This is a genomic window from Paenibacillus sp. P46E (genome assembly GCF_001909095.1).
Classification (GTDB): Bacteria; Bacillota; Bacilli; order Paenibacillales; family Paenibacillaceae; genus Paenibacillus_AQ; species Paenibacillus_AQ helianthi.
Genome location: NZ_LVYZ01000027.1, coordinates 1 through 115343, shown reverse-complemented (window position 1 = coordinate 115343; position 115343 = coordinate 1). Strand labels below are relative to the sequence as shown.

Annotated in this window: 97 protein-coding genes, 9 tRNA genes, 1 rRNA gene, 2 other RNA genes and 2 riboswitches (2 of these 111 only partly in view); of the genes, 16 read left to right on the top strand and 93 right to left on the bottom strand. The window is 47.5% G+C overall.

All coding sequences use genetic code 11. The features are described from left to right. Positions 1 to 3, bottom strand: partial view of a carbohydrate ABC transporter permease gene (locus A3849_RS06420; protein ID WP_083613382.1) — the beginning only. 876 nt of this gene lie to the left of the window's left edge; only the first 3 of its 879 coding nucleotides appear in the window; its start codon is at positions 1 to 3; its stop codon lies off the left edge, out of view. Then, positions 1 to 980, bottom strand: partial view of a carbohydrate ABC transporter permease gene (locus A3849_RS06415; RefSeq protein ID WP_074110648.1) — the 5' portion only. The gene continues 1 nt to the left of window position 1, outside the view; 980 of the gene's 981 nt are visible here — the first part of the coding sequence; its start codon is at positions 978 to 980; the stop codon is cut by the window's left edge — 2 of its three bases fall inside, at positions 1 to 2. The genes A3849_RS06420 and A3849_RS06415 overlap by 4 nt, the downstream gene beginning before the upstream one ends. A gap of 57 nt (positions 981 to 1037) precedes the next feature. After that, positions 1038 to 2459: an extracellular solute-binding protein gene (locus A3849_RS06410; RefSeq protein WP_074110647.1), complete on the bottom strand. Its 1422-nt coding sequence runs from the start codon at positions 2457 to 2459 to the stop codon at positions 1038 to 1040. A 139-nt stretch (positions 2460 to 2598) separates the two neighbouring features. Next, entirely contained in the window at positions 2599 to 5037 is a 2439-nt protein-coding gene (locus tag A3849_RS06405) for a hypothetical protein (protein ID WP_074110646.1), read from the bottom strand. 74 nt (positions 5038 to 5111) lie between these two features. Continuing rightward, positions 5112 to 6170 carry a LacI family DNA-binding transcriptional regulator gene (locus A3849_RS06400; protein WP_074110645.1) on the bottom strand — a complete coding sequence of 353 codons (1059 nt, stop codon included), beginning with the start codon at positions 6168 to 6170 and terminating at the stop codon, positions 5112 to 5114. Positions 6171 to 6499: 329 nt separating this feature from the next. Continuing rightward, positions 6500 to 6688: a hypothetical protein gene (locus tag A3849_RS06395; RefSeq protein ID WP_074088769.1), complete on the bottom strand. Its 189-nt coding sequence runs from the start codon at positions 6686 to 6688 to the stop codon at positions 6500 to 6502. Positions 6689 to 6807: 119 nt separating this feature from the next. Next, positions 6808 to 7029, bottom strand: a complete 222-nt coding sequence (locus tag A3849_RS06390) for a hypothetical protein (RefSeq protein WP_074088768.1) — start codon at positions 7027 to 7029, stop codon at positions 6808 to 6810. 510 nt (positions 7030 to 7539) lie between these two features. On the opposite strand from A3849_RS06390, the gene A3849_RS06380 reads away from it, so the two are divergent. Together A3849_RS06380 and A3849_RS06375 are read left to right on the top strand one after the other, a co-directional pair. After that, positions 7540 to 8874 carry a putative DNA modification/repair radical SAM protein gene (locus A3849_RS06380; protein ID WP_256700673.1) on the top strand — a complete coding sequence of 445 codons (1335 nt, stop codon included), beginning with the start codon at positions 7540 to 7542 and terminating at the stop codon, positions 8872 to 8874. Further along, positions 8874 to 9740, top strand: a complete 867-nt coding sequence (locus tag A3849_RS06375; RefSeq protein WP_074110642.1) for a TIGR03915 family putative DNA repair protein — start codon at positions 8874 to 8876, stop codon at positions 9738 to 9740. Before A3849_RS06380 ends, A3849_RS06375 begins: the two co-directional genes overlap by 1 nt. 47 nt (positions 9741 to 9787) lie before the next feature. Here the strand turns inward: A3849_RS06375 and A3849_RS06370 are convergent, their stop codons facing one another. From A3849_RS06370 to A3849_RS06345, 5 genes are all read right to left on the bottom strand, one after another. Further along, positions 9788 to 12172: a phosphoketolase family protein gene (locus A3849_RS06370; RefSeq protein ID WP_074110641.1), complete on the bottom strand. Its 2385-nt coding sequence runs from the start codon at positions 12170 to 12172 to the stop codon at positions 9788 to 9790. A gap of 267 nt (positions 12173 to 12439) precedes the next feature. Further along, complete coding sequence (locus tag A3849_RS06365) at positions 12440 to 13162, bottom strand: GntR family transcriptional regulator (RefSeq protein WP_074088763.1); 723 nt, start codon at positions 13160 to 13162, stop codon at positions 12440 to 12442. Between the two features lie 490 nt (positions 13163 to 13652). Beyond that, a complete protein-coding gene (locus A3849_RS06355) occupies positions 13653 to 14414 on the bottom strand; it encodes an SDR family oxidoreductase (RefSeq protein WP_074110639.1) in 762 nt (253 codons plus the stop codon). A 22-nt stretch (positions 14415 to 14436) separates the two neighbouring features. Then, entirely contained in the window at positions 14437 to 14805 is a 369-nt protein-coding gene (locus tag A3849_RS06350) for a MerR family transcriptional regulator (RefSeq protein ID WP_074110638.1), read from the bottom strand. Between the two features lie 183 nt (positions 14806 to 14988). After that, on the bottom strand, positions 14989 to 15258 hold the full coding sequence (locus tag A3849_RS06345) for a DUF6809 family protein (protein ID WP_074110637.1): 270 nt from the start codon (positions 15256 to 15258) through the stop codon (positions 14989 to 14991). Positions 15259 to 15561: 303 nt separating this feature from the next. Here A3849_RS06345 and A3849_RS06340 point away from each other — a divergent pair, with 303 nt between their 5' ends. After that, a complete protein-coding gene (locus A3849_RS06340; protein ID WP_074110636.1) occupies positions 15562 to 16713 on the top strand; it encodes a glycosyltransferase in 1152 nt (383 codons plus the stop codon). A gap of 209 nt (positions 16714 to 16922) precedes the next feature. On the opposite strand, the gene A3849_RS06335 is transcribed toward A3849_RS06340, so the two are convergent. Together A3849_RS06335 and A3849_RS06330 are read right to left on the bottom strand one after the other, a co-directional pair. Further along, positions 16923 to 17915, bottom strand: a complete 993-nt coding sequence (locus tag A3849_RS06335; protein ID WP_074110635.1) for a stalk domain-containing protein — start codon at positions 17913 to 17915, stop codon at positions 16923 to 16925. 319 nt (positions 17916 to 18234) lie between these two features. Continuing rightward, a complete protein-coding gene (locus A3849_RS06330; protein ID WP_074110634.1) occupies positions 18235 to 20382 on the bottom strand; it encodes a pectate lyase family protein in 2148 nt (715 codons plus the stop codon). A gap of 586 nt (positions 20383 to 20968) precedes the next feature. On the opposite strand from A3849_RS06330, the gene A3849_RS06325 reads away from it, so the two are divergent. Both A3849_RS06325 and A3849_RS06320 read left to right on the top strand, forming a co-directional pair. Then, positions 20969 to 21577, top strand: coding sequence for an RNA polymerase sigma factor (locus tag A3849_RS06325; protein ID WP_256700670.1), 609 nt, complete (start codon positions 20969 to 20971; stop codon positions 21575 to 21577). Further along, complete coding sequence (locus A3849_RS06320; protein ID WP_074110632.1) at positions 21538 to 22524, top strand: hypothetical protein; 987 nt, start codon at positions 21538 to 21540, stop codon at positions 22522 to 22524. The genes A3849_RS06325 and A3849_RS06320 overlap by 40 nt, the downstream gene beginning before the upstream one ends. A gap of 116 nt (positions 22525 to 22640) precedes the next feature. On the opposite strand, the gene pflB is transcribed toward A3849_RS06320, so the two are convergent. Further along, on the bottom strand, positions 22641 to 24869 hold the full coding sequence (gene pflB / locus A3849_RS06315) for a formate C-acetyltransferase (protein WP_074110631.1): 2229 nt from the start codon (positions 24867 to 24869) through the stop codon (positions 22641 to 22643). A 221-nt stretch (positions 24870 to 25090) separates the two neighbouring features. On the opposite strand from pflB, the gene adhE reads away from it, so the two are divergent. Next, positions 25091 to 27718: a bifunctional acetaldehyde-CoA/alcohol dehydrogenase gene (gene adhE / locus A3849_RS06310; RefSeq protein WP_074110630.1), complete on the top strand. Its 2628-nt coding sequence runs from the start codon at positions 25091 to 25093 to the stop codon at positions 27716 to 27718. Positions 27719 to 27952: 234 nt separating this feature from the next. Here the strand turns inward: adhE and A3849_RS06305 are convergent, their stop codons facing one another. From A3849_RS06305 to A3849_RS06295, 3 genes are all read right to left on the bottom strand, one after another. Continuing rightward, positions 27953 to 28339 carry a retropepsin-like aspartic protease gene (locus A3849_RS06305; protein WP_074110629.1) on the bottom strand — a complete coding sequence of 129 codons (387 nt, stop codon included), beginning with the start codon at positions 28337 to 28339 and terminating at the stop codon, positions 27953 to 27955. After that, positions 28336 to 28593, bottom strand: a complete 258-nt coding sequence (locus A3849_RS06300; protein ID WP_074110628.1) for a hypothetical protein — start codon at positions 28591 to 28593, stop codon at positions 28336 to 28338. Before A3849_RS06300 ends, A3849_RS06305 begins: the two co-directional genes overlap by 4 nt. A gap of 488 nt (positions 28594 to 29081) precedes the next feature. Beyond that, positions 29082 to 29315: a hypothetical protein gene (locus tag A3849_RS06295; protein ID WP_143191748.1), complete on the bottom strand. Its 234-nt coding sequence runs from the start codon at positions 29313 to 29315 to the stop codon at positions 29082 to 29084. Between the two features lie 257 nt (positions 29316 to 29572). Between A3849_RS06295 and A3849_RS06290 the strand changes: the two genes are divergently transcribed. Next, a complete protein-coding gene (locus A3849_RS06290) occupies positions 29573 to 32017 on the top strand; it encodes a TOTE conflict system archaeo-eukaryotic primase domain-containing protein (RefSeq protein ID WP_074110626.1) in 2445 nt (814 codons plus the stop codon). A 154-nt stretch (positions 32018 to 32171) separates the two neighbouring features. On the opposite strand, the gene A3849_RS06285 is transcribed toward A3849_RS06290, so the two are convergent. From A3849_RS06285 to A3849_RS06270, 4 genes are all read right to left on the bottom strand, one after another. Beyond that, positions 32172 to 32915: a MerR family transcriptional regulator gene (locus A3849_RS06285; RefSeq protein WP_074110625.1), complete on the bottom strand. Its 744-nt coding sequence runs from the start codon at positions 32913 to 32915 to the stop codon at positions 32172 to 32174. A gap of 9 nt (positions 32916 to 32924) precedes the next feature. Continuing rightward, positions 32925 to 33659: an ABC transporter permease gene (locus A3849_RS06280; protein ID WP_074110624.1), complete on the bottom strand. Its 735-nt coding sequence runs from the start codon at positions 33657 to 33659 to the stop codon at positions 32925 to 32927. After that, a complete protein-coding gene (locus A3849_RS06275; protein WP_074110623.1) occupies positions 33656 to 34375 on the bottom strand; it encodes an ABC transporter ATP-binding protein in 720 nt (239 codons plus the stop codon). Before A3849_RS06275 ends, A3849_RS06280 begins: the two co-directional genes overlap by 4 nt. Positions 34376 to 34476: 101 nt before the next feature. Then, positions 34477 to 34830 carry a nitrous oxide-stimulated promoter family protein gene (locus A3849_RS06270; protein ID WP_074110622.1) on the bottom strand — a complete coding sequence of 118 codons (354 nt, stop codon included), beginning with the start codon at positions 34828 to 34830 and terminating at the stop codon, positions 34477 to 34479. 614 nt (positions 34831 to 35444) lie between these two features. On the opposite strand from A3849_RS06270, the gene A3849_RS06265 reads away from it, so the two are divergent. After that, entirely contained in the window at positions 35445 to 37826 is a 2382-nt protein-coding gene (locus A3849_RS06265) for a glycoside hydrolase family 94 protein (protein WP_074110621.1), read from the top strand. Positions 37827 to 38225: 399 nt separating this feature from the next. Here the strand turns inward: A3849_RS06265 and A3849_RS06260 are convergent, their stop codons facing one another. The 18 genes from A3849_RS06260 to A3849_RS06180 form a co-directional block, all read right to left on the bottom strand. Continuing rightward, on the bottom strand, positions 38226 to 38789 hold the full coding sequence (locus A3849_RS06260) for an RBBP9/YdeN family alpha/beta hydrolase (RefSeq protein WP_074110620.1): 564 nt from the start codon (positions 38787 to 38789) through the stop codon (positions 38226 to 38228). Between the two features lie 578 nt (positions 38790 to 39367). Next, entirely contained in the window at positions 39368 to 42238 is a 2871-nt protein-coding gene (locus tag A3849_RS06255; RefSeq protein WP_074110619.1) for a bifunctional diguanylate cyclase/phosphodiesterase, read from the bottom strand. 71 nt (positions 42239 to 42309) lie between these two features. Continuing rightward, a riboswitch (cyclic di-GMP riboswitch) is annotated at positions 42310 to 42405 on the bottom strand. A 237-nt stretch (positions 42406 to 42642) separates the two neighbouring features. Next, positions 42643 to 44562 (bottom strand): ABC transporter ATP-binding protein, encoded by a 1920-nt coding sequence (locus A3849_RS06250; protein WP_074110618.1) that lies wholly within the window; start codon positions 44560 to 44562, stop codon positions 42643 to 42645. Next, positions 44559 to 46373, bottom strand: coding sequence for an ABC transporter ATP-binding protein (locus A3849_RS06245; protein ID WP_074110617.1), 1815 nt, complete (start codon positions 46371 to 46373; stop codon positions 44559 to 44561). Before A3849_RS06245 ends, A3849_RS06250 begins: the two co-directional genes overlap by 4 nt. 87 nt (positions 46374 to 46460) lie before the next feature. Then, positions 46461 to 47066, bottom strand: coding sequence for a sensor histidine kinase (locus tag A3849_RS06240; RefSeq protein ID WP_218619211.1), 606 nt, complete (start codon positions 47064 to 47066; stop codon positions 46461 to 46463). A 71-nt stretch (positions 47067 to 47137) separates the two neighbouring features. Continuing rightward, positions 47138 to 47848: a LytR/AlgR family response regulator transcription factor gene (locus A3849_RS06235; protein WP_074110615.1), complete on the bottom strand. Its 711-nt coding sequence runs from the start codon at positions 47846 to 47848 to the stop codon at positions 47138 to 47140. A gap of 335 nt (positions 47849 to 48183) precedes the next feature. Then, positions 48184 to 48524, bottom strand: a transfer-messenger RNA (tmRNA) gene (ssrA, locus tag A3849_RS06230). Beyond that, a complete protein-coding gene (locus tag A3849_RS32760) occupies positions 48513 to 49559 on the bottom strand; it encodes a PIN domain-containing protein (RefSeq protein ID WP_178382618.1) in 1047 nt (348 codons plus the stop codon). Before A3849_RS32760 ends, ssrA (A3849_RS06230) begins: the two co-directional genes overlap by 12 nt. Before the next feature lie 33 nt (positions 49560 to 49592). Beyond that, positions 49593 to 50330 (bottom strand): DUF5131 family protein, encoded by a 738-nt coding sequence (locus A3849_RS06225; protein ID WP_074110614.1) that lies wholly within the window; start codon positions 50328 to 50330, stop codon positions 49593 to 49595. Positions 50331 to 50382: 52 nt separating this feature from the next. Next, on the bottom strand, positions 50383 to 51657 hold the full coding sequence (gene tcmP / locus A3849_RS06220; RefSeq protein ID WP_074110613.1) for a three-Cys-motif partner protein TcmP: 1275 nt from the start codon (positions 51655 to 51657) through the stop codon (positions 50383 to 50385). 167 nt (positions 51658 to 51824) lie between these two features. Then, on the bottom strand, positions 51825 to 53426 hold the full coding sequence (locus A3849_RS06215) for a recombinase family protein (RefSeq protein WP_074110612.1): 1602 nt from the start codon (positions 53424 to 53426) through the stop codon (positions 51825 to 51827). Between the two features lie 103 nt (positions 53427 to 53529). Continuing rightward, positions 53530 to 54378 (bottom strand): recombinase family protein, encoded by an 849-nt coding sequence (locus A3849_RS06210; RefSeq protein WP_074110611.1) that lies wholly within the window; start codon positions 54376 to 54378, stop codon positions 53530 to 53532. 244 nt (positions 54379 to 54622) lie between these two features. Continuing rightward, positions 54623 to 54775: a hypothetical protein gene (locus A3849_RS32755; RefSeq protein ID WP_178382617.1), complete on the bottom strand. Its 153-nt coding sequence runs from the start codon at positions 54773 to 54775 to the stop codon at positions 54623 to 54625. A 185-nt stretch (positions 54776 to 54960) separates the two neighbouring features. Beyond that, positions 54961 to 55902: a copper amine oxidase N-terminal domain-containing protein gene (locus A3849_RS06205; protein ID WP_074110610.1), complete on the bottom strand. Its 942-nt coding sequence runs from the start codon at positions 55900 to 55902 to the stop codon at positions 54961 to 54963. Between the two features lie 37 nt (positions 55903 to 55939). Further along, positions 55940 to 56404 (bottom strand): hypothetical protein, encoded by a 465-nt coding sequence (locus A3849_RS06200; RefSeq protein ID WP_074110609.1) that lies wholly within the window; start codon positions 56402 to 56404, stop codon positions 55940 to 55942. A gap of 13 nt (positions 56405 to 56417) precedes the next feature. Beyond that, on the bottom strand, positions 56418 to 56753 hold the full coding sequence (locus tag A3849_RS06195) for a hypothetical protein (RefSeq protein ID WP_074110608.1): 336 nt from the start codon (positions 56751 to 56753) through the stop codon (positions 56418 to 56420). Positions 56754 to 57322: 569 nt separating this feature from the next. Next, positions 57323 to 57757, bottom strand: coding sequence for a tetratricopeptide repeat protein (locus A3849_RS06185; RefSeq protein ID WP_074110606.1), 435 nt, complete (start codon positions 57755 to 57757; stop codon positions 57323 to 57325). A gap of 18 nt (positions 57758 to 57775) precedes the next feature. After that, complete coding sequence (locus tag A3849_RS06180) at positions 57776 to 58018, bottom strand: toxin-antitoxin system YwqK family antitoxin (RefSeq protein WP_143191750.1); 243 nt, start codon at positions 58016 to 58018, stop codon at positions 57776 to 57778. Positions 58019 to 58183: 165 nt separating this feature from the next. Here A3849_RS06180 and A3849_RS06175 point away from each other — a divergent pair, with 165 nt between their 5' ends. After that, positions 58184 to 58543, top strand: a complete 360-nt coding sequence (locus A3849_RS06175; protein ID WP_256700669.1) for a helix-turn-helix domain-containing protein — start codon at positions 58184 to 58186, stop codon at positions 58541 to 58543. A gap of 120 nt (positions 58544 to 58663) precedes the next feature. Here A3849_RS06175 and radC read toward each other — a convergent pair whose 3' ends face one another. After that, a complete protein-coding gene (gene radC, locus A3849_RS06170; RefSeq protein WP_256700672.1) occupies positions 58664 to 59257 on the bottom strand; it encodes a RadC family protein in 594 nt (197 codons plus the stop codon). Positions 59258 to 59567: 310 nt separating this feature from the next. Beyond that, positions 59568 to 59786, bottom strand: coding sequence for a hypothetical protein (locus tag A3849_RS06165; protein ID WP_074110603.1), 219 nt, complete (start codon positions 59784 to 59786; stop codon positions 59568 to 59570). A 685-nt stretch (positions 59787 to 60471) separates the two neighbouring features. On the opposite strand from A3849_RS06165, the gene A3849_RS06160 reads away from it, so the two are divergent. After that, positions 60472 to 60678 carry a helix-turn-helix domain-containing protein gene (locus A3849_RS06160; RefSeq protein WP_074110602.1) on the top strand — a complete coding sequence of 69 codons (207 nt, stop codon included), beginning with the start codon at positions 60472 to 60474 and terminating at the stop codon, positions 60676 to 60678. Further along, entirely contained in the window at positions 60671 to 63643 is a 2973-nt protein-coding gene (locus A3849_RS06155; protein WP_074110601.1) for a hypothetical protein, read from the top strand. Before A3849_RS06160 ends, A3849_RS06155 begins: the two co-directional genes overlap by 8 nt. Positions 63644 to 63805: 162 nt before the next feature. On the opposite strand, the gene A3849_RS06150 is transcribed toward A3849_RS06155, so the two are convergent. From A3849_RS06150 to A3849_RS06095, 12 genes are all read right to left on the bottom strand, one after another. Continuing rightward, the gene (locus tag A3849_RS06150) at positions 63806 to 64576 is read right to left on the bottom strand and encodes an Rpn family recombination-promoting nuclease/putative transposase (protein ID WP_074110600.1); all 771 of its coding nucleotides are present in this window, start codon (positions 64574 to 64576) and stop codon (positions 63806 to 63808) included. 483 nt (positions 64577 to 65059) lie between these two features. Then, the gene (locus A3849_RS06145) at positions 65060 to 65809 is read right to left on the bottom strand and encodes a DUF3800 domain-containing protein (protein WP_074110599.1); all 750 of its coding nucleotides are present in this window, start codon (positions 65807 to 65809) and stop codon (positions 65060 to 65062) included. Positions 65810 to 66064: 255 nt separating this feature from the next. Further along, positions 66065 to 66429: a transfer-messenger RNA gene (gene ssrA, locus A3849_RS06140) on the bottom strand. Between the two features lie 194 nt (positions 66430 to 66623). Beyond that, the gene (gene smpB / locus A3849_RS06135; RefSeq protein ID WP_074088737.1) at positions 66624 to 67103 is read right to left on the bottom strand and encodes an SsrA-binding protein SmpB; all 480 of its coding nucleotides are present in this window, start codon (positions 67101 to 67103) and stop codon (positions 66624 to 66626) included. Positions 67104 to 67358: 255 nt separating this feature from the next. Continuing rightward, positions 67359 to 70139: a ribonuclease R gene (rnr, locus tag A3849_RS06130; protein WP_074110667.1), complete on the bottom strand. Its 2781-nt coding sequence runs from the start codon at positions 70137 to 70139 to the stop codon at positions 67359 to 67361. A gap of 351 nt (positions 70140 to 70490) precedes the next feature. Next, a complete protein-coding gene (secG, locus tag A3849_RS06125) occupies positions 70491 to 70724 on the bottom strand; it encodes a preprotein translocase subunit SecG (RefSeq protein ID WP_074088735.1) in 234 nt (77 codons plus the stop codon). A 175-nt stretch (positions 70725 to 70899) separates the two neighbouring features. Next, a complete protein-coding gene (gene eno / locus A3849_RS06120) occupies positions 70900 to 72186 on the bottom strand; it encodes a phosphopyruvate hydratase (RefSeq protein WP_036726271.1) in 1287 nt (428 codons plus the stop codon). A 66-nt stretch (positions 72187 to 72252) separates the two neighbouring features. Beyond that, entirely contained in the window at positions 72253 to 73797 is a 1545-nt protein-coding gene (gene gpmI / locus A3849_RS06115; protein WP_074110598.1) for a 2,3-bisphosphoglycerate-independent phosphoglycerate mutase, read from the bottom strand. A 2-nt stretch (positions 73798 to 73799) separates the two neighbouring features. Next, the gene (tpiA, locus tag A3849_RS06110; protein ID WP_074103415.1) at positions 73800 to 74555 is read right to left on the bottom strand and encodes a triose-phosphate isomerase; all 756 of its coding nucleotides are present in this window, start codon (positions 74553 to 74555) and stop codon (positions 73800 to 73802) included. Positions 74556 to 74588: 33 nt separating this feature from the next. Continuing rightward, on the bottom strand, positions 74589 to 75770 hold the full coding sequence (locus A3849_RS06105) for a phosphoglycerate kinase (RefSeq protein ID WP_074110597.1): 1182 nt from the start codon (positions 75768 to 75770) through the stop codon (positions 74589 to 74591). A 112-nt stretch (positions 75771 to 75882) separates the two neighbouring features. Further along, on the bottom strand, positions 75883 to 76893 hold the full coding sequence (gap, locus tag A3849_RS06100; protein WP_074088731.1) for a type I glyceraldehyde-3-phosphate dehydrogenase: 1011 nt from the start codon (positions 76891 to 76893) through the stop codon (positions 75883 to 75885). A gap of 116 nt (positions 76894 to 77009) precedes the next feature. Further along, entirely contained in the window at positions 77010 to 78062 is a 1053-nt protein-coding gene (locus A3849_RS06095) for a sugar-binding transcriptional regulator (protein ID WP_074088730.1), read from the bottom strand. Between the two features lie 332 nt (positions 78063 to 78394). Here A3849_RS06095 and A3849_RS06090 point away from each other — a divergent pair. Both A3849_RS06090 and clpP read left to right on the top strand, forming a co-directional pair. Then, positions 78395 to 78469: transfer RNA gene (locus A3849_RS06090), tRNA-Arg, on the top strand. A gap of 192 nt (positions 78470 to 78661) precedes the next feature. Next, on the top strand, positions 78662 to 79258 hold the full coding sequence (gene clpP / locus A3849_RS06085; protein WP_074110596.1) for an ATP-dependent Clp endopeptidase proteolytic subunit ClpP: 597 nt from the start codon (positions 78662 to 78664) through the stop codon (positions 79256 to 79258). Positions 79259 to 79335: 77 nt separating this feature from the next. On the opposite strand, the gene A3849_RS06080 is transcribed toward clpP, so the two are convergent. The 23 genes from A3849_RS06080 to A3849_RS05970 form a co-directional block, all read right to left on the bottom strand. Continuing rightward, positions 79336 to 79974 carry a GDSL-type esterase/lipase family protein gene (locus tag A3849_RS06080; RefSeq protein WP_074110595.1) on the bottom strand — a complete coding sequence of 213 codons (639 nt, stop codon included), beginning with the start codon at positions 79972 to 79974 and terminating at the stop codon, positions 79336 to 79338. Positions 79975 to 80106: 132 nt separating this feature from the next. Next, positions 80107 to 81207 (bottom strand): PdaC/SigV domain-containing protein, encoded by a 1101-nt coding sequence (locus tag A3849_RS06075; RefSeq protein WP_074110594.1) that lies wholly within the window; start codon positions 81205 to 81207, stop codon positions 80107 to 80109. Between the two features lie 285 nt (positions 81208 to 81492). After that, on the bottom strand, positions 81493 to 82251 hold the full coding sequence (locus A3849_RS06070; RefSeq protein ID WP_074110593.1) for an SIMPL domain-containing protein: 759 nt from the start codon (positions 82249 to 82251) through the stop codon (positions 81493 to 81495). A 226-nt stretch (positions 82252 to 82477) separates the two neighbouring features. Next, entirely contained in the window at positions 82478 to 82747 is a 270-nt protein-coding gene (locus A3849_RS06065; RefSeq protein ID WP_019914358.1) for an HPr family phosphocarrier protein, read from the bottom strand. Positions 82748 to 82844: 97 nt separating this feature from the next. Then, positions 82845 to 83774, bottom strand: a complete 930-nt coding sequence (whiA, locus tag A3849_RS06060; protein ID WP_074088725.1) for a DNA-binding protein WhiA — start codon at positions 83772 to 83774, stop codon at positions 82845 to 82847. A 35-nt stretch (positions 83775 to 83809) separates the two neighbouring features. After that, the gene (locus A3849_RS06055; RefSeq protein WP_178382623.1) at positions 83810 to 84745 is read right to left on the bottom strand and encodes a gluconeogenesis factor YvcK family protein; all 936 of its coding nucleotides are present in this window, start codon (positions 84743 to 84745) and stop codon (positions 83810 to 83812) included. A gap of 56 nt (positions 84746 to 84801) precedes the next feature. Beyond that, positions 84802 to 85701 carry an RNase adapter RapZ gene (gene rapZ, locus A3849_RS06050; RefSeq protein ID WP_074110591.1) on the bottom strand — a complete coding sequence of 300 codons (900 nt, stop codon included), beginning with the start codon at positions 85699 to 85701 and terminating at the stop codon, positions 84802 to 84804. A 46-nt stretch (positions 85702 to 85747) separates the two neighbouring features. Further along, positions 85748 to 86698: an ROK family glucokinase gene (locus tag A3849_RS06045; RefSeq protein ID WP_074088722.1), complete on the bottom strand. Its 951-nt coding sequence runs from the start codon at positions 86696 to 86698 to the stop codon at positions 85748 to 85750. A 256-nt stretch (positions 86699 to 86954) separates the two neighbouring features. Then, a complete protein-coding gene (locus A3849_RS06040) occupies positions 86955 to 88226 on the bottom strand; it encodes a DUF438 domain-containing protein (RefSeq protein ID WP_074088721.1) in 1272 nt (423 codons plus the stop codon). Between the two features lie 42 nt (positions 88227 to 88268). Next, positions 88269 to 88496, bottom strand: a complete 228-nt coding sequence (locus A3849_RS06035; RefSeq protein ID WP_074110590.1) for a DUF1858 domain-containing protein — start codon at positions 88494 to 88496, stop codon at positions 88269 to 88271. 262 nt (positions 88497 to 88758) lie between these two features. Further along, on the bottom strand, positions 88759 to 90453 hold the full coding sequence (gene thiC / locus A3849_RS06030) for a phosphomethylpyrimidine synthase ThiC (RefSeq protein WP_074110589.1): 1695 nt from the start codon (positions 90451 to 90453) through the stop codon (positions 88759 to 88761). Positions 90454 to 90568: 115 nt separating this feature from the next. Next, positions 90569 to 90675: riboswitch (TPP riboswitch) on the bottom strand. 74 nt (positions 90676 to 90749) lie between these two features. Further along, complete coding sequence (gene trxB / locus A3849_RS06025; protein WP_074110588.1) at positions 90750 to 91703, bottom strand: thioredoxin-disulfide reductase; 954 nt, start codon at positions 91701 to 91703, stop codon at positions 90750 to 90752. Positions 91704 to 91722: 19 nt separating this feature from the next. After that, positions 91723 to 93456 carry a tetratricopeptide repeat protein gene (locus A3849_RS06020; protein WP_074110587.1) on the bottom strand — a complete coding sequence of 578 codons (1734 nt, stop codon included), beginning with the start codon at positions 93454 to 93456 and terminating at the stop codon, positions 91723 to 91725. A 265-nt stretch (positions 93457 to 93721) separates the two neighbouring features. Further along, on the bottom strand, positions 93722 to 94672 hold the full coding sequence (locus tag A3849_RS06015) for a ribose-phosphate diphosphokinase (RefSeq protein ID WP_062523658.1): 951 nt from the start codon (positions 94670 to 94672) through the stop codon (positions 93722 to 93724). 23 nt (positions 94673 to 94695) lie between these two features. Next, positions 94696 to 95523: a histidinol-phosphatase HisJ gene (hisJ, locus tag A3849_RS06010; RefSeq protein WP_074110586.1), complete on the bottom strand. Its 828-nt coding sequence runs from the start codon at positions 95521 to 95523 to the stop codon at positions 94696 to 94698. 15 nt (positions 95524 to 95538) lie between these two features. Continuing rightward, the gene (hisIE, locus tag A3849_RS06005; protein ID WP_074110585.1) at positions 95539 to 96267 is read right to left on the bottom strand and encodes a bifunctional phosphoribosyl-AMP cyclohydrolase/phosphoribosyl-ATP diphosphatase HisIE; all 729 of its coding nucleotides are present in this window, start codon (positions 96265 to 96267) and stop codon (positions 95539 to 95541) included. After that, the gene (gene hisF, locus A3849_RS06000; RefSeq protein ID WP_074110584.1) at positions 96264 to 97022 is read right to left on the bottom strand and encodes an imidazole glycerol phosphate synthase subunit HisF; all 759 of its coding nucleotides are present in this window, start codon (positions 97020 to 97022) and stop codon (positions 96264 to 96266) included. Before hisF ends, hisIE begins: the two co-directional genes overlap by 4 nt. 423 nt (positions 97023 to 97445) lie before the next feature. Beyond that, positions 97446 to 98183: a 1-(5-phosphoribosyl)-5-[(5-phosphoribosylamino)methylideneamino]imidazole-4-carboxamide isomerase gene (gene hisA, locus A3849_RS05995; RefSeq protein ID WP_074110583.1), complete on the bottom strand. Its 738-nt coding sequence runs from the start codon at positions 98181 to 98183 to the stop codon at positions 97446 to 97448. Positions 98184 to 98250: 67 nt separating this feature from the next. Continuing rightward, positions 98251 to 98874: an imidazole glycerol phosphate synthase subunit HisH gene (gene hisH / locus A3849_RS05990; protein WP_074110582.1), complete on the bottom strand. Its 624-nt coding sequence runs from the start codon at positions 98872 to 98874 to the stop codon at positions 98251 to 98253. Between the two features lies 1 nt (position 98875). Beyond that, the gene (gene hisB, locus A3849_RS05985) at positions 98876 to 99487 is read right to left on the bottom strand and encodes an imidazoleglycerol-phosphate dehydratase HisB (protein ID WP_074110581.1); all 612 of its coding nucleotides are present in this window, start codon (positions 99485 to 99487) and stop codon (positions 98876 to 98878) included. Then, a complete protein-coding gene (gene hisD, locus A3849_RS05980; protein ID WP_372237748.1) occupies positions 99477 to 100805 on the bottom strand; it encodes a histidinol dehydrogenase in 1329 nt (442 codons plus the stop codon). Before hisD ends, hisB begins: the two co-directional genes overlap by 11 nt. Before the next feature lie 2 nt (positions 100806 to 100807). After that, positions 100808 to 101464: an ATP phosphoribosyltransferase gene (gene hisG / locus A3849_RS05975; protein WP_074110665.1), complete on the bottom strand. Its 657-nt coding sequence runs from the start codon at positions 101462 to 101464 to the stop codon at positions 100808 to 100810. 53 nt (positions 101465 to 101517) lie between these two features. Next, positions 101518 to 102735 (bottom strand): ATP phosphoribosyltransferase regulatory subunit, encoded by a 1218-nt coding sequence (locus tag A3849_RS05970; protein ID WP_074110580.1) that lies wholly within the window; start codon positions 102733 to 102735, stop codon positions 101518 to 101520. Positions 102736 to 103084: 349 nt separating this feature from the next. Here A3849_RS05970 and gnd point away from each other — a divergent pair, with 349 nt between their 5' ends. From gnd to gntK, 3 genes are all read left to right on the top strand, one after another. Continuing rightward, positions 103085 to 103987 (top strand): phosphogluconate dehydrogenase (NAD(+)-dependent, decarboxylating), encoded by a 903-nt coding sequence (gene gnd / locus A3849_RS05965; RefSeq protein WP_074110579.1) that lies wholly within the window; start codon positions 103085 to 103087, stop codon positions 103985 to 103987. Between the two features lie 133 nt (positions 103988 to 104120). Continuing rightward, complete coding sequence (locus A3849_RS05960) at positions 104121 to 104792, top strand: GntR family transcriptional regulator (protein WP_074110578.1); 672 nt, start codon at positions 104121 to 104123, stop codon at positions 104790 to 104792. Between the two features lie 64 nt (positions 104793 to 104856). Continuing rightward, entirely contained in the window at positions 104857 to 106386 is a 1530-nt protein-coding gene (gene gntK / locus A3849_RS05955; protein ID WP_074110664.1) for a gluconokinase, read from the top strand. Positions 106387 to 106490: 104 nt separating this feature from the next. On the opposite strand, the gene A3849_RS05950 is transcribed toward gntK, so the two are convergent. From A3849_RS05950 to A3849_RS05875, 16 genes are all read right to left on the bottom strand, one after another. After that, the gene (locus A3849_RS05950; RefSeq protein WP_074110577.1) at positions 106491 to 107642 is read right to left on the bottom strand and encodes an acyltransferase; all 1152 of its coding nucleotides are present in this window, start codon (positions 107640 to 107642) and stop codon (positions 106491 to 106493) included. A gap of 218 nt (positions 107643 to 107860) precedes the next feature. Then, positions 107861 to 108379: an acyltransferase gene (locus tag A3849_RS05945; RefSeq protein ID WP_074110576.1), complete on the bottom strand. Its 519-nt coding sequence runs from the start codon at positions 108377 to 108379 to the stop codon at positions 107861 to 107863. Next, positions 108376 to 109029 carry a pyrophosphatase PpaX gene (gene ppaX / locus A3849_RS05940; protein WP_074110575.1) on the bottom strand — a complete coding sequence of 218 codons (654 nt, stop codon included), beginning with the start codon at positions 109027 to 109029 and terminating at the stop codon, positions 108376 to 108378. Before ppaX ends, A3849_RS05945 begins: the two co-directional genes overlap by 4 nt. A gap of 9 nt (positions 109030 to 109038) precedes the next feature. Next, positions 109039 to 110070, bottom strand: a complete 1032-nt coding sequence (gene lgt / locus A3849_RS05935; protein WP_074110574.1) for a prolipoprotein diacylglyceryl transferase — start codon at positions 110068 to 110070, stop codon at positions 109039 to 109041. A 12-nt stretch (positions 110071 to 110082) separates the two neighbouring features. After that, the gene (hprK, locus tag A3849_RS05930) at positions 110083 to 111021 is read right to left on the bottom strand and encodes an HPr(Ser) kinase/phosphatase (protein WP_074088701.1); all 939 of its coding nucleotides are present in this window, start codon (positions 111019 to 111021) and stop codon (positions 110083 to 110085) included. Positions 111022 to 111353: 332 nt separating this feature from the next. Continuing rightward, positions 111354 to 112475: an ABC transporter ATP-binding protein gene (locus tag A3849_RS05925; protein ID WP_074088700.1), complete on the bottom strand. Its 1122-nt coding sequence runs from the start codon at positions 112473 to 112475 to the stop codon at positions 111354 to 111356. Between the two features lie 110 nt (positions 112476 to 112585). Next, positions 112586 to 113680: a PucR family transcriptional regulator gene (locus A3849_RS05920; protein WP_074110573.1), complete on the bottom strand. Its 1095-nt coding sequence runs from the start codon at positions 113678 to 113680 to the stop codon at positions 112586 to 112588. A gap of 583 nt (positions 113681 to 114263) precedes the next feature. Continuing rightward, positions 114264 to 114336: transfer RNA gene (locus A3849_RS05915), tRNA-Lys, on the bottom strand. Positions 114337 to 114343: 7 nt separating this feature from the next. Continuing rightward, positions 114344 to 114429: transfer RNA gene (locus A3849_RS05910), tRNA-Tyr, on the bottom strand. Positions 114430 to 114435: 6 nt separating this feature from the next. Next, positions 114436 to 114511 (bottom strand) — tRNA-Phe (locus tag A3849_RS05905). 27 nt (positions 114512 to 114538) lie between these two features. Further along, positions 114539 to 114616, bottom strand: a tRNA-Asp gene (locus tag A3849_RS05900). A gap of 15 nt (positions 114617 to 114631) precedes the next feature. Then, a tRNA-Thr gene (locus A3849_RS05895) sits at positions 114632 to 114707 on the bottom strand. Positions 114708 to 114739: 32 nt separating this feature from the next. After that, positions 114740 to 114815, bottom strand: a tRNA-Val gene (locus A3849_RS05890). 8 nt (positions 114816 to 114823) lie between these two features. Further along, positions 114824 to 114900: transfer RNA gene (locus tag A3849_RS05885), tRNA-Met, on the bottom strand. Between the two features lie 26 nt (positions 114901 to 114926). Then, a tRNA-Ser gene (locus tag A3849_RS05880) sits at positions 114927 to 115018 on the bottom strand. Positions 115019 to 115097: 79 nt separating this feature from the next. Continuing rightward, positions 115098 to 115343, bottom strand: a 23S ribosomal RNA gene (locus A3849_RS05875); the annotation flags it as partial.

Below are 115343 nucleotides of genomic sequence, written 5' to 3'. Positions count from 1 at the left end.
CATAATCTCACCCTCTTTCTTTTGCCCATGGAATCGTCCCGTTTAAACGAGCCCTGAAAGTAGAACAATACGCCAGTAATAACCATCGTAATCAGGAAAACGATCCAGGCCTCGGCGGACGCCAGCCCGCGCATACCCACTTGGACAAAGGAGTGGTCATAGATCATAACGTTGATGAAATAGGTCATCCGGTCAGGCGCGCCGTTTCTCGACAGCACCACGCTCTGGGTATAAATCTGGATGGAGGTCATCATACACATGATCAACTGGAAGAACAGCACCGGCTTGATCGTCGGGTACGTTACCTTCAGGAATTTATGCCACGCATTGCCGCCGTCCATTTCGATGGCCTCCAGCAGTTCGCCGGGAACATCCTGCAATGTGGCGATGAAGACAACAATCGTCCCGCCGCAGGTCCACAGGCTCATGATGAACAAGGTCTCAAATATCCGGATCGGGTCCGTCAGAAATTCTACTGGCGCTATTCCCAGCTGCAGCAAAAGCCAGTTGACAAGTCCGCCTTTGGCCTGATTTTGCAGCAGCATTTGCCACACAATCGTAGTCGCCAGCATCGGTACAACGGACGGCAGAAAGAAGATGGCCCGCAGCATATTTCTGCCGATAAACTTGCGGTTCAGCAACAGTGCAACGATCAGGCAAAAGAAGATCACAAGCGCCACATTGACGAAAGCGTAGATCAAGGTTACCGTTATTGATTTTTTGAACTCGGAGCTGGGATTGTTGAATATATACCTGTAGTTATCCAACCCGATCCAGTCCATTACCTGACTTCCGCTCAAAATCGTAATTTTATGAAAACTGTAAAATAAGCTGGCCAGCATCGGGTAGAGCGTCAGCACCAAAAATCCGATAATGGCGGGCGCTGCAAATAAATATCCGGCAACCGCCTCCTTGGTGGCGCCTTTGGCGTGTTTCTTGACATAGACGGGTGCCACACCGGTTTTGCTCTCTGGGTTCATAAGCACAGCCCTCTTTTCAAATAAAAGCTTTATACTTTTGGATTAGTGATGTCAGTTCTAGGACACTTTACCGCTTTCCCACAGCTTCTTAATCACCGGCATGATCGAATCATAAATTTCCTTAACGGTCTTCTTGCCGGACAATGCTTGGTCGATTGATTTCTCATACTCCGTATTCATCTTCAGGTAAGCCGGAACATAATAAGCAGGCCATTGCACGATGGCATCCTTAGTGGTGGAGTAGCTGAGAATTGTTTCTTTGGCACTTTCCGGAAGATCGCCGGTCCACTTGTCCACCAAGGCGGGGTCCGTATACCAGTCTGCCTGATTCGGCAGCCATGCACCGCTCTTCAGCAGCTCCAGACTGTTCTCAGGGTTAACCATGTAGGCGTAGAATTTTTTGGCTTCTTCGATATGTTTGGAGGTGTTGTACACAACCAGCGGAGCGCCAGCGTTCATTGTTACTGCCTTCTCCATTTTTGGCAGCACGCCAACCCCGATGTCTTCGTTGCCTTTGATGTTGGCCAAATCCCAGGAACCGCTGATCGCCATAGCATATCCGCCACTGAGCGCGTCCACAGCGGAACCAATTCCTGTGCTCCAAGTGTAAGTGAATGGGGAAGCTACCTTATCCTTGTTGACCAGATCGGCCAGCTTTTGAATGCCCTCTGCGCTCTTCGGTGAATCCCATTGGAACTCCTTACCGTCTGGTGATACAATACCGCCGCCGTTCGCATTGGCTGCCCAGAAATGGTGGAATTCACGGCCGGCAGTAAAGCCCAGACCATAATTCTCGGTAAGTGAAGCATCGAACCCGGCATCTGCAGCCGTCTTGCCCTTCGAATCCTTAGTAAGCTTCTTAGCGTTGGCTACAAAAGTATCCCAATCCCAGGCGTCTTCTACTTTGGTAGGAGGATAAGAAACACCGGCTTCGTCAAATTTCGATTTGCTGTAGAACAGCAGCTCCATTTGGTTAGAGAGTCCCACACCGATTACCTTTTGTTCCGGGGAATGGATAGTAATGGCCGGGAGCTTCTCGGGGATACTTCCGTCTTTCAGCAGATCGGAGATATCCGCCAGAATGCCCATTTCATTGTACTTTTGAATGTCGCCTTCACCCATGTAGCTGATGTCCGGCAGCTCGCCGGATTGCAGCCGGGTCTGGATAAAGGTGTCGAAGGTGCCGTCCGCCGGCAATACCTGCGCGTTGATTTTGACGCCGGTATCGGCCGTATATTTCTCTGCGGCTGCTTCAACCAGCTTCTTTTGCACATCATCCCCCCAATACAACAGTTCCAGAGTAACGTCCTTCGCGGATACATCCTTTTTGTCCGCCGCTGCTTCAGATGCCTTCGGTGCCTCGGTTGCCGCATTTTTGGCATTGCCTGAGTTGTTCGAATTGCCCGAACAGCCCGCCAGCGCGGAGAACGCCATCGTTAGTGCAAGAGACAGAACCAGATTACGTTTGCCAAACTTCATGTTTGTTTCCTCCCTTATGTCAAAGCTATTTATTTCAAGCCAAACGGGTTTAATCGTTTAACTTAAAAGCTACATAAATTTGCATAACCGGATGTTCCCCCGGCCCATAGCGGCGTCGGGATTCAAGCAGCGGATCAATTTACAGGCAGGGACTGAACTGTCCGTCCCGAAGCCGGACTCTGGGCTGCAGCGTACCTTGAGGAGCGCGGAATTCCAGCATGTCTTCAAGCAGCAGGAATCTTGACGGATATGCAGCATAGCTTGTCACAATCCAGCCGTCCTCCTCTTCGGTAAGGAATCCGTTGACGCAGCGCATCTGACCGCTGTTGTCCCGGTACAGGTAAGCCGTCGTCCCGAAGCCGAGCAGATAGGCGACCAGTTCCTCGCCCATATCCCAATCATCCCCGGACACACCGGAGAACAGCGAGGCGAATAGTGGATCGCTTGCGCCCACGAACACCGATTGTCCGAACCGGTTCCGTGACAGCTCCGGCATATTCAGATTCGGCGCGGCCACGCTGTAGGTCGAGGCCGCTTCGCCGGGCTCCAGACGGCGCGGTGTGGAGCGTACGTTCCAGTCATAGCAGTTGAACACCGCCATCGTGGAGCGGTAAGCCGCTTCCAGATATTCGGGGTTGCCCAAATGCTCATAAGCAACCAGCGCCGACGCGGCCACAAGTCCGCCCCATAAGGAGTGGATCATGGGAGACAACGCTTCCCACCAGCGATCCGGATTTTGCAGCCGGTAATCATTGCTGAATCCGATGTTAGCCAGAATAAGCTGTCCGTAACGCGCTGCTTCGCCGGGAATGCCAAGACGGCACAGGGTTTCACAGGTTGGGCCGAAGCCCGCGTTATCGTAGAAATGCTCTGTAATCGCCCCGCCGTATTGCCGCACGCCGATCTCCATGCTGCGGCCAAATCGCTCCCATAGCTTCAGCAGCCGCTCGTGCCATTCGAATAATCCCTCACCCTCCAGATCCTGCAGCAGCTCCTGTATGTAGAGAATAAAAACACCGTTCAGACTTGACTCGTCCTTCTCCCGCTGGCCGGGATGGCAATCCGGGTCCAGCCGCATGCACATGACCTCGGCAGCCCACCCCAAGTATACCCGCGGCGGATTCAGCTTCAGCAGCCCGCCATCCATCCGCGACAGCAGATAGAAGACGTGGCCGATGTAGTCGAAGTCGTAGATGCGGTAGAAGTCTCCGTATAAAGGACGCGGCCTGGAAAAATCACCGTCTATGAACCAATGTGACTTCATATCCAGCACCGCAGCAGCCTCAGCCTTGGCTACCTGCTCCGGCACGGGTGTGGTCATGCTGTTGTTCATCAGCAGAAACGCCAGCTTGCCCAGCGATTCCCCCTGATTAGACAGCGGCCGGAAGGCATGGGGCCGTTCCACCGTCTCTTCACCCTCATAGCTCCTCGCGGACAGCCACTCCGCCCGCCTCTTGAGCAGGGTGCTGACCGGCTCCAGCACATTCCAGACCAGGACATCGCGGCGTCCATCCTCAAGCCTCAGCTCCAGCTTGTGCTCTCCCGGCTCGCTCCGGTGAAGAGACAATGTATACCCGCTGCCTCCGCCGTTCTGCCCGGCCCCGGTCAGCGGCTGCGGCTGCGCCTGCGCCGTAACATCCTCCTCGCGGATGACATCAGAGCCTCCCGGCGCACTGTATAGGCGCAGTTCGCGCAAAGCCTGACCATCCGGCAGGTTGAACGAAGCCTGGAATACCCCGTCCCTCGGCAGCACAGGTGTATAGCTCCAGCGCGGATGCCCAAGGACTTCACCCCGGCGGTAAAATTCCTCCATATCCTGAAACGGAAGAAAGACATATTCCCACAATTTCGATTGTTCTGGCTCAAGCTTCAATGTTTGGTAAGCGCTACCATAAATCCAATCAGCGGCTGCCGATTCACTCATGGAAGCCCCGTCCTCGACCAGTGACAACTGATGGTAGAGCAGGCCGTCCAGCGAAGGCGAAATCTGCTCAAGAAAGCGGTTGCTATACCGGCAATAGGAACCTGTCGCCACCGTTCTGCCTTCCAAGCTGTATACACCCAGATGTGGCCCTTCATTGCTGCGCCGGACGGCAGCGAATTTGGCGAAATCTCCGCCAAGATGAGTGAACACGGCGCAGGATTCCCGCATATTGCGCAGCACATTCTCGTCGCGGTACATTACATAAGCCAGTGAAAACCAGACATGCAGCCCGTTGATGCTGGCAGGCTTGTCCGAAGGATTCGACAATTGGACTGCCCACCGTAACTGTTCACCTTCCAAAGTATACACCAACGTAATCACAACAGGGGAGACAGTAAATTCTACAGTTGCCTGACATGGGCCCTCTTGTATAATTTTCGGAGTGAGGTCAGCGCTGCGCAAGGTTTGCCCGTTCAGCCGCATCGTCCATTCTCCGAACAGCTTATCATCGTCATCTTTATATCCGGCCTGCTGCAAATAGCCGGGGTCTATCACCCAATTCATCTCATGAGGATCGTTTCGCATGACGAGAGCCTCCATCGCCCCGCGCCCGCTAAGTTCAATTCTGTATTTCTCATTGCTCAGTATAGTCATCAGCCATCACCTCTTTCACATCCTGCCGCCAAGTTAAACGTTTAAATTAGCGGGAAAATAAGTGATGTGGAACATCACTCCTGTTTCTGTTCCACATCACTGTGCCATACTCCCACCGAATCGCGCTCGATCAAGCGGCATTCCGGCATTACGAGCGTCTGTACCTTGTTTCCGTTAATTAAATGATAGAGCGCTTCAATGGCCTGATATCCCATCTCATGCAGCGGCAATCCCATCGTTGTTATGCGCGGCCTCAGGTAATCACTGAATTCCCGGTCATCAAAGCCGATTACCGACAACTCTCCCGGAATACTGACTCCGCACTCATCCGCCGCCTGCAGTACACCGACAACCATCACATCGTTCATCGACAGGATAGCCGTTGGGGGCTCCGGCAGCGCAAGCAGTTCAGCTGTCAATCGATAACCGGATTCCCGTTCCCAATCCCCCATCTTGATCAGCAAAGGATCAAAGGGCAGCTCGAAATCGGTAACCGCTTTGTAGTAGCCTTTCAGCCGCTGTCTGGATGGAATGGAATCCATCAGACCACTGATAATCGCGATTCGGCTGTGTCCTTTACGGACCAGATACGACATCGCTTCATAGGAAGCCTGCTCATCATTATATTGGATTGATATATCGTTCTGTGTATAACCGTAAGTATATACAATGGGTATGCCTTCGGCATCGATAAGGCCTGTCAAATCACGGGTATGTACACCGATATAAATGATTCCATCCACTTGCTTGCTGAGCAGCTCGGACACGGCGTTGGCAGCATATTTGCGGTAAGCTTCCGTATCGCCGAAATTGCGGCCAATCCGCTTATCCAGTCGAAGGTTGACAAGCAATATATGCAGGTCGTGCCGGTCCCCGAAGTCATTGATACCATCGATAATATCGGGGGCGTTGAATACGGTCACATCTTCTGCGATTACGCCAATCGTATTCGTCCGGTTGCGTTTGAGGCTCTTTGCAATATCATTCGGTTTGTAGTTCAGCTCTTCTATGGCTTCTGTCACCCGTTTGTGCGTTTCAGGACGGACATTACGGGTGCCGTTAAGTACATAGGAGACGGTAGCAATTGAAACATTGGCCTTGAGAGCTATGTCTTTAATGCTGGTTTTCCTCATGGGATTCTCCTGTCTAAGCATCCGAACCAAAGTCCATTAGCCGTTTAAACGTTTAGATTTATAAGTGACAAGTAAAACTTACCACATTATATTTCTTTCTGCAAGCACTTACATCGCAATTTTCCCGAAATTATTTACAGTCATATCCGCTCCTTTTCCAACATTCTGATTAAAACGCAAAAGACCCACAAGAAGGTCACTTTTTTCAAAGTGTCTTTCTTGTGGGTCACAGTTAATCAGTGCAATCCTGTTTCTTCCTGCAGCTTCACTACAGCCACCCACGGACAGTATCGGTCAGCCTCCAGGAGGCTAAATAGTCTACCTTATATTTATTTCCGGCGCTGCTTCATCATCCGGTTATACATCACCAGCGCGGCAATGATCATGCCGATCATGGCGACACTGCTTGCTGAATTAGCCGACATGCCGAACATGAGGCACACGCTGTTCACTAATGTTCTCGTAAGCAGCGCAACCAAAATCAGCATCAATGGACGCCAAATATTATACCCTCTCATCCCCTCAACACTCCCACTCTAGTAATCAAGCTATTAGTAGCTATTATAGCACAAGAAGGAATGCGCATACATTTTCGCCCGGAGAGCACTGCCGGACGGCAACTGCTCCCTACTAATTCTTATCCATTCTTTCTTTTCAAACATTCCAGAAGCTCAACCTTCATACTCTGTATAGCATCTTCTTTGGGCATCCGCAACACACGGGTTAACCGGACCATATCTTTTTCAAAAAATTTCAATAATGCCAGTGTGGCCGATTCATCATTATCCTTCTGAAGACGTTCAAGTAAACCTAGGAATTCATCTTCCGACTTAATTCCTGAATCATTTTCTTCCTCCATTTGTTCACCGCCTGTTGAGATATGTTCAATTGCCGGGCGACCTCAGCCTCTGTTTGATCTCCTAGATAGATTGCGCAAATGACCTTCTTTCCCACTTCTGACGTTAGTCCATTTAAATAGTGCTGCACTAGTAACCTGTTGTCAGCTTGTTCAGAAAATGAAGGAGTACGGGGCTCCGGGCTGGATGCGAGAGGGACTTCACGCTTAAAGTCCCTCTTGGCACGATACTGCATACGCCAAGCAATCCGGTAGAGCTCATGACGATAGTATTCTATTGCACTCACTTTTAATGCCTCCCTTGTATTTCTATATACCTATAATGTAGGGAGTTATTAATTTCCATTCTACAACCAATATAGGAACTTATGTTCCTATTATTATATACATAAGGCAATCTTTTGTACATTGCTAGTCAAAATTCCAGTCCAAGCAAGTAATGTGCCCGCCTGATTTTGACAAGAACATGTGTTCGGTATATAATTTCCTGTATAGGAGGGATTCTGTGTGGATATGATGGAGAAACTTGAAATTTTAACGGCTTCGGCCAAATATGATGTGGCCTGCACCTCCAGCGGCTCCGATCGTAAAGGCCAGCCCGGTGGCATGGGTAATGCCGTCAGCATGGGCATCTGCCACAGCTTCGCAGCAGATGGCCGCTGCATTTCACTACTTAAGGTGCTGATGACCAACGGGTGCGTATATGACTGCGCGTACTGCGTGAACCGTAAATCGAACCCCACACGCCGGGCCGCACTCTCGCCGGAGGAGCTCGCAGACCTGACCATGCAGTTCTACCGCCGTAATTACATAGAAGGCTTATTTCTCAGCTCCGGCATTATGCGGAGTCCCGATTATACAACCGAGCAAATGATTACTGCTCTTGATCTGCTAAGGAACACCTACCAGTTCAGAGGATATATCCATGTAAAGGCCATTCCCGGCGCAGACGAGGTGCTGCTGTCCCGACTTGGCCTGCTGGCCGACCGCATGAGCGTCAATATCGAGCTTCCTTCTCAAGAAAGCCTGGGCCTGCTGGCTCCCGACAAGAGCAAGGCCTCCATTCTGAAGCCTATGTCCCTGATCAAAGAAAAGATTAACGAGAACCGCTCCGATCTCGTCAAATATAACCATGCCCCCCGCTTTGCTCCCGCCGGACAGAGCACCCAGATGATTATCGGAGCTACGCCCGATACCGATTTCCGTATACTGACCCTCACCGAAGGTTTGTACCGGAAATACGCGTTGAAACGCGTTTTTTTCTCTGCCTACACCCCCGTAGTGGAACATTCACTCCTGCCGGCTCTAGATACCAAACCACCGCTGCTGCGGGAGCACCGCCTCTACCAGGCCGACTGGCTGCTGCGTTTCTACGGATTTCAGGCCCATGAATTGCTGGATGAAGCGGTACCCAACTTCAATCCGCTGCTGGATCCGAAATGTAGCTGGGCGGTGAATCACCGGGAAGAGTTCCCGGTTGAGATCAACCGTGCCCCGTATGAGCAGCTGCTGCGGGTGCCAGGGATCGGGGTAAGGAGTGCTCAGCGGATTGTTAAGGCACGACGGGCCGGAACCCTGGACTTTGCAGCCCTCAAGAAGCTTGGTGTGGTTCTTAAACGCGCACAATTTTTCATTACCTGTAAGGGGAAAATGCTGGAGGGATTAAAGGTGGGCGAGCATACCCTGCTTCGCTCACTCATGTCCGGGCAGGAGCTTGCCAGGATCGAGCCGCCGCAGTACGAGCAGCTCACTCTGTTCGACGATTCCTATCTGGCTGCCTTACCGGCAGCGGGAGCGGCAGTCCCGACAGCAGGTTCGGCTGCGCTGAAGGGAGGCGAATGGCCCTGATGTTTAAGGCAGCCGCTTTGGCCTATACCTACGATGGCAGCTTTGAAGGCCTGCTGTGCTGTGTGTTCGAGAGCTATCAATGGAAGGAGACACCGCTCGCTATACATTCGGACGAAGAAGAACAAGGCCTGCTGCTGGAATCCAAATGGATTGACACGGACAGTAGCAGAGCAGAACGGGTACTGAAGTCAATCCCGTTACGCATCTGCACCGAGGCAGAGGAGTGGGTTCGTCATGGATTCTGGTCATGCACACCGGACAAGGAGATGCTGCTGCTCAATTTTCTGTACCTGGGCTTCACTCATGGCCGCAAGGTAATGGACATGCTTGCGGATGATACGGTGAACGCTCTGCAAAAGGCGGTTCAGCAGCTCCAGCGGGAAGCTCACTTGTACCTGGGGTTTGTGCGCTTTTCCGTATATGGTCCGGTTATGGCAGCGGTCATTGAGCCCAAAGGCTTCGTGCTGCCTGTTATTCAGGATCATTTCTGTGACCGATTCTACGGAGAGAGCTTCATGATCTACGACAAAACCCACCGCACGGCCCTTATCCACCAGCCTGGACAGCAAGCCATTATTCCCCTTGATGAATGGGTACCACCTGCACCGGATGCAGCTGAGGAAGAATACCGCCGCCTCTGGCAAGGATTCTACAACGCTATCGGCATCCGTGAGCGCAAGAACGACCGCCTGCGCTCCTCGCTAATGCCCAAACGGTACTGGAAGCACCTCACAGAGATGAATGGCGGCAGCACCGCTATGGCCGAGAGCAAGCCGAAGCTCGAAGAGGGCTCACCCCTATTGGAGCATGGGAAGTCGAAATTCAAAAGCTCTGTTTATAGAGCGCGCAAAAGGGATGCCCCTTAGCCATTTTCATGACCTTCAGGACATCCCCTATAGTAGTACTTATGCTATTAGTTCAGAGCCTTCCATACCCAGTTCTCTACTTCCGGCAGGTCGATACCTTCTTCACGGATATATTGGTTATGCTTCTTGACCATAGCATCCATTTCGTCCGCGATAGCCTGATATTTACCAGCATCCGGCAGGCTCAGTACAGCTTCCTTCGTCAGGTCGAACCGGTCCATCTGATTCAGTACACGCATATCAAATGGGGTGGTAATGTCGCCGTTCTCCCGGTAGCCATGTACATGCAGGTTATGGTTGTGACGGTCGAAGAACAGATCTTTGATCAGACCTTCATAGCCATGGAATGCGAAAATGACCGGTTTGTCTTTTGTGAAAAATTGATCAAACTCAGCGTCAGATAAACCACGAGGGTCCAGCTTCTGACTTCTCAGCTTCAACAGATCCACCACGTTGATATAGCGGATTTTCAGATCAGGCAATTTCTCATGCAGAATGGAGATGGCTGCCAAGCTCTCCATAGTAGGCTCTGTACCGGACGAAGCAATAACCACATCCGGCTCTCCACCCTTGTCCGTGCTAGCCCAGTCAATGATCTTGAGTCCTTTATCCACCAATTCCTGCGCCTCATCAGCCGAGAACCATTGCGGACGCGGATGTTTGGATGACACAATTAGGTTAATCTTTTGACGGTCGTTCAAGATGGTGTCAAAAACAGCCAGCAAGGAGTTGGCATCAGCAGGCAGATACTCACGGATAAATTCCGGTTTCTTGTCTGCCAAGTGACCGAGCAATCCTGGGTCCTGGTGAGTGTAGCCATTATGGTCCTGCTGGAACACTGTTGAGGTTGCAATGACATTCAAGGACGGAATATCTGTACGCCAGCTTTGATCTGTCGCTTTGCGCAGCCATTTGAAGTGCTGGGTGATCATCGAGTCTACTACACGCAGGAAAGCTTCATAGCTTGCGAAGAATCCGTGACGTCCAGTTAATACGTAACCTTCCAGGAATCCTTCTGCCTGGTGCTCGGACAATTGCGAATCAATTACACGGCCATATGGCGCCAGGAATTCATCTTGCGGTTCTTTGATGGAATCCATCCATTGGCGTTTGGTCACTTCGAATACAGGACCCAGGCGGTTCGACATGGTTTCATCCGGTCCAAAAATTCTGAAGTTGCGGTTCTCTTCATTGAGTGTAACCACTTCCTTCAGATATTTGCCCAGAACGGCCATATCTTGTGCAATCACTTGACCCGGAACGGAATTATCCAGCGCATAGTTGCGGAAGTTCGGCTTGTGCAGGTCTTTGATCAGTTTGCCGGCGTTAGTTACAGGGTTCATCCCCATACGTCTGTCGCCAGTAGGCAGAATTTCTGCGAGGTCCGCATTCAAACGGCCATTCTCGTCGAACAATTCTTCAGGTCTATAGCTGTTCAGCCATTCAAGCAACGCCGGAGCGTGCTTCATGTTCTTTTGATCCACCGGAATCGGAACCTGGTGGGCACGGAAAGAGCCTTCATTCGGCACCTTATCCCATTCTTTAGGACCGGTCCAGCCTTTAGGCGTACGGAACACAAGCATCGGCCATACAGGACGGGTGGTGTCATTGTTCTCACGTGCATTCTTTTGAATCGCTTCAATCTTCTCAATAATAGTATCCAGAACCTTCGCCATTTCCGGATGCATCAGATCTGGATTTTCACCTTCTACAAAGAACGGTTCCCAACCCATACCTGCAAAATAATTGGTTAACTCCTCTTTGGACATACGGGACAGAATGGTCGGATTGCTGATCTTGAAGCCGTTCAAGTGCAGAATCGGCAGAACCGCACCATCTGTAATCGGATTGATGAACCGGTTGGAGAGCCAGGAAGCAGCCAGTGGTCCGGTTTCAGCCTCACCATCGCCCACAACTACTGCAGAGATCAGATCCGGGTAATCCAGAATGGCACCCACGCTGTGGGACAGGGAATAACCAAGTTCTCCGCCTTCATGAATCGATCCTGGAGTTTCCGGAGCCGCATGTGAAGCCACACCGCCAGGGAAAGAGAATTGTTTGAACAATTTTTTGAGGCCAGGAATATCCTGGGTAATTTCCGGGTAGATCTCTGTGTAGCTTCCATCCAGATAAGAGTTGGATACCATAACCTGGCCGCCATGGCCTGGACCTTCAACATAGAACATATTCAAATCATATTTGGAAATGACACGGTTCAGATGCGCATAAATAAAGTTCTGGCCAGGGATCGTACCCCAGTGTCCAATAGGTTTAACTTTGACATCCGCGTCCTTCAATGGTTCTCTTAACAACGGATTATCCTTCAAATAGAGCTGTCCTACCGATATGTAGTTGGTTGCACGCCAGTAAGCATCAAGTTTTGCTAAATACGTTTTAGATGAAAAATCCACGGGTAAAGTTGACAATCCCATTTCAATCCACTCCCATTCCTTTTTTCTATTTCCTGAACATAATTATTTCTACAATTACATCATACCGCCGCGTTTATAAAATTCAATCATTTTGATAATTGATACGGTCCAATTTTGTGAAATTTTGAACATAGTATGAATAACGGAGCAAATCACTTACAAAAAAATCTTTATTTTTATAAATATGTAACTATATGTATCATTGTATGCATGCCTGAAAACACAAAAAAGACCAGGGAATATTCCCCGGCCTGATCATAAGATACGTTATTGTACAGATACGAACGTGTTGAATTTGAGATATTTGTAGTGGAAGCGCATATGAGAGAACTCGAAGGGAGTACCATTATCCAGGAAGAAAATCCCCTCCATAATCCCTACTGGCTCATTCTCCTGCAGATGGAGCAGTTCTTGGTCATTAGCACCCGAAGGCTCAGCAAAAATAGACAAAAACGACTTGGTCACCGCCAGATTCCGCGATTCCTCCAGGTAATGAAAGATCGATCCTTCGATAATCGTCTGGTCCAGATTCTGGACAATCTTGATCGGAATGTAGCCCGTCTCAATCATGAACGGCTCGTCATCGAATAAGCGTAAGCGCACGATTTTGTATACAAAATCATGGGGCTGCAGGAACAAATCCCGCTGCAGCTCTTCCGTAGGCCGGATCACCTCGAAATCCAACACTTTCACCTTAGGCTTTTTGCCATGCATCTGAAAGTTGTCCGTAACCCCCAGATTGGAGCCCTCATAATTAAAGATCGATTCATTTTTTATGTATAATGGGTTGATAAAGGTGCCTGAACCCCGTTTTTTGAAAATAATTCCCGAGTTCTCCATCTTCATCAGTGCACGTTTGATGGAACTGCGGCTTACCTGGTAGGTTTCGCTAAGACTGCGCTCATCCGGTAGTCTCATATCGGCAAACTGTCCCGCAAAAATCTTCATTTTGAGGTCGTCAATAATTTGCTTATAGACAAATTGGGTCATGGGGTACTCCTTCTTCAGAACTGTAAAGAGCTAAATTTTCAATATTAAATATAACATAATTGTGAGAGGGATTATACAAAGTATTGTGGATAGGGGCGGGCTGCCTATTTTGCAGCATACATAAGATAAACCCGCTCAATGAGCGGGTTCAAATGTGGAGTCAGGGAGTCGGACCCCTCTCTTAAGAAAATGGCATATAGCATGTCTTGCTGGCCGGGTCTAAGGCTAAAAATCCATCCAGAAAAATTGAGACACCGCAAGTATAAGCCCAATTATATTTACAACGATGAAAAACCACTTTTTAGCCCTGCGGCTCGCGGAGTACCCCTCTACAAACAAAGTCCAAACCAAAATCCCGTTCAACACGACCATAATAATGAGAGCCAACCACCAATTCGCCGCCACTTTGATCTCGTCCTCTCCTGACTTTACTTTCCAATTATCTTTCAAATTACTGAATGACCTCTTTTTTGTCAAGCCTTTTGCATAGCTATTCGATCATGCTTTTTGTGGCCTGATACATATTTGCTGTGTACTCATCCACTTCATCCCGGGACATGCGCAGCCGGTCCACAGAAGTCCCGTATCCGATTTCCTGCTTCCCCTCCTCCAAGCCTTTAAAGATTCCGTCTGTAAAAGCACCCAAGGGTTCTCCATGTATATGCAGTCCTGCACCGCCCAGTTCCGTATTCACTGCCGGAGGAGCCACCTCAATGACTTCAACAGACGTATCGGACAGCTGATGTCGCAGGCTCATCGTAAACGAATGAAGCGCCGCTTTGGTTGCAGAATAGATGGGAGCGATGGCAAACGGCGTAAAGGCCAGCCCGGAGGTCACATTAATGATCGCGCCCTTTTCTTTTCCTGCAAAAAATGGAGCAAACAGCATAGAGAGGTGGAACGCCGCTTCCATATTTGTTGTGATCTCCTGATTGAAGTAACTCCAGTTGTGTTTGGCATCCGCTTGCAGTACATTGAACCGTTGTTGAGTCCCTGCATTGTTCACGAGCACATTGACTTCCGGATAGTTTCCGCTGACCCAATCAAACAAGGCTATGCGCTCGGACTCCACATTCAAGTCACATACGCGGGTAATCAGGCCTGGGAGTTGTTCTTGCGCATTTCGAAGTGCATCTTCACGCCGCCCACAGACAATCACTTGATTCCCGGCCTGTATAAAACGCTCTGCAAAAGCCAGCCCGATTCCGGCACTTCCGCCAGTAATAAGTATGGTGTTACCTGTCAGCTTCATGGCTGTTCCTCTTTTCTATGATCTATTTGTGCTGCAAACGCTCTGTATACCGGTTAATCTTCACATCAATGCCCTGCAAGGCATCTGTCATAGATGCTATCTCATCCAGCACTGCCCGCTTATGCTTCGTCATCATCTCCAGCCGTAGCTCCGTGGTGCTCTCCCCTTCAATGACCCAAGCTATATATTGCCTGATCTCGTGTATGGGCATGTGTGTCTGCTTCAAGCGAAGCACCGTCTCAAGCAGCGCCATCTGCATTTCTGAAAATAACCGCCTGCCGGCAGCATCACGCTCCATCAGCGGCAACAAGCCTTGCTTCTCGTAATACCTTAACGTGGATTCCGGAATATGATAGGTGGCCGCAGCCTCGCCAATCGTTACATATTTCATCTTGAAGGCCTCCAAACTGATCTTTCCATGTCGACAGCATTAGCATACGACTTAAATCATGGTTTAAGTCAATAGGAAAATAAAATTACCAGACGAAAAAGACACCTTGATGGGTGTCTTTGAGGGGAAAGCTTATGTATGAACGCTTTTTCGGAAATTCTTAAAGATCCGGCTTCGCTACACTTAATCCTCAACTAGGACTTCTATCATCATCGCCGCCCCAGTCTTGAAGCCACATACAAACGAAGCCGTCATCTCCATTCCCTGAGCCTGAGAATACAGTTCCAATAAAGACTCCAGCTCCTCGAAATCACCATCGGACAGCTTCTGCTTCCAAGCTTCCAGGGACTCGGTGATTTGCCTATTAATCGGGCGGTAATTAGGGTCTTTGGAGATAATGTTCTCGTTAGGGAATAAGCTGCCGTGGTATAGGGATTCGAGAATGCTTGGCATGGGGGCCTCCTTTGAAAGATTTAATCCTCTGAGGATATGAACAAGCGTAGCATATTTGCTAATTATACGTGGTACGCTTAGGCGTAAAGATTAAATCGGAAAACTATTATTTTGTACGAAGTAGATAACCTAAACCATCGCAAGCCCCTACGGGATCTTTGCAGCTTTTTTATAAAACGGTACCCCGTCAAGCCTAATTCGAGCCATATAGGGCATCTGACTAGACCAGGCTAAAGTCCCTGAATATATTGTTATTATTTATCCGATTCGAGGGCTTTCATTGAATGGTGGGGGGAGATCACACTGGGTATCCGTTACAGCATCATCATTCCAACCTATAATCGACACCAGCAGTTGTTGCTCACACTCGCTTCATTTGAAACACAGACCTATCCGAAGCAGCATTTTGAAGTAATTGTGGCTGATGACGGCTCTACAGATGGAACGAAGGAAATGGTCGAAGGCTTCCAAGCTTCCTATCAGCTTAATTATGTATCTCATCCGGAACAACGCGGCCGATCTGCTATTAGAAATTTGGGGCTGCAGCATGCGAAAGGGCTGTATATCATTTTCTGCGATGCTGACTTTTTGGTGTTGCCTGAATTCATCAGCACTGTGCGCCGCTATCACCGTAAATATCCCAAAGCCGTGCTTTCTGGTATCCCCCATTCGTGGGACGATGCTTATACCCATTACTACCCTGACTTTTCTCCGGAAGAAAAAGAACAGTTTCGCAATACAGTCTCACCAACCAGCTTATGGAATCCCGAATTTGAGATAGCAGCTGACATTATCCCGCTAATCACTCAGGAAGATATCCTTCACCACACGGAGGCTTTGTCAAAAGTTGTTTTCACCACAAAGGTTCCACCCGATACGAGACAGCAATTTGCCAAAACGGATATAGCTCCATGGATGTTGCTCGTCACTCGTTGCGTGGCCATACGGCGCAGCCAGTTGATTCGTATCGGAGGTTTTAATGAACAGTTTGTGCTCTATGGGCTTGAAGACTGGGACCTTGGCTATAGGCTGCATCGGTTGAAAATCCGTTTTCGCAGCATCAAGGAGGTTATTGGATATCATCAGGAGCACCCAACCCACTTGCGAGGAAATGTTTTTAATACGGATAATCTGAGGATCATGTATAAACAATACGGCTTCAATGACTCCTCTTTAAATTTATTCGCCCTCGTACCTCCATCTGAGGATTTAGAGAAATACAAGGAGACGCTGCGTATCTTACGCAGGGGATTCCGCTCTAAGCTAACACGCTCCTCAGCAGTCATGTTGAGAAGAACACTAAGGATTGCGGCAAAGAAATTCTATTATCAAAACAATCCCCTAAAGCGCCAAAGGTCATTACGCAGGATAGAAAAGAAAGCAAGAGGCCGAAAAAGCCAAGTCGCCCATGTTCTACGGGAAATGCTGGTAAAAACTCAAAAGCTGGGACAGTGACATTGGCTCTTTTTCAAGGTGCAAGCGATACGAATCTGACGATTCTCTTCAGCTCCAAGCCATTCTGTTGCCTAGATTAAAACACAAATGACCCACAAGAGGGTCACTTTTTTTCTGCAAAGTGTCCATCTTATGGGTCACAGTTCACGTTTGTTTGGTGCAACCCCTATTCTGAAAAAAAAATCAGGTTTGGGTACTTAAGCCCTTAGTTACTGAAGATTGAAGTAAAAGAATGAATTTTCATAATCATCATTATAGTCATTGAGCTGAATGGCCAGATAGTTCGTCAACCCTTTAGTTACAGGCACAATTACAAGACCTTCTGCAGTGTAGCTGTAACTTTCACCCAGTTTAAGCTTTTTTAAATCAGTTGCGTCATCAATAGCATCATCCAAAGAGCCAGTGAAACCATAATCTGTAACACCGATAATACTGTTTCCGTCTGAAGTTTTAGAACCCCACAGGCGTGGTACAAAATCAACCCCGACATAAAGTTCTTCATTTTTATTATCAGAGATATACTTTCCGTTATTCAAAACGATCTTCACCTTAGCCAATTTGTACTCAACCAAAGCATTTGCTTCTGGTTCTCTGAAACCAAGTGCTGCAATTTCACTTCTTGAGATTGATTTTACTGAGCTTACAGAAACAGTATAGTTTGCAGTGTAAGAATGACCATCATAATTGTAAGGGTCATTAAATGAAACCGACTTACCAATTGGAATTGCAGAACTAAAAGATTTACCACTGTTAGTCGAAGCCGTCGTGGTGGATTGACTTGGTGTGGTTGTAGGACTCGGTGCGGTTGTAGGAGCCGGTGTGTTTGCAGGAGCCTGGGTAGCAGGTTGTTGTGGAGTCGATGCCGTATTAGTGTCATTGTAAGGAATCCCGCTATCACCTGAACCATCAATAGAAATAGTTAAAGAGGGAGCGTCAAAATCAACTTCTGCTCCAAGAGCTTCTGAAACAGATCTCAAAGGAACATATGTAGAACCGTTATATACCAAAGCGGACAAGTTATTACCCGATTGATCTTTCGGAGTCCACTTAGCACCGTTAAGAAGAAACTTAATATTGTGGTTCAATTTTGCCTTGATTGTTTCAACACCAGTTCCTGCCAATACTCCTACTGAGCCAAACAATAGACTTGAAACCACGATCGATGAAATAAAGACCGATTTCCTCATTTTAATCAACTTCATTTTTATAAACCCCCAACTATTTATTTACGCATGTCTGCGCATGGAATATACACCAATTTTGGTATCTTTTACGTGTAGTTCCGCAATTTATTATAAGCCCCCCTTAGAATTCTGTCTATTATGTTGTTTATTGTAAAAAAATATCGAAGACTGTACTGCCTATTCCTCTATCAAGCGCATCACGAATAAACATGATCCCTCGTCAAGAAATCTGTCTTACCATCTAAAGGTACTCTACTGTGCGCTATACATGAAAAAGACACCCCTAGAGGTGTCTTTAGCTTTACTCTTTGCCATTTGGCAATTGTTGTAAACCTATCTACTCCAACTTCATGTAATACAAATTAGCAGTACTATCCTTCGTAATAGTATGCGCGCCCGCCGTAAGGGAGATCGTCGCAATGCCATTCGTTATGGGATAGCTTGTTCCATCCACCTTGATTGCGGTTCCGTCTGCTGTGCTGAACACTAATGTTAAGGTCGAGGCCTTCGTAGAGGTGAACTGAATGCTGGTTGTACTCTCGATTTTCAGACATTGGGTTAGCGTCAGACTATTATATACGACAGTCCCCTTGGCTGTTGAAAGATTCCCCTGAATACTGAAGAAGCTGCTTGTTGTCCCGGATGTGGTAAAGTTATGAACGGTTGCTCCCGCTGTCGGCACCGGAGTTGCCGTTGGCACTGGAGTCGCTGTTGCCGTTGGTGTAGGAGTTGCTGTCGGTGCAGGTGTCACCGTTGCTACTGGAGTCGCTGTTGGAGCCGGAGTCGGCACAGTCGGGTTGGAGTTTCCCCCTACAGATACTAGCCCCGTTGTATAGCTTCTGATTGCAGACATTAGCGATGTATTCAGCGCATACGATGCGTCATCCACTGAATCATTGAATTCCCAAGTGAAATCCCCACCATTCAGGCGTCCGGCTTCTGCCGTAACAATCTGTTCAACGGCGCTCACGCTATCGATTTCAGATGCGCTTACACCCGTATCGACGCTCGTATCGAAGTTGTTATATGCTGTTCCGCCGACTAAAGCTTTGTACGAGCCTGGGACGGTTTCATTTCTCGACGAAGCTAAGTATGCATCAAATGAGGTTGCATTGGCCGGAGCTGTTCCAGCATTAGAGTTGGCATAAATAAGACTTGCCGCATCAACAACAGTATTGTTGTATGCTTTGATCACACCTCCGCTTTCGCCTGAGAACGTCCCCTCCTCCCCTAACGCATCCGTACCTTGTAAGGAAATCATCATTGGATTTTTAGCATGTCTAAACACATTGGATTCTACAAAAGCTGAAGCTCCCGTTGTAACACCGACACCATATTTTGAGACTCCATCATAGAAGTTATTATAGACATGAACTGAGGCCACTCTTATACGCGGATGACGGGAGTCCGAATGATCGAACCAGTTATGATGGAAGCTGGCAAAGAATTGTGCCGACTCACTCAAACCGACTAGTGCCGCTTTTCCCGAATCCCAGTAATGGTTGTATGAGATGGTAATGTATGTTGATCCTTTTTTAAGGTCTGTGGAACCGTCACCTTTGGCTTGGTCCGCATCGCTCCCTGCAGATCCATAGAAAATATCATTATGATGCACCCACACATTCGCATTGCCCGTATCCATTGAAATGCCATCGTCAGGGAATAACATCACCCCCAGATTCCTTACTTCCACATTACCGGTATATCTAAGCAGCATTCCCCACCCGTAGGCATAAGCATCGTCTCCGATACCTTCAATCGTCATATTCATTTCCGAATAATTGTTTTTACCTTTGACTTCAAGATATCCAGTGCTGTTAAGTTGTCCACTCAGATCAGCAGCTGTCACTTTTCCAATAATACGAATGGCAAGTGGTGTTGTATCATAGCCTTTTTGTCTCAGTGCCATAATTCCGCCAAGACCCACACCTGTTTGCATAGCACCTGAGCTGTTGATTTTTACATCAAGCGTTACGGTTTGAGCATTCTGAGAGGTGATATACAGCACCTGCGCGCCATCCTTGAGCGTTCCATTCTCATTATAAGCACCCGAACCCGTTCCATATGGAGAGTTTGCCGAAAAAGCAAATCCAGACCGGTCAAATGACGCTACAGATAGCGTATTGGAAACCGCACTTACCGCCCCTCCGCCTGACAGCGTGGCTTCAACCTTCATTACATAGGCTCCCGCAGCAAGCCCCACAGCATCAGCTCTCCAATAGGAGGCGTATTTACGGATCAATTCATTATTCATTTGTTGATACCCGGAATCTGCTGCACTTGCCGGTTTAACATAGACCTTATAGCCCGTCGCATTACTTACTGGTAACCATTCTACATATGCCGCTTCATTCCAGCCTCCACTGCCGGATATCGTAAGACCCGCAGCGTGTACGATCGTACTAGACCATCCACCTGCAATTAAAGACAGCGCAAGCGAAAATAACATCATTATACTGGCTACCTTTGCAGCTCTTTTTTTCATTAACGTTCCTCCTAATTAGAATAGGTTACAGAGTATTACGAAACCGTTTGCAAGTTCTCATAAAGCTTCTTTACTCCCCCTCCTTTTCTCTAAGCAGCTTGTCTCTTATGCGGGCTGATCCGAACCATTCATCTTACTTTTAATACATATTTTGGAACTATAACACCCTGAGCATACAATCATGAAAACGGTTCCGAAACAATCATTTGCTCATATCGGAGCTCTTCCTGCGGTATTCTGAGTTAATGATTATTAGGCAGGGGGATGATAAGTTAAGGCCGGAGGATTTCTGGCATAAGGGCTGGGGACAGGCCAGTCTACAAACAAAAAAGACACCCCGAGAAGTGTCTTCTACTTTACCTATTTGGGCCGAGGTGCGTACACCCATCTATTTTATAATTTTGTTAAGCTCTTCAGCTTTTTTTCTGCTACTTATTCCAGCAGGATGGGTTATGACTTTCATAACAGTACCTTAACCACTATAATTCGTTTTCTTACATTAATTCGTGTGTTTGTTGCATTTTATTTAGAGGTTATGGCACTTTTTCAGAGGGCCGGGTGTTATAGAGATATACAGCTTGAGGAGGTGTTAACAACGTCGGATGATGTGATGGACTCCAGGGAATTAGAGCAGTTGATCTTCAGGATTCAGAGCGGGAATAGCGGACAGTATGCTCTCATTGTCAGAGCTTTTCAGCAGCCCATCTACGGCTATTGCTGTCGTCTGCTAGGGAACAGGCAGGATGCTGAGGACGCGGTGCAGGAAATACTGGTAAAGGCGTATCAGGCGATTCATCAGTACAAGCCTACTGTACAGTTCTCGGCCTGGCTGTATCGGATTGCCTATAATCATTGCCTGAATCTGCTGCGCAGGCGCAGGCTGCACCGTCAGGTGATGCAGATTTTTCGGCCGGAGACGGTTGTGGGGAGCCCCGAACAAGAGCTGGACGACCGGCTGTACAAACCCTCTTTGGCAGCGGCCCTGGCCAAGTTATCGCTAGAGGAACGTAATCTCTTGATTTTGCGGGTATTCGAGGAGAAGAGCTATGCGGAAATGAGTGAGATTCTGAAGATCAGCCCGAATGCGCTGAACAAAAGAATGAACCGCATCAAGCAGAAAGTGAAGCAGGTCATGGAATCGGAGGAGGAAAAGCTGTGGGACGAACCGCAATCAGCCATGAATACCAAGATATAATTACAGCCTCTGCCGGTCGAAATCCGCTGGAGGCGATTGATGTAGAAGCACAAGTGATGGAACGGGTAGAGCGGCTGGGAATGACGCGCACCCGCCCTGCCGCGTGGAAGGGGAGGCTGCGCCAACCTACAGCAGTGTTCAGTCTGCTTATGGTATTCCTGCTGCTCTCCGTGACAGCATATGCTGCCGCGGAATATATTCAGATCCGTAACAGCAGGGGTGAGGTGAAGGTACAGTACATGGAGCCGGAGCCAGTGCAACAATCAGGCCATTTGGTGAATAACAAGCTTAGGCAGCAGATAGAGGCTAAAGCGCTCGCTTTTGCTAAACCGGGTGAACTGATTGGTTACTATGTCAAAGAGGATGCGGCAGAAGGAGCGGCGGAAGCCTTGAAATTTGTGTATAAGGAACAGCGCCTAACCGCCTATGCGGATTTCTCTGCAGAGATTCACCGAACCGGAGCACCTATGCTGCCGGAAGCGCCGGAGGGATACGCTTTTCAAAATGGTACGGTTGAACCCGACTTTCCGTATAATTCGCCTATGATGCAGCAGGAACTATACCTGGGAACGCTCAATGAGCTGCGCACTCAAGCGGAACAAGCGACTGGAGGGCAGCAATTGTTCATGAAATCCGTGCCGTGGACAAGTCCGATCTCGGTCAGTGCCTCGTATGCGAAAGATGGCGGGTTCCTGGGAATTTCCGCTCACATGATGCACGGCGGAGACATGAGGGTATGGCAGGGAGCGGAGGAGCAGGCGAACAAAATCACTGTAGCCGGAACAGACGTCATCGTCAATACTTTGGGAATAGGGTCGGATAAGCAGCACAACTACCTGACCTGGTATAACGAAAGGTATGATGCATACTTTACAGTTACCAGTTACGGCGACAAAACCCTGAGCGAGGAAAAGCTATTGAAGCTTGTGGCAGAATTATTGCAGTAAAGCAGCTTTTGAGAATCCAGTTATCCACGTAAAAAGACACCCGGAGAGGTGTCTTTTGTTTACTCCATATGGAGCCAAGGCGCGGGTCAGTAAATCGACGGGCCGCGCTTCCCCCGTTAGATTTTTTCGTGAAAGGTTCTATTAATGACATCAAGCTGCTGCTCTCTCGTCAGTTTAATGAAATTAACCGCATAACCTGACACTCGTATCGTGAGCTGCGGATACTCCTCCGGATGCTCCATCGCATCAAGCAAGGTTTTGGTGTCAAACACATTTATATTGAGATGATGGCCATCCTTGGCTGTATACCCGTCGAGCAGCGCGGTCAGATTATGGATTCGATCCTGTTCGTTCTTCCCAAGAGCACCCGGAATAATCGAGAATGTATTCGATATGCCATCCAAGGCGTACTCATACGGAAGCTTCGCTACAGAGTTTAATGAAGCAATTGCACCTTTCTTGTCTCTGCCATGCATCGGATTCGCTCCCGGGGCGAAGGGCTCGCCCTTCTTTCTCCCATCCGGGGTATTCCCGGTCAACTTCCCATATACGACATTAGAGGTAATCGTCAGTACAGACATCGTGGTTTTTGCCTGCCTGTACGTTGAGTGTTTCTTCAACTTGCGATAAAACCGCTTGACGAGGTCAATCGCGATCTCATCGGCACGGTTATCGTTATTGCCGTAAGCAGGATATTCCCCCTCAACGATATAGTCGACAGCAAGACCGTTCTCATCCCGAACCGGGCGAACGCCTGCATATTTAATGGCACTGAGCGAATCGGTTACAACCGACAGTCCTGCAATCCCGGTCGCCATTGTCCGCATCGTTTCCTGATCGTGAAGCGCCATCTCAATGCGTTCATAACAGTATTTATCGTGCATGTAGTGAATTACATTCAAGGTATTGATATAGAGTTCTGCCAGCCATTCCATCGTATGGTCGAAAGCAGCCATCACCTCGTCAAAGTCCAACTTGTCCGACAGAATCGGCCGCATGGGAGGGGCAATCTGCACCTTCATCTGCTCATCCATACCACCGTTAATCGCATACAGCAGCGCTTTGGCCAGATTCGCCCGAGCGCCGAAATATTGCATTTGCTTCCCGATCCGCATAGCGGACACACAGCAGGCAATCCCGTAATCATCCCCAAAATAAGTCCGCATTAAATCATCATTCTCATATTGAAGAGAGCTGGTCTGAATCGTCATGCGCGCACAATATTCCTTGAACTTCTGCGGAAGCCGGGTGGACCAGAGTATGGTCAAATTCGGTTCCGGCGATGGACCGAGCGTCTCAAGCGAATGCAGGAATCGAAAGGTGGTCTTTGTAACTAACGGGCGGCCGTCCAGACCAATCCCTCCAAGCGACTCGGTCACCCATGTCGGATCGCCGCTGAACAGTGAGTTATATTCAGGTGTCCTTGCAAATTTCACCATGCGCAGCTTCATAACAAAATGATCGACGAGCTCCTGTGCCTCTTGCTCCGTTAACTTCTCCTTCTTCAGGTCACGCTCTATATAAATGTCCAAAAAGGTGGAGGTGCGGCCAAGGCTCATAGCAGCCCCGTTCTGCTCCTTGATTGCGGCAAGATATCCGAAGTACAGCCATTGAAAAGCTTCCTGTGCGGTCTCCGCTGGCTTGGTAATATCGAATCCATAGCTGCCCGCCATCTGCTTCAGCTCCGAAAGGGCGCGAAGCTGCTCAGCTATTTCTTCACGTGCCCGAATTACATCTTCAGTCATCGTGTGTTCGTCGAAGAAGGAAAGCTCGTTTCTTTTGCTTTTAGCCAGAAAATCCGTACCGTATAAGGCTACGCGCCGGTAATCGCCAATAATCCGCCCCCGGCCATACGCATCCGGAAGCCCTGTAATAATGCCGGCTTTTCTGGCGAGACTCATGGCAGGCGAATAACCGTCAAATACGCCTTGATTATGAGTTTTCCGGTAAGTGGAGAAAATATGCTCAATTTCCGGGTCCAGCTCATAACCGTAGGATTCACAAGCATTTTTGGCCATTCGGATGCCGCCGTAAGGCTGAAGAGCCCGCTTGAACGGTTTGTCTGTTTGAAGACCCACGATTACCTCAAGCTCCTTATTCAAATAGCCGGGTTCATGCGAAGTTATGCTGGAAACCACCTCTGTATCCATATCCAGGACTCCGCCTTGGTCACGTTCTTGCTTGGCGAGCTCTATGAACTGCTCCCAGAGCTGTTGCGTGGCTTCCGTTATCCCCGCCAGAAAAGACGCATCTCCTTCATAGGGTTCGTAGTTGAGCTGGATGAACTGGCGGACATCGATTTCTTCCTGCCAATTTCCTGATTTAAAACCTTCCCATGCCTGCATCGTGATGCTTCCTCCTTTATTACATTGTCATGGTTACGGACTGTGCTTAGTATGATCCGTCTTGGTAAATATAAAGAAGGTACATCTATGGGTAGTATGGGGGATATCGCCTTTTTTTTGCACAAGGTCAACACGGTAGAGGCTGGGAACGGGGATAATAACCCGAATGCAGGTAAAACTGTACTTGTTAAAAACGAGTAGAATGTCAGGGAGGGAAAATGATGGCTGTTACAGAAAGCCAAGCAGGAGGCAACGAGAGCATCACCGATAAGAAGCTTACCGCCCAGGAAGAGGTCAACCGTCTGGTTGCAAGTGCCCGGGCTTCGCAAGAAGCGTACCTGTCCATGAATCAAGAGCAGATTGACCGCATTGTGCAAGCCATGGCACTCGCAGGACTGGACAAGCATATGCTGCTCGCCAAGATGGCGGTTGAAGAAACTGGACGCGGCGTATATGAAGATAAAATCACGAAAAACCTTTTTGCCTCAGAATACATTTATAACAGCATCAAAAATAACAAAACCGTCGGGATTATTGAAGAAAATCTTTATGAGAATTTCCAGCGGGTCGCCGAACCGGTTGGGATTATCGCTGGAGTAACGCCTGTTACAAATCCGACCTCTACGACAATCTTTAAAACACTGATCGCCACGAAGACGCGAAATCCCATCATTTTTGCTTTTCATCCTTCCGCGCAGAAATGCAGCAGTGAATCGGCAAAAACGCTGCTGGAGGCAGCAGTAGCAGAAGGAGCGCCGCCACACTGTGTACAGTGGATCGAGAATCCGTCGCTCGAAGCGACACAACTGCTCATGAACCATCCGGATGTAGCTCTGGTCCTGGCCACAGGCGGCTCCGCCATGGTGAAGGCCGCCTATAGTACAGGAAAGCCGGCGCTTGGCGTCGGACCCGGAAATGTCCCTTGTTTTATTGAAAAAACGGCCGATCTCAGACAAGCGGTCACCGATCTTATTCTTTCCAAAACATTCGATAACGGGATGATCTGTGCTTCTGAGCAAGCCCTCATCATTGAGGATCCGGTGTATGACCAGGTTCGCAAATTGATGACGGACAACGGCTGCTATTTTTTAGATAAAACGGAAACAGAAGCGGTCTCGGGTTTGGTAATCACCGGGGAGAAATGTGCGGTCAATGGCGCTATTGTCGGTCAGTCCGCTTACAAAATTGCCGAGATGGCCGGTATTCAAGTCCCTGAGCACACGAAAATTCTTGTTGCCGAATTGGAGGGCGTGGGAACGGACTTCCCGCTGTCCGCTGAGAAACTGAGCCCGGTTCTGGCATGCTATAAGGTAACCTCCGCCGAACAAGGCATTGATCGTGCAGCGGAAATCGTCACTTTTGGCGGTCTGGGGCACTCTTCTGTCATTCACTCTAAGGATAATAAAGTGATTGAGGCCTTCGCAGAACGGTTACAGACCGGACGTGTAATTGTCAATTCTCCTTCAACACAGGGGGCGATCGGCGATATTTACAACACCAATCTACCGTCACTCACCTTAGGCTGCGGATCTTACGGCAAAAACTCAACCACCTCCAATGTAACTGCAGTGAACCTGATCAATATCAAACGTGTCGCCTACCGGAGGGTAAATATGCAGTGGTTCAAAATTCCGCCTAGGATCTACTTTGAAAAAGGGTCCACACAGTATCTTGAGAAAATGCCTAACATCTCCAAGGTGCTTATTGTTACGGACGCCATGATGGTTAAGCTCGGATACGTGGAAAAAATCGAATATTACTTGCGAAAACGCACTAATCCTGTTTCGGTTGAAATATTCGCTGATGTCGAGCCTGATCCGTCTGTAGAAACAGTGGAACGCGGGACCCGCATGATGGAAAACTTCCAGCCCGACTGCATCATTGCACTGGGGGGCGGCTCGCCCATGGACGCGGCGAAGGCGATGTGGCTCTTTTACGAATACCCGGATACCAGCTTCCATTCGCTAAAACAGAAGTTTCTGGACATCCGTAAACGGGTCTACAAATATCCGCGATTAGGGGTTAAAGCCCAATTCGTTGCGATCCCGACAACCTCAGGAACAGGCTCGGAGGTAACTTCGTTTGCGGTAATCACAGATAAAAAAGATGGACATACTAAATATCCGCTTGCGGATTACGAACTGACGCCAGACGTGGCGATCATTGATCCGGAGCTTGTGTACTCCCTGCCAAAAACAGCAGTCGCAGATACAGGAATGGACGTGTTGACGCATGCCATTGAAGCCTACGTTTCTGTCATGGCCAGTGACTATACCGATGGATTGGCACTGCATGCCATTAAGCTGGTATTCCAGTACCTGGAGAAATCTTTCCATACCGCGGACCCGCTTGCCCGTGAGAAAATGCATAATGCGTCAACGATCGCAGGCATGGCTTTTGCCAACGCCTTCCTTGGCATCAACCACAGCTTGGCGCATAAGTGGGGTGGTGAATACCATACGGCGCACGGGCGGACGAACGCGATTCTGATGCCGCATGTTATCCGGTATAATGCCCAGAAACCGTCAAAATTCGCATCATTTCCGAAATATAACTATTTCATCGCCGATGAACGATATGCAGAAATCGCCAGAATACTGGGAATGGACGCCCGCACCACGGAAGAGGGTGTGAACAGCTTGATTATGGCTATCCGCAAACTGAACCAATCCCTTGGCATTCCTGAGAAATTCCAGGATCTCGGCTTCGCTCCATCCGATTTCGAATCGAAAGTCGACTATCTGGCCGACCGCGCCTTCGAGGACCAATGCACAACAGCCAATCCCCGCATGCCGCTTGTCAAAGAACTTGCCGACATTTACCGGAATGCGTTCTACGGCAGATTTTAATACATTTACTAAATAAGCCTCTCCTAAGAATGGTGGACGAAACTACCACCACAGGAGAGGCTTTTTGTATGAAAGGCAACTACCATCTCGCACGTATCGCTCAAAACAACCGATCTAATGACAAAAGACACCCCTAAAGGTGTCTTCTACTTTACTCCATATGGAAGCCGAGGGGTTGACATGCAGAGCCACAATTCGGCGGGGGTTGCTGCTGGAAATGTACGCGATAGCCGTTTAGCAAACGTTAGTTTTCAGTTGCATTTCTTCAGTGTCAATCACAGCCCCTGCTTGTTTCAAAAAGTTAAAACCAAGGATGCCGTCAATCTCCATGCCATAGTCCATGTTCCCGATTTCCACTTGAAAATCCTTAAGTATTGCTTCATCGACTATAATCGAGTCCAGGTATTTGGTGTACACATACTCTACACCACCTACACCCCGTATAATATCAACGATATCATTTCCTTCAGGAACCATGCCAACCTCCTGGACGATATCCGCATTCAGAAGCGTACTGGCAGAGCCTGTATCAAGTAACACCTTCTCAAGCCTTAACTCTCTGCCCCTAAACACAACTGTCATACATACGAAGGGAAGCCCATAGATTTCCGTTATGTTCATCTTGGACCTCTGATCCCCACATATCGTTCTCGCGCCACAACCTCAGGACGGGAGGTGTGAAAAAAACAATACTCGCGATGTGGATCTTCCTGGTGCAACTCACTGTACCGCTTCAATGCTTTGGTAGAATCCTCATAGGAGTCGATCACAGACATCTCTTCAATAAAACGCTGGCCTTCCTTAGAATAAGCCTTAGTCGCCTCGAGAACGACCCATTCATTAGGAAAACGCTCCTGAACTTCATCCCATCGCATCTTGGACACCTCCGGTTGAATAATTACAATTATTATAGCATATCGGGCGGCATCTTCTAAACCAGAGTCAGACCTCCACCCGATCGTTCGAGTTCTTTAATAAAGCGGTTGTTTCTCTTCGCTCCGGAAAATGCTTTCCTACTGTGTCCATCCTTACCATTGATATACGACAGGCTCCCATTCCCTATTCCCCCTTTTCAAATCTAAAATACTAGTGTTTCTATTTGCTAGATTTAAAACAACAAATAATGACAGGTAGCAAGGGAGGTGTATGGCTACTTATATAGTGAATACGAATACAAAGGAAGTTCACAAAACCGCTAGGTGCTATCCTGAAAAGAATACTGGGTAAGCCATATAATTTAAATAAAATGAACCCGTACCTTGAAACCATATGGTTTAAGAGTACGGGTTCATTTTATGAAAGACCATACTTTTCTATTCTTTTCTTCTGTCAACCGTGTAGAACCCCTTTCCCAAAAAGGGCCTTAACACAAGTACAATTTCAAAGCTCCCCTAGCCCATGTAGGAATCTCTTCTCTGCAAAAGCTAATCTGTGAACGCTTGATCTCTGCCACAACCTCAGGTTCACTGGTGTTGTCGATAATGGTGACTTCATCTAAAATCTCCATGGCAGGCATCAGGTTACTTAAAGATTGGCAGTATCTCCACCGGATATCTTCTCCTGCAATCAATCTGGTCAGGATCAATAATGGTTCCAACATAATCCCTCATTTGAAAACACAATCCCTATGGTTAAATAATCCGTCCGTATAAGCTACTCAAGGTCGTCTTCTTCATCCATGTGTCCTAAATAATCGCTATACAACTCCATCATCCCATCTCCAAAACCCCAGCCAATATCCTGACTGCTCTGCATCAATTCGTTGCATCGATCTACAAACTTGGTTTATTATTTCCAGAATTATTACTCTGCAGCTTACAAGGTATAATATAAATAAAACGTGAGGACTAATCAATGGACAATTTGGAGGACAAATATAACGCGGCTTTGGCGCATATTAAAGAACTTAAACTAGAAATAACCCGGTTAAGAGGTCTCCTAGGAGTTCTGGATGACGACGATACAACAAGTACGAATGAACCAATAATGTCATATTCCACCTCCCCGGCAAAAGAAAGCAAAGAGACAACTGTTGGAGAAACTAATGTTCACCAGTACTCTACCGTAGAGGACAAGCTCGCTCTTTATAAGAGTTATTTTCGTGGCAGAGATGATGTATATCCGATTCGCTGGAGCAACAAACAAGGCAAGTCCGGATACTCGCCCGACTGCGCCAATGAGTGGACTTCCGTTTGCGAGAAACCCCGAGTGAAATGCTCAGTTTGCAAACACCAGAGTTTCCTACACCTTACAAGTGAAGTGCTGTCAGCCCATTTAGATGCAAGACAAGACCGAACGATTGGCATCTATCCAATGCTGCCGGATGAGACCTGCTGGTTTTTGGCAATGGATTTTGACAAGCATGATTGGAAGCAGGACGTTGCCGCCGTGATGCAGCTATGTAAAAGTCATGAAATCCCCACGCTGTTAGAGCGCTCGCGTTCCGGCAATGGGGGGCACATCTGGATTTTCTTCAGTCAAAATATTGAGGCGGCTACAGCCAGAAGATTTGGAATGACCTTGCTGAGTTTAACCATGAACAAGAGATATCAGATCGGCATGGAATCCTACGATCGCCTGTTTCCCAATCAGGATACGCTGCCCAAAGGCGGATTCGGCAACCTCATTGCTCTCCCCCTTCAAGGTGGGCCGCGTAAACAGGGAAACAGTGTCTTTGTTGATGAACGCTTTGAGCCCTATGCTGACCAATGGGGTATATTATCCGAACTTGGCAAGATGGGCGAAGACCAGGTGAAGCAATTTATATACAAGCACGGGGAGCGTGGGCTTTTTAACAATGACAGTATTACAGCGGGATCAGACCACGAAGCAGATAGATTGACCTTGTTACAAGAGCACCAGACTCAGATAGAAGAGGTTCTGATGGAACCTTTGCCTGCTGAAATACAGGTCCTACATTCGGATCGTCTTTATGTCCTCGAATCTGGACTTCCCTCAAGTGCAATTCATGCTCTGATCAAAATAGCTTCCTTCTCCAACCCGGATTTTTATAAAGCACAAGCTATGCGACTCTCCACCTACGGTAAACCCCGGGTCATCTCATGCGCAGAGGATATAGAGAATTATGTAGTTCTTCCAAGGGGATGCCTGCAGGATGTATTATCCTTTTTCGAGCAAAATCAGGTAAAAGTATCAATTGACGATCAACGTTCGTCAGGAACTTCAATAGAAGCGGAGTTTACCGGTACACTGACCACTATTCAGGATACAGCAGCCAGAGCGATTCTAAACCGGGATATAGGCGTTCTCTCGGCAGCAACCGCATTTGGTAAAACCGTCGTAGCAGCCAGCATCATCGCTTCAAGAAAGACAAACACCCTTATTCTAGTGCACCGCCGGGAGCTAATGGAACAATGGCAGGAACGTTTGCAGACCTTTCTCGAAGTTCCCAAACATTCTATCGGTATGATCGGCGGCGGCAAAAACAAAAGGACAGGTTTCATTGATGTCGCTGTCATTCAGAGCCTCAACTATAAAGGGGAGGTTAAACCCTTCGTAAGTGAATACGGCCAAGTCATTGTAGATGAGTGCCATCACGTATCCGCCTACAGCTTCGAACAGGTTCTGCGGGAAGTCAAAGCAAAGTATGTATTCGGCTTAACTGCCACACCTAAAAGACAAGACGGACAAGAAGCAATCGTACGGTTCCAGCTTGGACCAGTGCTATTGAAGGTGGATGCCAAAACCTTAAGCAGCTCCAGAGGATTTTCATTAAGGGTAGTCCCCCGTTATACTCACTTTCAGATCAAGTCAGGGGAACAGGCTTCCGGTATCCAGGACATCTATCAGCAGCTTGTAGATAACGAGGAACGTAACACGCTTATTTTTGATGATTTGCTTACCTGTCTGGATGAAGGCCGCTCTCCACTGCTGCTGGTTGAAAGGACCGCTCATGCTGAATATTTTGCAGAGAGATTGCAGGCTTTTGCCAAAAATGTAATTGTACTTAGAGGCGGAATGGGAAAAAAGCAGAGAGAAGCTCTACGCGCGCAAATCGCCTCTATTCCAGACGATCAAGAACGGGTAGTGATCGCTACCGGCAAGCTGATCGGCGAAGGCTTCGATGATGCCAGACTGGATACCTTATTTCTGGTCCATCCTATCTCCTGGTCAGGCACCTTGCAGCAATACGCGGGCCGCTTGCACCGAAGTCATGTGAATAAAGAAGAAGTTAAAATATATGATTATATCGACCTTCAGGTCCCTATGTTGATGGCGATGTTCAAGAAAAGAGTGAAAGGTTATCGAAAGATGGGATATAAGGGGGCAGAGTTGTAACAAATTGCATAAAAATAGAACGGGCGTGTGGAAACTAAGGAGAGTCGAACTGCTATCCGAAGATAACGGCACAAAAGTTTCTACGAGTATAGTTACAGTTTTGATGTCACCTATAGAATTAACGCTCTCTCTCGTGAGATTCATGATTACAATGTCATATCTCTCCGTTCAGTTTCACCCTAAGTATCCCTATAAGCTCCTTTGCAGACTCAATGGCTTGTTCCAATGAATAGACTAATCGATCTGTCACTGAAATAATATCTTCATGATCTTCAGGTGTGTTGAGCACTTTCCTGATATTAAGATTAGTCCACCTCATGTTCTCTGCTTGATTCATCAACCGAAGGATTGCACTTATCGAATAATGTGCCGTCCTTAAGGTCCGAATAATTTTCAATCGTTTTATTTCATTTTCTGTATATGCCCGGGAGCCATTAGAAAATCTATGGACTGTTATTAATCCATTGCGTTCCCAATTTCGAATCACTTCAGTGGAGAGATCCAGAACCCGAGCAGTCTCTTTGCGAGTATACGTTGGAGTAGGTGTAGACTTTATTCCACATATCCACTGCTCCGAAAGTTCAATAGCTTCTAGCGCCCGGTTATATTCCTTTTCTAGATGGGACAAATAGGCTTGTGCATGTTCTAGTGCTTGAGTAAAATCGGCTTTACCGCTAGCTTCAACTATGGCTCTAGCCTTTGCCCGAATGAGCCCTTGAACAATTTCACAACGAAAAGCGATTCTAGCTATTTTTAGTTGAAATAAATGCAAGTCGGAATACATGCGGTAGCCATTCACACCTCTCGGAACAGCAGAGATATATCCCCATTCTTCATAAATCCGTACAGTGTTGGGATGTACCCCGACAATTGCTGCAATTTCTTTGGTTTGGTACATCCCTCAACCCTACTTCCACTTAAAAAATTTGAATGACCCAATCAAGCTGATCACAGTAACAATGCCTAGAATCAAAAATGGCACTGTCATCCCCTCGGTTTCTCTACCTGTGCTTACCAGCTTTAATAAATGAATCCCATGTGACAAGGGCAATATATCCATTATCCATTGAACGAAACGTGGCATCACTTCATATGGAATGGTCGCACCTGAGAACAATAACATCGTAAAGTACGCAATAGAACTCCACATATTAGCTGCTTTTTGATCAGGTACGACACTGCCAATTAAAGTGCCAATACTGTACATGGCTAAAATAACAAAGGCATACACGCTCAAAAATATAAGCCAGGAGCCTATTATTTGATAATCAAAAAATAAATAATATACGAGAGTAACACCCATAAATGAAACAAGGGCAGAGGAAAGCTGAATAATACCTTGGGCGAATAAAATCTGTAAAGGTGATACAGGTGTCACTTGGAACCGTTTCAGAATACCCCGATGCCGGTAATCAGCAATGGTTAATGGTAGCCCCATTACGCCCGTTGCAAGCACACCAATAGTGATAACGGCTGCGTAAGATAATTCAAAATTAGATGAACCTGCCGATGCATCTTTACTGAGCACGTAACCAAACAAAGCCGCCAAAATGACCGGAAAGCATATACCGAAAATTAAAATATCAATGCCTTTCCATACCAGCTTACCTTCTATTTTTAAGAGCGTAAACATTGTACTCATCCCCAGTATTCCTCCTCACCGGCCAAAAATAAATATGCGTCTTCGAGCGTTGTTTTCCTACTAACGACTAACGCTTCCTGAATGGTTCCATGAAAAATGGTTTGACCCTCCCGCAGAATTAATATCTCATCACATAATGCTTCAACCTCATCCATGTAATGAGATGTTAATACAATCGCCAAACCATTTTCCTTCATTGTTGCGAGCTGCTTCCACAGCATACGACGTGCCTTTGTATCAAGCCCTGTTGTCAGTTCATCCAAAAAAACTAGTTTCGGTTCTGGAATTAGAGCAAGTAGTACAGCCAGCCGCTGTCGCTCCCCACCAGAAAGTAATTTAACCAGTTGCTGTTCCTTATCTGCCAACCCAAAGGTTTGTAGTAAAGCAGGTAAGTCAGCAGTTGTTTTATAGAGTGACCGCCATTGTTCGCATGCGTCGGAAACGGTTAGTTTATCTTGGAAATTGGTTTCTTGAAACTGCACACCAACTTGTTCAAATATCTCCTTTCGATTGCGTATTGGTGACTTACCAATGATAATAAGCTCATCATAAATGCTCTTTTCAATACCAAGCACTGCAGCAATGGTTGAAGATTTCCCCGCCCCGTTCGCACCTAGCAATCCAAAGGCTTGCCCCGGCTTTACTTCAAAGCTAATGTGATGGACAGCCTTTTTCTGACCGTATGTAACGGTTAAATTTCTAACCTGTAATACCATGTTCTAACCTCCTAAATAAGTCTTAGGACGTCAGTATAACAAATGGTCTATGGGGTGGTGTCTTACTGGAGGGTTTGAAACCAAGCAACTTGCTAAGATAGCTATCGTGAAATTGATTTTCTTAACTTATCCGGTATTGGGATATGCCTTATCGACTCCAACGGATGATACAGCAGCATCCATGGACCTGAAAAACGCATAACCTCCTTGATTTTTTGACGGTAAACCGGTGTATAACAATGAATAGAGCACTTCGCACAAGCCGTTTTCTCTTCACCGAATTTGCAGTGGGATAGTCTTTTCATAGCATACTCATTTACGTTCTGACATTCCTCACAGAGCTCTTTTTTATGATGTTTTTTCTTACAATATATACCGATCATTTTTGAAACAATAACTTTTTCTTTGCGGATTTTAGGGCCATCGTTCAACTGCTGCTCTGCTTCTGTCCTCATATAATGAAGCCTCCTTGACTTTTAGTTGGGCTACTTGGGATTTGGCAACTTTACATAGTGAGTGGAATAGTGTCTCTCCACTTGGTCGTTACCTGATTTCGAGAACCGTAGCGGATGTTTCGAACCCATTCCATTTCGATCAACCTCACTTAATTTATATGATCCTATTTTAGCAGATTGATTTCACTATGGGCGTAACTCTTAAATCGTGCTACTGAATGAAGATAACCCCTCATAAGCTTCTGTGAGTGTAACTGTAGTTTGGACATCCCTATCGCATTCCTTACTTCCTATCCATAACAAACACATACTCGACATACAGTGATTCTATCAGGCAATCCCAATAAAATCCTTTTAAAAATACGTATATCAAAAAACAAAATATTTGGTAGATCACCATAGCACCATAAGCAAGAGAGATAGCAATATTCATCTGAAGTGGAAGGGTGTATTAAGCTAGAAAAAACACTCAATATTTTGTTGCTTTTTTCTTAAATATGGGGTTATAGACTAACTGAAACTATCTTATAATAAAATTGGGATTGGATATTATACCCATTTGTGAACGCGCGTTTATAAATGGCCAGTTAACCACTTTAATAGGAGGAATGGTTATGCAATATGGTTATTTTGATGAAAAGAACAAAGAATATCTCATTACAAAACCGAATACCCCTGCACCTTGGGCGAACTACCTCGGATCGCCGGAATACGGCGCCATCATTTCTGGCAACGCGGGAGGCTATAGCTTTGTAAAATCTGGAGCAAACGGGCGGCATATCAGGTATCACTTCAACTCCAAGGACGAACCGGGACGCTACATTTACGTGAGAGATCTGGAGAACGGGGATTATTGGTCCGGCTCCTGGCAGCCGGTGGGCAAGGATCTGGAACAGTACAAATCTGTGTGCCATCATGGAACCGGATACACGAACATCGTCTCGGATTACGACAACATTCATACAGAATCGTTATATTACGTGCCGCTGAACAGATCCTACGAAGTATGGCGCATGAAGGTCCGCAATGATGGCTCCAAGGCCCGGAAGCTGGCACTCTTCGGATTTGTCGAATTCACCAACGATAACAATTACGAACAGGATACTGTGAACCTTCAATACACTTTGTTCATTTCACGGACCTATTACAACAACAATAAGATTCTGCAAGTGATCAACGAAAACACACCCGAGGAGCAAAGCTGGAGATTTTTCGGCGCTGCAGGTGCGGAGGTAACCGCCTACGATGGCGACCGGGATACCTTCCTGGGTGATTACCGCAGTTACGGCAATCCGTCCTCCGTGGAAAAGGGCCAATGTGCCAATTCGCTGAACTATAACACCAATGCCTGCGGTGCCCTGCAGATCAACGTAGATTTGCAGCCGGGAGAAGAGAAGGAAATTGCATTTTTACTGGGACAGTATGATGAGCGAGGTGCATCCGAAATTCTCAACCGCTATAAGGATCTGTCCGTTATCGACAAGGAACTTGAAGAATTGAAGGCATTCTGGCACAGTAAGCTTAACCGCTTCCAGGTCCAGACACCAAGCGACAATCTGAACAACATGATCAACACTTGGAATGCATATCAATGCTTCATCACTTTCATCTGGTCACGTGCGGCCTCCTTCCAATACTCCGGTCTGCGTAACGGACTCGGCTATCGGGATACCGTGCAGGATATTCAAGGCATCATCCATCTGGACCATGAGATGGCACTTGAGCGTCTGCGGCTGATGATCTCGGCTCAGGTCTCCAACGGCGGCGGTCTGCCGCTCGTAAAATTCAACCATAACCCCGGACATGAGGGCACACCCGACGATCCGGAATACGTGCGTGAGACCGGTCATCCTCATTATCGTGCCGACGATGCCTTATGGCTATTCCCGACCACCATCAAGTATTTGAATGAAAGCGGTAACTGGGACTTCACGGATGAAGTGATTCCCTATTCAGACCAAGGCGAAGCCACGGTTTACGAGCATCTGCGCCAGGCCCTTCAATTCAGCCTTGACCGTATGGGTGCGCACGGTATGCCGGTCGGGCTTCATGCGGACTGGAACGATTGTCTGCGTCTTGGAGCCAAGGGTGAATCACTGTTCGTCGCCTTCCAGCTGTATATGGCCTTCAAAGTGTTCATTGAAATCGCACAAAATAAGAGCAAGCCTGACGACGTAGTGTGGGCACAGTGCCTGCTCGATGAGCTCGATGAAAACATTCAGAAGCATGCTTGGGAGAACAATCAGTTCGTCCGCGGGTTCACCGAAGACAACTATACCATTGGGTCCTGGGAGAACGATGAGGCAAAAATTTGGCTGAATCCGCAAAGCTGGTCCGTACTAAGCGGTGCCGCCCGCCCGGATCAGGCGAAGCTCTCCATGGACAAAGTGTACGAGAATCTGCGTACCGATTATGGCACCATGCTATTCTATCCGCCATTCCGGAAATATGGTTTGCCCGTAGCACTGATGGCCCTTTTCAACCCGTCAACCAAAGAAAATGCCGGCATCTTTAGCCAGCCGCAGGGATGGCTCATTCTGGCGGAAACGATGATCGGCAACGGTGAACGTGCGTTCGAGTATTTCTTGAACTGCAGCCCCGCTAGCATGAATGATAAAGCCGAAATCCGCAAACTTGAGCCTTACGTACATGGTCAGTTCGTTGAGTCTAAAGATAGCCCCTATCAAGGCCGGGCACATGTCCACTGGCTCACCGGAACTGCCTCGACCGTGATGGTCTCTCTAGTGGAGGGCATCATGGGAGTACAACCACAGATCGATGGCCTTCGGATCAATCCGTGCGTGCCCTCCGACTGGACAGACTTCTCCATGGTGCGGGAATTCCGGGGATTGAAGCTGAACATTCAGGTGGAGAACAAGAACAGCGTACAAAAAGGAGTTACCCATATCGTCATTAACGGTGAGGAAATTCAAGGTGACCTAATTCCTCTCACCAAAATGCAGGCAGAAAACACCGTACGGGTTATCATGGGGTAAGACCTTTTTAATATGAATAAACAAGTGGACGTAACACTAGGGTCCTTCCTGTGCAAAATATTCAGCATGGCATGTGGCAAATTACTGAAACGCAGTTAGTGTACAATCTAGTTTTTAGTTACTTATGACTTGGCCATAAGGGCATGTAAAAGACACCCTCAGGTGTCTTTTACATTACTCCATATGAAGCTACGGGTGGGACGTAAGGAGCCATATTCTTCTCTCCCCACAACCGCAGGACGGGAGGTGTGAAATATCGGGTATTAACTTCTAAACCAGAATTGGATCAGTTTGGTCACTGACTTTATGAGTTCGTTTTTTACCATGATTTTTGCAATGTTGAGCTATAACCTCTTGATCAGAATCACTGATCATTAAGCACCTTGTTCGTCCACTCTTTCATAGTGTAACTTGCTGGTTTAAGCACACATCGAGAATCCACGGCCATGGACCGTAGCCCGCTTCTACGTTGATGTGACCCATTTTGGGCAACATAACGCAAGGGACCCCTAAATCTAAATATTGAGAAACATCTTCTACCGAACAATAAGGATCTGTTGAGGATAAAACAAACAGCGCCTTTTCCGCCACCGTTGCAATCTCAGCCAAGTTTTCCGGTACAGGGAAAAACGTCATCACAGGCTCATATTTCAAAAATGGCGAAGGCGGTGCTACCAGAATCGCTCGCTGAATTTTTCGTTTCGGATGTGAAGTCGCATAGTGAAACCACATAATGCACGCTAAACTGTGGGCTACAACGATTACTTCTTCCTCCTGCGGAATTTCTTCAAGAACAGAAGTTAAATAGTCAAGCCAAACATCCTTATCTGGCTGATCCTTGTCTGGAAAATCAGGAAAATAGACCTGTTCACCTTGCTTCACCAGCTCTTGCTGTAACCATCTTTGCCAATGATCGGGTCCACTGCCGCCGACCCCATACAAAAGAAGAAAACTTCTACTCATGATAACCATACCTCCACAATAGTCGTATAAAATTATGATTGCATCCTTCTCGATCCTGCTAAACCTTGTATTCTTCTTGTTTTAGATAAATGTCATTATACAGTAAAGCAAATTGAAATAATTCATATTTTACATGAGTAGATGCTCATGACATGTGCACAAGTGACCTCTCCCCCAACTTAACTTTAATCCAGTCAGTGAACTAATAAATAAGTATCCATAATCGAACAAGAAACGGCTACCGAAAACGGGTTGAGATCGGCACAATCCTCATCGCCGAAGGGAATTGTAATTCTCACTGTTTACGTGAAGGCCAAAGCCTCCCGTCTCCGTATAAGCTCAGTGAAACCCACTGTATCTATTAACCGTAAGCCTCAAAAACCACATCATAGTAAGCTTAATAACCGCCACGTATAGTCCAAAACAAACGATAAAACGAAAAAAGACACCCTGAAAGGTGTCTTCACTAATACTCCATATGGAGCCGAGGGGAGTCGAACCCCTGTCCGAAGATAACGGCACATAAGTTTCTACGAGTGTAGTTACAGTTTTGATGTCACTCGTGTATCGGCACTCCCTTATAAGAAGTTCCTTACCTCTTCACATTGTACTGGCTTGCTTATTAAATATCCCTGGACATCGTCACACTCCAATTCACGGAGCAAGTTCAATTGTGCCTCCGTTTCAACGCCTTCCGCGACAACTTTTAAACCGATGCCATGTGCGAGGAAAATGATAGCTTTCACAATGGAAACATCATTGGATTGGCTCTGAATGTTACGAACGAAGGACTGATCCATTTTAAGGAAATCGATTGGGTAGTTCACAAGATAGTTCAATGAAGAATACCCAGTGCCAAAATCATCAATGGAGATCTTAACGCCTAACTTTCTTATCTCCTGTAAAGTGGAGAGTACCTGATCTTCATTGTTCATACTTATATTTTCAGTAATCTCCAGCTCCAAGTATCGTGGATCAAGCTGGGTCTCGTTCAAGATGCCAAAGATGTTCCGAACCAAATCCTTATCCTTGAATTGCCTTACGGATAGATTAACGGAGACACAGACTGGCTTGTAGCCCTCATTCTGCCAAGCTTTATTCTGCGAACAAGCTGTCCGTAACACCCATTCTCCAATAGGGCTAATCAGTCCGCTTTCTTCGGCAATCGGTATAAATTCCGCGGGGCTAATCATGCCCTGAACTGGATGGCGCCATCGAATCAGAGCCTCTATTCCGATAATTTGGCCTGTCTTCAATTCCATCCGGGGCTGATAGAATAATTCAAACTCATGATTATCTAAAGCTTTATGAAGCATTGTCTCCAAGCTCATTTGGTTTGACAATGACGTATTAAGCTTCCCCTCATAGAAACTATAACCATTACGCCCTGCCTTTTTAACCATGTACATCGCTTGATCTGCATTCTTAATAAGTTCCATCCCACTGTCTCCATCCCTTGGAAAGAGGCTGATACCAATACTTGGTGTGGTATACACCTCGTGATCACTTAGCGAAATGGGTATCTTAAATGCCGCAAGAACAGCTTGGGCAATTTGTTCCGATTGTTCACGGGTCACATTGGGAAGTAAGGCGATGAATTCATCTCCACCCATTCTTGAGAGGATCGCATCCTGACCAAGACATTCTTGAACCCTCACAACTACCAGCTTTAATAACTGATCGCCATTTATATGACCGAATGTATCATTTACCATCTTAAACCGATCGAGATCGATGAACAGGACTGCGGCTGTATGACCATGGTCGCCGGCTTCCTCCAAGTAAGCTTGTAATCGTTGATTAAAGGAGACTCTATTGGGTAAGCCGGTCAAGCTGTCGTAATAGGCGAGGTGTTGAATCTCAGCAAACATGCTTTGAAGTCTGGTGGCCATATCCTTGCTGTTAGATATAAGCGTATTAATTTCTTTTATAAAGCTGCCTTTCCAGTTCACAATCTGGTTCTCGGCTATTTTCTCAGGTAAATTAGTGGTTGTGTAGGTTAAAAGCTTAATCGGTCGAACAATGATTTCACTGATTACATTAGAAATAAAAATAAATATCAATCCACAGGCCAATAAAATACTGAATATTTTTATGTAGTAGCTATACAAGCGGTCACGATAGGGGGCAATCGGTGTCTCGACAATAATACTCCAATCACCCATTTGCGGAATTGTCATGATCTTGAAATAGGAGGATTCTCCCCATCTGTTCATTGGATTTCTGATAGCATCCGGGAACCAGTGATACAAACCGCCAATTATTTCACTTACTTCGCCCCTTTCTGCCCAGTTATACGGGTTCATAACGGCCAGATCATCACGAGTACTCGCAATAACCCTGTCATTCCGGTCTACGATTGTGACATTCATTAGTCTATTATTCGCCAGCTTTTTTAACTCCGTTGTAACATAGTTAAGATTTAGAACACCTACGACCGCCCCTGTAAATTCGCCGCTAATCATAATAGGGGAGCCCACAACGACAATGGGTTCGGCAACGCAACCTCTTCCAAGAAACACATCGGAAACAACGAATTGGTGTTTTTCTCTCATATATTCAAAGTAAGGCCGATCCGAGAAGTTTAAGCCAATCGTTGAATTTCCTTTGTTATTTAGTAATGGAGAGAACAGCTTTGTAACTCCGTTGCGATCAGCAATGTATGAAGTAGTAAAATCCGGATATAACGCCAGTAGATAAGCCATTTGGCGCTGCAGTGAATCCATCTCTTCCATCCTATTCTCAGCCGCCACCATCGATAAAGTATTCACTGCGGCAACATGAACTTCTCCCCACTCTGTGAGATCATTGCGGATGATAGCGGAATCTCGTTCAGTCTCTGACTTTATTTTTTCATTCATGTTGTGATACTGTTCATGACCGATCATCACCGTCACCAGAAGCAAAGTTATAAAGGCAAACGTGACAAATATGTTGAAAAGCACATCATGAAGAGAGCTCGACATCTTGCGTTTTTGGAATGATGGCCATTTAATAAGAGGCAGATAAGTAAAGATTAAACTGGAAATCAGTACATTTAAAATACCATTCACGGCATCCTTAAGCACAACCAGCAAGGAAGCGGTGAAATTCATATCCAGGGCATAACGATAGAATACCCATATGAGAGGCATCCCTAAAATCATCCAATATAGGCTATCAATAAGAACAATCCTTTTCCCTCTGTAGAAGACGCCGACAAATAAAGTTTCCAGCACAAAAACAAGCATAGCGTAAGGGTGATTCCAAAGAAACAAAGTGTAACCATTTACAATAGCCGATGCCACTAAAGCCCATTTAAGACCATATATCCGCAATATCAAAAAAGTAAATATACTACCGAAGATAAAATTGACCCCCAGCAATAGGGATAGGTTGAGCATATTACCTAGTAGTCCAAAAATAATCAGAGCTATGATAAATACAATCGACTTTTTAAATATACTCAATGTTCCCCCACCTTATGAATCAGGCCCATTGCAACAAAAAACCTCTCCCGAAAAGGAGAGGTTTCCTTGCCTTCGGTAACTGGCTGGCATAACATATCCAAATTGGAAATGTAATAGCCCCTGTAGTTTTGCGACCCCGTTTTTCAACGAGTGTGCCCTATTATTATTGAGATTATCTGAAAGAAAATACATTATTCGACATTAATCTACAAGCTGACACTAATTATAATTTATACTGCTGAGTGTTACAACCAATTTTTACATTTCTGTATGGCACCATTCATCTCAACGCCACGTATAATTCAAAACAGCCACTAAAACTAAAAAGACACCCCTTAAGGTGTCTTCACTAATACTCCATATGGAGCCGAACCGTGGCTTGTTAAATCCACAATTCGCCGATGTCACATGTTAAGATGTTTAGATACGCTGTTCTGTTCTACCACAACGTCATTATTTACCTCATAATACTGCGCTTGAGCATACCATAGCTCATGGTACTTTCCGCTCTTGTTGGAAACTAGCGCATCATGACTGCCTCTTTGAATTAGCTCGCCTTCGTGAAATACAGCAATATCGTCGCAGAAGCGGCAGCTAGATAGACGGTGCGAGATGTAAATTGCCGTTTTATTGCCGACGATCTCGTTAAATTTCGAATAAATCTCAAATTCGGCTACCGGGTCGAGTGCGGCAGTCGGCTCATCAAGGATGATAATCGGTGCATCCTTATACAGCGCGCGTGCTAGCGCAATTAATTGCGCTTCTCCACCGGAGATTTCTACACCCTTTTCGTCAAAGTCCTTGTATAAGCATGTTTCAGTTCCGCTCGGCATTGTGCTATACCGCTTCATGAAGCCCGCTTCCGTTAGGTATGCCTCAACCTTGGCCTTAGAGTAATCGACCCTGGTCGCTACATTCTGACCTAAACTGAATGAAAACAGCTTGAAATCCTGAAAAACAACCGAAAAAATCGACATATACTCTTCATGACTATACTTCTTAATGTTAATACCGTTGAGTAGAATTTCCCCTTCAGCCGGATCATATAGCCGACAAAGCAGCTTGATGAAGGTTGTCTTACCGCTTCCGTTCATACCCACAACCGCGAGCTTTCCGCCAACTTTAAATTTGAGCGATACGTTACGAAGCGTCTCCTGTTCTGACGAAGGGTATTTGAAGGAGACATTTCGAAACTCGATTTCGTAATCATTATCGCCATCAACGCATAGCGCACGCTTTTCAACGGGGAGCGAACCCTGGTACATTTTTGAGGGGATATCTAAAAAGTCGAAATAGATCCTCATACTTTCGTTATTTGCGCGAAGTACAGCGAGCTCAGTCATGAAGCTTGTAAAAGCGCCGGTAAACTGATTTATGCTTCCCACATACTTTACAATAGAACCAACCCCGAACAATCCCGCCAATGCTTTTAATCCGACAAACAGATAGACTAGGGTCGTGATCAAAACTGTCGAAATCGTAGTACTGCCCGAATATTTCATTTGAATTTTAGACAGCTTGCTAAACACCACATTAATGTCATTGTACAACGCCATAGATTCGCTTTCGATTAATGCCTTCTGATTATAGATCCGAATGTCTTTTCCTGCGCGATAGGCAGGGAGATAGTTGTTAAAATAATAATTGAATACCCGGTTGAATGAGATGATTCCACTCGCAGTTTGATGCATCTTTTGAGTCATGTTTGCATTTGCGTACATACTGACCATAACATTTGCAAGAATGCACGCCCCCAAGATCATCGAAGAGATTGATGATGATGCAAAGCCGTATATCCCCGTCAATTCGTGGCTGGCGTTTAGTGTAAACAACGAAAAAGTAAGCACTACCGAGAAGACAATGACAAACAGACTTTTGATGATCTCCTGATATGAAAAAAATAGCCTCCATATTCCTCCGCTGTTGATATTGCGGATTTCGTTAATCTTCTCTCTCAAACGGTGTGTCTCAGGATTTTCGACGCTTGTGTAGTCCATGTCTATAATTTTCTGGCTCAATCCCATTTCATATTGGTGTTTAAACTCCGCCTCTAAAGTAGAGATGAGTCTGCTCACTAATCTGATAATCAGAGCAACTATTAAATTTAATGATATGGTAATGGCAGCGTACTCGATTAAAGATTGAAAGGATTTCCCGTCGACGATACCGTCAATAATAAGCGCAGACATATAAATATTGACAAAGGGAGAGACCGCATCAAAAATCGCTCTGAGAACAATCAGAGAAAGCAGCCATGGACGGATTCGGCGGATTTCCTGCAGTCCTTTGACGATGTAGCGAATATCATCTATCAAATGCCTCATACTTCCACAACCTCCTTGTAGTAGTGACTTTGGAGGTTGAAGAGATCGGCGTATTTGCCTCCAAGCTTCATAAGTTCACTATGGTTGCCTTCCTCGATGATCTCACCATTTTCAAGAAAGAGTATTCGGTCGCAGAAGCGAGTGCTTGATAATCGGTGGGAAATGAATACCGAAGTTGCGCTTGATGTTAATTCGTTGTACTTCAAATACATTTCGTTCTCCGCAATCGGGTCGAGTGCAGCAGTCGGCTCGTCTAGAACGATGATCTTGCCACCTTTGTATAGCGCTCTTGCCAGCGCAAGCTTTTGTTTTTCGCCGCCTGATAAATCAATAGCGTGGTCGTGAATGCTTTTTAGCAGCACGGTGTTTTCTCTATTCGGCAGACTCTGCACCTTCTCATACAGCCCCGACAGCTTCAATACCTGTTCGAGTCGTTCGCTATCTATTTGCTTTTCCTCGCACAAGGCGATATTTTTCGCAATCGAAATCGGTAGTAGACTGATATCCTGGAACACAACCGACAATAGCGTGTAATAGTCATCACGACTATACTCGGTAATATTCACATTCCCTACCTTTATAACTCCCTCTGTGGATTGATATAGACCACATAGCAGTTTAATCAGTGTCGTTTTACCTGCACCATTAAGCCCTACCAGAGCAATTTTTTCTCCTTGCTTCACTTTAAAGTTTAAGTTCTTTAAGGTATCGCTTTCACTATTTGGATAGCTGAAGGAGACATGATCGAACTCAATTTCCGGGGAGCTTAATGGTAATTTCACGCCTTCTCCACGATTGAAATGGTCAGGCATATCAAGGAATTCGCGTACATCGCAAAAGCCGAGACTTGTCTTCTGAATCTCATTGTAGGAATCGACCAAGCCGAGTAGCCAGCCGGAATATTGGGAAATTAGCGCAAAGTATAGCACAAACTCCGCCACCGTAATCTCGTTCTGGGTGACTTGGTAAATCAATACTCCGTATACGATCCCGTCTCTAATAAAGGTCATCATTGCCGACAACGTATCAATGCCAAAGCCGCGTTTTTCTGTTTTCTTGATCCAGTGCATCCGATCTGTAAGCAGCCTTGCGAATACATCTTTAAACCAGTTGGACATGCCATAGAGACGCATATCCTTTGCAACCTCAAAATCTCCAGCCTTATTGCTAATGTAACCAAGCCTGCGATCGATCGGCACCCATTGATCTTTATTCCGATGTACCCAGTAATTGTGGCTCTTATTGACATAATAATTGACTATAGTCATCACGCAGAGCAGCAGCACAAGCCACGGGCTAAGCGCAATAATCAAGGCCGAATAAGTGATAAGGCCGATAGTATTAGCGCAAATATTGACGAATTGAGAAAAAAGTTGCTGTGTTCCGCCACTATCGTTGCCAAGTGTATTTAAGGCCTTCTGCATTTTGGTTTGCCCGTCAGGGTCTTCGATGTTGTCATAGTCCGTATCCATGATTTTATTACCACTCATATTAATATATAAAAAGCGATTACCGTAGGATCTCCATGCGATTATGGCGGTCATAAAGTTATTCAGCAAGTGAAGCGACAATAGTGCGGCTGATATAAACAACACATAAGTAACCAAGGTTCCTGCAGACGAACCATTCGACACAAGCTCCACTACAAATTTGGATAAATAAGCTCCGAGCAACGGCAATAGCACGACTATAGGGATTCGCGCCAAGATCGCCAAGAACAGTGCTTTGTCCACATGCCAAGATTTACGCAGCAGAAATAGGACATTACTTGGCAATGAATATAATGGCTTTGTATTCTTCTCTTTTTTCATCGACATACCTCCTTGCCATTAGGCTAACAGATCATGGAAAGGGACGACTGATTATTACATGAATGGTTAACATTCAAGCACGAATGGTTAAAGCGGCAGCATAACCTCCGTAGCAAACACACCTTCTTCATGCTGACGGTTGACATAACCATTGTATTTATCTGCGATCCGATCAATCCGCATCAGCCCGAAGCCATGGGTAGCGCTGTTTTTAGTCGAGATGAAGGCTTTTCCGTTTTTGATTACTTCTCCACTAACTGAGTTCGATACTGAAATATATAATTGCTCCTTCAATACTCCGATATATACGCGGATATAGCGTTCGGATGGGATGGGTTGTTTCAGGCATGCTTCCATTGCATTATCAAGCAGATTTCCGATGATCACACAGAGGTCAATTTCGGAGATTTGAAGCTTGCTTGGCACAGTTGCCCTTGCATTGACAGAAATATCTTTTGTGGCAATAAGCGACAGCTTACTGTTAAGAATCGCATCTATTAAAATATTACCAGTCTGGAGGACTGTATCGACAGTCGATAAGTCCGTATCGAGTTTACCGAGATACTCCTGAAGCTCGGTCGTTTGACCGAGTGCAAGGTGCGCCTTCATGGTCTGAATATGATTATGGTAATCATGTCGCCAGCCGCGCATCTGCATGTACATATTTTGCACTTCGTTAACGTGCTTTGCCATAAGATCATTCTGATAGGCAGAAATACGGCGATCTAGCATTCGGCCAAAAAGAAAATTGGCTAGCCCCATCTTCATTCCCCTTTAAAAAATTGGATAAAAGCCTGATTTACCTTGTCATACGATCGGCGTGAAAGCGGCAATACCCTATTGTTATCAAGTATGACTTCTGTTTTGGTAATTCGTTTGATATGCCTAAGACCAGAAATATAGGATCGATGGCAGCGGATAAAGCCTTCTTCAAGCTGATGTTCGATCTCGGTAATGGATTGCTTTACATTGTATAGACCGTCAGTCGTCTCAATGGCGACAGCATGAGCAAACGCCTCGACACAAAGGATATTATTAACGGGGATACGTACGCTCTCTCCATTGATGTTCAGCATGATTACGCGTTCTGCTCTGCTCAGACTTTTGTACGCCTTGTCTAGCACAGAGAATAATTTCTCTTCATTCACAGGCTTCATTAAATAATGCAAAGCCGATACCTCGTAGCCCTGCGCCATGAAATCGGGGAACCCCGTAATAAACACAATCTGCATCGATTCGTTGTCACGCCGAATATGATGCGCAAGCTCCACGCCGTTCATTTCCCCCATCTCGATGTCTAAGAGCAGAATATCCGTGTTCTTATCTTCTGTATAGCGAAATAGATAAGCCTCGGCCGATTCGAAGGTTTCAATGATCACTCTCTGCTTATTCGCCACAGCCCACTTATGTATAAGCATAGCTAAATATTTGATTTCAACTTGTTCGTCGTCACATATTGAGATATTAAGAATCACTGCTTGTCCTCCGCCAGAATAAATTACGTCTTCCAGAATACAGATACTTTATCAATTGTAAATTATTTCACCTTTACATCTGATTATAACAGACTCTCATAAGATTAAGACCATAGGCTGACTCTATGCCCAGGAGAACTAAAAAGGTGAATTCTATCAAAAAGGAATGTTCTTTTAGAACATGAGCGATCGTCTATAACGTATGCAACCCTCTTGAAATATCTACTACAAACTCTACTTCTTACTTACCGTCCATCCGTAGATGGTAAGCAATTAACAAAATTCTTCTTAAGGATAAATAAAAATCCACAACCTCATGCGGTTGTGGATTTACATGGTGAAGGGGAGGGGAGTCGAACCCCTGTCCGAAGATAACGGCACATAAGTTTCTACGAGTGTAGTCACGGATTTGATGTCACCCTAGAAGCCCCCCGTAACCGGGTCCCCTTCGGGTCAGCCTGATTATCTTCTTCAGCTCACCCCAGGCGGAGATGAGACAGCGTATTCCACTATTTGTTAGCCCCTATCCCTGTCACATGGACGATGCAGAGTAGAAGCACGCACACAGTTTCTTAGGCTGCGAAAGCGTAGTTGTTTTGTTGTTTGCCGTTTAATAGGCTTTAGCGTTGATAAAGCGGACGCGTCCCCACTACTTTAGCATCATTTAATATTCATCTTTATTTACATTAATAGAAAGATACTGATTAGTAATCTTGTTAGAGATAATATCAAACTCAGTTTTATCATTAATGTTGAACTCTATTTCCATTGAGAAGGACACTGTAATATCATCCTCCACACTAAAATTATTATAATTCCGAATTATATACTTGCCCTCCTCCTTATCATAATATGAATCATTATAATCAAGAACAGACACATCCGCCTCGATATCAACTTGAGCATCAAAAGTTAATGTGGCTCTACTATTATTAATTGCTACAATATTGGGTTCATTTATTATTTCTACTCCTGTCACTTTGATGCTATCGACATCGCCATCGTCGTCCCAGATATCAAATATGAAGTCTTCAATTTCCTCTTTTATAGATTCTTCTAGTAATTCTCCATGAACCAAAAAAGCAGAAACAATAAATGAATGCTGGTGTTCACTATCGCTAACTAACAAATCTATAAATTCGTCAATGCTGCTTAAATACGAAAGCCTAGAATTGTCAGCACAATACTCAGACAAATCGTTATCGGTGCTTATTATGTACATATTCTGATTATTATCTCCGCACCATTTGTCCAATGCAAGTAATGATATAGCATCTGGAAATTCCGATTTTTTCTTATTGCTGAAGGGAGCTTGCTTATTGAAATATAATGACATTAATGATCTCACGGAAATCCCCTCAACTGAAACAATAGTTGTTTCCGTACTCTTATTGAAATCTTCGTAATTCCCTATAATTTCGCCAGCCACGTTGTCCAGCCTTTTTCTATCAAAAATCGCGTTATAATCAGCTATATTACGAAGAATTCTCCCTTCTTTCCTTATACTATTAATTGGAGCTCTTGCTTCGTCTACCATGTCTTGTATATTAGAAATAATCTCTTGTTTTGTTACCTCAGTTGTAAATATAGTAATATGCTCATCCTCTGAAAGTTGTACAAGTCGAGTAAGTAAAAAATTTTCAAAATCGAAATTCATTTTGATAAAAGTAGAGGTATCTAAAAAAATATTAGTGGTGAATAAAGAGTCCATACTTTTCCTCCTATCTTTAATCTCTTAAGAGTTTTAATTGTCAACAACCTGCATTTGAGATTCTGATGGATACTGACTCCATACCTCTCCTTCTAAGATTCTTCCAGTGCGATGCTTCTGCACACCACCCCACTGTTTGAAGAAAAATGCAACTTTTTGGTCGAGACATTGATCACGAATACTTGTTGCCCACTCCTCTTTCATTGGTCTTGCCCCAAAACCTGATTCCCCGCCAACTATAACCCAATGTATACCATTAAGATTTAAGTTGTCTAAAGGACCCAACAACGGCTCCAAGGATAAAAACCTTCGATTTGCTGGCACCTCTCTCAGATGATCTATTCGAAACGTTACACGCTCATTTTCCACACTTACTCCTTGCCAGACATTTGAAGGCCAGGGTAAATCGCGAGCAAGATTCATCAACCGTTCAGATCGCTTGGTGAGTATTTGGAATGTATGCCAATGGGCTTTTTCCATTGTTTCAAAAACCTTTAATATAAATTCATACGGTACATCCTCGTGGAATAAATCGGACATAGAGTTTACAAAAATTCTTTTCGGTTGTTTCCATGTTAATGGAACCTCAATAAGATCATCATGCAAAGTTACATTAAAACCATTCAAATATCTAGGGTTACCCATTGCATGCAAGCGTTTAGCCATAGTTAATGCATAACAATTCTTGCATCCCTCAGAAACCTTGGAGCATCCAGTCACGGGGTTCCATGTCGCCTCTGTCCATTCAATATTTGATTTTGATGCAGACATTTCTCCGCCCCCTCTCGGTGTAAATTATATCATATATACAAAAAATTAGGATTTAAAATAAAGTGATTTGCTCAATAGTAGTGTATTCCCTAGGTTTATATCCAGCAGGAAATGAAGCCTTGATCTCCAGGTTATCAGCACTGGCACTTTTATAATTTGCAAATGATTGGCTAGAGCAATTAACATATATATTCTTTTTAAAGAGGTCCATACTAAAATCATAGATGCTTTTCTTATTTATCTTACTTCGAAATGGTAATGGTGAATTTTGCAGAAAAAAATCAATAACCTCTCCATAAGTAGTTACGTCATTATTAAATTTATTAATAAACTCCCCCACAAAATCATTATAAGAATATTGCTCCAGTTTGTTGGCTTCAGAGAAAAAGTCATCCGCCCAAAATGCCTTGTCAATATCATGCTTAAGTTGGTAATCCATTTCTATTTTTGGACGAAGTGAATCATATTCCACCATGGCATCTTTCATCTCTTTTAACCCGTCTCGACTTCTAGTTACAAATAACAGGTGAAAATAGATATTGGGATTGATATTACTATGGATGCGTTTTTTTAGAATATAAAGCGGAACAATGGAGTTTCTCCTCAGAGATAATTCATACATGTCAAGAATTTTATCTTCCAGTTTTTCAAAATTAAATCGCAATTTCGTATTCTTTAAAAATTTACTATCAGAACTTAACTTTATATATTCGCTAAGGTCCGGGGGAATTACATCCACTCCAAAAAATCTCTTTAATTCAGCATGACTACTTTTAATATTATAATTTCTTACAATAGAATAGCTCATAACATTAATTAAAACTTCATGTCGATTAACTGCTATAATTTTTTGGATATCACTCATTTGTACACCTTTGTAACCAAATGGATCAATAAAGTAAAGAGCAGGATCACGTTTGGTGAATCCAATCAATTTTTCAAGTTCTATATTAAACTGCCCATGGCGGTTAAATACTTTACCTGATCGATTCTCAAACCTATGAAAAAGTTCTTTTAATTTATCATTGTATTGTTCCTCGGTCTCAACTGTATGGATATTGAACTGCAGCCTGTTATTATAGTTCTGTTTGAACGACTCTTGTACTTTAAAAAGATTTTCGGTTGCGATTATCGGTGAGCCAGCCTCGCCGTCTCCAAATATACCTCTACCCGCAAAACAATCAACAAAATGACACTTTTCAATCTTGGTACCAAAGGATGCATTCATGAAGACATTCGCCCACCGTGTTAGATACCCAGTAAGTAGGGTGTGTTTAAGTATTGTTTGTATATCTTTTTGCTCAAAGTGCTTGTCTCCAACATTCATCAAAATACCTCCTTAATTAACACTCTGAGTTCCAAGAAAATACAATGCATCTCAATCAGATTTTACATAATTATCAAGGAAAATAATATTAAAAATCTCATTATTATTCATAACCAGGGCCCAAAATACGATTTTTTCATACTTTAAGCCCTGGTACTTATCAATTCTTATTCATATACATTGCTCAAGGTCTTTTTGTATAGCGTACGCTCCTCCAACTGTATATTGACCTCAATGTTGACTATTCCGCCTTCCCTCATAATCGTCACATTGGAGACAAACCTCTTCACCCACTCATTCATCATCTGCGGGCTCGGCGTTTCCTCATCCAATAAAGCAATCATCGTCTTAATGTCCTGCTGAAGCATCTGTAGGCTCTCCTGCGATACACTAAATGCCTGACTAGCTAATTGGTAATCGGCATGTTCTCTTCGTTTCTCCGTCAATTCTGAAGACATTTCGGCAATCATCTCCGCGTAATATGCTTTGCCACTGCCAGTTTGCAATTCCTGCTGCATCTGTTCAATCCGTTTCTCCAAGAAATTAATCTCAGCTTCCATGTTCGCTGCGGATACAATCTGGTGACGGTTAGCCTCATCATGATACTTACGAACCTCTTCCTCCAATTGATTATCGAATGTAAGCCGCAGTAACGCACTACGAAGCTTGTTGACGACGATCTGTTCAACACGATCTTTCCTCCAGCTTACATAGGGGCAGAACTCTTTGCCCTTCCGCATATAGCCACCGCAAACATAATATTTCTGACCTCCGTACTTCTTTGTCGTTGATGTTGAGTTGCCAACCATTCTTGACCCACACTTATCACAAGTAAAAATACCTCTGAGCCAAAATGGTGAAGCTGGCTTGACTTGATATGGATTATGAGTCACGCCGCCTCCGTTATGCCTCTTCTCGGAACGCTGCTGACAGAGCTTGAATAATTCTTCATTGATAATGGCCGGATGTGCATTCTCCGTAATGATCCATTCAGAGCGATCCCGCCACTTCTTCCCTTTGGTTTGATAGTCCTGCTTGTTCCATATTCTGCGGCCCAGGTACGATTCATTATGAATGATGGCTTGAATCGTACTGGCCGACCACTTCCCGCCTTTTTGCGTTGGAACATTACTCTCGTTCAGGAGCGAGGCTATTCGCTTGTAGCCCATCTCTTCATAGGCATACTGATTGAATATATAGCGGACTGTATCAATCTCTTCCCGTGGTCCAAGTACCCATACCGCTTTTGTCTTTTGGTTGCCGAGTGCGATATGTTCAGTACGATAAGCGTATGGAGGCGTACCACCATTGTTGTAACCTTGCTTAGCATTCTGTGTCATACCTTTACGGACTTCTACGGCCAGATTAGCATTGAAGAACTCCGAGATCACTTCCAGCATCCCCTCAAGCAGCATATCTTGCGGAGAATCAGCCTCTGTCTGTTCAACAACGGAGATCACCTTAACCCCGCATTGCTTCAGCAGAGCCTTGTAAAGCACATGATCTCCACGGTTACGTGAGAAGCGGTCAAACTTGTGTACAAGAATTGCTTCAAAAGAACGATTTGTACGTTTCGCCATTGCAATCATTCGCTGAAACTCCGGACGATCATCGGTCTTGGCAGACTTTCCTTTTTCGATGAATTCATTAACGATAGTCCAACCCTTAGTTTGGCAATATTGCTGCATAGCTTTGAGCTGGGCCGGGATTGATAATTCTTTCTCTGCTTGGCGTTCCGAAGATACACGTGCATATACGACTACTTTCATTACATTCAATCTCCTTTGTATAGATTATTTTGGGTACAAAAAAAGCAGGCACACCGTCAATGCGGCATACCTGCTGGGGACAAGCTATTCAATTGGATATTTCTTATTCGAACTTTGTGGGCCTACGAAGCTCCAAAACTGACTGAGCAGCATTCCAGAGCTTATCATCTATGATTGGGGGATGAGCATCTTTTACAACGATCCATTCAATCTCAGAATTTCTGGTGCCTTCTACAATGCATTTTTTATTCCATATACGATAGCCACGATAAGCTTGATTGCTAAGAATGGAAAGCACAGTTGAGGGAGTCCACCGTCTCCCACCAGCACCTATACGGTTCAGTTCACGCATAATGCGTTTTCCTCCCCAACCTTCAGCAGCCAACTCAAAAATAGTCTGAACAATTCCAACCTCTTCATTTGATCCCAGGCAATATGTGACTTTAACGCCTTCACGCTTCCGGCGATAGCCAAACGGAGCTCGCCCTCCACAATGATATCCCTGCACTGCATTCTCTCTCATGCCTTTGAGCGTCTCATGTCTGAGATTGACGTTATAAAACTCGCTGATAACCTCCAGCATCCCTTCCAATAAAACTCCATGCGGTGTATCTGGTTCTGTCGGCTCTGATGCTGAAGTCACGATAACGCCTTGTTTCTTCAACAACGCCTTGTAAATGACATGATCTGCACGACTCCGGCTAAAACGGTCAAACTTATGCACCAGGATCATCTGGAAGCCCTTATCGCTTTTCTGGGCGGCTGCGATCATCCTTTGGAATTCTGGACGGGCATCGGTTTTAGCCGATTTGGCTTCGTCAATGTATTCATCTACAACACTCCAACCTTTGTCCTCTGCGTATTTGATTAATGCTTCTCTCTGAGCCGGAATGGACAGCTCTTTATTGGCTTGTTGCTCACTGGACACTCTCAGATAAATAACTACATTCATGGTTAATTGGCCTCCTATGGCGATGTGGTGTTACGCAGATACCTCCAGAACGCAAATAAGAGCCAAGGGATAATCCCCTGACTCTGGTATAATGCTGAATATCATTCCTTTACTGCTTGATTGATCCTCTATTAATCAGTCCTTTCATCGTTGGATTATCTATATAATCAGCACAAGTTGTACTGGTACTTAATGGTACTGAAAAAGCCGCAATCCATAGGACCACGGCTTCTAAGACTACTTTCTATTCATAGAGCACTTTCTGAGCAAGAATGCTGAGAAGTCTTGCTTCATCCTTGCTGATATCCGGTTTGTTACTGGCATAGAAGTAAAGAGCCCGTCGAATCTCACGCAGTTCCTCTACATTTAAGTCTTCGGATAAGTTTTTAGTCCACATTTGGTTTCCTCCTCTCCTGTAGAGTATCTATGTAATCAGAAACTGAATAGCCTCTGCTGATTCATTATTACGCCTTTAATTGTTTTATTTACACAATATAAAAGCCCTTAACTGAAAAACTCAGTCAAGGGCTCAGAAACAAATTATGCTAAAGCTAATTAGCTTTGATACTTCAAGGAATTCATTTATTCCTTAAGAGCATCATTCATAAATTGAACAAACAATTTGTCCGAGAACAGAACAACCTTATTGTCCTTCGTCAGCATATAGAAGCTTTTGGCATCCACGCTTACATACGCAGTAGTCACATAATAATAGGGGTTACTGGCTCCAACGAAAAAGACATCAAATGCATAATACTTTTTGCCATTGATTATCTTTGTCTCATAACCATCTTCTATGTTCGGCTCCCGCGTGAGCAATGGGCGAACTTTGGCATCTAGTACCTTGAGCCCTTCAGCCTTGGAGAGACTCTCAAACGATGCGTCAAGAGTGACGGAATATATCTCACCAGTGTACTTGTCTATATAGTGGAAGAAATCATACTCATATTCGGATGTGCCACCTTGAAATGTATAGAATCTGAGTAGGTCAGTCCCTTTACTTTTGACGGTTACGCCGTTGCCCAGCAAGGATTTTACTTTCTTTAACGCTTCAGTCTCAGTAAGGGCAATTTCACTAGCTGCATGCTTGGGTTCGATAGCGACCACTTTCCATGCTTCTTTCCAGGCAGTATCAACAATCAGCCCTTTACTCAGGAGCTGCAGGGGTACCATGGTCGTATTGTTAATGGTCTGCGGCGGCACATCAAGTGTAAGCTTTTTCCCGTTTACATAAGCCGTCTTTTGACCCAATGTAAAAGTGACCTCGTTGGACCCATACTTGATCTTGATAGGCTTCTTAGCGGACTGGAACTGCAAAGTGGCTTTCAAAGCGACACTGACTGGATTGATCGCTACCATGACTCGCCCATTTTTCATTGCAGCAAGCTTGTCCTGCTTAAGATAATCGCCGTTTACCATAACCTTGATGGTTTGTGTAGGATCGGCATGCACATGACCACCTGTACCGATTGAGGCCAGAATCAAACATAATACTAACATCATCTGAATTGCTCTTTTATTCATTTCGTTACCTCCAAGTATAATAGGAACAGATATTGCATTAGAATCTGCTCATGACCGGAACAATGATTTCACTCTTTCTGGAGCCGAAGTAATCCACGAGTCCATCGTAGAATTTGTCTGATATCCCTACGGCCTCCTGAAGAGTCCAGATTTTTTGGATGAATTCAGCTTTACCGATTTCTCTGATCAAGTAATTCATTAAATGAATGACAAATCCGTTGCTCGCTTCTGCAATTTTCTCCATGTGTTTAAATTTGATCTCAAAATACGGAATGATTAAAAGAGCTGCCCCAACACCGCCAAACGAATCCGCGTTAAAGCCATTGAGCGTGCTTCGAATTTGATTCTTTTGTTCCGTATGCAATCGAAAGCTTCCGATACACGTACAGATCATATCTCCAATTCGTTTATTCAGTTTCGCGTCGCCGTCTTCGGCCATATGAGAAAAAATAATCTTATCTGTCTCATTCTCAACCAATGAACCCAGTTTACTTATCTGCATGTTTGACTTCCTTTCAGTGGTTCATCTTCCTGATTATATCTTCGACCATATCTGATAGTTCGATGCTCTGCCTCAAGGACAACTGCATCTGAGCAGACAATTCAGTGACAACATGTGCAAAAAGCAAGGATTCTTGTGAACCGCCATAACGCCTAATATGCTGCACTATACTATCCAATAACTTGTCATCATCCCCTATTGTCGCAAGATAGAAGAGTGCCCCTGCACCCAATGTGCCGTTAGAACAGCCAAGACATTGAAGCGTAAAAAAGATAGCTCCGCTGACTTCGAGATACACCTCATGGGGAAGCATGTTGCATAATTGCTTAATTTTATCCATTACCAGCACGTTGAAAGACTCCTTCAACAGGTCGATTAATTCTTTTGATACAGCTCGATCAGTCTATCAATTTGTGCGTATGCCTCCGTTATCAACGTGTCAGGAAACTGACGCTTCAACAGCATAACCTGAATCACCGATGCCACCGTTTTAATAAGATGCTTCTGCCACTGCAAACTTGAGGTCGATACCTCGAATTCCATTCTGGATGATGGATAGCTTGCTCCATGCTGGGAAGTGATGAACGTTTTAACGCATATCGCTTTCTCTGGGACGTTATTAAATTCTTTCTGACAAATGTAACAGTGAACCATATGTTCCCGTGTTCCTGACGTAGTGTGCCTATGGCGATTGGACGGTGTAAAATAGTCAGCCGTTGTCCATACAGCATAATGAGGGCATGGAGATTCAGGCGGGACCTCCTTGAAGCATTTGACGCATTGTGCTGTATAGGGGGTATTAGGCTGATAATCAAAAACATCTCCTTCAAAAACAGGAAATCCACATTTACGACAATAGCCGTCGAACCGAGAAACCATAAGCATGTTCAGGACACCTCTCTGTTATGAACGAATCCATTATCCTAGAAGCGATGCAGCCTTGTTCATGCATAACCTGTTGTATTCCTCTTGAGTATCCGGTGCTATTGTTATATGCCCGTATTTTTTCGAGCCAAACCGCCCGAAGTATGGATCAATAGAGCAGCGGTAATTTTCTGCAATCGCTTTTTCCTCTACTGAAGCTGCTAGAGGATCGCAGAAGGCATGGCCCATATGTCGCAGATTATCAATGTCCATGGTGCCCATTAAGTTAATACATTTTTTGTAGCAATTTATTGAGTTCTGATATTGACCGAGTATGTAATAGATTTTCCCAAGGTTCTTGAAAGGCTCCGGTTCACTTTTGATCCAGTACACAACTACCAAATAACATTTCAAAGATTCCTCATATTTTCCGTTACGCTTATGTTGCAGTCCTTGCTGCATTAAGTTGACCGCAGTTTGAACATCCATCTTCCATACCTCCAGCTATTATTCAAAAAATGGTCTTCCGTCTTTAAACATTCCTTTGTGGCACAATCTCCCATCACTGAAGTAGGACGTTCCGTGTCCGTTAAAGTCACCGTCCTTAAGTTCACCTTCATACATCAAAATCCCATTCGTTTCCCAATATACTTTGCCTGTTCCGTGATAAATTCCATCTTTAAACTCACCGACATATCTGACACGACCGCTGGGATAATATTCAGTGCCTAAACCATTTTGCAGCGACATATTGATTTCCTCCCTCCAAGTTGCACGTTCATAAGCAGTAACCACATAAGCATACAAAATGTGCCAATATACGTCAATGCTTATGGTTGTAATATAATAATTCTTGAAGTCCGTTACTGTTTCTTTCACTTTCCACTACATTCGTGAAAGGAAGGGAATGGTCGCATGGATGATAAAATAGATTACAAGCTCATTGGAACTTGTGTACGCGAAGAGCGATTAAAATACAACCTGACTCAGGAAAAGCTTGCGGAGAGCGTAGGGATATCAGCTTCCTACCTGGGTTTGCTAGAGCGTGGGGAGCGTATTCTCTCTGTCGAGACCCTGGTGAGATTGTCCATTGCTCTGAATGTTTCTACCGACACCTTGCTTAAAGCAACGCTGGACAGTGTGGAAAGAGATGGCTTCGCCCTTCAATTCGCATTACTAACAAATGGTTTGGATGATCCTCAAAAACAAATGGTCTTAGATGTTGTAAAGGCCATGTTGCCACACTTCAAACAGGGGCAACACAACAACGACTAAGAATAAACATCAAAGCCCTTTATACGGAGGGGTCGCCATGATAGGCTGATGCCTTATCGCCGTGAATCATGGCGACAGAGGCTCCGTGTCAAGGGCGGCTCAAACGTAGCAGTGAAGGTGCTACATCAGGCCACGCTCTTTCATTGAGCAGTAATTCTCATTAGCGATGATTAGATGATCCAAGAGCTGCACTCCCATAATCTCTCCTGCGTTCACCAGACGTTCTGTAAGAGCAATATCCTCCCGTGAAGGTGTTGGGTCACCTGAAGGATGGTTATGAACGGCTATGATCGCAGCAGAGCTTCTTTTAACAGCGGCTTTATAGACCTCGCGTGGATGGACAATAGCTGAATCCAGTGATCCAATAGCAATAGTCTCTTTACCTATGACTCTGTTCTTCGTATTAAGAAAGAGCACTACGAAATGCTCCCGTTGCAAGTAGGCGAGCTCCGGCATCATGAGGTCTGCTGCATCTTTAGGAGAGCATATGGTATATACCTCTTGGGTTGGTGCGTTCAAGATACGTGCCAGTTGCAGAGCAGATATGATCTGGAGGGCTTTAGATTTGCCTACCCCTTTAATGGTTAGCAGTTCGTGTTCATCTACATCTAATAGTTCAGGCAGAGTCGTATAGCGGCTGAATAATTGCTTCATTACATATCCCTCTGATTTTTCGCAGAGTGTATCAGCTAGTAGGGCTTTCAGAGTATTCATTTGATATGATTGCATGTCGATTGACCTCCATATGGTTAAAATGCAAACAGAAGAGACCGTAGCGGCCTCTCCTGCTTGTGGACGAACTATATTTTTGGTAAGCTTATGATAAGTTTGAATTACTTGGTGTGCTCCTTCTGTGGGCCACCTTTTTTTGTTTGGTTAATCTTCATTTGGTGCAGGACAGATTGAACGAGCAATCGCATGTACTTACGGCCTTCAGGAGAATCAAGATAAGGTGGAGCCTTTGTCTTCGTCTTACCCGATGATGGATGATACATAATGTTCTCCTTTCGTAATAAAGATCAAATCAGGCTTTGTTAAGCTTTTGTAGATGTCTTTGCAACTGTTGAGCGAAATACTTCTCAAAGTAACGCCGCATGTAGTAAGCAGCATGTTCTTCCTCCAGTTTCCAGCACCGGATAAAGTACGTGTACAGCACAGTGCCAGCCATACGAATGTGGCCGTTCATGACCAACTGTCGCATCAGCATGGTTATGTCTTCTGGAAGACCTTGTTTTTTGATCATTGTTATCACCTCCTTTCAAGAGTGCTCCCTTCTATAGACTGCCTCAGCTTCCACCCTATTCCCCAGAATTGGGGAGAAGGTATGAAGCGTCACATCTGAAGAAGTTTCCGATAAATTTATCGTAAAGCCTCTAATCCCCCTCGGTTAAGCCCAACTCTAAAGTCACATATTTCACCTTCCTCTTATTCGCTGCAAACAGAACAACACAAATGGATCTGTATCATTAAGTACATGGACGCAGATTACAAATGACACCCCCCGGGCAATAATTCTCAATAGGCCCTTCTTTATAATTATCCTGGAGGAGTCAGGAAATTTTCTTTATTTTTGATTCCTTGATACGCTTTATCATCAGGTATATTGAGAAAAAACAGCACAAAAAAAACCATTTCTCCAAAACGGAAAAACGGCTTATTTTTGTGTGAATTTATTATATTTTACCAAAACCCCTATAGTATTAAGCTTTTCGTGAAGTATATGCTATTTATCCATTTGGACATGTGTAATGGCTACTTTTAATCGGTAATATTCCTTTAAGCATGTCCAATGCCACCTTCTGTAATCTTCCTCAAATCAGTTTTATTTTTTCACTAAATATTAAAAAAGCCCCAGACAACCGGTAATAGAAACGGCGAGGCGGTCAATGACCGTACTCGCCATTTCTTTTATTGGAGGGAATCTACTAATGATCAATTTACAACAACTGAAACAACTCCGCAAGGCCCGTCAAATCAGCAATCTGCTGGGCTTCTCCAGTGCCAATGCTTATTGGCGGATGGAGCATGGGCTTACTCCGCTTAAGGCAGATCATCTTCATGTGCTAGCCAAGCACCTTCATTGCTCTCTCGATTCATTTTTCCTGAACGAAGAAGAAGGTGACAACAATGAATAATACTGCCGTCATCAATCCTACACCTATTCAACGTAACATTCACATTAATATTCATGACAAAGATTATGATGTGAAACCTAGCAGCATTGTAATTGGTCAACGGAAGAATCGTAAAACAGGCAATTCAGAATCGGTTACCGCTGTGACAACGATAAATAATGAGATTTTTCTTCCAAAGAACAATCGTATTCTGTCCTGTAATGAATTCGTCGATTTGGTTACTCGAAGAGGGCATGCCTTTACTCCATCCGTATTCGGCAAGGCAAATCCAGATAAGAATCAAGACGGAGGCCTCAGCAGAAAACAAGAATGCGTATCAGAACTTGCTCTTCTTGCTGTTGATTTTGATAACGATCCGAAGACCGTAGAATCACATGGATACGTTACCTGGGAGGATATACTCCAGCGTGCTCAACGAAAAGGGATCAATGTCTGGCTCATCTATCCCTCGTTTAGCTACTCAGAGGCCCGGCATAAGTTCCGTTTGGTATGCAAGCTTGATACACCAATAACCGATTGGCGTGCTGCCAAAGCGGCCATTCTTGCATTTAACGGCATTTTTCCCGAAGCGGATAAGGCCTGTAAAAGTTTGGGACAAGTATTCTTCGGCTGCAACGCTGGCCCTCTATATCGTAATGACTCCGCCTTTTTGGATGTTGAGCATATCTTTCAGCTATTTTTTGGCCAACGCAATCATGATAAGCATGACAACCGTGCCCGTGATCTAAAGGCATATTGTAAAGCCTGTGGCGTTCAAATGGGACGATACTTGCCAATGATCGCTTCTCTCTCCGATATTAATATTAAAAAAGATGACGGTTCCGACGCGAATGTATATATATATCAATACAATCGCGGCCAAAACGTCAAAAAACTCAGTTTTACATGCGATGTGTCTGAAGATGATATGCGATACGGAAAAAAGAGAGCTGCAACAAGCTCATGCATTTTACAAGAAACCAAACCGCACGGGCAAAAAAGGGGCCAGAGACAGTCTAACAATCATTATACGATGAAGGAAATCCGCGACTATAGCTTCGATGAAGCAAGTATGCATTGCCGATTGCTTAGGGAAGCAATTTCCGGCTCCCATTGGTTAACCCAAACAGAACTATGTCTGATGCTCTCCAATCTCATGTACATCCGTAGCGGCATGACAAAAATGGATCAGATTCTGCATTCACGAGATGGGCGAAATGAGCGACTTGAGAACGACTCTTTTGTTGATGGCTCATATGAAATCTCGGATCGCAAATATCAATTCTGCGATGGGGGTACTACACACATCCAGTTCCGCAATCAAGGAATGAGTCCTTGGAGCTGCGAGTCCCGTTGCCCTTTCTTTCATCAATGCGGAACTAAACGGATTCTGAACGCGGGTAAAGGTGGCAAACTATTTGTTACAAGAATGAGCAACGATGAGACAGTCTCACTATCGGATACACGTGGGCAATTACCCGATGTGTATCGTGAGGCTTTAGCTTCAGATTCTCTTTTCAATGCAATAAGAGTTGATGTTGGTACGGGGAAGACCTACACGATGCAAGATGTGATGATTGAGGAAGCCGCAAATGGAAAGCGTGTCATTTACGCCGCCTCTACCTACCTTCTTGGATGTCAGACGGAAACTGATCTTCGTGATAAATTAGATAGATATTCTATTGCGAATGTTGCCGTTTACCGATTTGCGGATATTCGCACTCACCTACCAGAAGACCTTAAGTCGAAAACTGAATTCCTTTATCGTGTAGGAGCTTATGAGAAAGCAGCAGCACAAATCCGTGATTGGATAAATAAAGAGTACACCTTGTGTATGCAGGTTGAGGAGGGCAAATGGACGACCAAGGCAAAAGATATCATCGCCTATAAACAGAGTACAGAAGCATTAAGAGACTCTGGAACGACTAATTGCATCATCATACTCACACATGCCAGATATGTAAACTGCAAAAACGTTAAAGCTGACGTGGCATTTATTGATGAAGATATATTGATGAAATCCCTGATAAGAGTTCAAGACTTCAAATTATTTGATCTTAAGAAACTTTCGGATAAAGCAAAAGAGCACACCCTAAAGGGAGCGGAATCATTAGAACACCTAGTTTCATTAGTAGAAGGTTCATCAACAGATATGACCATCCCCATGCCTTCTGTTCACTATCATGGAATTGCTGACGATCTGCTAGAGCTCATAAGCAGTAAGAAAGCAATTGTCGATTCAAAAGTGATCGACTTCCTGACTCGTGACACAGAGGCCTTTCAGAAGTCTAGTTATCATGGTGATAATACAATCTTCTTTGCATCCAAACAGGAGTTGCCAAAGATAAAAACGATCATTGCATCTGCCACAATCAATCAGATCGTTTACGAGAGATTCTTTGGTGATCCTCTACGTATTTGGAATCTTCCTTTGACGGAACTTCAAGGTCGATTGCTCCAGTATCCTTCTGAAGGCTTTTCTAACAATACTGTACTCAAATCATATATGCGAAACGAAGACAGCAATAAAATCGTGAATGACTTTAAGTCATACTGTGAAGGGAAGAATGTCATTTGTACTAAAGAGGTTGCCAAATTGGCCAACAACGCTGGAATCCAGTTCAACCTTATCGGCACGTATGGAAGCTTAGAGGGGCTCAACTCTTATTCAGGCGTTGATATTGTTCTCTTCGGAATGCTGCATCAGCCACCCGTTGTATATTCTCTCTTCGCTTATGTATTGAACCAACGGACAGGTATTGGTGATTCATTTGAGAAGACCGCCGCTATTATCGAACGTAACAATTTCAGATTTTCATATAACGCTATGTCAGATGATCCCTTGTTACGAGAAATCCAATTTTATCATCTGGAGGAGCCCTTGATTCAGGCTGTTGGGAGAGCTCGTTTGGTATTGCCTGAAAACAAGAATACCACAGTAACGGTGTATTCCAACCTTCCGCTACCTCCGGCCATTATACAATAACCATCAACAGAAATGCCGAAGCTCTTAATAGATAAAAAGATACACAGTGAAGAGGAGGAGATGCAAGCCAACGATAGTCCTGAAGGGGATGAAGAGTAGCGTAACGCGAGGCATCTGTAATAACAAAAGGGAGCACCCTCACATTGGATACTCCCTCATTGTTTACTTTCTCAAAGCATTAATCTCTTGCTCTGTTAATCCAGTAGCCTTAGCAATCGTCTTGATATCCAGATTCATGGCAAGCATATTTTTAGCCACTTTCTTTATACCTGCTAGTTCTGCACTTCCCAGCATAGAAGCCTCATCATGCAAATATTTCTGTCTGGCCTCATACAACCGTCTAGCATCCGAATCCTGACTCAGATATTGCAGGGTATCCATGGCCTTTTCTAAACCCGGTTCATTCATCTTCAGCACCTCCCATTGTGATGTATCGGCACCCTTTAAGAACAACAGCCAATTGATTAATCCGCCTTCAGACGGAACTGTACGTTCATCCAGCTTCGGTAGCTCCAGGAAATGGACCTCAATGTCATCAATCAAGGATATCCCTGTCCGGTCTTCCCGCAGATGAAATATGTTATGATATTGCTCATTCTTCAAGAACGAATAGTTTAAAATATTGATCGTCACGCATTTCTTCAACTCTGGATATTTATCGCCCTCACTGAGTTGACTCGCATACCGTTTGCTCCAATAAAAGAGCGTTCGTTTCTCTTTATCGTACTTATTAAACAGTTGCATCTCTATATCAATCAGTTTGCCTTCAGAGGTCTTGGCGTAAACATCAAAGATGGATTGTTTGTCGAGCGGATCATCTTTATCCGTATAGGGATTCATCAGAATGATCTCAGTCAGCGGCGGCTCGCCAGCTTCCATAAAAATACGGTTGAGAAAAGCCATCAGCTCATCCTTGTTATTCTCGCAGTCAATGTCCGTTTAGAATCACATGCGGTCCCAGTAAAATCAATCGACAATGACTTCTTGGGTTATCTAATATAAATTGCAAACATACGTAGAAATGCTTAATAAAACTGCCTTTTTAATGCATAGTTCATAGTGGAAGCACTTTTAGGAAAATAAGAATATAAGAATATTTGAAGACTTTAGAAATTGACATACAGAGGATGCGAGCAGAAGAAAAAATAACGCCGAAGGGGTTGTACTTATAACTGATTACGTTGTAATTAGAATGTCCATCTTTATAAACCAATTCGTACTCTGAAATTAAAATAAGACCAGCACGAGGCAGCTCCTAGACAGAACCACAACACCAGTCTTCAAATTAATTATACATCTATAAGTTATAAAGTCAAGATTAAAGTCAAGAAGAAATGAGACCAGCACAAGGCAGCCCCTAGACAGAACCACAACGCCAGTCTCATTATATTCATACCCGTTATTCTTTAAAATATACTATTTGCCAATCAATAATCTCATGGGTATTTTATATATCCCATGCAGATTTTGCCCCCCATTAGGCGAAGGTACTAGACAAGTGCGGCTTTGAACAATTGAATAAAGATGGGCAATCCATGTACTAAATGGAGTTGCGGGAGTGTCACCGACACAAAGCTCATGATATTTTCTAATTATACCTGCACAAAGATCAGCTAATTGTATACTTTCTTCAACACGTGAACTCACGAAAAATGCCGATTCTACAATAGACGTGCAGTCATTACCTTCATTTGATCTAAATAGATAATTTTTCATTTTATGAGAAATAAGCATGTCATTACCTTCATCTTGTGAATCAAAACTAACTATACATTTTTTTCCTCGCATGTATGAATAGCCATTGATTCTTTGTAAAAGAAATCTGTAATGATTAGGAAAGCTAACCTTTTCCACTTGTAATAATTCTTCGGGATGTTCCATAACAATTGCAAAAACCTTTAAATTTAATATGTTGTTAAGCACTTCATTTATGACTCGATCTGCAAAAATCTTGTTGTTTGTATTACGGGTTAATGATTTAGGCTTGAGAACATTAACAGCTTTCAACTCCACATCATGTCGCCCAAAAAGATCCATTTTAATATTATACATACGTAGCATAATATTTCTCACTTCATCTTTTGGTATACAAACTGCAGCAAGCACAGGGTGCTTTGTTTCGTCATTTGGATGTGGAAATCCGCTTTCATCAATATATGCTAACAACAAAAAACCTCCTTTTTTCGACTAATTTAATAATACTACGAGCAAATTATTTTAAAAGAATCTCAAGAAATATTCATTGGTTACGTGGCGGCCAAAACCTTCTGTCTCCGTATAGCCTCAGTGAAACTCACTGTATCCATTAACAGCAAGCCCCCGAAACCGCGTCACAGCAAGCCTTTTAACCACCACGTATAGTCCAAAACAGCCGCTAAAACGAAAAAAGACACCAGTTAAGGTGTCTTTCACTGATACTCCATATGGAGCCGAGGGGAGTCGAACCCCTGTCCGAAGATAACGGCACATAAGTTTCTACGAGTGTAGTCACAGTTTTGATGTCACCCGAGTATCGCCCCGTAACCGGCTATACGTTGGGTCAGCCTGATTATCTTCTTCTGCTGACCCCAGGCGGAGACCAGACAGCGTATCCCACTACTTGTTAGCCCCTATCCCTGTCACATGGGCGATGCAGGGTAGAAGCACGCACACAGGTTATTAAGCTGCGAAAGCGTAGTTGTTTTGTTGTTTGCCGTTTAATAGGCTTTAGCGTTGATGAAGCGGACGCGTCCCCACTACTCGCTGCTCATGCTCGAACTACCCCCGTCGAATCCAAGAACGGCCCCTCATTAGAAAGGGCGCTTCGGATCAAGCGGATCTTCTAGCAAGAGAGATCCAATCCACAGCCTCTAAGATTAGAGGACTGTCACGAAGCAAAAATCTTACTTACACAGTATAGCACACTTATCAACACTTTAACACGTGGGTTAAAGGAATTGAAGGGTAGATCTGGAACTCCAGGAAGAGCCGCACCATCGGCTTATCTGGCGATCTTTTGTTTCTCACGCAGCGCACGCGCGATGTCGCGTTGAGCGTCTTTTTTGGCGGCGGTGTCGCGTTTGTCGTATTGCTTCTTCCCTTTACCCAGGCCGATCAGCAGCTTCGCGTAGCCATTGCGCACATACACCTTCAGCGGCACAATCGAGTAGCCATCCTGCTTGGACAGACCGAGCAGCTTGCTAATCTGCACCTTATGCATCAGCAGCTTGCGTGTGCGTGTCGGGTCCGTCGGGTTATTGCGGTTCCCCTGTTCAAAAGGGCTGATGTGCATGTTGTGCACATGAATCTCGCCGTTCCGAATGGTGGCAAAGGCATCGCCAATGTTAGCGCGGCCATTCCGCAGCGACTTAATTTCCGTACCGGTCAGCACTAAGCCAGCTTCATAAGTGTCCTCGATAAAATAATCATGGGAAGCTTTTTTGTTCTGGGCGAGCACTTTCCCGTCTGCTTTTTTACCCATGAAAGTCACCCCTTGAATCGAATTTCCCGTTTGCACGGAGTCAAATGTCAGATCTATATTGTATCAAAAGCGGTCACACGAACGCAAGGAAGGATGATCCTCTCCTGTGCGGACACAGATCAGGCGATTGTACCAAGATCGCTAATGGAACAAATTGCACCAAGGATCATTAGTTGTGCGAAGCATATCAATACTTATCTTAAAAAAAAGCGCTGCTTCCCCTCACAGGAAGCAGCGCCTTATATCGTATTCAGCTTACTCTTGCGTTTTTTTCTTTTTCTTGCGGCGGCCACTGCCCTCAGGACTGCCGCTTTTGTCGCTCTGCTCCGCGTTGCCCGGTGTCACGGAAGGGCTGATGAAGACGCTGCCCTTCTTTTTCTTCTTGCGGCGGCTCTTGCCTTCGCCGCCGCTGCTGCGGCCCTCGGCCGCCGGCCCGCTGCCGAGATCCTCGCGGCTGCGGAACCGCGTGCTGGCGTCCACGCCGCGCAGCTCGCTGCCCTGCTCTGCTCCGCCGGTAGGGGCGCCATAGCCGCCCTTGCCAGAGCCGAAGCCGAAGCTGATGCCGCGTCCCCCGGCACCGCCTCCGGCCTCTCCGCCGCGGCCACGCCCGCCGCCGCGCTTGCCGCGTCCGCCAGCCGGCGCACCGCCGCTGGCTTCTTCCGCTGCGCGCGGCCCTTCCCCGGCGCGAGCTACCGCGCCGGGCTTGCCCTTGCCGGCGTGCGCTGCGCCGCCGGTTTTGCCCTTGCCCGCGCCGCCAGCGCTGCCGGGCTTCCCTTTACCTGCGGCGCGCCCCTTGCCGCCGCCGGCTTTGCCACCAAGCGGCTTGGCGAAGCCGCCGCCTGCTCGGCCGCCCTTACCGCCACGACCGCCATAGCTGCGGTGCTCGCCCGCAGCGCGCGGCTTCATGTCGACCAGCTCGAAGTCGATCGTATGGTCGTCCATGTTGACCTTGGCGACACGGATCTTCACCTCGTCGCCAATGCGGAACACCTTCGAGGTGCGCTCCCCGATAAGCGCCATATGGGCTTCGTCGAAGTGGTAGTAATCATCGCTAAGCGCGCTGAGGCGGATCAGGCCTTCGACGGTATTCTCCAGCTCGATGAACATGCCGAAGCTGGTGACACTGCTGACCATGGCATCGAATTCCTCGCCAACCTTGTCCTGCATGTACTCAGCCTTCTTCAACTGTTCCGTATCACGCTCAGCTTCTACGGCCACACGCTCGCGTTCCGAAGATTGCTGGGCGATTTCCGGCATCCTACTGGAGAGATATTCATGACGCTTCTCTGTGAGCGCCCCGCCATTCTCGATGACCTCACGCATGACGCGGTGAATGACAAGATCGGGATAACGGCGGATCGGCGATGTGAAGTGGGAGTAAAACTCGGCTGCCAGTCCGAAATGGCCTGTGCTCTCCGCATCATACTTCGCCTGCTTCATAGAGCGCAGCATCATGGTACTGATGACGGTCTGCTCCTTCGTCCCTTGAATCTGTTCCAGCAGATCCTGAAGGGCGCGGGGATGTACCGAATTACCCCGGCCTTTGACATGATAGCCAAAGTTCGCCGCGAAGGCCATGAAGTTCTGCAGCTTCTCCGGGTCCGGATCTTCGTGGATCCGGTATAGGAATGGCACCTTCAGCCAGTGGAAATGCTCAGCCACAGTCTCATTGGCCGCCAGCATGAATTCCTCGATAATCTGCTCAGCCACGGAACGCTCGCGTTTCACGATATCTATGGCCTTGCCGCTCTCATCGACGATAATCTTGCTCTCTTCAAAGTCGAAATCAACCGCCCCGCGCCGCATCCGGGCATCCCGCAGCTTCATCGCCAGTTCTTTCATCAGACGGAAATCGTCGATCAGCGGACTGTAGCGCTCCAGAAGCTCGGGATCTTCGTCTTCGACGATTTTGCGGACATCAGAGTACGTCATTCTCTCTTTGGTGCGGATCACGCTCGTAAAGACATCATGCTTCACGACCTTCATATGCTCGTCGAACTCCATCTCACAGGACATCGTCAGCCGGTCCACCTTGGGATTCAAACTGCAGATACCGTTTGACAGGCGATGCGGCAGCATCGGAATCACCCGGTCGACCAGATACACGCTGCAGCCACGGTCAAAAGCCTCTTTGTCCAGCTCAGACCCCTCACGTACGTAATAACCAACATCAGCGATATGCACACCCAGCTTGTAGTGCCCATTCTCCAGACGAGACACGTTCACCGCATCATCCAAATCCTTAGCGTCTGCTCCGTCGATGGTGACAATGTTCAGACCGCGCAGATCGCGGCGTCCCTGCTGGATGATCTCGTCCTCTGTAATCGAATCCGGGGCCTGCTCCGCTTCATGCATCACTTCACCCGGAAAAGCCTCCGGCAGCTGATGCTTGCGGATTACCGACAGAATATCCACACCCGGGTCATCCTTATGCCCCAGAATCTCAATGATTTCTCCCTCAGCCGCTGCCCGGCCCTCCGGGTAATTCACAATACGGACTACAACCTTTTCACCGTCAACCGCACCTTTGAAGGACTGCTTCGGAATAAAAATATCCCGGTTAATCCGCTTGTCATCCGGCAGCACAAAGCCATACGTCTCCAGGCTCTGGAACACACCGACGGTTTGCAGCACCCCTCTTTTGACGATCCGCACGACTTCGCCTTCCATACGCCCGCCAGACGGACTGCGTGATGTAATGCGAACCAGCACGATATCGCCGTTCATCGCACCCTTCAGGTCATTGGCATTAATATAGATATCGGGATGATCGCGGTCATCGGGGATGAGAAAAGCAAACCCCTTGGCGTGTGCCTGCACACGTCCGCGTACCATATCCATACGCTCAGGCACCCCGTAACGGGCATTGCGGGTCAGAATCATTCTTCCATCCTGCTCCAGCGAGAGCAGTAAATCCTCGAATGCTTTGAACGACTCGCTCTCCTCTAACGCGAAATGGCTCACCAGTTCGTCATATGTGAGCGGTTTATAAGCGGTCTCCCGCATGAAATCCAGTAATTGTTCCTGTGTTATCAATTTCGTCACCTCGGCCCTCCGCAGCATTCGTATGCCGCTGGCATATATGTATGTCTTGTCCTCTATTGCCTGTGCGTATTCCAGTAATTTTACCTTTATATACTCATACCCTAGTATACACGAAATCAATCCCCGGCATCCCTTTTATGATCAACCGACAGTTAACACAGCACAAAATTTTCTAAACCACAAAAATTATATATTCTAAAACAACCCCGCAAAGCATACCTGGGCATTGAAGCTTACTCAGGTACTTTGCGGGGCCCCTTTTATCGTATACATTCTAGGCTCCTAACAAAAAAGCCTCCGCCCCATTCCATATAGAATAGAGCGAAGGCTTCTGTTAGTAATCTAGTCTACCAGAACGGCCACAAGGATCGACATAATGAAGAATCCTGCTGCCAGTCCAACCGTTACACGCTGCAGTACGAGCTCCATACCGCGTGCTTTTGTTTTACCGAAGAGATGCTCAGCACCGCCGGAGATGGCACCGGAAAGACCTGCGCTTTTCCCTTTTTGCAGAAGAACGACCGCAATTAGACCGACGGAAAAAATCAGGAGCACTACTTTCAAAAAGATATCCATTCACTTCCACCTCCTACGTCCAAGCATCACTATCTATGCTAATTTGGGATTCACGTTTCATAAACAGCATTTTAATTTTATCATAGCCAAGATGCGAATACAACCAATTGAGACCAGATAGGCAAAAAAAGCCTGCCGGAATCGGCAGGCTCTGTATACCAGTGCTCAAAAGGAATTATCTTTTGAGGTTGTAGAAGGATTTCAGGCCGTTGTATTGAGCCAATTCGCCCAGTTCATCTTCGATGCGAAGCAACTGGTTGTATTTAGCAACACGGTCTGTACGGGAAGGAGCACCTGTTTTGATCTGACCAGCGTTAGTTGCAACAGCGATGTCAGCGATTGTGCTATCTTCGGATTCACCGGAACGGTGGGAGATTACTGCTGTGTAACCAGCACGTTTAGCCATTTCGATAGCATCGAAAGTTTCAGTCAGTGTACCAATCTGGTTAACCTTAACCAGGATGGAGTTACCAATACCTTTTTCAATACCAGTTGCCAGACGCTCAGTGTTCGTAACGAACAAGTCATCACCAACCAATTGGACTTTGTCTCCCAATTTTTCAGTAAGCAATTTCCAGCCATCCCAATCGTCTTCGGACATACCGTCTTCGATGGTGATGATTGGGTACTTCTCAACCCATGAAGCAAGCAGGTCAACATACTCAGCGGAAGTGTAAGATTTACCTTCGCCAGCAAGTGTGTATTTACCGTCTTTGTAGAACTCAGTGGAAGCTACGTCCATACCGAGGAATACGTCAACGCCTGGTTTGTAACCGGCTTTTTCGATAGCTTCGATGATTGTAGTGATTGCTTCTTCATTCGAACCAAGGTTCGGTGCGAAGCCGCCTTCGTCGCCTACAGCTGTGTTCAGGCCTTTGGATTGCAGTACGGATTTCAGGTTGTGGAAGATTTCTGCACCAGTACGAAGAGCTTCTTTGAAGCTTGGAGCACCTACAGGAAGAACCATGAACTCTTGAACGTCGATGTTGTTGTCTGCATGCTCACCACCATTGATGATGTTCATCATTGGTACTGGAAGAGTTTTAGCATTGAATCCGCCCAGATATACGTACAAAGGAATGTCCAAAGCTGTTGCTGCAGCGCGGGCTACGGCCATGGATACTGCCAGGATTGCGTTAGCGCCCAGCTTGCCTTTGTTAGGAGTTCCGTCCAAAGTGATCATCAATTTGTCGATGCCCACTTGGTCAAGAGCGTCCATACCGATTACTTCTGGAGCAATAATTTCATTTACGTTCTCAACAGCTTTCAGAACGCCTTTGCCCATGTAACGGGATTTATCGCCATCACGAAGCTCTACAGCTTCATGAGCGCCTGTGGAAGCGCCGGAAGGAACGATAGCGCGGCCTTTAGCGCCGGATTCCAGATAAACATCAACCTCTACAGTAGGGTTACCGCGGGAGTCAAGGACTTCGCGAGCATATACATCAGAAATAATAGTCATGTAAGTTAATCTCCTTTTAACATAGGTTATAGTCTTGCAGGTCTTACAGGTCTGGCAGGGTACTGACTATTTGCGGCTGGCAATCATGGACTGTCCGGTCATTTCCGCAGGTTGCGGAAGTCCCATCAGATCTAAGATCGTTGGTGCCACGTCTGCGAGAATACCGGATTCGCGCAGTACAACATTTTCGGTGGTTACAATGAAAGGAACCGGGTTGGTAGTATGTGCCGTGAACGGACGACCATTCTCGTCAAACACCATATCCGCATTACCGTGGTCGGCAATGATGATGGCAACGCCACCTTTGGCTACAACTGCATCCACAACCTTACCCACACATTCATCCGTTACTTCTACAGCCTTGATGGTTGGCTCCAGCATACCGGAGTGTCCTACCATGTCAGGGTTCGCAAAGTTCAGGATAATAGCATCTTGTCTGTCTGCTTCGATCTCCGCTACGCAGGCCGCCGCCACTTCGTATGCGCTCATCTCAGGCTGAAGATCATAGGTTGCCACTTTTGGCGAGTTAATCAGGATACGGGTTTCGCCAGGAAGCTCTTCATCGCGTCCACCGCTGAAGAAGAAGGTTACGTGCGGATACTTCTCAGTTTCCGCGATACGCAGCTGCTTCTTGTTCTGCTGTACAAGCACTTCACCCAGTGTATTGTCCAAGTTCTTAGGCGAATATGCCACATAGCCCTGAACAGTCTCACTGAATGTAGTCAAACATACGAAATGCAAGTTCTGCGGGAACAACGGACCCCGGTCGAAGCCGCGGAAATCCGAATTCGTGAATACCTGGGACAGCTGAATCGCACGGTCCGGGCGGAAGTTGAGGAACACGACGGAATCGCCGCTCTCAACAGTCGCTGTCGGTTTACCTTCGCTGTCTACAATTACGCTAGGCTCAACAAATTCATCATACACAGAGTTCTGGTAAGATCCAGTAATCGCCTGCAGGGCATCTGTATATTTCGGGCCTTCCCCATAAACCATAGCGCGGTAAGCCTTCTCTACACGTTCCCAGCGTTTGTCACGGTCCATCGCGAAATACCGTCCGGAAACCGTAGCAATCTTGCCTACACCCACTTCGTCAATCTTGGCGATCAGCTCCTGAACGAACTTCTGTCCGCTGTCAGGAGGAACGTCTCGGCCATCCATGAAAGCATGAATATACACTTCGTGCATATCTTCTTTTTTGGCCAGATCGAGCATAGCAAACAGGTGTTTGATATGGCTGTGCACCCCTCCGTCGGATACAAGCGCATACAGGTGAAGCTTCTTGCCGGTTGATTTGGCGCTTCTTACAGCGGCAACCAGTGTTTCGTTCTCAAAGAATTCCCCATCACGTATCGACTTGTCGATACGGGTCAGGTCCTGGTATACGATCCGGCCGGCACCGATGTTAAGGTGACCCACTTCGGAGTTCCCCATCTGTCCTTCCGGCAACCCTACAGCTTCACCGCAAGCGGTAAGTGTGGTGTTCGGATACTGCTTCAGGTAACGGTCATAGTTCGGCTTGTTGGCTTGGGCAACAGCGTTGCCTTCAGTCGTATTACGCAGACCGAAACCATCCATGATGATCAAAGCAACGGGTTTTGGTGCTGACATCCTTACTTCGCCCCCTCAACCAATGAAACGAACGAAGCAGGCTGCAGGCTGGCACCGCCGACGAGCGCGCCGTCGATGTCACTCTGACTCATGTACTCCGTAACATTCTCAGGCTTCACACTGCCACCGTATTGGATACGCACTGCTTCAGCAGTCGCTTCATCGTACAGGTCTTTTACAAGCGTACGGATGTAAGCAATAACTTCATTGGCATCCTGGGAAGTAGAGGATTTACCTGTTCCGATAGCCCAGATTGGCTCATAGGCAATAACTACACTTGCAGCCTGCTCTGCGCTAAGGCCGGCAAATGCGCCTTCGGTTTGGACTTTGCAAACATCTTTTGTCTGGTTAGCTTCGCGCTCTTCGAGCTTTTCGCCTACACATACAATTGGAGTGATGCCGTGGCGGAAAGCCGCATGCATCTTCTTGTTCACGATTTCGTCTGTCTCGCCAAAGTATGCACGGCGTTCAGAGTGGCCGATGATCACATAATCTACGCCAAGGTCCTTCAGCATTACACCGCTGATTTCGCCTGTGTAGGCTCCGTTATCTTCGAAGTGCAGATTCTGTGCGCCAATCTTAATGCTGGTACCTTTGGCTGCTGCAACCAGTGCCGGCAGGTTCGTGAATGGTGCGCAGATTACAGTTTCTACGCCTTTCACTTCTGCTTGGCCTTTGACTTCAGCGAAAAAGCCTTCCGCTTCGGAAACGGTTTTGAACATCTTCCAGTTCCCGGCGATGATAGGTGTTCTGCTCATAGTAATGGAATGCCTCCTTCTACCTTCTACGTCTTACTTGTCGTTCAGTGCTTCTACGCCAGGAAGTGCCTTGCCTTCCATGAACTCGAGTGATGCGCCGCCGCCAGTGGAGATGTGGTCCATTTGGTCAGCCAGGTGGAATTTCTCTGCCGCTGCTGCGGAATCACCGCCGCCGATGATCGTATAACCTTCGGTTGTTGCACAAGCCTGAGCTACAGCCTTAGTTCCTTCAGCAAAGATGTCGATTTCGAACACGCCCATAGGTCCGTTCCAAACAACCAGCTTAGAGTTCTTGATCACATCAGCATAGAGTTCGCGAGTCTTAGGACCGATGTCCAGCCCCATCCAGCCTGCCGGGATTTCATTGATGTCTACTACCTTGGTATTCGCGTCTGCGCCGAACTTGTCAGCTACAACAACGTCTACCGGCAGCAGGAAGTTCTTGCCAAGTTTTTTAGCTTTTTCGATAAATCCGAGCGAAGCTTCGAGCTTCTCGTTATCTACCAGGGATTCGCCGATTTCGAAGCCTTGAGCTTTGGTGAAGGTGTAAGAAAGGCCGCCGCCGATCAATACGTTGTCAGCCAGAGTCAGCAGGTTGTCGATAACGTCGATTTTGTCTTTAACTTTAGATCCGCCGATGATGGCAGTGAAAGGACGTTCAGGGTTCGAAAGGGCTTTGCCCAGAACGGACAATTCTTTCTCCATCAGAAGACCGGATACTGCAGGCAGGAAGTGGGCGATACCTTCTGTCGAAGCATGTGCACGGTGAGCCGCGCCGAATGCGTCGTTGACGAACAGATCAGCCAGTTCTGCGAACTGCTTAGCCAGTTCAGGATCGTTCTTTTCTTCACCTTTATAGAAACGTACGTTTTCAAGCACAAGCACGTCGCCTTCGTTCATTTCAGCGATTTGCGCTTTTACTGCATCGCCAACCGCTTCATCAGCCTTGGCTACCGGTTTGCCGAGAAGCTCGGACAGACGGACAGCAGCGGATGTCAAACGCATGGAATCGACGAATTCACCTTTAGGACGGCCCATATGGCTGGCCAGAATGACCTTTGCACCGTTCTCGATCAGGTATTTAATTGTTGGAAGGGTTTCGCGGATACGGGTATCATCAGTGATTTTACCGTCTTCCACTGGCACGTTGAAATCCACACGCACGAATACGCGTTTGCCTTTTACTTCTACATCACGGACACTTTTTTTGTTCATGATTAACATTTCCTCCACACCCAAAATTGGTTCGTTCACGAATCCATTTAGAAAGAGCGGAAACAAGGAAAGTCTGTTTCCGCTCTATAGTTACGCTTATATGAAATCGATATTATTGAGCCAGTTTAGCGAATTTCTCCAAAGTACGGACGAGTTGTGCAGTGTAGGACATTTCATTGTCATACCAAGCAACAGTTTTAACCAGTTGTTTGTCGCCAACAGTCAGGACCTTAGTCTGTGTAGCATCGAACAGAGAACCAAAAGTCATACCCTTGATGTCGGAAGATACGATTTCATCTTCAGTGTAGCCGTAAGTTTCTGGATCGGAAGCTGCTTTCATTGCTGCGTTGATTTCTTCAACAGTTACGCTCTTATCCAGAACAGTAACCAGCTCAGTCAGGGAACCAGTCGCTACAGGCACACGTTGTGCTGCACCGTCAAGTTTGCCTTTCAGTGCTGGGATTACCAGACCGATAGCTTTTGCAGCACCGGTAGTGTTAGGAATGATGTTCTCAGCAGCAGCGCGGGCACGTCTGAAGTCGCCTTTTGCGTGTGGAGCATCAAGAGTATTCTGGTCACCTGTGTAAGCGTGGATAGTAGTCATCAGGCCTTCAACGATTCCGAACTTGTCGTTCAGAACTTTTGCCATTGGAGCCAGGCAGTTAGTTGTGCAAGAAGCGCCGGAGATTACTGTTTCGGAACCGTCAAGGATGTCATCGTTAACGTTGTAAACAACAGTTTTCATGTCGCCTGTAGCTGGAGCGGAGATAACTACTTTCTTAGCTCCACCTTTAAGGTGCTTTTCAGCGGCTTCTTTAGTTGTGAAGAAACCTGTGCATTCCAGAACGATATCAACGCCAAGCTCTCCCCAAGGAAGTTCTTCAGGGTTGCGGTTAGCAAGAACCTTAACATCTTTGCCGTTAACTTTGAAGAAGCCGTCATGCACTTCAACATCGCCTTGGAATTTACCTTGAGTTGTATCATATTTAAGCAAATGAGCAAGCATCTTAGCGTCAGTCAAGTCATTGATTGCTACCACTTCGATACCTTCTACATTTTGAATACGGCGGAATGCAAGGCGTCCAATACGTCCAAAACCGTTAATACCAACTTTTACACTCATTGAATAGTTCCTCCTAGATTTCGTTTTATTTATTCAAGACAGGCCGTGAGGCTCGTCAAGACAACAATGTTAAGTATAATGCATAAGTCCTTTGCTTGCTCCCCATATTCTGGAAACTATAGGACTGCCTGGATCTGATTGTCAATTTCTTTGCCGATTTCGACAGCAGCCGCCTCATCAGTAACGAGTATATCCTCCTGCCCGAACCGCAGCATCGCATGAATGGCTTTCGCCTTGCGTTTGCCTCCTGCAATTCCGACAACCACTTCCGTGCGGATAATATCCTCAAGTCGGAGCCCCATAGTCAGCATGGTATGAACAACCTGACCTTCTTCATTGAAATAATAGCCGAACGATTCGGCAACCGCTCCTTCTTCCTGAATCTCTGAGACTGTAGTCTCATCCAGCTTGCGGCGGCGGGTCATTTCAATGGCATCCCCAATACCATGCACAATAATTCGTGATCTGCGGATAATTTGCACGATCTCTCCAATATTTGCATCGAGCGCCAGTGACTGGTAAGCATCTTCACTAAGTAAATCAGGCACATGCAGAAGGCGGTAATTGGCTCCCATCCGTTTGGCCATCTTTGAAGCAATCGTATTAGCCTGGATTTCCATGCTCTCACCCAATCCCCCGCGCGCCGGGACAACCCAAGCGTTCTTATAGGAAAGGGATAACGGAGGCGTGAGCTGATCAGCCATTTCAGCAAGCGTTGAACCGCCCGTAACGGCAATGGTATCATCCGACCGCAGTACACCAAGCAATGCCTTGGCACCCGCGCGTCCGAGCTCACGCTTCGTGAACGGCGATGTCTCGCAATCACCAGGTACAACAATAACTTTGTTCAGACCATACGTTGTACGAATTTTATCTTCCAGATCATCCAGGCCAAACAGGCTCTTGGCGATTGGCTCCAGCAGGTCAAGCAGTCTGCGCCCCGCATCGCTTACGCGCATGCCTACGCTCTCGATCTCAATGAGCCCTTGCGATTTCAGAAGATCCGTCTCGGCACGCAGCACCCGCTCTGTCATATCCAGCGATGCGGCAAGTGTTCTGCGCCCAATAATATCGGACAGCATGATCTGATGTAGAATCGTGTAACGTCTCTTAAGGGTTTCCATGAGATCAGGCAGAAGCTGCTTTTGGATTTCTAATAAATTACGCATGCTTTCACTCCTGCAACTTCGTCTTCCTCTTATTCCCTTGTCCATGGTCTTAAAACGTCCCGGGTTAACTTTTTAAGTCCCACCCATATTCTACCCAAATATTACGCGGAGTGCAAGTCTTCCGAGACTATAATTCTCATCCTCTTTTCATCTTATACATCTGCCACACCATGGAAAGTGCTGAAAGTCCTGTGACTCCCGGATAAAAGCCCCGTTAATGAATATTCCCGGACGCTTGAGGCCGCTAATTTAGAAGAAGACAAAGATATTTTTACAGCAGTGTGATTAAGCCGTTGCATTTGAACCCTAAATAGATTATAATAATTTCTGTTGCGCCCGTGGTCCAATGGATATGACGTAGGCCTCCGAAGCCTGAGATCCAAGTTCGATTCTTGGCGGGCGCGCCATTAATTTCACTTTTGTACATATTTTAGCATTCCACCTATAGTATTTAACCAAAGAGCCGCTTGTTGGCTCTTTTTTTATAAACTAAGTTTGACTTTCTTTGACTTTTTGTTTGAATTTGTTTATCATGTGGTTAATACGGTAACAGTAAAAAATGAACACATTCGAAGAACCAATTCAAGGAGGTTTTCCACGTGAGTTATATTCCTATGGTAGTAGAACAGAGCAACCGCGGTGAGCGCGCTTATGACATCTATTCCCGCCTGCTGAAGGACCGCATCATTTTCCTCGGAACGGAGGTTAATGACGTGGTAGCCAATTCCATCATCGCCCAAATGCTCTTCCTGGCTGCCGAGGATCCAGATAAGGATATTCATCTGTATGTGAACAGCCCTGGCGGTTCCATCACAGCCGGAATGGCTATATTTGATACAATGCAATACATTAAACCGGATGTTTCCACCATTTGTGTGGGCATGGCTGCCTCCATGGGGGCTTTCCTGCTGAATGCCGGTGCCAAGGGCAAACGCTTCGCGTTGCCAAACAGTGAGATCATGATCCACCAGCCGCTGGGTGGTGCTCAAGGACAGGCTACAGACATCGAAATCCGTGCCCGCCGTATCCTGAAGCTTCGCGACAAGCTGAACCGTATCCTGTCTGAACGCACTGGCCAACCGCTGGAGCGCATCGAAAAGGATACTGACCGCGACTACTTCATGACCGCTGCTGAAGCAGCCGAGTATGGTATTGTCGATAAGGTTATTGAGAAGACGCTGCCTTCAGGCGTATAATTCAAAGCACAGCAAAAGAGGCTGCCTGGACCTAATGGTCTAGAGCAGCCTCTTTTGCATGTATAGCACCCAGTTCGTTATCCCAGCCGGCTGTAACCCAAGGCATCGAGCTTCCCGGCGATTACACGGTACCCTCTACCGTTAGGATGCACATGATCCAGTGACAGCAGTCCACGCTCATTGCCGGTGAACTCATGATAGATGGAGGCAAACCCGCATACACTGCTGCTATAACCCGCAACATAGCCGTTAAACTGGCGTACCCAGTCTGTAGCTTCCGATAACTGGGGATAAGGATTATAGAGTCCAACCAACCGGATGATATAGGGCTGGCGGCTGCCGTTCTTCAACTGCCGGAGTGAACCCATAATCTCGTTGAAGTTTCTTTTGCACTCGCGAAGCGCCCGTTCCAGCGCTGGAGACAGGTAGCCCGGACGAAATGACACGGCTTTGGCTGCCTTGATCAGATCGTTTCCGCCAATGGACAAGGTAACAATATCTGCACCCCGGACTGCTTGGCGGAACATGGGGTCACTGCTTAGGCGTTGCTCCAATGCAGCGGTAGTTAGACCATTGATACCAAGGTTGACCGATCCGACTGGAGCGCGGAGCTGCCCCTCTGCCATTCTGCGGTAAACGGGTACGAAGCCATTACCCGGCAGTGCTCCGAATCCGGTCGTCAAGGAATCACCGATAGCCGTGTAGAGATAACTCATTTCCTTCCCTCCCCGCTTGATAAGCTGGTTTCTCCTTTAGCTTATGACCGGGGAAGGCGCCAGGCAACGGAAAGGTGTCCATATACGGCATTAGCGGAGCGGGCTATTCTCCTGTTTTATGAAGGAAGGCACTTATTTCAGACCAGCGAACGGGCTGCTTCCATCCGGCAGAAGCTCCTTGAAGGTGAACTCATATTCAGGGAACCCGGAGGCATATGCTGTATATTCATAAAGCTGGAAGAACACTGCCAATTTTCCGTCTTTCACATAAAAATTCTTCTCTGTATTCAGGCCGGTGAAGCCGCCCAGGTAGCCGCCCTCTGCCTTGATTAGCTTGGACAGCTTGGCATTAAGCTCTTTTTTATAGTTCGGGTTGGCTTTCAGCAAATCCCCAATCAGGAGGCGCTTGCCGTCCTTCAGAGAGAACGTGAATGCATTGCGGTAAGTCATGCCGTGGGCACCGCCAGTATAGCTGTACTGGGTCGTGATCAGACTGAGTATGCCGTCCTGGTTGTACGTGATCACATAGCCCCCGTCGAACTCATACGGCCGGTCGTCCGAGGATCTATTCGCAATTTCCTTCTCTGCTTCTGCTGCAAATTTGGTGAGTGTCTGCTTAATTGTATCGTTGATCGTTTGCTGGGCCTTGGCATTCACCAGACCGCTGATCTGCGGATAATCCAGCTTGACCGGTGTGTCCTTACTTTCCTTGACGATGCTCTCCGTCTTTATGGTAATCGCATTTTGCGGTTTACTGACGACATTCAACCGGCCTGTAGCCGCACTATAGTCCCCTTTATATCCCAGAAAATCGTTCAGCAGATCAAGCGGAACGAACAGCCGATTGTTGATATTTTGAGCTTGATAATCATTTAAATAATAATTATTCACCCGGATTGAAATTTCGTAATCGGTGATAGACAGATTAACCTTCGTTGTTCCTTTACCGACTGTATAGGCCTTTTCTGCCTTATCATAGGTCAGGGACATACCCAGTGAATCGCGTAAAAAGGTCAACGGCACCCACACTTTCCCTTCATGGACAACACCAGTCTGAGGTGTAATCTTCCCGTTTACCTTCAGCACCACTAGCGAATGTTCCGCATTTGCCTGAACCGCAGCTGAAGCAGCCTGACTGGTCCCTGCGGGCAGAAGCCCTCCGCTTAGCAGAAGCCCTGCCGCCATAATGCCCGCCCCCCATGCGTGGGCCTGTTTCTTCTTAATGTTCTTCATATGGTTATCCCCTTCCGCTAATACGATGATAGATTTGATGAAAATTCCAGAACACCGGAGAGCAGCCTGCTTGCCGCCCTCGTTTCCACTCTTCCCATTATAGAGAGATCAGGAGCAGCGGTTGTTACAAAGCCCTTTACAATTTCTTAAGCTTCGCCGACCATTTCAGGGCTGCTTATTACATTTCTTTAAACAAAATGAGAGATCTCGCAACCATTCCCCGCAAAAAAAAGGCACTGCTCCCTGCTGTAACCAGCAGGGGAAGCGCCTCTTGAGGAATACAGACTATTTCAGCTCATACATTACGCTAAGCTGTGTTGAAACCTTCACTTCTCCCGGCTCAACGGAAGTGCCGCCGGCTGTATCTGCCGCTGCTTTGGACATTGCTGCATTTTCCATATAGATCACAGGGTTGTTGCCGTCATCATTCTGTGTGACCGTAATAACCTGGCCCAGGCTGCGTTTGGCTGCTTTGGCAATAGCTCCAGCTTTTACATCTGCATTGGTCATGGCTTTTTCAATCACCTGTGCTTCAAAGGCTGACGGATCTTCAATAGCAAATTGGGCATTACCAATGTTATTCGCTCCTGCAGTAGAAGCGGCATCCAGCAGCGCCCCAACCTTGGTTAGGTCACGATAGGTTACCTTCAACGTATGCTGGGCAATGTAACCCTTAACCTGCTGGCCATCTTTATCAGAATAGCTGTAGTTCGGTTGTACGCTGAATTGGGTGCTCTGAACGTCTTTATCTGCAATACCCCAGGTCGTCTTCAGCAATGTGGTGATCTTGGTGATTTTGGCTCCATTGGTTTTCTGTGCCTCTTCTGCCGTTGCTGCCGAAGTGCTCACCCCGATAGACAGATAGACAACGTCCGGTTTGATGGAAAGCTCTCCTTTGCCAATCACATTGACGATGTTTCTCTGGGCCTCCTCTGCGGCGTAAGCCTTTTCAGGACCTTGGAATGCTCCGCTCAAAGCCATCCCCCCCATCATCAAACTCCCTGCCAGCATTACCGCTCCGAGCTTTTTGCTCCATGCATTCATGTTTGCCATCCCCTTTCGTTATTTGTAATTGTTGTTGGTACCCTCTAGACGGCGCGGCTTGGCAAAAGTTGCATATCGTCTCATTGGAAAAGAAAAAAAGTTATACAAGACTACAGGAGCACATAACCGTAACCTTATTCTTTCCTATTCCTATCTATACGCAGACATTAAAAAAAGCCCCGGAGGGCTTTTTGTCATACCATTTAAAAGTAAGGCCTTGCAACAATTACTGGTTCTCAAGCTCTTCTTTGCTGACAAGACTTGTCAAAGCGGTTACAGCTTGGTCCGCATCGGCGCCGTCCGCGCTGATATAAATCTCCGTGCCGGAACTGATCGCCAGGCTCATAATACCCATGATGCTTTTAGCGTTCACTTTTTTATCGTCTTTTTCCACGAAAATCTCCGACGAGAATTTGTTAGCTTCCTGCACGAACAATGCTGCCGGCCGAGCGTGAAGCCCCGTCTTCAACCGTACAACTACCGGGTGCTTTGTCATGAAACGCTTACCCCCTATTTGAGATCTGCCCAAAAATTTCACATTAATTTTATAATATTATATCATTATAACCGCAACCGCACTAGAAAAAAAATAATCAGCCGCCCCGGACCTTATCAGCCAGCTCGTCAATTTTGCGCAAACGGTGATTTACTCCCGATTTACTGACTGTGCCTTTCAGCATTTCGCCAACTTCCTTAAGGTTGATATCCGGGTGTGCCAATCTGATCTCGGCTACTTCGCGCAGCTTATCCGGCAGGCTTTCCAGCCCCACCTCACGCTGCAGCAGCTTGATATTCTCGATCTGCCGCACCGCCGCACTTATGGTTTTGTTCAGGTTGGCCGTTTCGCAGTTGACGATCCGGTTCACGGAATTGCGCATGTCACGCATAATCCGCACATCCTCGAACTTAAACAGTGCTTGATGTGCACCGATCAGGCTAAGAAACTCGATGATTTTCTCGCCTTCCTTGATGTACAGGATGAAGCCCTTTTTGCGCTCAATACAGCGGGCATTCAGATGAAATTCACCTGCCAGATCCACCAGCGCCTTGCAGTGCTCCTCGTACATCGAAGCAATCTCCAGATGATAGGAAGATCCTTCCGGATTATTGACCGACCCTCCCGCCATAAACGCCCCCCGCAGGTATGCGCGTTTGCAGCAGTTCTTGCCGACAATTTCGTGGTCGATCCCATCCGTGAAGATGAAGCCTTCGGAGACGATCCGCAGATCCTTGAGAATTTCCTGAACGCGGTTTGGAATCCGCACGATATAGACGTTATTCTTCTTCAAACGCATTTTTTTACGCACGAGCAGCTCGATATGGACCTGGTAATATTTCTTAAGCAAAGAATATACCCGCCTTGCAATCGCGGCGTTCTCCGTCGAAATGTCGAGGACTACCTTTTTGCTTGAAAGCTGCACCGAACCATTCATCCGGATCAGCGCGGACATCTCTGCTTTCTCACAGCAAGGCTGGCTCTCCACCATCGTCAGCTCTTTTTTGGTAAGGGCCGCAAAAGACAAGGGGCTCACCTCTTTCATGTTCCTACAAAATAGACTTATCTGGAAATCCAGTCTTTCACAAGCTGGTAAATATGATGACTAAGCTTATCTGTATCATGCCTCAGATAGGTCTTGAATAATACCAGCTTATCGGCAATCACTTTGTAGCCGTTACCATCCACTACATCGAGGTCAAGCTGTACGGGCCGGGCACCCTTTTCTGCATACTTTAACTGGACCTGCTCAGGAATCTCGCCATCGTTCACGATCACGTAATCGAACAAATGAAGTCCTACGTGGTCATAGACGGCCTGAAGGTGGTCACTAACCGTGTAGTTGTCTGTTTCCCCGGGCTGGGTCATCACGTTACAGACAAAAATTTTGATCGCATCCGAGGCCACAACAGCCTCCGCCAGCTTAGGCACCAGCAAATTCGGCAGAATACTCGTGTACAGACTGCCTGGACCACATAGGATGGCATCGGCATTACGGATGGCCTCCAGTGCCTCCGGTAGCGGTTCTACATCTGCCGGCTCCAGGGAGACCCGTTTGATGACCCCTCTGGCCTCAGGGATTTTGGATTCACCTGTGATCATAGTGCCATCGGCCATCTCAGCGTGCAGCACTACAGCTTCGCCAGCCGCAGGCAGCACGCGTCCGCGCACGGCGAATAACCGGCTAAGCTCCCGGACCGCAGTGACAAAATCACCGGAAATGTCCGTCAGCGCCGCCAGAATCAAATTCCCGAGGCTATGCCCGGCCAAGCCTTCTCCGCTGCTGAAGCGGTATTTCATGATCTGGGCCATGAGCGGTTCTACATCAGCCATTGCTGTCAGTACATTGCGGATATCGCCAGGGGGTGGCATTTGCAGTTCACTGCGCAGTATGCCAGAGCTTCCCCCGTCATCCGCAACCGTAACGATCGCTGTAATGTCAAGCGGCTTTTCCTTCAAACCGCGAAGCATAACAGACAATCCCGTACCTCCACCCATAACGACGATACGTGGACGTTGTCCTTGTTCTTCAGCCACTATTGACCCCTTCTCTCTTAATGCCGGTCACGCTCGGAGTCCCGGTGGCTGACGGCTACCGACTCCGTCTCACTAACCCCCAGCATCTTACCCAGGTACTCGGATATTGCCACAGAGCGGTGTTTGCCGCCCGTACAGCCGATGCCGATAATAATCTGGGATTTGCCTTCTTTCCGGTATTGCGGAATGAGGAAATGAAGCATATCCAGCAGTTTGGTCAGAAACGTCTGTGTCTCCGGCCATTTCATGACATAATCGTAAACCTCGCTATCTTGACCGGTCTTTGGCCGCAAATGATCCACATAATGAGGATTCGGCAAAAAACGGACATCAAACACAAGGTCTGCGTCGATCGGAATTCCGTATTTGAAGCCAAACGAAGTAATATTGACAGAAAGAGTGCTTTTGCCCAGATGGGAAAAACGCGATACAATCTTCTCCTTCAACTGGACAGGCTTCATGCTGCTGGTGTCAAAACATAAGGTTGCTGAGTTCTTCAGCTCCTCCAGCATCTGACGTTCGAGACGAATGCCATCCAGCGGCATGCCTTGGGGCGCCAGCGGATGATGCCGCCGGCTCTCCTTGTAGCGCTGTACCAGTACGGAATCGGTTGCATCCAGGAATAGAATTTCAAAACCGATCGTAGACTCGTCTTTGATATAGGACAGTGACTCCGACAAAGCAGTGAAGAATTCTCTTCCGCGCAAATCGATAACAAGCGCTACTTTGGCGATTTTCCCTTTGGATTGTTCAATCAGCTCTGCGAATTTGGGAATCAGCACCGGCGGCAAATTATCCACACAGAAAAATCCGAGATCCTCCAGACTCTGCACGGCAATTGTCTTGCCTGCACCTGACATGCCCGTAATAATGATCAGGGTGGCACCACCGGGCGGTGATTGTTCCAGTTCGGTCATCAAAGCGCCCCCTCCCTATACATAGTATATGAATAATTCCATCTGCTTAAGAACGCAGCAAAAGACCTGCAGCGCCAATAATACCCGCATCATTTCCAAGCTCGGCAGGCACGATGGTCACTCCGGTCTGCAGTGGGGCCGGGGCCAGCTTCGCGAACACGCGGCGAACCTCTTCAAACAGAATATCTCCGGCTTTGGAGACACCACCCCCAACGATGAACACCTCCGGATTAAGCACCGCTGCGACAGCAGCCATGGATTTACCCAGATAGAACGCAGCACGGTTCACAATTCGCAGAGCAACTTCATCTCCGGCCTTGGCGGCATCAAATACCTCCTTGGCGGCAATTTTCTCCACCATGGACAGGGAAGTGCGGTCGCCGCGGCTAACAGCATCATTGGCCATGCGAATAATACCCGTAGCAGAGGAAACGGTCTCCAAACAACCCATGTTGCCGCAGCCGCATTGGATAGCTTCCAGATCAGGCACTACAGAAATATGACCAAGCTCGCCCGCTAGTCCGGCAAAACCTTGATACACCTTGCCATTAATAATGATACCGCCGCCGACACCTGTGCCCAGCGTGTAGCAGACACAATTCTCCACACCACGTCCTGCTCCGCTCCAGGCCTCACCCAGTGCAGCGACGTTAGCATCATTGTCTATTTTGACTGGCTTGTTCAAGCGACCCTCAAGAATGGAGCGGATCGGCACATCTCTAAAACCTATGTTAGGCGCAAGGATGATGATTCCTTCACGAATATTCGTAAACCCGGCCAGGCCCGCTCCTACACCGGCAAGCTGATCCCAAGAGTACGGGGAGTCCTCCACAATCTGACGCACATACTTTTCGATATTATCGATGACGGCATCGACGCCATCCGCAGTTCCCGTAGGCCCCTCAAAAGTGTGCAGCAGGTTCCCCTCGGCATTGCAGATTCCAACCTTAATCGTGGTTCCACCTAAATCCACGCCAACGTAGATACTTTCAGACATGTAACAAGCCACCTTTTTCTATGCTAAAATAGTTAATCCTACGTACCCACTATAATAGAAGGTACCCCTGCGGTCAAGGAAAGGCGGCACACCCGGCCACATGAGGGGCTGGTATTTTTTTTAGCCCAAAGATACGGGTTTATGAGTATCCTGTAAATTCTTGTCTTTATACAAAAAGCCTCTTACCTGTGCGGCAAGGGGCGGATGATCAACTTCACTTATGGTGACGGCCGGTAAGGCGTTTGTCTCTAGACGGCTACTCCGACAAAATCCGTTTCTGTCCCTCCAGTGCGCGGATCGGGGCGATGTTCTGGGTGAATTCAAGGGTACCCATGTAGCGGCCCGCTTCGTCACGTACTGCGAAATAACGGATGTAGATAAATTTATCCTTTATGGCAATCCAGAAATCCTCAGCGTCTTTGCGGCCCGCCTTGAAATCCTCCAGCAGCTTCTCAACGACATGCACGCTTTGCGGCGGGTGGCAGTTCTGCACCGTGCGTCCAATGACGGCCTTAGTGCGGGCAAAGATCCGCTCCTTGCCATGCGAGAAGTATCGGACCACATCATTTTCATCAATAAATGTCAGGTCGACAGGTAAATGATTCAGCACTGTTTCCAGCTGATGCAGCGACAGCAGGCCTGTCTCGAAGCGGATAAAGCCTTGCGGCGATAACCCTCCTTCTCCCTCTCCTTCTTCCGCTTGCACGGCTGCTCCCTCCGGTTCTGCGGCACGCTCAGGAATCCATTCCTGCTCCGGCGCAGTCAGACAGAAGCCAATTTCGTCGCTTTCGCGGGCGATTTTGACCCATTCATCTTCGGTCAGCTTATCGAGCGCCATCGGCAGCAGAATATTTTCTTCCTTAAAGATCATTTCATTTACTTCCTGGATAATGTTCGTCAGAAGAGCTCCAAGCTCCGCAGCTTCCCCGTTGTATGCACTGAGCGCCGCTTTTGCCTGTTTAATCATGCCGCGAATACCATCGTCCACTCCCCACATTACCTTGGTTGGTCCATAAATGCCGTATTTCTCAAGGTAAGGGAACAGCAGATTTTCTTTGCGGCTGTAGTGCTTGTCGAGATCCAGCAGCAGGCTCAGATCTTCCAACAGCTTAAAAATCATCTCTTCGCTGTCATTCCGCTGGAATTTATCAGCATGCAGCTGCAAGCGGAAGTTCACAAGCCGTTCAATCTCACGGTTCTCCAGCTTAAAGGTGTGGACAGGATGTCCCGGCTGCTCCTCTGGCTTGTTAGAACGGTGAATTTCCTGGATTGAGCCTTTAAAAATGGCCGTATGCACAGAGCATAGGCGCTGTACCTCCGTTACAGGAATCCCTTCCTCCGTCATCAGGGAATGCTCCATCGCAGAAATTTCGGCTACCGTAACATCCCCTACCGCTTCGGCAAAACGCGCTTTGACTTCCTCTACACTTTTTCCGGCATGCAATTCCTTAATAATCTCCTTAAGCATGGCTTGGCGGCGTGTCTGCTCAGGAATATCCATTTCACGGTTGTTAATCAGTTCACTCATCGTTCTCTCTCCTTCTCTATTCCACTTGTTAATCTCAGCGATCTATTCAATAATCTCGAAGCCATGGCTCTGAAAAGCCAGCCGGACGGTTTCGCGATCCATTTTCTTCATTGTGATTCCTTTCGACAAGGTCATGAACCGGCCCGCCGTCTGCAGCATACCAGGCTTCGTAATATCGCGGAAACCCAGCTCAACCATAATGTCTACGGCCTCCGGATAACGACTGACCAGCTCGAATATGGACTCATCCATGTTAAGGTGTTTGCTCATTGCACTCTCCTCCTGCAGCTTAGCTTCACGCCAATTGATAACCTTTCTCAACAACAGCTTAGCATAGGGTACAGGGCCGAAGAGTGATTGCAGTCACTAAATCAGAAACTTATATACCTGCAACTAATCATTGCACAGCAGAAATGAATTGGCCCTGTTTGTGTTACCGGCATGCCTGTATGCCAACTCCTGGATATTGAAAAAAGCTGCTTCCTCTGCCTGTTACAGCAAGGAAATCAGCCTCTTATAAAGCCCGTTCCGGCTATAGCATTTTGCTCAGTCTGGACGAATTGCGGATATCATGCGAAATGCGCATGCTGCAGAATTTGGGACCGCACATGGAGCAGAAATGCGCTGTTTTGGCACCCTCGGCAGGAAGAGTCTCATCATGGTACTCCAGCGCCCGCTCAGGATCGAGCGACAGATGGAACTGGTCACGCCAGCGGAACTCGAACCGAGCCTTGGACAATGCATTGTCCCGATCCTGGGCACCCGGGTGGCCTTTGGCCAGATCTGCAGCATGAGCAGCGATTTTGTAGGTGATAACTCCTTCACGCACGTCATTCTTGTTAGGCAGACCCAGATGCTCCTTGGGCGTAACATAGCACAGCATCGCTGTCCCGAACCAGCCAATCATCGCCGCGCCAATCGCCGAAGTAATATGGTCATAACCGGGGGCAATGTCCGTGGTTAGCGGACCCAGTGTGTAGAAAGGGGCTTCCTGGCAGAGCTCCAGCTGCTTATCCATATTTTCCTTGATCTTGTGCATTGGCACATGCCCCGGGCCTTCGACCATCACCTGAATATCGTGTTTCCAGGCAATGGCTGTCAACTCCCCAAGCGTCTCCAGCTCAGCGAACTGAGCCTCATCATTGGCATCGGCGATGGAGCCCGGGCGCAGTCCGTCTCCCAAGGAAAAGGCCACATCATAAGTCTTCATAATCTCACAGATTTCTTCAAAATGTGTATATAAAAAGTTCTCTTGCTGATGTGCAAGGCACCAGGCCGCCATGATGGAGCCGCCTCGGGATACAATCCCAGTCATTCTTCGGGCAGTAAGCGGGATATACCGCTTCAGCACCCCGGCATGAATGGTAAAGTAATCTACACCTTGCTCCGCCTGTTCAATCAGCGTATCGCGGTACAGCTCCCAGGTCAGATCCTCGGCTATTCCTTTTACCTTCTCCAGCGCCTGGTAGATCGGCACTGTGCCGATCGGTACTGGTGAGTTGCGGATAATCCATTCGCGGGTGGCATGAATTTTTGCACCAGTGGAAAGATCCATAATCGTATCGGCACCCCATCGGGTCGCCCATCTCATCTTCTCCACTTCCTCTTCAATGGAAGAAGAGACAGCGGAATTCCCAATGTTCGCGTTGATCTTAACCAGGAAGTTGCGGCCGATGATCATCGGCTCACTCTCAGGATGGTTGATATTAGCCGGGATAATGGCCCGTCCGGCAGCGACCTCATCCCTTACGAATTCAGGCCGGGTATTCTCGCGAATCGCGATATACTCCATTTCCGGTGTAATCATCCCTAACCGCGCATAATGCAGCTGGGTAACATTGCGCCCCTCACGTGCTCGTAAGGGATTCCGCCGCAAGCCGGCGAACCCTTCTGCCGACGCCCGGTCTGCAGCTAATCCGCAGGCTCCGGGTTGAACGGTTCTCCCGGCGTACTCCTCTGAATCCCCGCGTTCCGCAATCCAGCTTAAGCGGTGCGGAGGCAACCCTTTCCGAACATCGGTATCTTCAGCGGCATCGGTGTAAATACCACTGGTATCATAGACACGAAGCGGCGCATTGTCCTCTTCCCCCGCAACACCTTCGGTCCGGCTAAGGCGGATTTCACGCATCGGAACCTGAATATCCGGACGCGAGCCCTCTACATACACCTTACGGCTTGCGGGAAATCCCGAAAGATCGACTTGTTCCTTTTTGAATGAATCTGACATTCTTATCTCCTCCTTATCGCTCTGTGAGCCATTCAGATAAGATCAGCACGCAGCAAAAAGCCGCTCCACCTGGAGCGGCTTTATTCATGAACAGCCAAATAAGGCTGTGCTCAAAAAAGGTCCGACTCCACTTTCCTACGCTGGTATGATCCAGATCAGGTTCAAGGGTCCGGGAATTCAATTTTCCCGTCTCAGCCTATTCAGGCTCCCCTAGTGGGTATCTTATCTAATTAAATATAATCTACTTTAGCAGGTATTTATTGTCAATCAAAAAATTTGCTTAACCCGCATTGTCGTTACTTATCCAGCGTTTCGCTCCAGTCATGTACCATAGCGCCTTCCAAATATTTCTCGGCATCCATAGCAGCCATGCAGCCGGTTCCTGCAGCTGAAATCGCCTGCCGGTAACGGGTATCCTGAACATCCCCACAAGCGAACACGCCGGGAATGTTGGTTTCGGTTGTTCCTGGGTTCACAACGATATAGCCGTTGGCATCCGTAGTAATCTGACCGCCCAGGAACGCGGTATTCGGTGTGTGGCCGATAGCGACAAATACGCCATCTGCTTCCACGAGCTCCTCAAGACCCGTATCATTGTTACGGACGGTAAGTCCCTTCACCCCGTTATCCCCAAGGGTCACTTCAAGCGGCGTGCGGTTCAGTGCCCAGGCCACTTTGCTGTTCTCCCGCGCGCGGTCCTGCATAATCTTCGAAGCGCGCAGCTCCGGACGGCGGTGGACCAGGGTTACGCTAGAAGCGAACCGCGTGAGGAAGCTGGCTTCCTCCATCGCGGAGTCGCCGCCACCGACCACGACAATCTTTTTACCACGGAAAAAGAAACCGTCGCAGGTTGCACAGGTACTAACCCCGCGTCCGACATTCTCCTGCTCTCCCGGTATGCCCAGGTACCTAGCCGAAGCACCAGTTGATATAATCACCGACTCTGCTTCCAGTACACCCAGACCATCCACGGTTACTTTGAAAGGGCGCTGCGAGAAATCCACAGAATCCACCCAGCCATTCTTAAATTGAGCCCCAAAGCGTTCTGCCTGCTTGCGCATGTTATCCATCAGATCCGGACCTAGAATACCTTCAGGAAAACCAGGAAAGTTCTCTACCTCTGTCGTCGTAGTCAATTGTCCTCCTGGCTGCAATCCTTCAATAACAAGGGGGCTGAGGTTGGCGCGTGCCAGGTAAATCGCAGCAGTTAATCCTGCCGGACCTGTTCCGATTACAATTGTTTTGTACATTAGCAAGTCCTCCTAAGGGTCAGATATTTTCCGTAAATGGCGGCAAAATGTCTGCTGCCGCCCCGTCCTGCGTTAACTCGCATGCTTGATGAATACGGCGTGCGTACCGGCTTACCATGGAGACGGAAACGCCGTAATGCTGGGCAGCCTCCCGGTAGGTAACCGGATGACCATGAAGCTTGGCAGTTAAATATTCCAGAGCCGCACACCAGCCCTCTGCATGCCGGAACAAGGGCACATCCGGATAGAGGCGGGCTATGAACTGCTTCCAGAGAAGCTCGGCATCCCGTTTCTGGGCGGCATCCAATCTCCGGTCCATCACAGCAGCCATATGATCTATAATCCGCTGCCAGTCCTCTTTCCACTCTGGCGGCCCTTTATGGCTTGATACAACCGGTTCCTGAATCACCCTCTGGACTACACTTTCCTCCGGACTGCCGCCGATCAGCCGCTGCAGACTGAGAAGCGCAGCCTCCTGCAGCGGTTCCTGCTCCGAAACTCCCTTTAGAACATCGGATATTTCATCGTCCTCAATCCAGCGTAGCGCTTCTGTCACCTGGAGCTTCGTACTAGCATCACCGTAGCGCAACGCCCAGAAGAACGAAGCGCGCAGCAGCGGATTATTCTGTACTTCTTCCGTGAAGCTGTCTGTATTGTTCTTCCACTGCTTCAGCTGCTCCTGAAAAGGCAGCTGATAATTATAGCTTACCGGAGGCAGCGGCCTGCCCTCTGACTGTGCCAGCTGCATCTGGGACAGGAAAAACTTCGGAACTGCTGAGTCCGGGTCCAGCCTGGAAGCCATTTGCCAGCAGCGTATAGCCTCAGTATGAAGCCCGCTGTTGCTGGCCGCCGCTGCACAATAATGGTACAAGCCGGCATCCCCGCCGACCTCTTCATCCTTCAGCAGACGGCGGAAATGTCCATATGCAGTATGGTGCTTGCCCAGTATGCCCATCGTTGTCGCCATTTTAAAAACATGCTCCTGATGAAAAGGCACTGTCGCTTCTAGCATACGCACCAATCCCGCCAGCTGGTCCTGATCGCCGGCATATTGCAGGAAAATCGCCATGTTGCAGAGGGCATGCAGGTTGCCCGGGTCCTGCTTCAGCACTTCGCCAAGACATTCCTTGGCTTTGGCGAAGCGGCCCATATAGAAATAGGCAAGAGCCAGATTGTTATGCGCCGCCAGGAAGTCTGGAATGTTCTGGACAATCTCTTCAAGCAGCTTGACCGCTTGCGGGAATTTACCTTCCTCCAAAAGACTCCGGGCTCTGTCATGCTCCACCACACCTTCCCGGCTGCGGATCCGGACTAACGGAGCGGGCCGGTCCAGCTCATACTGCAGCAGTTCCATCAGCTCTTCGGACTCAGCCATAAACTCACCGCTTGCATCCTCTTGCAAATAGGTCACAAGACTGCGCTCCGCCTCTTCAAAGTTTTCCATATTAGCGTAGTTATTAGCCATGTAGAAGTGGCACTCTGTCATAGACGGATCAATCTCTTCCAGAACATGAGTCAAGATGTCGTTGGACGCCTCGTATTTCCCCATTTCGGATAATATACCCGCCATATTGCAATGATTTACCGGGTTTTCCGGCTCATATTCAACAGCTTTGCGAAAATTCTTCAATGCCTTATCATATTGAAAGCGGTCCAATGACCGTACGGCTCTTTCAAAGAAAAAATTGGCATCCAGAGTGACGGGAATCACGTTACCATTCACCGCGTTATTCTCTGAAGTTCTCTCAATCATGGAAGCAAGGCACCTCCCTTTGTAAGCTTCCTTATCCTCACGAAAAATAGGAGAGCGGCAGCAAACGCCTGCCCGGACTCCCACCTAAGTGCCGTCGTTTCCATTTTTGGTCCCGACTGTCTTCACACAGTATACCACATGTGGCAGGGGGATTCTCAAGATTGGAAGGGACTCTCCAGGAGGAAAAAGCTTCAAAAAGCTATTCAAGCCCCCCGATTGTTCAGTCTGGTTTGTCTATTGTCCTAATATAAAAAAGACGCAGGAATTAAATCCCCGCGTCTCTGAACAGCTTATCAATAGAACCGCCTTCAATAATAATGCGTGTGGCTTCAGCCAGCATAGGTGCTACGGAGAGCACAGTGAACCGGCTGGAATGATCATCCGGCAGCGCAATGGAATCGGTAACGACAATTTCATCTATATTGGGGTGAACCATACGGCTTAGTGCATCTCCCGAAAAGAGTCCATGAGTTGCACAAACGATGCTGTTCTTCGCCCCGCGCTCCTTCAGGCCTTCCACCACATTCACAATCGTTGTGCCTGTATCGATCAGGTCCTCGATAATAATAGGCGTCCGTCCCTCTACATCACCAATTACATGCGTAATCACCGATTCATTATGAGCCGGGCGCTTCTTGATCATAATAGCAAATGGTGAGTCCAGACGGCTGGCCAGCTTCTCTGCCATGGAGGCACGGCCTGCATCCGGAGATACCACAACCAGGTCGGACAAGCCTTTTACCTTCAGATATCCGCTGATCAGATCAAGTGCTGTCAAGTGATCTACCGGGATGTTGAAAAAGCCCTGAATAGCCGCCGCATGCAGATCAATCGTAATCACACGGGTAGCTCCGGCGGTTGTAAGCACATCCGCTACCATCTTGGCCGATATCGGCTCGCGCGGCGCGGATTTGCGCTCCTGTCTGGCATAGCCGTAGTAAGGCACAATAATATTCACCGTTCTTGCCGACGCCCGCTTAGCCGCATCAATCATGACCAGCAGCTCTACGAACAGCTCATTAATGGGGTGAGCGAGGGATTGCACCAAAAATACGTCACAGTTCCGGATACTCTCTTCATAATGCACATAAATCTCGCCGCTCTTGAAGCGGGTCAGCTTAATCTGGCCCAGCGGTGCGCCCAGACGCTCCGCAATATCAGCGGCCAGCTTCGGATTCGACGAACCGGAAAAAATACGCAATTGATGATGATGCATAGTACCCTCCTGGGGATCAAAATTTATAGTTCAAACGGAACCAATGTACGGACGCGACCCTCAAACACAGCCAATTCGCGGAAACCGATGTGCCACAGCAAGCTGCGGGCCTCCTGCAAGCCGTCTCCCAGCTTCATTGGATCATGGGCATCAGAGCCCAGGGTGAGCGGTATGCCCAGCTTCAAAGCCTGCTGCAGCACATGCTCAGCGGGAAACATCTCCGCGCAGGGCTTGGTAAGTCCTGACGCGTTAAGCTCCATCGCAGTGCCGCTGCCTGCTATCGCACTGAGCGCCTCCAGCTCCATCGCCCGCACCTTGGCCTTACCCTCCGGTGTCTGTGGACCATAGCCAAACCGTTTGATAACATCCATATGTCCTATAATATCATATAATCCCGATAACGCCGACTTCCGCACAGCATCATAATACCGGCGGTAAACCTCCGTCACATCTTGACCTTCCCAGCCATGCGTCTGGCGAAAATCCGTAATGTCCCATTCTCCGAGAAAATGCACCGAACCGATCAAATAGTCCCAGGGATACGGTGCCAAAAGCTCACGGATCTGCTCCTCGTAGCCCTCGATATAATCGGCTTCCAGTCCTACACGCAGCTCAATCCTTCCGCGATAACGCTCCTTGAGGTTCAGACATTCGTCCACGTAGCGGGGAAGCTCGGATAACGGCATCGCCATCTCTGGATAGTAGGTATCCGGGTCTACATGAATTAGCGGCAGGTGATCAGACAAACCAAGCTGCTCCAGCCCCAGTTCAATCCCCCGCTGCACATACTGTTCAAGGGTTCCTACTGCATGTCCGCAGCGCTCATGGTGGGTATGGTAATCAATACGCATGCTGAAGGCTCCTTCCTAATCACGGCGCGGCCGTTCATGGCGGGCGCTCAGTTCCTCCATAATCTCATCCAGCGGAAGCTTGCGCTCCTGCAGCAGCACCAGCAGATGGTAGATCAAATCACTGACCTCAAGGCGCAGCTCGGCATTGTCTTTATTTTTGGCGGCGATAATCGTTTCCGAGGCCTCTTCACCCACCTTTTTCAGAATTTTATCAACACCTTTATCGAACAGGTAGGTTGTATACGCGCCTTCCGGCCGTTCTGCTTCCCGCTCGGCAATCACCCGCTCCAGCTCCCCGAGAACGGCAAAACGCTCACTGTCGCTCAGGCCCTGCGAGGCAGTCGCGGCAGTTGGTTCCTTAACGCTGCCTGCTGCTGCCGGATGGCTCAGCGGGAGCTCGCGGAAGAAACAGGAGGTCTCCCCTGTATGGCAAGCTGGCCCTTCCGGTACAACCTTCAATAGCAGCGTGTCGCTGTCGCAGTCATAATGGATGGAAGTAATAGCCTGGGTATTGCCGGAGGTCCCCCCTTTATGCCACAGTTCACTGCGTGACCGGCTCCAGAACCAGGTCTGTCCGCTCTCCAGCGAGAGCTGCAGGGATTCTTTATTCATATAGGCAACCATTAGCACTTCCAGACTGTTCGCATCCTGCACCACGGCAGGGAGCAGTCCAGCTTCATTCCAGCGTATGCCCTCTAATACTTTCTGTTGGCTCTGGGCTGTTAATTGCTCTGCTTCGCTCATCGGATCTCTACCCCTTTTTGCTTCAGATCTGCCTTCAAATCATGAATGGCGATTTCTTTATAGTGAAAAATCGTCGCCGCCAGTCCAGCGTCGGCTTTGCCTTCCGTAAATACATCATAAAAATGCTCCATCTTCCCTGCTCCCCCCGAAGCAATCACGGGAATGGTAAGCAGGTCACTCACTGCAGCGGTCAGCTTCAGATCGAAGCCGTCCTTCGTGCCGTCCGCATCCATGCTGGTCAGCAGAATCTCGCCTGCTCCCAGCTTCTCGGCCTCCTTGGCCCAGGTCAGCGCACGGATTCCCGTAGGCTTGCGCCCGCCGTGCGTATATACTTCCCATTCGCCCCAAGCCTCATTGTATTTGGCATCCATCGCCACTACAATACACTGGGCTCCGAAACGCCGGGCCCCTTCGAGAATGAGCTGCGGATTATTGACCGCCGCTGTATTGATACCGATTTTGTCCGCACCCGCGCGCAGGATGCGCTTCATATCCTCCGGAGTAGAGATCCCCCCGCCCACTGTAAAGGGGATGGCAATTTCACCTGCGGTCTGCCGCACGACTTCAACCATCGTGGCCCGGCCTTCCACAGAGGCGGAAATATCCAGAAATACAAGCTCATCGGCGCCTTCCCGGTCATACAATGCCGCCAGCTCCACCGGATCACCGGCATCGCGCAGATTCACAAAGTTCACGCCTTTGACTACCCGCCCGTCTTTAACATCCAGACAGGGAATGATGCGTTTGGCTAACATGAAATAACCCCTTTCCATAGTTTTCGAGTGAAAACCTTTTACGATCCAACCTTTTCGATCCCCCTAGGAAATTTCGATCCCCCTAGGAAATTTCGATCCCCCTAAATCCCCCTTAGCCAAGGGGGACCCCAAGGGCCCCGGCCCTCTGGACACCCGGATGGCTGGCGTGGGCAGGGGCCTGGGCTCCCGGGCGATTATGGCTAATGAGCGCTTACCCCTGCGGGGCCGCTTCTACGTCGGCGCACCTGCAAGGGCAAAACCTTAAACTTTAAACCTTAAACCTTAAACAACTTTCGTGTTCCACGTTCTGGCCCCTCACGGGACGGCGGCTTCGAACCGCCTGCGTAAAGAATAACCATAAGATGAACTAAACTTGGAATCGAGCTCAAACTGCATTCGTGCAGCTAAAGCCTGCCGGTCATTCTACTTCCCGTTTAGAGCCTGCAAAGCCTTGGTAAGATCAATATTGCCAGTGTATAGCGCTTTGCCGACTATCGCACCGCCGACTCCGCTGCCGCTATGTACGTTAAGGCGCAGCAGGTCGTCCAGACTTGTAACGCCGCCAGAGGCGATCACGGTTTTACCGCTGGTAGCGGCCATGGATACGATGCCCTCGATGTTCGGACCCTGCATCATACCGTCGCGTGAGATGTCGGTGTAAATGAACGTTTCGGCACCTTTGGCTGCCAGCTCCTTGGCCAGATCCTCTGCACGAACCTCAGAGGTGTTCAGCCAGCCATGAGTGGCAACATAACCGCCACGGGCATCGATGCCAATCGCCACTTTGTCGCCGTATTTGGCGAGCACAGCCTCTGTAAAGGCATGATCGTTGATGGCGGCTGTACCGATAATGACACGGCTGACGCCGAGTCCCAGCAGTTTTTCCACATCCGCAAGCGTGCGGAGGCCTCCGCCTACCTGTACGGGAACACCCGCGTTTTTGGCGATCGCCCCGATGATGGCGTCATTTACCGGATGTCCGGCCTTGGCTCCGTCCAAATCGACGAGATGAATAAATTTCCCGCCCTGCTCTTCCCAAGATCTGGCTACCTCTAGCGGGCTATCGTTATATATGGTTTCCTGGTTGTAATCACCCTGCTGCAGTCTGACGCATTTTCCATCCCGGATATCAATCGCCGGATATACGATAAAAGAAGACATGAGGCGCTCCCACTTTCGCTACAATATAGTTATATAGAGAGTTTCTTAAGTTCATTATATACCGGGCTTACACCCGCGTACCCTTCAGTTGCAAGAAATTGCCCAGCAGCTTCATTCCCAGCTCTCCGCTTTTCTCCGGGTGAAACTGCATACCGAATACATTCTCCCGGCCTACAATAGCCGTAACCGGATGACCGTAATCTGTGATGGCGAGCAAATCGCTCTGCTGTTTCATGACAGCATGGAAGGAGTGGACAAAATATACATGCCCTGCTTCAAGTCCCGCGAACAACGGACTCTGCGGCTGAAGGAAATCCAGCTTGTTCCAGCCCATATGCGGGACTTTATAGCCCTCACGCGGTGCAAAACGGACCACCGAGCCAGGCAGAAGATCAAGCCCTTCATGAGTGCCGTATTCTTCACCGCTGGTGAACAACAGCTGCATTCCGAGGCATATCCCCAGCAGCGGCTGTCCTGAAGATGCGGCTTCACGGACCACAGCATCCAGCCCGCTCTCCCGCAGATGCTCCATCGCATCGCCAAACGCACCAACACCCGGCAAAATGACGCTATCGGCAGCCAGAATCTCCCCGGCCTCACCCGTCACAAGACTTTTATACCCGAATCGTTCCACCGCCTTGCTGACACTATGCAGATTGCCCATGCCGTAATCGACGATTGCAACGGTCATTCTACAGCACTCCCTTCGTGGAAGGCACACCCTTCACGCGCGGGTCAATCAGTGTCGCTTCATCCAGCGCGCGGCCCAGCGCTTTGAATATCGCCTCGATCATGTGGTGGGTATTCGAGCCATAGTGCACGATCACATGCAGTGTAATCCGCGCCTCCAGTGCGAATTTCCACAGAAATTCATGCACCAGCTCGGTGGAAAAGCTTCCAACCTGTTGTGATGGATACGCAGCACGGTACTCAAAATGCGGACGGTTGCTGATATCGATGACCACCTGAGCCAGTGCCTCATCCATAGGGATGAAGACACTCGCGTAGCGCTTTATCCCTTTTTTGTCGCCCAGGGCCTCACGAAGCGCCTGTCCCAGACAAATGCCGATGTCCTCCACGGTGTGGTGATCGTCAATGTCAATGTCGCCCCGCGCCTGCACGGACAGATCAAACTGGCCATGCTTTGTAAATAAATCCAGCATATGATTCAAAAACGGGACATCCGTCTCCAGCTCCGAAACCCCGCTGCCGTCCACGGCCAGAGTGAGCTTGATATCCGTTTCATTGGTTTTGCGGCTAAGTCCCGCTTGGCGCACGGCCTGGGCCTCGTTGTTATTTTCCATTTCCGTCTCCACCCTTCGCTTCGTTCTGCAGTCTGACCTCTATTGCACGCGCATGGCCTTCCAACCCCTCGCGGCGGGCCAGCTCGATAATCGTCGCCCCGTCCTTCAGCAGCGCTTCCTTGCTGTAATAGATCAGGCTTGATTTCTTAATGAAATCATCCACATCGACCGGCGATGAGAACCGTGCTGTGCCATTGGTCGGAATAATATGATTGGGGCCGGCAAAATAGTCGCCGACCGGCTCCGAGCTGTACGGGCCCAGGAAGATCGCTCCGGCATTCTCGATGCTGCCGAGCAGACCCATCGGATCCTCTGTCACAACCTCCAGATGCTCCGGCGCAAGCCGGTTCACAACGGAGATCCCTTCCGCCAGCGACTCCACGACGATGATCGCGCCGTAGTTGTCCACGGAAGCGCGCGCGATGGCCTCGCGCGGAAGCTCACGTAGCTGCCGTTCTACTTCGGCAGCAACGGCCTCCGCCAAGCGCTGCGATGGCGTAACCAGGATGGCCGAGGCCATCTCGTCATGCTCGGCCTGCGAGAGCAGGTCGGCCGCGACGTAGGCGGCCTCAGCGGTATCGTCGGCGAGCACGACGATCTCGCTCGGTCCGGCGATGCTGTCGATATCGACAGCGCCGTAGACCTCGCGTTTGGCCAGGGCCACGTAGATGTTCCCTGGCCCGCAGATCTTATCGACCGGCACGATAGACTCCGTGCCGAAGGCCAGTGCGGCGATCGCCTGCGCGCCGCCCACGCGGTAGATCTCGTTCACGCCGGCTTCTGCGGCGGCAACGAGGATGTAAGGATCGATGCCCTCCGTGCCGCCGGTCGACGGCGGAGTGACCATCACAATCTCCGGCACTCCGGCAATCTGAGCCGGAATTACGTTCATCAGCACTGAGGACGGGTATGCCGCCTTGCCGCCGGGCACGTATACGCCCACTCGCTTCAGCGGGCGGATGATCTGGCCCAGGATCGTGCCGTCCGGCTGCAGATCCATCCAGGAATTGCGTTTCTGCCGGGCATGAAACGCCCGGATATTGGCTGCTGCGGCGCGGATCGCCGTTACAAAAGACTCCTCCACCCTGCCGTATGCGGCCTGGAGCTCATCTGCCGTCACCCGCAGCTGTGCTGCAGTAAGCGCAGCGCCGTCGAACCGCTCCGTATAGCGGAGCAGTGCCGCGTCGCCTTCTTTTTTGATATCGGCCACAATTTCTTTCACGGCCTTATTCTGCTCAGGCGTTCCGTACTCTACTTCACGCTGAAGCTTAAATTCCTTGCTTGATTGAACCTTCACCGCTGCTTCCCCCTTTTGCATCCTTAGCGCTCTACTCCGCCCGTTGCCGCTCCCGGTCTGGTGATAACCGCCTGCAGACGGTCGCACAGCTGCTGAATTTCTTCGTTCTTCATCCGATAGCTTACACGGTTAGCCACAAGACGGCTCGTAATCTCGAAGATGCTCTTCATCTCCACCAGCCCATTGTCCTTCAGCGTCTGGCCGGTCTCCACCATATCAACAATACGGTCTGCAAGACCGATTAGCGGTGCAAGCTCGATGGAACCATTCAGCTTCACAACCTCCACCTGCTGCCCCTGCTCGCGGAAATAGCGGGATGCCACATTCGGATATTTCGTCGCCACCCGCTGTTGAATACCCGGCTGCCAGTTCGGTAGACCGATAATTGACATCCGGCAGCGCGCGATCCCCAGATCCAACAGCTCGTAGACATCACGATTTTCCTCCAGAAGCACATCTTTGCCAACAATTCCGATATCTGCGACACCATATTCCACATAAGTGGGAACATCGACCGGTTTGGCCAGGATAAATTCCATTCCCGCTTCCGGCAGTGAGATCACCAGCTTCCGTGACTCTTCACCGTCCGGTGGAATCGGCAGCCCCGCTTGACGGAACAACTCAGCTGCTTTATTGTAAATCCGACCTTTTGGCATGGCCACTTTCAATATCTGCGCCATCATCATAGACCTCCGTTTCCATATCTTCGCCTATATACCTGTATATGTAGAACTTAGCCATGCTCGCTGACAAAAGAAACGAATGTATAAATCTCTCCGTACGTTTCGCCTTCCGCTTCGACCGCATTTGTGTCCAAACGCTTCACTGTCATCAGATCACCAGCCTCGCTGGTAAGCCGCGTCACCACTACATGGCCTTCAGCCCGCAGCCGCGCCGCCTCCTCCAGTCCTTCTTTGCGCCGGGATGCGTCGTATTGGATCAGGACCGGAAGCTCTTCCTCTTCCGGTACGCCGGATACACCGTCCAGAATACGGTTCGTCTTCAAAGAGAAGCCGGTTGACGGAGTGGGGCGCCCGAATTGCTGCAGCAGATTGTCATAACGTCCGCCGCTGCATACCGGAAATCCAAGCTCCGAGGCATAGCCCTCAAAGGTCATCCCTGTATAATAGGAGAAGTCGCCAATCATCGTCAGATCAATCAGGACATGCTGAGAGACGCCATACGACACCAGTACTTCCCACACCTTGCATAAATGCTCAATCGAGGTACGGGCCAGCGGATGGCTGCTGAGCTCCAGAGCTTGACTGCAGATTTCCTTGCCTCCCCGCAGCCGCAGCAGTCCATCCAGCTCGTTCTTCTGAGCATCAGTCAGCTCAAGCTGGCGGAGCGTCTCGCGGAAGGCCACATAATCACGGTTTAGCAAATGGTTCTTCAGTTCTTCCTGTGCTTCCGGAAGACCAGCTACCGCCTCCTGGAACAACCCGTCGAGGAAGCCTACATGCCCCATGGCGATTTTGAAAGACTTTACTCCCGCCGCCTGCAGCGAGGAAATCGCCAGCGCCACAACCTCGGCATCAGCCTCTGGTGAATCATCGCCGACAAGCTCTACCCCGGTCTGGAAGAATTCCGCTTCCCGCCCCGCTTCCTCCTCAATGGCCCGGAACACATTAGCGTGGTAGGACAGGCGGAGAGGCAGCGGCTCATCTTTTAACAGTGAAGAAACCACACGCGCTACCGGCGCCGTCATTTCCGAGCGCAGCACCAGTGCCTGCCCGCGGTTGTTAAGCAATTTATAGAGCTTCTGGTCGGATGTGGAGCTGGCCACGCCGACTGTATCGTAATATTCCAATGTGGGCGTAATCATCTGCCGGTATCCCCAGCGGCTCATGCAGTACAGCACATCATTCTCGATCTTGCGCAGTTTGGCCACTGCACGCGGGAGATAGTCACGCACGCCGGCCGGCTTCTCGAATCCCTTTGGTTTGGACATCTTCATTGGTCACCTCGTCAGATATCATCAATAGTAGGAAATAAACACTTTAATATGGTACAGTGGTAGTAAAGTAAAGCAGTGGCAATATCGTATCACGGACTATCCTGTACGTCAATTGAACCTTTGATATATAGAATAGCATAATTGCTTACATATAGAGTGATGTTGAAACTTTTATATATTGTCCCCCATTCACACCACTTAATAGTCGGGAACCTTACTCTCACGAATATTAATGACATACAAGATTTCCCTTTACAAGCTATTCAGTGCAGTAGTAAGATACAAACAAAGTTGTATACAAGTACACAAGTTACTGTGAGAATCTGCTAAGGAGTGAACTACAATGAAATTGGGCATGATCGGACTGGGTAAAATGGGTTTTAACCTGGCACTGAACCTGATGAACCATGGGCATGAGCTTGTAGTCAGCGATATCAACCCGCAAATGGGGCTGCAGTTAGCCGAACGGGGCGCACTTGCCGCTTCATCCTTGGAGGAAGTGGTTGCGAAGCTTGAACACCCCAGAATAGTCTGGGTCATGCTCCCTGCCGGCGAGATCGTAGGAGGAGTGATTGATAGTCTATCCAGGCTATTGGATGCGGGGGATATTATCATTGATGGCGGCAACTCCCACTATAAGGAATCCATTGCACGGGCAGGGAAGCTGAGTGAGCGCGGCATTTATTTGTTCGATGCCGGCACATCCGGCGGAACGGAGGGGGCTGAGCATGGAGCCTGCTTAATGGTTGGGGGCGATCCGGAGGTATTCAAGGACATTGAACCGCTATTCCGTGATCTCGCGGTCGAGCGCGGTTACCTGTACGCAGGGGAAAGTGGCAGCGGCCATTTTTTGAAGATGATCCATAATGGTATTGAGTATGGAATGATGCAGTCCATTGCCGAAGGTTTTGAGCTGCTGGAGAAAAGCCCGTTCGACTTTAATTATGAGCAGGTTGCCGGACTGTGGTCGAATGGATCTGTGATCCGCGGTTGGCTGATGGAGCTTGCACAGAACGCTTTTGCCAAAGACCCGAAGCTTTCCGAAATCCGCGGGGTGATGCAGAGCTCGGGAGAAGGTAAATGGACCGTTCAAACTGCGCTTGATCTTGAAGCCAGCACACCGGTTATTGCCCTCTCTCTACTGATGCGCTACCGTTCCCTTGAGGACGATACTTTCCACGGCAAGGTTGTCGCTGCGCTCCGCAACGAATTTGGCGGTCACGCTGTTGTGCAGGAGAAGGACTGATTTGAATTACAGAATGCGCTCTAGGCAAGGAAAGGTGCAGGTTACCGGATGGAACGGTGAAGACATTGTATGCTAAAATTAATGGAATGCTTGGTCTTAGCTTGCAACTAATTACACAGAGGAGTCCTTTTACATGCATTATCCTGCCACATGGCTGCAAGGAGCTTCCCTTGGAGAATCGATTGCCTGTGAACTCAGGCTACAAATCATAAATGAAAATATCAAACCAGGCGAGGTGCTTTCGGAGAACCGGATTTCAGCCGATTTTGGCATTAGCCGTTCTCCGGTCCGTGAGGCACTCAAGACCTTGGCTGGCGAGGGATTAATCCGTCTGGAAAGAATGGGAGCCGTTGTTGTAGGACTGAACATCAAAGATGTTGAGGAGCTCTATGATGTCCGGTACCTCATCGAGAGCTTTGCCCAAGAACGGCTCGCCATGAATATACAGGATGCGCTAATCCGGCAGCTCGAACAGAGTATCGACAGAATGAAGCTGGCCATCACGCACAATGATTACGTTGAGTTTGCCCGCCAGGACTTCTTTTTCCACGAATCCATTATCACCGAAGCGAAGCACACCAGGATTCTTCATTTATGGAACAGCATCCGTTATATTGTAATGACCGTCATTCTAATTACTACCGAAAAAGGCTTTACCCTCGGAGAGGAACGGATGCATTGGATAGCAGAGAAGCACCGCGTGGTTATAGAGGCCCTTCGTTCAAGAGATCGTGAAACGATCCATAAGGTGGTCCAGGAGTATTTCGCCGATTCTTCTGAAACGCTGATTCGCAGCCTGTCCTAATCATTTTAAATATCCGGGTAGCATCTTCATTGGAAAGAAGGTTTGCAGATTGGGCACATCCTATATGCTAGGCGTCGATATTGGAACTACAAGCACTAAAGCTGTCCTCTTTGAGGAAAACGGAAAAATTGCCGCACAAGCGGATCAAGGCTATCCGCTGCACACCCCTTCATCCTCGGTTGCAGAACAGGACCCGGACCAGATCCTGCATGCTGTAGTCCATACCGTCGGAGCCGTCATGAAGGACAGCGCCATCAGGCCCGATTCTGTCCTTTTTCTTTCGTTCAGCTCCGCCATGCACAGTGTAATTGCAGTAGACCATACGGGGAATCCTTTGATTGCGTGTATTACATGGGCAGATAACCGAAGTGCTGCCTGTGCAGCACGCCTGCGGGACGAATTAGGCGGCCACGAGCTATACCTGCGTACAGGAACACCTATTCATCCTATGTCCCCGATCACCAAGCTGATGTGGCTGAGGGAGGAGCAGCCGGAGTTGTTCCGCCAGACATACAAATTCATTTCCATTAAGGAATACATCTTCGCCAAGCTCTTCGGTGAATATGTCATTGATTATTCTATAGCCTCTTCCACCGGCATGTTCAATTTAGAACAGCTGGACTGGGATACGGAGGCCCTGAGTATAGCCGGCATTACCGCGGAGCATCTCTCCAAGCCTGTTCCCACTACTCAGAGTATGCAGGGCCTGCTGCCTGGTTGGCCTGAGAAGCTAGGTTTGTTGCCAAACACCCTGTTTATAGTTGGTGCCAGCGACGGTGTACTTTCCAATCTTGGTGTGGGTGCTATTAAGCCAGGAGTCGTTGCTGCCACAATCGGAACCAGCGGAGCCATCCGCACAGTTGTCGACAGGCCGCTTACCGATCCCAAGGGACGGATATTCTGTTATGCCCTGACAGAGAAGCACTGGGTCATCGGGGGGCCAGTGAACAACGGGGGAATGCTTTTCCGTTGGGTGCGTGATGAATTCGCTGCCTCCGAGGTGGAAACAGCCAAACGTCTGGGTATTGACCCCTATGAGGTGCTGACACGCATTGCGGAGCAGGTTCCGGCGGGCAGTAACGGCCTCCTCTTCCATCCCTACCTTACTGGAGAACGTGCACCGCTATGGAATCCGGATGCCCGGGGTTCCTTTTTTGGCCTAACGATGAATCACCATAAAGAGCATATGATCCGTGCCGTGCTGGAAGGTGTCATTTTCAACATGTATACTGTGCTGCTGGCCATGGAGGAGCAGATCGGACAGCCGGCCAAGATTCATGCCACCGGAGGCTTTGCCCGTTCTTCACTGTGGCGGCAGATGATGGCAGATATTTTCGACCAGGAGGTTGTCATTCCAGAGAGCTTCGAGAGTTCTTGTCTGGGGGCGGTTGTGCTTGGCCTTTACGCTACCGGACGCACAGACACCTTTGATATTGTTTTTAAAATGATCGGCTCGACCCATCAGCATCATCCAATCAAGGAGCACGCTGACGTCTATAAACAGCTGCTGCCGATTTATATCTCCGTTTACCGCAGTCTGGAGAGCCATTATCAGGCTATCGCCGAGTTTCAGCGGGAACAAGCCGGAGAGTAACAGCCGCTCTACCCGTTTTGCTTAATATACCAAACAAAGCGCCGACCCGTCGCAGGATGCGAATGGTGGCGCTTTGTTTGGTATGATCTTTGATAGGATGAATGCTACAGGGCTGCCTTTTTCTTCGGCATCTGCGGTCCGGAACCGAATACAATCCAGGCAGGCTTCACATAACGGAAGACGAGAGCAACCACGAGCCATGAACCCAGCAAGGCTACAAGCCAACCGCCGGCAATTGCCGCCGTGTATGCAAGCGAACCCCCGTGAAGCGGAAGTTTTCTATACAGGAAGAGCAGCGCAGGATGAAGCAGATAGATTCCAAAGGAACAAGCACCGATAGAGATCAGCAGACGGCTCAGCAGACGCCTCCCTGTCCCATAGAGCAGGAACGACAGTTGCAGCAGCACAATACAGGAGAGCAGTGCATGCAGATTGGAGAAGCCTTCATACCACAGGCTGTTAATTACCGTTTTTTTCGTATAGTTATTGAACCAGAGCTCTACATGAATGATTCCAGCGGCAGCCCATAGTACCCAGAGCATAATCCACCCCGGACCTTTACCGGAACGCCAACCCTCACGCGAGAGGATCAGCCATTTTTTCAATGAGCCATAATAGACGGCAATTGCCGCCCCCAGCAGAAAGTAGGAGAAATAGGTAATAGCCAAACTACCTTTGGACAATTGCCAGTAACCGTGATTGGTCATGTATTTATTGAGCAGCACGAATCCCCATTGCAGCAGCAGACCTACTATGGGAGCCCAGGCTGCAAGACGCCGGACCTTCTGAAGACACCATAACATGAGCGGGAACAGGATATAGAACTGGATAATAATGATGATGTAATACAGATGCGTATACGCTGTCCCGGTAAGCAGATACTTTCCAAGCTTCCGGGCCATTTCATCCAAAGGCATACTCCAGGTATGACCTGCTGTCATCTTTAGAATGAAGTACATGAGTGAAAATACAACATAAGGCAAAATAATATATATCAGCCTACGGCTATAAAATTTCCCCAGTGTTTTTCCGCTTAGCGGACGGTCAATATAATTGTAGAACAACACAAATCCGCTCAGAAAGACAAATGAAGGTACGGCGAACTGGCTGAATTTGTTAATGAACAAAAACGGATGGAACATCGAGGTATCCAGTGTCTCCGCAAGTGTGCGTGAAGTGGCATGTATAGCGATCACCGCAAATATCGCAACTGCCCGAAATATATCCAGCTGCGGAATTCTTTCCTTTTGTCTCATTTCATTTCCTCCTGTGAACTCGCACCCCAGGTGCCTGTATCCAATCATATCAATTGCTGCCTGTCCAACATTGACAACGTAGTCTGACCTAAGTATATCGCCACAATCCGCCATTTGAATACTTAAAGGTTGCTTAACATTTCTGTTTTACACAACAAAACCCCGCAGTTCCTGCGTAAGTGCACGCAATCTGATCCTGCAGGGCAACTTTTATTGCATCACTTATCTTCAAATACTTCTTCATTGTTCATCCCGGATGATGGCTTCAGCTCCCGCAGCGGATTGCCTCCAACAAAGGAACCTGCGGCTACATCCTTATGCACTACCGAACCTGCCGCTACAATCGCCCCATCCCCGATGGTTACGCCAGGGAGAATCGTTGTATTGGCGCCGATCAGCACATTTTCACCTATAATGACCTCACCCAGGCGGTACTCCTTGATCAGGTATTCGTGTGCGAGAATGGTAGTGTTGTAGCCGATCACTGAATTCTCACCCACCGTAATCTTTTCCGGGAAAAACACATCCACCATGGCCATCAATCCAAACGCCGTGTGCCTGCCAACCTTCATACCCAGAACGCTGCGGTATATCCAGTTCTTCAGCGAAAGAATCGGACAATACCGGGCAATCTGAATAAAAATAAAATTGCGTATACCCTTCCAGGGACTAACCGTACGGTAAATGTACCAAAGGGAATTATGTCCTTCCACGGGATAGCGGGTTACTTTTCTCACGGTCCCATCGTCCCCTGCTCCACAATATCGAAGATGTCCTTCATCTCATGAATAATATAGTCGGGTTCATATTTCCGTAATGTCTCTTCACCTTTGAGTGACCAGGCTACTCCCGCTGCAAGGACACCTGCTGCCTTGGCCGACTGAATATCAACCACACTGTCTCCCACCATCAATGTTTTTCGGGGATCAACACCCAGGTTGCTGACAGCCTTCAGAACCGGTTCCGGATGTGGCTTAGGCTGAACTACATCGCTTACGGTAACAATCGTCTCCATATACTTTAGCAGATCGAACATCTCCAGCGCCCTCATTGTAGTCGGACGAATCTTGGTCGTTACAATTCCCAGTCTGATGCCACGCCGTGACAGTTCTTCCATCGTCTCATTCACATGGGGAAAAGAACCAATCAATTCGTCATGATGAGCATTGTTATAGGCCCGGTAGGCAAGCTCCAATACACTTGTATCCTCTAGACCAGAAAAAACTCTCATCTGCTGCTGAAGCGTAGTCCCCATATGAGGAATAATCTGTTCCCGGGTTATCGGGGGCAGATTATTCTCCCTGAGCGCATGTATGAATGAGTTGATAATCAGCTCATTCGTATTTACAATCGTTCCGTCCAAATCAAATAGTACACATTCTATCATTAGTTTCCGCTACTCCTTCGATACTTCATCCGGTGTCTTGTCCGGTTCCGGCTGTCTAACCGGCGGGGCACTTTGCGGCGTATGTGCCGCACTGTCCGGAACTATCGTATCTACGGCAGCGACCTTCGTACTGATAATAGGATCCGAGTAATGATCCTTGGGTTGACCCGTTACCCGTCGGACAATGATTATAATTATAGCTGCTACGATAGTCAGCAGTGCCAGCAGCTGCGAGCTGCGGATATTCCCGTAAGCCGGATCAAGGTATCCTTGTTCAAAACCAAACCACTTCATCGGTGTCCATAATCCATTCAGGAACGATGCAACTCCGCTGTTTCCTTGAAATCCCAAGCTGTCTGTACGGAGCGCCTCGATAAAGAAGCGGCCGATGGAATACCAAATGAAATAGGACAAGAAGATTTCTCCTGCACGCACGAACTTTTGCCGGCGCAGGACCATTAGTAGCAGGATACCCAGTAAACTCCAGAGGGATTCATACAAGAATGTGGGGTGATGAAAAGCATCTCCTATGTACATCTGGTTCACAATGAAATCAGGAAGATGCAGCTTATCGCGAAGGAAGGACTCTTCTACAACGCCACCATACGCCTCCTGGTTCACGAAGTTGCCCCAACGTCCGATCATCTGGCCTGCAAGCAGTCCGGGTGCACAAATATCCACAATCCGCCAGAAGGGGTACCCTTTGTAACGAAAATATATGATACCGCAAATAACCGCACCAATCAGAGCACCATAAATAGCGATCCCGCCATTCCAGATTTTGAAGACATCCGCAAAGTTGTCCTTATAATCCTCCCATTTGAATGCCACATAATAAATACGGGCACCAATGATGGCTGAAGGCAAACCAAGGAGCAACATATCCATGAAGAATTCCTGTGAAATATTGAAGCGCTTGCCTTCCTGAATGGCTAAAAGTAATCCAACCAACGCACCGACACCAAGTATTAGACCATACCAGTGAACCGGCAGAGAACCGATAGAGAAGACAATCGGATCAATCGCTAATGAAAAAAACATGCTCTCACACTCCTAGTCCAAATCATCCATGTCTTCAGATATGGTGGCAGTAAGCTTATTGGTAAATTGCAATGCAGCATTGTAGCCCATCTGCTTCAAACGATAGTTCATTGCTGCCACTTCTATAATAACCGCAAGGTTACGTCCAGGACGCACGGGAATTGTCACAAGGGGTACATCCGTATCAATAATCCTAGTCGTTTCCTCATCCAGTCCAAGCCGGTCATACTGTTTGTCCTGCTGCCAAGCTTCCAGTCTGACCACCAGTGTAATCCGTTTATGATTACGAATAGCCCCTGCACCAAACAGTGTCATAACATTGATGATCCCAACACCACGGATTTCAAGCAGATGACGGATCAATTCCGGTGCCGTACCATGCAGCTGATTATCCGAGGTTTGACGAATTTCCACCGCATCATCGGCAATCAAACGATGGCCGCGTTTTACAAGCTCAAGCGCTGTCTCACTTTTACCGATACCGCTACTGCCGGTAATGAGCATGCCCACACCATACACATCACATAGAACACCATGAATCGTAGCTGTAGGTGCCAGTTTCCCTTCCAAAAAGCTGGTGAGTCTGCTGGAGAATATTGTAGTCGCCATCGAGCTTCGCAGCACTGGCAGTCCCTTTTCATTGCTAATATCGATAAGCTCCTGAGGCACATCAAGGGCTCTCGTAATCACAATACACGGTGTATTGTCGTTACAGATCCCGCGAATTCTGCTCTTGCGCTCTTCATCCGGAAGCATTGAAAAAAAGGCCAGTTCGGTTTTGCCTAGAAGCTGAACACGTTCCTCCGGATAATATTCAAAATAACCGGCCATTTCAAGTCCCGGACGATTCAAATCATCCACTGTAATAGGTCTTTTCAGACCCTCTTGTCCGGAAACAACCTCTAACTGAAAATGCTGCACCAATTCGGATACTTTTACCTTCTTAGCCATGTGTGTCCGTCCTTTCGTCACCAGCGGTGTTATCCGCTCGCCCGCATTTGGTTAATACTAATTCCCATTCCAGCCGCAGGTAATTCTCCTGCTATCTTAATGGATAACGTCAATGAATGCAATCTTAATAGCCGCAGTTCCTCCCGCATGAAGCTGATGAATAACCTGAATATTATGAACATCAGTATGTAAAAATAAACAGCCCCACTTGGTGGGGCCTAGGCTTCAGTCCAAATGCAAGGTTTGTAGAGGATCTTCAATAAATAAGGTTGGTCCTGTTTATCAAAAAAGCCGCCTTCTCAGGCGGCTTAGTTCAAGCAGATCTAACTATCTTATCCGAGCAAAATGTTAAGTTCGGATTCTTTATCGAAGAGATGGATTTTGTTCATGTCAATGGCCAATTTTGGCTTGCTGCCTTCACGAGTAGTAGAACGTCCATCTACACGTGCAATTACAGTGTTAGTTCCAAGACCGCTCAAGTACAGGAGCATTTCATGACCAAGGTTTTCAGTAACATCAACCAGTGAAGTGAAGATTGTATTCGGTGAAGCTTCCAGGAATACTGGTTCTTCGTGAATATCTTCTGGACGAACGCCCATAATTACTTCTTTGCCGATGTAGCCTTTGTTGCGAAGCAGTGTAGCTTTGCCGCCTGGAACTTCAACATCAAGGTTCTCAGCACGGAAGCGTACAGCACCACCAACATCAGACAATGTACCGTTGATAAAGTTCATTGTAGGGGAACCAATGAATCCGGCTACGAACAGGTTCGTAGGCTCATTGTACAGTTCTTCAGGAGAAGCAGCTTGTTGAATAATACCATCATACATAACTACGATACGGTCACCCATTGTCATAGCTTCTGTCTGGTCATGTGTTACATAGATACAAGTGGTTTCAAGGCGTTTAACCAGTTTAGTGATTTCCGCACGCATTTGACCACGAAGTTTAGCATCCAAGTTGGAGAGAGGTTCATCCATCAGGAAGACTTGCGGATCACGTACGATAGCGCGGCCCAGTGCGACACGTTGACGTTGACCACCGGACAATGCTTTTGGTTTGCGGTCAAGCAAGTGTTCGATATCGAGGATTTTCGCAGCTTCGCGTACCTTCTTGTCGATTTCTTCTTTTTTCACTTTACGCAGTTTCAAACCGAATGCCATGTTCTGATACACGCTCATGTGCGGGTACAGGGCGTAGGATTGGAATACCATCGCGATATCGCGGTCTTTTGGAGCTACGTCATTGACTACACGATCGCCAATGTACATTTTTCCTTCAGAGATTTCTTCCAGACCAGCAATCATACGCAAGGTTGTGGATTTACCGCAACCTGAAGGTCCAACCAGTACCAAGAATTCCTTATCTTTAATATCAAGATTGATATCGATTACTGTTGCTTTATCGGAACCCGGGTATTTTTTGAAAATATGCTCTAAACGTACGCCTGCCATTTTATTTCCCCCTCGAGTCAATTAGTTAGACTAAAAAATAAATCGCTTTCTTGTACGTTTATCTTACCCCAGACATGCCGCGATGGCTATTTGTAAGGTTCACAAAAAACCTATTTTCTTTTCGTCACTTTATACAATAACATGGCTAACTTCACAATAGCGGCGTCTCCAAAGCTCCGGACATCGGCTCCAGTCTCCTGTTTGATCTTATCCAATCTGTACAGCAGCGTATTCCGGTGAATATATAACTTTTTTGCTGTTTCACTAACATTACAGTCCATCTCGAAAAAAGTCTCCAGTGTCAGAAGCATCTCTTTATCCGCCAGCACGGAAGTATAATCTCCTATTTGTCCGAGCAGTTGTCTTCGGCGATCATCAGGAATACTATTGACTAGACGCTCCATATGGAGCTCCCATGGCAAATGAATATAGTCTCCCACCTGGAATACCCTACCCAAAATGATTGTTTCCCGCAGCAAAGCTACTGACCCGGTCAATCCCTTCACAGGAATAATCGCAGGTGCTACCGCCAGGTGAAATACTCCCACCCACTCGCTGGCAATCAGTTCATGCAATCCCATGCAAGTCTGAGCCAGCAGATCCTCAGCACTCTCTTCCTCATCATCTTTATCATCCCCGCCAGTGAGCAGTTCCTTACGGGCTAAAATTAACCATTCCTTCTCCTGAAGCGGAATAAGCAGAATTTCATTCTCGAAGTAACTCCGCAGCAGCTTCATCAGGGAACGGTAGGTTACTTGCGGGTTATGAACATTTTCGCTGACAAGCAGGAATGGAATCATCTCCCCCACCAGCCGCCCCTTCAAAGTTATCTCATCAGGAATTTCCGCATCATTCTTCTCCTGCTCTAATTGGGCATTCAGCCAGCCGCTAAGCTGACGGGCCTCCAGTTCGCCTTCTTCCTTAAGACCTGTCGCCTTCAGGGCTATAGCGAAATTCCTCGCAGCATAATTGACTAATTGCACTTCTAAAGGGGTCAGCCCATCGAGTTCCAGCCAAATCGCCGTGATTCTCCCCTCGTTCTCATACAAAGGCACCCACAAGTGTCCCTCGTGGAACACTGGCTGTTCCTGCTCTTCTGTACCTATGCCAAAAAGGGAAGCCGAATGCTGCCTCCCAAGCTGTTTGATTCCAGTTCTCTTTCCGGTGAGCTGCTCCAACTTTTGACGCAAAACCTCACTATCCATCGTCACCATACTCCACCACTTTTGCTCTTTTCGCCTATTTTATCACATTTGTCGTCAACATGCGCCTTAGTTAACAAGGTGTTCTGACAAACAAAAATATCACCGAGCATGTATGTGCCCCTTATTTACCGGAAGTAGCAGTTCACCATTTTCAGTTCCTATGCAACCAAATACCGGCGATTGCTCTTCCCTCACGGCTACAGAGCCTATTCAGCATGTACTTTTACACCCCCAGCTCCCCACATATGCTACATATCTGTCGTTGAGGACCTTTTATCAGTCACATATGTTTATTGTATAAAGGGAATTCCCTAAACTCCTGGCAAATTCATAATGTACCGGATTATGACCGAAAGCTACAAATCCATATGCAATTCTGGGAAGCGGTTCATAACCATCCCTGTTTCAACTAGCCGAATTTTGCTAGGATAAGTTTGACTATGTGCAGCAGCAATAAAATACAATTATCCTAAATAAATGAGAGCAGAAATGGCCCTTCTCAACCCAAGCTCAAAACATACTATTAGAAATCATGAAAATACAAAAAAGCCACCACCTAAAGGTGATGACTTTCAGATTGGAATGAGCCATGAAGGACTCGAACCTTCGACACCCTGATTAAAAGTCAGGTGCTCTACCAACTGAGCTAATGGCTCATAAAACTGGTGGAGGCTGATGGATTCGAACCACCGAACACGTACGTGAGCAGATTTACAGTCTGATGCGTTTGGCCACTTCGCTAAGCCTCCACAATATGGTGGCGCGGGAGGGAATCGAACCCCCGACACAAGGATTTTCAGTCCTTTGCTCTACCGACTGAGCTACCGAGCCATATAAACAAGCCTTAAAACATAAAAATGGCGGAACCGACGGGATTCGAACCCGCGATCTCCTGCGTGACAGGCAGGCATGTTAGGCCAACTACACCACGGTTCCGCAATTATTAAAAAATGGTGCCGGCGAGAGGACTTGAACCCCCAACCTACTGATTACAAGTCAGTTGCTCTACCAGTTGAGCTACACCGGCACGGTGTAAAAACTAAATCAAAAGGATAAAAATGGTGGAGGCTGAGGGGTTCGAACCCCCGACCCTCTGCTTGTAAGGCAGATGCTCTCCCAGCTGAGCTAAGCCTCCAGGTATTATGGTAGCGGCAGAGGGGATCGAACCCCCGACCTCACGGGTATGAACCGTACGCTCTAGCCAGCTGAGCTACGCCGCCACAATAATGTAGTAATGGATTTGAAATGGCGGAGAGAGAGGGATTCGAACCCTCGCACCGCTTACGCAGTCTAACCCCTTAGCAGAGGGTCCCCTTATAGCCACTTGGGTATCTCTCCAATTGATATAGCCATGTAAATCCATACAGGAACCTTCATTCCTGAAAACTGAATCCGAAACGAATCTGCGTTTTAAGATTTGGATAAGCCCTCGACCGATTAGTATTGGTCAGCTCCACACGTTACCGTGCTTCCACCTCCAACCTATCTACCTCGTCGTCTTCAAGGGGTCTTACATACTGGGAAATCTCATCTTGAGGGGGGCTTCACGCTTAGATGCTTTCAGCGCTTATCCCGTCCGTACGTAGCTACTCAGCCATGCTCCTGGCGGAACAACTGATGCACCAGCGGTACGTCCATCCCGGTCCTCTCGTACTAAGGACAG

Bases quoted from the DNA above. Each gene is read 5' to 3' on its own strand.
- hisA (WP_074110583.1), bottom strand. From the start codon at position 98,183: ATGTCTTCTTTTATCGTATATCCGGCGATTGATATCCGGGATGGAAAA.
- A3849_RS06210 (WP_074110611.1), bottom strand. From the start codon at position 54,378: ATGAATGTAGTTATTTATCTGAGAGTGTCCAGTGAGCAACAAGCCAAT.
- eno (WP_036726271.1), bottom strand. From the start codon at position 72,186: ATGACTATTATTTCTGATGTATATGCTCGCGAAGTCCTTGACTCCCGC.
- A3849_RS06265 (WP_074110621.1), top strand. From the start codon at position 35,445: ATGCAATATGGTTATTTTGATGAAAAGAACAAAGAATATCTCATTACA.
- A3849_RS06390 (WP_074088768.1), bottom strand. From the start codon at position 7,029: ATGGAGGAAGAAAATGATTCAGGAATTAAGTCGGAAGATGAATTCCTA.
- A3849_RS06240 (WP_218619211.1), bottom strand. From the start codon at position 47,066: ATGGCAAAGCACGTTAACGAAGTGCAAAATATGTACATGCAGATGCGC.
- A3849_RS06245 (WP_074110617.1), bottom strand. From the start codon at position 46,373: ATGAAAAAAGAGAAGAATACAAAGCCATTATATTCATTGCCAAGTAAT.
- A3849_RS06280 (WP_074110624.1), bottom strand. From the start codon at position 33,659: ATGAGTACAATGTTTACGCTCTTAAAAATAGAAGGTAAGCTGGTATGG.
- hisG (WP_074110665.1), bottom strand. From the start codon at position 101,464: ATGGCGCAGATATTGAAAGTGGCCATGCCAAAAGGTCGGATTTACAAT.
- A3849_RS05950 (WP_074110577.1), bottom strand. From the start codon at position 107,642: ATGAGACAAAAGGAAAGAATTCCGCAGCTGGATATATTTCGGGCAGTT.
- tpiA (WP_074103415.1), bottom strand. From the start codon at position 74,555: ATGAGCAGAACACCTATCATCGCCGGGAACTGGAAGATGTTCAAAACC.
- gap (WP_074088731.1), bottom strand. From the start codon at position 76,893: ATGAGTGTAAAAGTTGGTATTAACGGTTTTGGACGTATTGGACGCCTT.
- A3849_RS06330 (WP_074110634.1), bottom strand. From the start codon at position 20,382: ATGAAAAAAAGAGCTGCAAAGGTAGCCAGTATAATGATGTTATTTTCG.
- A3849_RS06365 (WP_074088763.1), bottom strand. From the start codon at position 13,162: ATGACCCAATTTGTCTATAAGCAAATTATTGACGACCTCAAAATGAAG.
- A3849_RS06200 (WP_074110609.1), bottom strand. From the start codon at position 56,404: ATGCAGATAAGTAAACTGGGTTCATTGGTTGAGAATGAGACAGATAAG.
- A3849_RS06345 (WP_074110637.1), bottom strand. From the start codon at position 15,258: ATGCCAAGCATTCTCGAATCCCTATACCACGGCAGCTTATTCCCTAAC.
- A3849_RS05970 (WP_074110580.1), bottom strand. From the start codon at position 102,735: ATGTCCAAACCAAAGGGATTCGAGAAGCCGGCCGGCGTGCGTGACTAT.
- A3849_RS06285 (WP_074110625.1), bottom strand. From the start codon at position 32,915: ATGTACCAAACCAAAGAAATTGCAGCAATTGTCGGGGTACATCCCAAC.
- gpmI (WP_074110598.1), bottom strand. From the start codon at position 73,797: ATGTCAGCACCAAAACCCGTTGCTTTGATCATCATGGATGGTTTCGGT.
- hisD (WP_372237748.1), bottom strand. From the start codon at position 100,805: ATGCAAAAGGGGGAAGCAGCGGTGAAGGTTCAATCAAGCAAGGAATTT.
- A3849_RS06250 (WP_074110618.1), bottom strand. From the start codon at position 44,562: ATGAGGCATTTGATAGATGATATTCGCTACATCGTCAAAGGACTGCAG.
- A3849_RS06020 (WP_074110587.1), bottom strand. From the start codon at position 93,456: ATGATTGAGAGAACTTCAGAGAATAACGCGGTGAATGGTAACGTGATT.
- A3849_RS06380 (WP_256700673.1), top strand. From the start codon at position 7,540: ATGATGGAGAAACTTGAAATTTTAACGGCTTCGGCCAAATATGATGTG.
- A3849_RS06080 (WP_074110595.1), bottom strand. From the start codon at position 79,974: ATGAGTTATCTCTACACGGCTATCGGTGATTCCTTGACGACCGGATTC.
- hisB (WP_074110581.1), bottom strand. From the start codon at position 99,487: ATGGAAAATAACAACGAGGCCCAGGCCGTGCGCCAAGCGGGACTTAGC.
- A3849_RS06305 (WP_074110629.1), bottom strand. From the start codon at position 28,339: ATGAACATAACGGAAATCTATGGGCTTCCCTTCGTATGTATGACAGTT.
- hisIE (WP_074110585.1), bottom strand. From the start codon at position 96,267: ATGAGCGAAGCAGAGCAATTAACAGCCCAGAGCCAACAGAAAGTATTA.
- radC (WP_256700672.1), bottom strand. From the start codon at position 59,257: ATGAATACTCTGAAAGCCCTACTAGCTGATACACTCTGCGAAAAATCA.
- gnd (WP_074110579.1), top strand. From the start codon at position 103,085: ATGAAATTGGGCATGATCGGACTGGGTAAAATGGGTTTTAACCTGGCA.
- ppaX (WP_074110575.1), bottom strand. From the start codon at position 109,029: ATGATAGAATGTGTACTATTTGATTTGGACGGAACGATTGTAAATACG.
- trxB (WP_074110588.1), bottom strand. From the start codon at position 91,703: ATGTACAAAACAATTGTAATCGGAACAGGTCCGGCAGGATTAACTGCT.
- A3849_RS06180 (WP_143191750.1), bottom strand. From the start codon at position 58,018: ATGTCGCTGCAAAATGGTTTAGGCACTGAATATTATCCCAGCGGTCGT.
- gntK (WP_074110664.1), top strand. From the start codon at position 104,857: ATGCTAGGCGTCGATATTGGAACTACAAGCACTAAAGCTGTCCTCTTT.
- smpB (WP_074088737.1), bottom strand. From the start codon at position 67,103: ATGGGTAAAAAAGCAGACGGGAAAGTGCTCGCCCAGAACAAAAAAGCT.
- hprK (WP_074088701.1), bottom strand. From the start codon at position 111,021: ATGGCTAAGAAGGTAAAAGTATCCGAATTGGTGCAGCATTTTCAGTTA.
- lgt (WP_074110574.1), bottom strand. From the start codon at position 110,070: ATGTTTTTTTCATTAGCGATTGATCCGATTGTCTTCTCTATCGGTTCT.
- A3849_RS32760 (WP_178382618.1), bottom strand. From the start codon at position 49,559: ATGGACTCTTTATTCACCACTAATATTTTTTTAGATACCTCTACTTTT.
- pflB (WP_074110631.1), bottom strand. From the start codon at position 24,869: ATGCAGGCATGGGAAGGTTTTAAATCAGGAAATTGGCAGGAAGAAATC.
- A3849_RS06260 (WP_074110620.1), bottom strand. From the start codon at position 38,789: ATGAGTAGAAGTTTTCTTCTTTTGTATGGGGTCGGCGGCAGTGGACCC.
- A3849_RS06075 (WP_074110594.1), bottom strand. From the start codon at position 81,207: ATGAAGAACATTAAGAAGAAACAGGCCCACGCATGGGGGGCGGGCATT.
- A3849_RS06375 (WP_074110642.1), top strand. From the start codon at position 8,874: ATGTTTAAGGCAGCCGCTTTGGCCTATACCTACGATGGCAGCTTTGAA.
- A3849_RS32755 (WP_178382617.1), bottom strand. From the start codon at position 54,775: ATGTGGACTAAAAACTTATCCGAAGACTTAAATGTAGAGGAACTGCGT.
- A3849_RS06290 (WP_074110626.1), top strand. From the start codon at position 29,573: ATGGACAATTTGGAGGACAAATATAACGCGGCTTTGGCGCATATTAAA.
- A3849_RS06105 (WP_074110597.1), bottom strand. From the start codon at position 75,770: ATGAACAAAAAAAGTGTCCGTGATGTAGAAGTAAAAGGCAAACGCGTA.
- A3849_RS06155 (WP_074110601.1), top strand. From the start codon at position 60,671: ATGAATAATACTGCCGTCATCAATCCTACACCTATTCAACGTAACATT.
- tcmP (WP_074110613.1), bottom strand. From the start codon at position 51,657: ATGAATGTTGGAGACAAGCACTTTGAGCAAAAAGATATACAAACAATA.
- hisH (WP_074110582.1), bottom strand. From the start codon at position 98,874: ATGACCGTTGCAATCGTCGATTACGGCATGGGCAATCTGCATAGTGTC.
- thiC (WP_074110589.1), bottom strand. From the start codon at position 90,453: ATGTCAGATTCATTCAAAAAGGAACAAGTCGATCTTTCGGGATTTCCC.
- A3849_RS06055 (WP_178382623.1), bottom strand. From the start codon at position 84,745: ATGGGTGGAGGTACGGGATTGTCTGTTATGCTTCGCGGTTTGAAGGAA.
- A3849_RS06175 (WP_256700669.1), top strand. From the start codon at position 58,184: ATGGATGATAAAATAGATTACAAGCTCATTGGAACTTGTGTACGCGAA.
- A3849_RS06045 (WP_074088722.1), bottom strand. From the start codon at position 86,698: ATGTCTGAAAGTATCTACGTTGGCGTGGATTTAGGTGGAACCACGATT.
- A3849_RS06275 (WP_074110623.1), bottom strand. From the start codon at position 34,375: ATGGTATTACAGGTTAGAAATTTAACCGTTACATACGGTCAGAAAAAG.
- A3849_RS06040 (WP_074088721.1), bottom strand. From the start codon at position 88,226: ATGAGTGAACTGATTAACAACCGTGAAATGGATATTCCTGAGCAGACA.
- hisF (WP_074110584.1), bottom strand. From the start codon at position 97,022: ATGTTAGCCAAACGCATCATTCCCTGTCTGGATGTTAAAGACGGGCGG.
- A3849_RS06035 (WP_074110590.1), bottom strand. From the start codon at position 88,496: ATGAGCAAACACCTTAACATGGATGAGTCCATATTCGAGCTGGTCAGT.
- adhE (WP_074110630.1), top strand. From the start codon at position 25,091: ATGGCTGTTACAGAAAGCCAAGCAGGAGGCAACGAGAGCATCACCGAT.
- A3849_RS06405 (WP_074110646.1), bottom strand. From the start codon at position 5,037: ATGACTATACTGAGCAATGAGAAATACAGAATTGAACTTAGCGGGCGC.
- A3849_RS06410 (WP_074110647.1), bottom strand. From the start codon at position 2,459: ATGAAGTTTGGCAAACGTAATCTGGTTCTGTCTCTTGCACTAACGATG.
- A3849_RS06160 (WP_074110602.1), top strand. From the start codon at position 60,472: ATGATCAATTTACAACAACTGAAACAACTCCGCAAGGCCCGTCAAATC.
- A3849_RS06225 (WP_074110614.1), bottom strand. From the start codon at position 50,330: ATGTCTGCATCAAAATCAAATATTGAATGGACAGAGGCGACATGGAAC.
- A3849_RS06070 (WP_074110593.1), bottom strand. From the start codon at position 82,251: ATGAATGCATGGAGCAAAAAGCTCGGAGCGGTAATGCTGGCAGGGAGT.
- secG (WP_074088735.1), bottom strand. From the start codon at position 70,724: ATGGATATCTTTTTGAAAGTAGTGCTCCTGATTTTTTCCGTCGGTCTA.
- A3849_RS06165 (WP_074110603.1), bottom strand. From the start codon at position 59,786: ATGATCAAAAAACAAGGTCTTCCAGAAGACATAACCATGCTGATGCGA.
- A3849_RS05920 (WP_074110573.1), bottom strand. From the start codon at position 113,680: ATGGATAGTGAGGTTTTGCGTCAAAAGTTGGAGCAGCTCACCGGAAAG.
- rapZ (WP_074110591.1), bottom strand. From the start codon at position 85,701: ATGACCGAACTGGAACAATCACCGCCCGGTGGTGCCACCCTGATCATT.
- A3849_RS06395 (WP_074088769.1), bottom strand. From the start codon at position 6,688: ATGAGAGGGTATAATATTTGGCGTCCATTGATGCTGATTTTGGTTGCG.
- hisJ (WP_074110586.1), bottom strand. From the start codon at position 95,523: ATGCGTATTGATTACCATACCCACCATGAGCGCTGCGGACATGCAGTA.
- A3849_RS05960 (WP_074110578.1), top strand. From the start codon at position 104,121: ATGCATTATCCTGCCACATGGCTGCAAGGAGCTTCCCTTGGAGAATCG.
- A3849_RS06065 (WP_019914358.1), bottom strand. From the start codon at position 82,747: ATGACAAAGCACCCGGTAGTTGTACGGTTGAAGACGGGGCTTCACGCT.
- A3849_RS06335 (WP_074110635.1), bottom strand. From the start codon at position 17,915: ATGAAGTTGATTAAAATGAGGAAATCGGTCTTTATTTCATCGATCGTG.
- A3849_RS06270 (WP_074110622.1), bottom strand. From the start codon at position 34,830: ATGAGGACAGAAGCAGAGCAGCAGTTGAACGATGGCCCTAAAATCCGC.
- A3849_RS06400 (WP_074110645.1), bottom strand. From the start codon at position 6,170: ATGAGGAAAACCAGCATTAAAGACATAGCTCTCAAGGCCAATGTTTCA.
- A3849_RS06015 (WP_062523658.1), bottom strand. From the start codon at position 94,672: ATGCATCATCATCAATTGCGTATTTTTTCCGGTTCGTCGAATCCGAAG.
- A3849_RS06300 (WP_074110628.1), bottom strand. From the start codon at position 28,593: ATGCGATGGGATGAAGTTCAGGAGCGTTTTCCTAATGAATGGGTCGTT.
- A3849_RS06350 (WP_074110638.1), bottom strand. From the start codon at position 14,805: ATGAAATATGTAACGATTGGCGAGGCTGCGGCCACCTATCATATTCCG.
- A3849_RS06205 (WP_074110610.1), bottom strand. From the start codon at position 55,902: ATGAATAAAAGAGCAATTCAGATGATGTTAGTATTATGTTTGATTCTG.
- A3849_RS06215 (WP_074110612.1), bottom strand. From the start codon at position 53,426: ATGAAAGTAGTCGTATATGCACGTGTATCTTCGGAACGCCAAGCAGAG.
- A3849_RS06095 (WP_074088730.1), bottom strand. From the start codon at position 78,062: ATGCGTAATTTATTAGAAATCCAAAAGCAGCTTCTGCCTGATCTCATG.
- A3849_RS06185 (WP_074110606.1), bottom strand. From the start codon at position 57,757: ATGGATGTTCAAACTGCGGTCAACTTAATGCAGCAAGGACTGCAACAT.
- A3849_RS06355 (WP_074110639.1), bottom strand. From the start codon at position 14,414: ATGAAGCTGACAGGTAACACCATACTTATTACTGGCGGAAGTGCCGGA.
- A3849_RS05925 (WP_074088700.1), bottom strand. From the start codon at position 112,475: ATGGCAGGCGTACGTTTAGAGCATATTTTCAAAAAATACCCGGGTTCC.
- A3849_RS06370 (WP_074110641.1), bottom strand. From the start codon at position 12,172: ATGGGATTGTCAACTTTACCCGTGGATTTTTCATCTAAAACGTATTTA.